At 67.1% G+C, this 113,689-nt stretch carries 106 protein-coding genes and 2 tRNA genes (2 of these 108 cut by a window edge); 54 read left to right on the plus strand and 54 right to left on the minus strand.

Features of this window, described 5'->3' with window-relative positions; genetic code table 11:
• The 3 genes from AMS67_RS10420 to AMS67_RS10430 all read left to right on the plus strand — a co-directional run.
• Positions 1-489, plus strand: partial view of an ABC transporter substrate-binding protein gene (locus tag AMS67_RS10420; protein ID WP_053387298.1) — the 3' portion only. The gene continues 414 nt to the left of window position 1, outside the view; the window shows 489 of its 903 coding nt (coding positions 415-903); its start codon lies beyond the left edge, outside the window; its stop codon occupies positions 487-489.
• 66 nt (positions 490-555) lie between these two features.
• Entirely contained in the window at positions 556-1,392 is an 837-nt protein-coding gene (locus AMS67_RS10425) for an amino acid ABC transporter permease (RefSeq protein ID WP_053352629.1), read from the plus strand.
• Positions 1,389-2,195 (plus strand): amino acid ABC transporter ATP-binding protein, encoded by an 807-nt coding sequence (locus AMS67_RS10430; protein ID WP_053387299.1) that lies wholly within the window; start codon positions 1,389-1,391, stop codon positions 2,193-2,195. The genes AMS67_RS10425 and AMS67_RS10430 overlap by 4 nt, the downstream gene beginning before the upstream one ends.
• Positions 2,196-2,272: 77 nt before the next feature.
• On the opposite strand, the gene pyrE is transcribed toward AMS67_RS10430, so the two are convergent.
• The 3 genes from pyrE to AMS67_RS10445 all read right to left on the minus strand — a co-directional run bounded on the left by pyrE (position 2,273) and on the right by AMS67_RS10445 (position 7,282).
• Positions 2,273-2,827, minus strand: a complete 555-nt coding sequence (pyrE, locus tag AMS67_RS10435; RefSeq protein WP_053387300.1) for an orotate phosphoribosyltransferase — start codon at positions 2,825-2,827, stop codon at positions 2,273-2,275.
• A 170-nt stretch (positions 2,828-2,997) separates the two neighbouring features.
• Positions 2,998-5,316, minus strand: a complete 2,319-nt coding sequence (locus AMS67_RS17350) for an Ig-like domain-containing protein (RefSeq protein WP_156316615.1) — start codon at positions 5,314-5,316, stop codon at positions 2,998-3,000.
• 130 nt (positions 5,317-5,446) lie between these two features.
• On the minus strand, positions 5,447-7,282 hold the full coding sequence (locus AMS67_RS10445; RefSeq protein ID WP_156316616.1) for an Ig-like domain-containing protein: 1,836 nt from the start codon (positions 7,280-7,282) through the stop codon (positions 5,447-5,449).
• 370 nt (positions 7,283-7,652) lie between these two features.
• Here AMS67_RS10445 and AMS67_RS10450 point away from each other — a divergent pair, with 370 nt between their 5' ends.
• Together AMS67_RS10450 and AMS67_RS10455 are read left to right on the plus strand one after the other, a co-directional pair.
• The gene (locus AMS67_RS10450; protein ID WP_162230848.1) at positions 7,653-8,369 is read left to right on the plus strand and encodes a carbonic anhydrase; all 717 of its coding nucleotides are present in this window, start codon (positions 7,653-7,655) and stop codon (positions 8,367-8,369) included.
• A gap of 78 nt (positions 8,370-8,447) precedes the next feature.
• On the plus strand, positions 8,448-9,284 hold the full coding sequence (locus AMS67_RS10455; RefSeq protein WP_053387304.1) for a Sir2 family NAD-dependent protein deacetylase: 837 nt from the start codon (positions 8,448-8,450) through the stop codon (positions 9,282-9,284).
• 23 nt (positions 9,285-9,307) lie between these two features.
• Here AMS67_RS10455 and AMS67_RS10460 read toward each other — a convergent pair whose 3' ends face one another.
• From AMS67_RS10460 to AMS67_RS10470, 3 genes are all read right to left on the minus strand, one after another.
• On the minus strand, positions 9,308-10,708 hold the full coding sequence (locus tag AMS67_RS10460) for a ferredoxin--NADP reductase domain-containing protein (RefSeq protein WP_053387305.1): 1,401 nt from the start codon (positions 10,706-10,708) through the stop codon (positions 9,308-9,310).
• 114 nt (positions 10,709-10,822) lie between these two features.
• On the minus strand, positions 10,823-11,836 hold the full coding sequence (locus AMS67_RS10465; protein WP_053387470.1) for a polyprenyl synthetase family protein: 1,014 nt from the start codon (positions 11,834-11,836) through the stop codon (positions 10,823-10,825).
• Between the two features lie 41 nt (positions 11,837-11,877).
• Complete coding sequence (locus AMS67_RS10470; RefSeq protein ID WP_241488048.1) at positions 11,878-12,807, minus strand: class I SAM-dependent methyltransferase; 930 nt, start codon at positions 12,805-12,807, stop codon at positions 11,878-11,880.
• A gap of 112 nt (positions 12,808-12,919) precedes the next feature.
• On the opposite strand from AMS67_RS10470, the gene AMS67_RS10475 reads away from it, so the two are divergent.
• Positions 12,920-14,233, plus strand: a complete 1,314-nt coding sequence (locus AMS67_RS10475) for an isochorismate synthase (protein WP_053387472.1) — start codon at positions 12,920-12,922, stop codon at positions 14,231-14,233.
• Positions 14,234-14,240: 7 nt separating this feature from the next.
• On the opposite strand, the gene AMS67_RS10480 is transcribed toward AMS67_RS10475, so the two are convergent.
• Positions 14,241-14,759, minus strand: coding sequence for a cupin domain-containing protein (locus AMS67_RS10480; RefSeq protein ID WP_082305447.1), 519 nt, complete (start codon positions 14,757-14,759; stop codon positions 14,241-14,243).
• A gap of 280 nt (positions 14,760-15,039) precedes the next feature.
• Between AMS67_RS10480 and AMS67_RS10485 the strand changes: the two genes are divergently transcribed.
• The gene (locus AMS67_RS10485; protein WP_082305448.1) at positions 15,040-15,696 is read left to right on the plus strand and encodes a GntR family transcriptional regulator; all 657 of its coding nucleotides are present in this window, start codon (positions 15,040-15,042) and stop codon (positions 15,694-15,696) included.
• Positions 15,697-15,736: 40 nt separating this feature from the next.
• Here the strand turns inward: AMS67_RS10485 and AMS67_RS10490 are convergent, their stop codons facing one another.
• Positions 15,737-16,903, minus strand: coding sequence for a glycosyltransferase family 4 protein (locus AMS67_RS10490; protein WP_053387307.1), 1,167 nt, complete (start codon positions 16,901-16,903; stop codon positions 15,737-15,739).
• 80 nt (positions 16,904-16,983) lie between these two features.
• On the opposite strand from AMS67_RS10490, the gene AMS67_RS10495 reads away from it, so the two are divergent.
• Positions 16,984-18,009 (plus strand): LCP family protein, encoded by a 1,026-nt coding sequence (locus AMS67_RS10495; RefSeq protein WP_075201318.1) that lies wholly within the window; start codon positions 16,984-16,986, stop codon positions 18,007-18,009.
• Between the two features lie 100 nt (positions 18,010-18,109).
• Here the strand turns inward: AMS67_RS10495 and AMS67_RS10500 are convergent, their stop codons facing one another.
• The 3 genes from AMS67_RS10500 to AMS67_RS10510 are packed head-to-tail and all read right to left on the minus strand — an operon-like array spanning position 18,110 to position 21,542.
• A complete protein-coding gene (locus AMS67_RS10500; RefSeq protein WP_053387309.1) occupies positions 18,110-19,003 on the minus strand; it encodes a glycosyltransferase family 2 protein in 894 nt (297 codons plus the stop codon).
• A complete protein-coding gene (locus AMS67_RS10505; protein ID WP_053387310.1) occupies positions 19,000-20,055 on the minus strand; it encodes a polysaccharide pyruvyl transferase family protein in 1,056 nt (351 codons plus the stop codon). Before AMS67_RS10505 ends, AMS67_RS10500 begins: the two co-directional genes overlap by 4 nt.
• On the minus strand, positions 20,052-21,542 hold the full coding sequence (locus AMS67_RS10510; protein WP_075201319.1) for a lipopolysaccharide biosynthesis protein: 1,491 nt from the start codon (positions 21,540-21,542) through the stop codon (positions 20,052-20,054). Before AMS67_RS10510 ends, AMS67_RS10505 begins: the two co-directional genes overlap by 4 nt.
• A 76-nt stretch (positions 21,543-21,618) precedes the next feature.
• On the opposite strand from AMS67_RS10510, the gene AMS67_RS18010 reads away from it, so the two are divergent.
• Genes AMS67_RS18010 through AMS67_RS10525 form a run of 3 tightly spaced genes read left to right on the plus strand, consistent with a single transcriptional unit; the run spans position 21,619 to position 24,996 of the window.
• Complete coding sequence (locus AMS67_RS18010) at positions 21,619-23,091, plus strand: hypothetical protein (RefSeq protein ID WP_053387312.1); 1,473 nt, start codon at positions 21,619-21,621, stop codon at positions 23,089-23,091.
• Positions 22,982-24,430 (plus strand): tyrosine-protein kinase domain-containing protein, encoded by a 1,449-nt coding sequence (locus AMS67_RS10520; RefSeq protein ID WP_241488059.1) that lies wholly within the window; start codon positions 22,982-22,984, stop codon positions 24,428-24,430. Before AMS67_RS18010 ends, AMS67_RS10520 begins: the two co-directional genes overlap by 110 nt.
• On the plus strand, positions 24,427-24,996 hold the full coding sequence (locus AMS67_RS10525; RefSeq protein WP_053387314.1) for an arsenate reductase/protein-tyrosine-phosphatase family protein: 570 nt from the start codon (positions 24,427-24,429) through the stop codon (positions 24,994-24,996). Before AMS67_RS10520 ends, AMS67_RS10525 begins: the two co-directional genes overlap by 4 nt.
• Before the next feature lie 19 nt (positions 24,997-25,015).
• Here the strand turns inward: AMS67_RS10525 and AMS67_RS10530 are convergent, their stop codons facing one another.
• Complete coding sequence (locus tag AMS67_RS10530) at positions 25,016-25,711, minus strand: GntR family transcriptional regulator (protein ID WP_053387315.1); 696 nt, start codon at positions 25,709-25,711, stop codon at positions 25,016-25,018.
• Between the two features lie 141 nt (positions 25,712-25,852).
• Between AMS67_RS10530 and AMS67_RS10535 the strand changes: the two genes are divergently transcribed.
• The 3 genes from AMS67_RS10535 to AMS67_RS10545 are packed head-to-tail and all read left to right on the plus strand — an operon-like array spanning position 25,853 to position 28,927.
• On the plus strand, positions 25,853-26,950 hold the full coding sequence (locus tag AMS67_RS10535) for a glycosyltransferase (RefSeq protein ID WP_053387316.1): 1,098 nt from the start codon (positions 25,853-25,855) through the stop codon (positions 26,948-26,950).
• 26 nt (positions 26,951-26,976) lie between these two features.
• Positions 26,977-27,447, plus strand: a complete 471-nt coding sequence (locus AMS67_RS17355; protein ID WP_053387317.1) for a hypothetical protein — start codon at positions 26,977-26,979, stop codon at positions 27,445-27,447.
• Positions 27,448-27,499: 52 nt separating this feature from the next.
• Positions 27,500-28,927 (plus strand): sugar transferase, encoded by a 1,428-nt coding sequence (locus tag AMS67_RS10545; protein ID WP_053387318.1) that lies wholly within the window; start codon positions 27,500-27,502, stop codon positions 28,925-28,927.
• A gap of 11 nt (positions 28,928-28,938) precedes the next feature.
• Here the strand turns inward: AMS67_RS10545 and AMS67_RS10550 are convergent, their stop codons facing one another.
• On the minus strand, positions 28,939-29,586 hold the full coding sequence (locus tag AMS67_RS10550; protein WP_053387319.1) for a GntR family transcriptional regulator: 648 nt from the start codon (positions 29,584-29,586) through the stop codon (positions 28,939-28,941).
• A gap of 115 nt (positions 29,587-29,701) precedes the next feature.
• On the opposite strand from AMS67_RS10550, the gene AMS67_RS10555 reads away from it, so the two are divergent.
• The gene (locus AMS67_RS10555; RefSeq protein ID WP_053387320.1) at positions 29,702-30,376 is read left to right on the plus strand and encodes a GntR family transcriptional regulator; all 675 of its coding nucleotides are present in this window, start codon (positions 29,702-29,704) and stop codon (positions 30,374-30,376) included.
• 27 nt (positions 30,377-30,403) lie between these two features.
• Here AMS67_RS10555 and AMS67_RS10560 read toward each other — a convergent pair whose 3' ends face one another.
• The 3 genes from AMS67_RS10560 to AMS67_RS17145 all read right to left on the minus strand — a co-directional run bounded on the left by AMS67_RS10560 (position 30,404) and on the right by AMS67_RS17145 (position 33,748).
• A complete protein-coding gene (locus AMS67_RS10560; RefSeq protein ID WP_053387321.1) occupies positions 30,404-31,279 on the minus strand; it encodes a PPK2 family polyphosphate kinase in 876 nt (291 codons plus the stop codon).
• Positions 31,280-31,370: 91 nt separating this feature from the next.
• The gene (gene menD, locus AMS67_RS10565; protein WP_241488049.1) at positions 31,371-33,179 is read right to left on the minus strand and encodes a 2-succinyl-5-enolpyruvyl-6-hydroxy-3-cyclohexene-1-carboxylic-acid synthase; all 1,809 of its coding nucleotides are present in this window, start codon (positions 33,177-33,179) and stop codon (positions 31,371-31,373) included.
• A complete protein-coding gene (locus AMS67_RS17145) occupies positions 33,176-33,748 on the minus strand; it encodes a PLD nuclease N-terminal domain-containing protein (RefSeq protein WP_082305454.1) in 573 nt (190 codons plus the stop codon). Before AMS67_RS17145 ends, menD begins: the two co-directional genes overlap by 4 nt.
• A gap of 84 nt (positions 33,749-33,832) precedes the next feature.
• Between AMS67_RS17145 and AMS67_RS10575 the strand changes: the two genes are divergently transcribed.
• Positions 33,833-34,204: a DUF4229 domain-containing protein gene (locus AMS67_RS10575; protein ID WP_241488050.1), complete on the plus strand. Its 372-nt coding sequence runs from the start codon at positions 33,833-33,835 to the stop codon at positions 34,202-34,204.
• Between the two features lie 22 nt (positions 34,205-34,226).
• Here the strand turns inward: AMS67_RS10575 and AMS67_RS10580 are convergent, their stop codons facing one another.
• The 5 genes from AMS67_RS10580 to AMS67_RS10600 all read right to left on the minus strand — a co-directional run bounded on the left by AMS67_RS10580 (position 34,227) and on the right by AMS67_RS10600 (position 40,960).
• Positions 34,227-34,475, minus strand: a complete 249-nt coding sequence (locus AMS67_RS10580) for a hypothetical protein (RefSeq protein ID WP_156316618.1) — start codon at positions 34,473-34,475, stop codon at positions 34,227-34,229.
• A 265-nt stretch (positions 34,476-34,740) separates the two neighbouring features.
• Positions 34,741-36,570 (minus strand): ABC transporter ATP-binding protein, encoded by a 1,830-nt coding sequence (locus AMS67_RS10585; RefSeq protein WP_053387323.1) that lies wholly within the window; start codon positions 36,568-36,570, stop codon positions 34,741-34,743.
• Complete coding sequence (locus AMS67_RS10590) at positions 36,567-38,441, minus strand: ABC transporter ATP-binding protein (protein ID WP_082305455.1); 1,875 nt, start codon at positions 38,439-38,441, stop codon at positions 36,567-36,569. Before AMS67_RS10590 ends, AMS67_RS10585 begins: the two co-directional genes overlap by 4 nt.
• Positions 38,442-38,747: 306 nt before the next feature.
• Entirely contained in the window at positions 38,748-39,704 is a 957-nt protein-coding gene (locus tag AMS67_RS10595) for a 1,4-dihydroxy-2-naphthoate polyprenyltransferase (RefSeq protein WP_053387324.1), read from the minus strand.
• Entirely contained in the window at positions 39,701-40,960 is a 1,260-nt protein-coding gene (locus AMS67_RS10600) for an AMP-binding protein (protein ID WP_241488051.1), read from the minus strand. Before AMS67_RS10600 ends, AMS67_RS10595 begins: the two co-directional genes overlap by 4 nt.
• 375 nt (positions 40,961-41,335) lie before the next feature.
• Between AMS67_RS10600 and AMS67_RS10605 the strand changes: the two genes are divergently transcribed.
• The gene (locus tag AMS67_RS10605; protein WP_053387325.1) at positions 41,336-42,034 is read left to right on the plus strand and encodes a HutD family protein; all 699 of its coding nucleotides are present in this window, start codon (positions 41,336-41,338) and stop codon (positions 42,032-42,034) included.
• Positions 42,035-42,060: 26 nt separating this feature from the next.
• Here AMS67_RS10605 and AMS67_RS10610 read toward each other — a convergent pair whose 3' ends face one another.
• Positions 42,061-42,975, minus strand: coding sequence for a 1,4-dihydroxy-2-naphthoyl-CoA synthase (locus AMS67_RS10610; RefSeq protein WP_053387326.1), 915 nt, complete (start codon positions 42,973-42,975; stop codon positions 42,061-42,063).
• A 167-nt stretch (positions 42,976-43,142) separates the two neighbouring features.
• Here AMS67_RS10610 and AMS67_RS10615 point away from each other — a divergent pair, with 167 nt between their 5' ends.
• On the plus strand, positions 43,143-44,141 hold the full coding sequence (locus AMS67_RS10615) for an o-succinylbenzoate synthase (RefSeq protein WP_053387477.1): 999 nt from the start codon (positions 43,143-43,145) through the stop codon (positions 44,139-44,141).
• Between the two features lie 26 nt (positions 44,142-44,167).
• On the opposite strand, the gene AMS67_RS10620 is transcribed toward AMS67_RS10615, so the two are convergent.
• The 3 genes from AMS67_RS10620 to AMS67_RS10630 are packed head-to-tail and all read right to left on the minus strand — an operon-like array spanning position 44,168 to position 49,639.
• A complete protein-coding gene (locus tag AMS67_RS10620) occupies positions 44,168-45,901 on the minus strand; it encodes an AMP-binding protein (protein WP_053387327.1) in 1,734 nt (577 codons plus the stop codon).
• Between the two features lie 4 nt (positions 45,902-45,905).
• A complete protein-coding gene (locus AMS67_RS10625) occupies positions 45,906-49,076 on the minus strand; it encodes a DUF2207 domain-containing protein (RefSeq protein WP_075201322.1) in 3,171 nt (1,056 codons plus the stop codon).
• A gap of 35 nt (positions 49,077-49,111) precedes the next feature.
• A complete protein-coding gene (locus tag AMS67_RS10630) occupies positions 49,112-49,639 on the minus strand; it encodes an adenine phosphoribosyltransferase (protein WP_053387328.1) in 528 nt (175 codons plus the stop codon).
• 113 nt (positions 49,640-49,752) lie between these two features.
• Between AMS67_RS10630 and AMS67_RS10635 the strand changes: the two genes are divergently transcribed.
• A tRNA-Arg gene (locus AMS67_RS10635) sits at positions 49,753-49,826 on the plus strand.
• A gap of 81 nt (positions 49,827-49,907) precedes the next feature.
• Here AMS67_RS10635 and AMS67_RS10640 read toward each other — a convergent pair.
• Complete coding sequence (locus AMS67_RS10640; protein ID WP_053387329.1) at positions 49,908-50,117, minus strand: hypothetical protein; 210 nt, start codon at positions 50,115-50,117, stop codon at positions 49,908-49,910.
• Positions 50,118-50,515: 398 nt separating this feature from the next.
• Here AMS67_RS10640 and AMS67_RS10645 point away from each other — a divergent pair, with 398 nt between their 5' ends.
• Entirely contained in the window at positions 50,516-51,163 is a 648-nt protein-coding gene (locus tag AMS67_RS10645) for a hypothetical protein (protein ID WP_053387330.1), read from the plus strand.
• 106 nt (positions 51,164-51,269) lie between these two features.
• Positions 51,270-51,479: an Rv0909 family putative TA system antitoxin gene (locus AMS67_RS10650; RefSeq protein WP_053387331.1), complete on the plus strand. Its 210-nt coding sequence runs from the start codon at positions 51,270-51,272 to the stop codon at positions 51,477-51,479.
• 307 nt (positions 51,480-51,786) lie between these two features.
• On the opposite strand, the gene AMS67_RS18145 is transcribed toward AMS67_RS10650, so the two are convergent.
• Positions 51,787-53,415: a DUF1295 domain-containing protein gene (locus tag AMS67_RS18145; RefSeq protein WP_075201323.1), complete on the minus strand. Its 1,629-nt coding sequence runs from the start codon at positions 53,413-53,415 to the stop codon at positions 51,787-51,789.
• A gap of 43 nt (positions 53,416-53,458) precedes the next feature.
• A complete protein-coding gene (locus tag AMS67_RS10660) occupies positions 53,459-55,357 on the minus strand; it encodes an AMP-dependent synthetase/ligase (RefSeq protein ID WP_053387332.1) in 1,899 nt (632 codons plus the stop codon).
• A 170-nt stretch (positions 55,358-55,527) separates the two neighbouring features.
• On the opposite strand from AMS67_RS10660, the gene AMS67_RS10665 reads away from it, so the two are divergent.
• Positions 55,528-55,896, plus strand: a complete 369-nt coding sequence (locus AMS67_RS10665; protein ID WP_053387333.1) for a hypothetical protein — start codon at positions 55,528-55,530, stop codon at positions 55,894-55,896.
• A 43-nt stretch (positions 55,897-55,939) separates the two neighbouring features.
• Here AMS67_RS10665 and AMS67_RS10670 read toward each other — a convergent pair whose 3' ends face one another.
• The 4 genes from AMS67_RS10670 to AMS67_RS10685 are packed head-to-tail and all read right to left on the minus strand — an operon-like array spanning position 55,940 to position 60,409.
• Entirely contained in the window at positions 55,940-56,740 is an 801-nt protein-coding gene (locus AMS67_RS10670) for an SDR family NAD(P)-dependent oxidoreductase (protein WP_053387334.1), read from the minus strand.
• The gene (locus AMS67_RS10675; RefSeq protein ID WP_053387335.1) at positions 56,737-57,633 is read right to left on the minus strand and encodes an SMP-30/gluconolactonase/LRE family protein; all 897 of its coding nucleotides are present in this window, start codon (positions 57,631-57,633) and stop codon (positions 56,737-56,739) included. Before AMS67_RS10675 ends, AMS67_RS10670 begins: the two co-directional genes overlap by 4 nt.
• A gap of 5 nt (positions 57,634-57,638) precedes the next feature.
• Positions 57,639-58,535 carry an SDR family oxidoreductase gene (locus tag AMS67_RS10680; protein ID WP_053387336.1) on the minus strand — a complete coding sequence of 299 codons (897 nt, stop codon included), beginning with the start codon at positions 58,533-58,535 and terminating at the stop codon, positions 57,639-57,641.
• Positions 58,536-58,579: 44 nt separating this feature from the next.
• Complete coding sequence (locus tag AMS67_RS10685; protein ID WP_053387337.1) at positions 58,580-60,409, minus strand: glycoside hydrolase family 15 protein; 1,830 nt, start codon at positions 60,407-60,409, stop codon at positions 58,580-58,582.
• 166 nt (positions 60,410-60,575) lie between these two features.
• Here AMS67_RS10685 and AMS67_RS10690 point away from each other — a divergent pair, with 166 nt between their 5' ends.
• Positions 60,576-61,139 (plus strand): TspO/MBR family protein, encoded by a 564-nt coding sequence (locus AMS67_RS10690; RefSeq protein WP_082305459.1) that lies wholly within the window; start codon positions 60,576-60,578, stop codon positions 61,137-61,139.
• 214 nt (positions 61,140-61,353) lie between these two features.
• On the plus strand, positions 61,354-61,857 hold the full coding sequence (locus AMS67_RS10695) for a CarD family transcriptional regulator (RefSeq protein ID WP_053351314.1): 504 nt from the start codon (positions 61,354-61,356) through the stop codon (positions 61,855-61,857).
• A gap of 248 nt (positions 61,858-62,105) precedes the next feature.
• On the opposite strand, the gene AMS67_RS10700 is transcribed toward AMS67_RS10695, so the two are convergent.
• Positions 62,106-62,963: an SDR family oxidoreductase gene (locus AMS67_RS10700; RefSeq protein ID WP_053387479.1), complete on the minus strand. Its 858-nt coding sequence runs from the start codon at positions 62,961-62,963 to the stop codon at positions 62,106-62,108.
• A 99-nt stretch (positions 62,964-63,062) separates the two neighbouring features.
• On the opposite strand from AMS67_RS10700, the gene AMS67_RS10705 reads away from it, so the two are divergent.
• Positions 63,063-63,464, plus strand: coding sequence for a winged helix-turn-helix transcriptional regulator (locus AMS67_RS10705; RefSeq protein WP_053387338.1), 402 nt, complete (start codon positions 63,063-63,065; stop codon positions 63,462-63,464).
• On the opposite strand, the gene AMS67_RS10710 is transcribed toward AMS67_RS10705, so the two are convergent.
• The 3 genes from AMS67_RS10710 to AMS67_RS10720 are packed head-to-tail and all read right to left on the minus strand — an operon-like array spanning position 63,448 to position 65,321.
• Positions 63,448-63,894: a GNAT family N-acetyltransferase gene (locus tag AMS67_RS10710; RefSeq protein ID WP_053387339.1), complete on the minus strand. Its 447-nt coding sequence runs from the start codon at positions 63,892-63,894 to the stop codon at positions 63,448-63,450. The two genes, AMS67_RS10705 and AMS67_RS10710, sit on opposite strands and share 17 nt — an antisense overlap.
• Before the next feature lie 5 nt (positions 63,895-63,899).
• Complete coding sequence (locus AMS67_RS10715; RefSeq protein WP_075201325.1) at positions 63,900-64,538, minus strand: DUF1349 domain-containing protein; 639 nt, start codon at positions 64,536-64,538, stop codon at positions 63,900-63,902.
• Positions 64,539-64,589: 51 nt separating this feature from the next.
• Positions 64,590-65,321 carry a TetR/AcrR family transcriptional regulator gene (locus tag AMS67_RS10720; RefSeq protein ID WP_053387340.1) on the minus strand — a complete coding sequence of 244 codons (732 nt, stop codon included), beginning with the start codon at positions 65,319-65,321 and terminating at the stop codon, positions 64,590-64,592.
• Between the two features lie 88 nt (positions 65,322-65,409).
• Between AMS67_RS10720 and AMS67_RS10725 the strand changes: the two genes are divergently transcribed.
• Positions 65,410-66,159, plus strand: coding sequence for an SDR family oxidoreductase (locus AMS67_RS10725; RefSeq protein WP_053387341.1), 750 nt, complete (start codon positions 65,410-65,412; stop codon positions 66,157-66,159).
• Between the two features lie 402 nt (positions 66,160-66,561).
• On the opposite strand, the gene AMS67_RS10730 is transcribed toward AMS67_RS10725, so the two are convergent.
• From AMS67_RS10730 to AMS67_RS10745, 4 genes are all read right to left on the minus strand, one after another.
• Positions 66,562-67,419, minus strand: a complete 858-nt coding sequence (locus AMS67_RS10730; protein ID WP_053387342.1) for an aldo/keto reductase — start codon at positions 67,417-67,419, stop codon at positions 66,562-66,564.
• A 59-nt stretch (positions 67,420-67,478) separates the two neighbouring features.
• A complete protein-coding gene (locus AMS67_RS10735; protein WP_053387481.1) occupies positions 67,479-68,129 on the minus strand; it encodes a LysE family translocator in 651 nt (216 codons plus the stop codon).
• A 119-nt stretch (positions 68,130-68,248) separates the two neighbouring features.
• Positions 68,249-68,566, minus strand: a complete 318-nt coding sequence (locus tag AMS67_RS10740; protein ID WP_053387343.1) for a hypothetical protein — start codon at positions 68,564-68,566, stop codon at positions 68,249-68,251.
• Positions 68,563-68,742, minus strand: coding sequence for a hypothetical protein (locus AMS67_RS10745; RefSeq protein ID WP_053387344.1), 180 nt, complete (start codon positions 68,740-68,742; stop codon positions 68,563-68,565). Before AMS67_RS10745 ends, AMS67_RS10740 begins: the two co-directional genes overlap by 4 nt.
• 157 nt (positions 68,743-68,899) lie before the next feature.
• Between AMS67_RS10745 and AMS67_RS10750 the strand changes: the two genes are divergently transcribed.
• Entirely contained in the window at positions 68,900-69,154 is a 255-nt protein-coding gene (locus tag AMS67_RS10750) for a hypothetical protein (RefSeq protein WP_053387345.1), read from the plus strand.
• Positions 69,155-69,171: 17 nt separating this feature from the next.
• Here AMS67_RS10750 and AMS67_RS10755 read toward each other — a convergent pair whose 3' ends face one another.
• The 3 genes from AMS67_RS10755 to aztA all read right to left on the minus strand — a co-directional run bounded on the left by AMS67_RS10755 (position 69,172) and on the right by aztA (position 71,686).
• Complete coding sequence (locus tag AMS67_RS10755) at positions 69,172-69,621, minus strand: DoxX family protein (RefSeq protein ID WP_053387346.1); 450 nt, start codon at positions 69,619-69,621, stop codon at positions 69,172-69,174.
• Between the two features lie 176 nt (positions 69,622-69,797).
• Positions 69,798-70,934, minus strand: coding sequence for an alanine racemase (alr, locus tag AMS67_RS10760; RefSeq protein WP_306455247.1), 1,137 nt, complete (start codon positions 70,932-70,934; stop codon positions 69,798-69,800).
• Between the two features lie 74 nt (positions 70,935-71,008).
• Entirely contained in the window at positions 71,009-71,686 is a 678-nt protein-coding gene (gene aztA, locus AMS67_RS10765) for a zinc ABC transporter ATP-binding protein AztA (protein WP_075201326.1), read from the minus strand.
• 55 nt (positions 71,687-71,741) lie between these two features.
• Here aztA and aztB point away from each other — a divergent pair, with 55 nt between their 5' ends.
• The 4 genes from aztB to aztD are packed head-to-tail and all read left to right on the plus strand — an operon-like array spanning position 71,742 to position 76,220.
• Positions 71,742-72,677 carry a zinc ABC transporter permease AztB gene (gene aztB / locus AMS67_RS10770; protein ID WP_277619558.1) on the plus strand — a complete coding sequence of 312 codons (936 nt, stop codon included), beginning with the start codon at positions 71,742-71,744 and terminating at the stop codon, positions 72,675-72,677.
• A 5-nt stretch (positions 72,678-72,682) separates the two neighbouring features.
• Entirely contained in the window at positions 72,683-73,987 is a 1,305-nt protein-coding gene (locus tag AMS67_RS10775) for a hypothetical protein (RefSeq protein ID WP_053387347.1), read from the plus strand.
• Entirely contained in the window at positions 73,984-74,952 is a 969-nt protein-coding gene (gene aztC, locus AMS67_RS10780) for a zinc ABC transporter substrate-binding protein AztC (protein ID WP_053387348.1), read from the plus strand. The genes AMS67_RS10775 and aztC overlap by 4 nt, the downstream gene beginning before the upstream one ends.
• Before the next feature lie 41 nt (positions 74,953-74,993).
• Positions 74,994-76,220 carry a zinc metallochaperone AztD gene (gene aztD, locus AMS67_RS10785; protein ID WP_053387349.1) on the plus strand — a complete coding sequence of 409 codons (1,227 nt, stop codon included), beginning with the start codon at positions 74,994-74,996 and terminating at the stop codon, positions 76,218-76,220.
• 31 nt (positions 76,221-76,251) lie between these two features.
• On the opposite strand, the gene AMS67_RS10790 is transcribed toward aztD, so the two are convergent.
• On the minus strand, positions 76,252-76,854 hold the full coding sequence (locus AMS67_RS10790; protein WP_053387350.1) for a MarR family winged helix-turn-helix transcriptional regulator: 603 nt from the start codon (positions 76,852-76,854) through the stop codon (positions 76,252-76,254).
• A gap of 72 nt (positions 76,855-76,926) precedes the next feature.
• Between AMS67_RS10790 and AMS67_RS10795 the strand changes: the two genes are divergently transcribed.
• The 7 genes from AMS67_RS10795 to AMS67_RS10825 are packed head-to-tail and all read left to right on the plus strand — an operon-like array spanning position 76,927 to position 82,739.
• Positions 76,927-78,060, plus strand: a complete 1,134-nt coding sequence (locus AMS67_RS10795; RefSeq protein WP_053387351.1) for a polyprenyl synthetase family protein — start codon at positions 76,927-76,929, stop codon at positions 78,058-78,060.
• Entirely contained in the window at positions 78,057-79,016 is a 960-nt protein-coding gene (locus tag AMS67_RS10800; RefSeq protein ID WP_053387352.1) for a phytoene/squalene synthase family protein, read from the plus strand. The genes AMS67_RS10795 and AMS67_RS10800 overlap by 4 nt, the downstream gene beginning before the upstream one ends.
• Complete coding sequence (gene crtI, locus AMS67_RS10805; RefSeq protein WP_082305460.1) at positions 79,013-80,734, plus strand: phytoene desaturase family protein; 1,722 nt, start codon at positions 79,013-79,015, stop codon at positions 80,732-80,734. The genes AMS67_RS10800 and crtI overlap by 4 nt, the downstream gene beginning before the upstream one ends.
• A 2-nt stretch (positions 80,735-80,736) precedes the next feature.
• A complete protein-coding gene (locus AMS67_RS10810; RefSeq protein WP_053387353.1) occupies positions 80,737-81,138 on the plus strand; it encodes a lycopene cyclase domain-containing protein in 402 nt (133 codons plus the stop codon).
• Entirely contained in the window at positions 81,135-81,464 is a 330-nt protein-coding gene (locus AMS67_RS10815) for a lycopene cyclase domain-containing protein (protein WP_053387485.1), read from the plus strand. Before AMS67_RS10810 ends, AMS67_RS10815 begins: the two co-directional genes overlap by 4 nt.
• A complete protein-coding gene (locus tag AMS67_RS10820) occupies positions 81,457-82,347 on the plus strand; it encodes a prenyltransferase (RefSeq protein ID WP_241488052.1) in 891 nt (296 codons plus the stop codon). Before AMS67_RS10815 ends, AMS67_RS10820 begins: the two co-directional genes overlap by 8 nt.
• A complete protein-coding gene (locus AMS67_RS10825) occupies positions 82,329-82,739 on the plus strand; it encodes a hypothetical protein (protein WP_156316619.1) in 411 nt (136 codons plus the stop codon). The genes AMS67_RS10820 and AMS67_RS10825 overlap by 19 nt, the downstream gene beginning before the upstream one ends.
• A gap of 54 nt (positions 82,740-82,793) precedes the next feature.
• Here the strand turns inward: AMS67_RS10825 and AMS67_RS10830 are convergent, their stop codons facing one another.
• Entirely contained in the window at positions 82,794-83,483 is a 690-nt protein-coding gene (locus AMS67_RS10830) for a GntR family transcriptional regulator (protein ID WP_053387356.1), read from the minus strand.
• 68 nt (positions 83,484-83,551) lie between these two features.
• Between AMS67_RS10830 and AMS67_RS10835 the strand changes: the two genes are divergently transcribed.
• Both AMS67_RS10835 and AMS67_RS10840 read left to right on the plus strand, forming a co-directional pair.
• Positions 83,552-84,808: an MFS transporter gene (locus tag AMS67_RS10835; protein WP_053387357.1), complete on the plus strand. Its 1,257-nt coding sequence runs from the start codon at positions 83,552-83,554 to the stop codon at positions 84,806-84,808.
• A 78-nt stretch (positions 84,809-84,886) separates the two neighbouring features.
• Positions 84,887-85,138, plus strand: a complete 252-nt coding sequence (locus tag AMS67_RS10840) for a hypothetical protein (protein WP_053387358.1) — start codon at positions 84,887-84,889, stop codon at positions 85,136-85,138.
• Between the two features lie 10 nt (positions 85,139-85,148).
• On the opposite strand, the gene AMS67_RS10845 is transcribed toward AMS67_RS10840, so the two are convergent.
• The 3 genes from AMS67_RS10845 to AMS67_RS10855 all read right to left on the minus strand — a co-directional run bounded on the left by AMS67_RS10845 (position 85,149) and on the right by AMS67_RS10855 (position 88,910).
• Positions 85,149-85,658 (minus strand): DUF6328 family protein, encoded by a 510-nt coding sequence (locus tag AMS67_RS10845; protein WP_053387359.1) that lies wholly within the window; start codon positions 85,656-85,658, stop codon positions 85,149-85,151.
• Positions 85,659-85,725: 67 nt separating this feature from the next.
• The gene (locus AMS67_RS10850) at positions 85,726-86,397 is read right to left on the minus strand and encodes a response regulator transcription factor (protein WP_053387360.1); all 672 of its coding nucleotides are present in this window, start codon (positions 86,395-86,397) and stop codon (positions 85,726-85,728) included.
• Positions 86,394-88,910 (minus strand): sensor histidine kinase, encoded by a 2,517-nt coding sequence (locus tag AMS67_RS10855; protein ID WP_082305461.1) that lies wholly within the window; start codon positions 88,908-88,910, stop codon positions 86,394-86,396. The genes AMS67_RS10850 and AMS67_RS10855 overlap by 4 nt, the downstream gene beginning before the upstream one ends.
• Before the next feature lie 205 nt (positions 88,911-89,115).
• On the opposite strand from AMS67_RS10855, the gene AMS67_RS10860 reads away from it, so the two are divergent.
• Together AMS67_RS10860 and AMS67_RS10865 are read left to right on the plus strand one after the other, a co-directional pair.
• The gene (locus tag AMS67_RS10860) at positions 89,116-89,448 is read left to right on the plus strand and encodes a nuclear transport factor 2 family protein (RefSeq protein ID WP_053387362.1); all 333 of its coding nucleotides are present in this window, start codon (positions 89,116-89,118) and stop codon (positions 89,446-89,448) included.
• The gene (locus tag AMS67_RS10865; protein WP_241488053.1) at positions 89,445-90,614 is read left to right on the plus strand and encodes a low temperature requirement protein A; all 1,170 of its coding nucleotides are present in this window, start codon (positions 89,445-89,447) and stop codon (positions 90,612-90,614) included. The genes AMS67_RS10860 and AMS67_RS10865 overlap by 4 nt, the downstream gene beginning before the upstream one ends.
• A 15-nt stretch (positions 90,615-90,629) precedes the next feature.
• On the opposite strand, the gene AMS67_RS10870 is transcribed toward AMS67_RS10865, so the two are convergent.
• Entirely contained in the window at positions 90,630-91,904 is a 1,275-nt protein-coding gene (locus tag AMS67_RS10870; protein WP_053387363.1) for an acyltransferase family protein, read from the minus strand.
• A gap of 422 nt (positions 91,905-92,326) precedes the next feature.
• On the opposite strand from AMS67_RS10870, the gene AMS67_RS10875 reads away from it, so the two are divergent.
• Positions 92,327-92,986: a TMEM175 family protein gene (locus AMS67_RS10875; RefSeq protein WP_053387364.1), complete on the plus strand. Its 660-nt coding sequence runs from the start codon at positions 92,327-92,329 to the stop codon at positions 92,984-92,986.
• 43 nt (positions 92,987-93,029) lie between these two features.
• Here the strand turns inward: AMS67_RS10875 and AMS67_RS10880 are convergent.
• The 3 genes from AMS67_RS10880 to AMS67_RS10890 form a co-directional block, all read right to left on the minus strand.
• Positions 93,030-93,120 (minus strand) — tRNA-Ser (locus tag AMS67_RS10880).
• Positions 93,121-93,215: 95 nt separating this feature from the next.
• Positions 93,216-94,619: an LCP family protein gene (locus AMS67_RS10885; RefSeq protein WP_082305463.1), complete on the minus strand. Its 1,404-nt coding sequence runs from the start codon at positions 94,617-94,619 to the stop codon at positions 93,216-93,218.
• Between the two features lie 131 nt (positions 94,620-94,750).
• Positions 94,751-97,381 carry a LuxR C-terminal-related transcriptional regulator gene (locus AMS67_RS10890; protein WP_053387365.1) on the minus strand — a complete coding sequence of 877 codons (2,631 nt, stop codon included), beginning with the start codon at positions 97,379-97,381 and terminating at the stop codon, positions 94,751-94,753.
• A gap of 111 nt (positions 97,382-97,492) precedes the next feature.
• On the opposite strand from AMS67_RS10890, the gene AMS67_RS10895 reads away from it, so the two are divergent.
• From AMS67_RS10895 to trpS, 3 genes are all read left to right on the plus strand, one after another.
• On the plus strand, positions 97,493-98,371 hold the full coding sequence (locus AMS67_RS10895) for an exodeoxyribonuclease III (RefSeq protein ID WP_053387366.1): 879 nt from the start codon (positions 97,493-97,495) through the stop codon (positions 98,369-98,371).
• 47 nt (positions 98,372-98,418) lie between these two features.
• Positions 98,419-99,276 carry an exodeoxyribonuclease III gene (locus AMS67_RS10900; RefSeq protein WP_053387367.1) on the plus strand — a complete coding sequence of 286 codons (858 nt, stop codon included), beginning with the start codon at positions 98,419-98,421 and terminating at the stop codon, positions 99,274-99,276.
• A gap of 124 nt (positions 99,277-99,400) precedes the next feature.
• Positions 99,401-100,408, plus strand: a complete 1,008-nt coding sequence (trpS, locus tag AMS67_RS10905; RefSeq protein WP_053351278.1) for a tryptophan--tRNA ligase — start codon at positions 99,401-99,403, stop codon at positions 100,406-100,408.
• 41 nt (positions 100,409-100,449) lie between these two features.
• Here the strand turns inward: trpS and AMS67_RS10910 are convergent, their stop codons facing one another.
• Together AMS67_RS10910 and AMS67_RS10915 are read right to left on the minus strand one after the other, a co-directional pair.
• Complete coding sequence (locus tag AMS67_RS10910) at positions 100,450-101,613, minus strand: M20/M25/M40 family metallo-hydrolase (RefSeq protein WP_241488054.1); 1,164 nt, start codon at positions 101,611-101,613, stop codon at positions 100,450-100,452.
• Positions 101,614-101,701: 88 nt separating this feature from the next.
• Positions 101,702-102,604 (minus strand): MurR/RpiR family transcriptional regulator, encoded by a 903-nt coding sequence (locus tag AMS67_RS10915; RefSeq protein WP_053387368.1) that lies wholly within the window; start codon positions 102,602-102,604, stop codon positions 101,702-101,704.
• Between the two features lie 220 nt (positions 102,605-102,824).
• Between AMS67_RS10915 and AMS67_RS10920 the strand changes: the two genes are divergently transcribed.
• The 8 genes from AMS67_RS10920 to AMS67_RS10955 all read left to right on the plus strand — a co-directional run.
• The gene (locus AMS67_RS10920; protein WP_053387369.1) at positions 102,825-104,753 is read left to right on the plus strand and encodes a cyanophycinase; all 1,929 of its coding nucleotides are present in this window, start codon (positions 102,825-102,827) and stop codon (positions 104,751-104,753) included.
• Positions 104,720-106,030, plus strand: a complete 1,311-nt coding sequence (locus tag AMS67_RS10925; RefSeq protein ID WP_053387370.1) for a cyanophycinase — start codon at positions 104,720-104,722, stop codon at positions 106,028-106,030. Before AMS67_RS10920 ends, AMS67_RS10925 begins: the two co-directional genes overlap by 34 nt.
• 13 nt (positions 106,031-106,043) lie before the next feature.
• Positions 106,044-107,675: an ABC transporter substrate-binding protein gene (locus AMS67_RS10930; RefSeq protein ID WP_053387371.1), complete on the plus strand. Its 1,632-nt coding sequence runs from the start codon at positions 106,044-106,046 to the stop codon at positions 107,673-107,675.
• An 85-nt stretch (positions 107,676-107,760) separates the two neighbouring features.
• Entirely contained in the window at positions 107,761-108,711 is a 951-nt protein-coding gene (locus AMS67_RS10935) for an ABC transporter permease (protein ID WP_053387372.1), read from the plus strand.
• Between the two features lie 2 nt (positions 108,712-108,713).
• Positions 108,714-109,745, plus strand: a complete 1,032-nt coding sequence (locus AMS67_RS10940) for an ABC transporter permease (protein ID WP_075201327.1) — start codon at positions 108,714-108,716, stop codon at positions 109,743-109,745.
• Complete coding sequence (locus tag AMS67_RS10945) at positions 109,742-111,484, plus strand: dipeptide ABC transporter ATP-binding protein (RefSeq protein WP_053387373.1); 1,743 nt, start codon at positions 109,742-109,744, stop codon at positions 111,482-111,484. The genes AMS67_RS10940 and AMS67_RS10945 overlap by 4 nt, the downstream gene beginning before the upstream one ends.
• On the plus strand, positions 111,481-113,139 hold the full coding sequence (locus AMS67_RS10950) for an amidohydrolase (RefSeq protein ID WP_053387374.1): 1,659 nt from the start codon (positions 111,481-111,483) through the stop codon (positions 113,137-113,139). The genes AMS67_RS10945 and AMS67_RS10950 overlap by 4 nt, the downstream gene beginning before the upstream one ends.
• Positions 113,136-113,689: the 5' end (the start) of an amidohydrolase gene (locus AMS67_RS10955; protein ID WP_306455248.1), read on the plus strand. The gene runs 916 nt beyond the window's last position; 554 of the gene's 1,470 nt are visible here — the first part of the coding sequence; it begins with the start codon at positions 113,136-113,138; the stop codon falls past the right edge of the window. Before AMS67_RS10950 ends, AMS67_RS10955 begins: the two co-directional genes overlap by 4 nt.

Genomic DNA, 113,689 nt, shown 5'->3' on the forward strand with positions numbered 1-113,689 from the left:
ATTGCGAACTTCGTGCCCTACCTGTACTCGGGCACCGCGGTCGCCGTGAACAAGGAGAACCCCAAGAAGGTCACCGGCTTCGACGACTCACTCTGCGGCACGAAGGTCGTCGGCATCACCGGCGCGACGGGCGCGGCCTCGGCGCAAGAGAAGTCAGACGAGTGCGTCGCCGACGGCAAGGAGCCGCTCGCCATCACGCTCGTCGACGAGGGCACCAACGCCCTGCAGCAGGTGCTCGCCCAGCAGGCCGACGCGTTCATCGACACCACCGAGATCGTCAGCTACTACGAGCAGCAGTCCGACGGCGACCTGGTGTCGGTCGGCGAGCCCTTCGGCAAGATCCGCATCGGTGCGGCGACGCTCAAAGACAACACCGACCTCAACACGGCGCTCGACGACGCCTTCGCCGCGATCGTCGACGACGGCACCTACACCGACATCCTCGCCAAGTGGGGTGTCGAGAGCAACGACATCACCCAGCCCGAGTAATCCGCAGGCTGCGGGCGGCGCACGACGACGCGTGCCGCCCGCAGCCGACCTCACGAAAGACACCACATGAAATTCGACTGGGACTACTTCTGGCAGAGCCTGTTCTCGCCGAGCGAGAGCTTTCTGAACGGACTCGGGCTCACCATCATCATTTCGATCGTCGCGATGGCACTCGCGTTGATCCTCGGCCTCATCATCGCCCTCATGGGCCGCAGCCGCTTCGTGCCGCTGCGCGTGCTCGCGAGCCTCTACATCTGGATCATTCGCGGCACCCCGCTGCTCGTGCAACTCGTCATCATCTACACCGGCTTCGCGGCCGCGAACCTCTTCCGCTTCGAAGACCTGTCGCTCGCATTCCAGTTCGACGCGTTCACCGTCGGCCTCATGGTCAAGGGCGCCGTGCAGGCGGCGATCGTCGCGCTCATGCTCAACGAGAGCGCCTACATCTCGGAGATCGTGCGCGGTGGCCTCGAGTCGATCGAGAAGGGCCAGACCGAGGCGGCGCTGTCGCTCGGCATGACCCCGCTCGGCTCCATGCGGTGGATCATCGTGCCGCAGGCGATCCGCGTCATGGTGCCGCCGCTCGGCAACTCGTTCAACGGCCTCATGAAGAGCACCTCGATTCTCTCGATCATCGGCGTCGCCGAAATGTTCCAGGTCAGCAGCTCCATGAGCGCCGCCACGTTCAAGGTCTTCGAGATCTACATAGTCGTCGCCCTCTACTACCTGCTGCTCACGACCGTGTGGACGGTCATTCAAACCTTCATCGAGAACTGGCTCAACGCCAAGGCCGGCCTGCCGAAGGCCGAGTCGATCTGGAAGCGTCTGTTCGGCTTCCGTAGCAAGCGCGACCGGGTCGCCCCGAAGAGCCCGATCGCCGACCTCGAAGGAGCCGCAGCATGAGCGCGACCACCGAGTACACCGCCCCCGTCACCATCGCCGATGGCCCGATCGTGCGCACGGTCGACATCAACAAGTGGTTCGGCGACCGGCACATTCTCACCGACGTGTCGCTCGAAATCGAGCGCGGCGAAGTGGTCGTACTCGTCGGCCCGTCGGGCGCCGGCAAGACGACCTTCTTGCGCACGCTCAACCGTCTCGAGCCGATCGACAGCGGCGAGATTTATGTCAACGGGCAGCGCATCGGCGAGCGCGTGGGTGAGAACGGCAAGACCCGCGAGATCTCGGCGAAAGCGCTGGCCGCGCAGCGATCCGACATCGGCTTCGTCTTTCAGCACTTCAACCTCTTTCCGCACATGACCGTGCTCGAGAACATCTGGCATTCGCCGGTGCGGGTGAAGGGCGAGAAGAAGTCTGAAGCGATCGCCTACGCGCGTGAGCTGTTGGATCGCGTGGGGCTTGCCGACAAAGCCGATGAGCGGCCGCGTTCGCTTTCGGGGGGTCAGCAGCAGCGCGTCGCGATCGCCCGCGCACTCGCCATGCGCCCCGCGCTCATGCTCTTCGACGAGCCGACGAGCGCCCTCGACCCCGAGATGGTGGGCGAGGTGCTGCAGGTGATGCAAGACCTCGCGAAGGCCGGCATGACGATGATTATCGTGAGCCACGAGATGGGGTTCACTCGTGAGGTGGCGGATCGCGTGATCGTCATGGACGCGGGCGCCATCATCGAGCAGGGCGACCCCGAACTGGTCTTCACGAACCCAAGCCACGAGCGCACCCGCCAGTTCCTGTCGAAGGTGCTGTAGCCGGCGTGCTCCACCGCACGACAACGGCCTCCGCTCCCGAAAGGGGCGGAGGCCGTTGTCGTGCGGGCGCGGGGCGCTTACTGCGGGGCGAGCTCGAGGTCGTCGAGGCCGATGGCGTAGCGGTATTCGAAGCCGGCTGCCTCGATGCGCTCCTTGGCCGGGGCCTGGCGATCCACCACGACCGCGACGGCGGCAATCTCAGCGCCGACCTTCTGCAGCGCTTCGATCGCATTCAGGGGCGAGCCGCCCGTGGTCGACGTGTCTTCGACGACGACCACGCGCTTGCCCGCGAGATCGGGGCCCTCGACCTGGCGGCCGCGACCGTGATCTTTCGGCTCCTTGCGCACGACGAACGAGTCGTACACCTTGCCCTGCGCGACACCCTGGTGCATGATCGCCGAGGCGATCGGGTCGGCACCCATCGTGAGCCCGCCCACCGCGACGACCCCGTCGATGTCGTCGATCAGGTCGAGCATGACCTGACCGATCAGCGGGGCCGCACGGTGGTCGAGGCTCAGCTTGCGCAGGTCGATGTAGTACGTCGCCTTCTTGCCGCTCGTGAGCGTGAAGTCGCCGTGGAAGACGGCCTCGCTCGTGATGAGTTCGATGAGCTGTTCGCGCGCAGTGGTCATGGCGTCGATTCTACTGGCGAGGGGTTGGTGGTGGATCGCCGTGCCGTGTTCGGGGAACGGAACGGGGCCCGCACCGTTCGAGGCAGACAGAAGGGGGAAAACTGTCTCGTGGTGCGGGCCCCTGGGGGATCCGATGTTGAGTTGTCTATTTAGTTATGAGCTTGCGCGATTTAGCGAGCGGTGAAAGCGCGATCAACCGAAACGTTGTCATTGACCACGCGAATCTTGTAGTTCGCCGCGACGAGTGACTTGTTGACCTCGACGCTCCATTCGCCCGCAGCATTCGCGGTGTCCGAGCCAAGCAGCGCACCGGTCGAGATGGAGCGCAGCTCAATGGTCGCGTTGGCGTTCGACTCACCGGTGAAGGTCACCGTGCCCGCGGCAACGGTAGCGCCCGCTGCCGGGGTCAGCACGTTGAGGGTAGCCACGACAGGGCGCTTCACCGTGAACGCACGAATGACTTCCTTCGAACCGTTGACGATCTTGATGCGGTAGTTGCCCTCACCCAGCGCCTTGTTCATGGCAGCGGTCCAGCTGCCGTTCGCGCCGGCCTTGCCGGTGCCCAGCAGCGCGTTGGTCGCGACCGAGCGCAATTCGATGTCGGCGTCTGCATTCGCGGTGCCGGTGAAGGTCACCGTGCCTGGAGCGACCTCAGCACCGGCGGCAGGCGTCAGCACGTCGAGCTCGTCGACAACAGCGCGCTTCACCGTGAAGGCGCGAATGACTTCCTTCGAACCACTGACCACCTTGATGCGGTAGTTACCCGCCGCCAGCGGTCGAGAGACAACTGCGGTCCATTCGCCGGCAGCGTTTGCCGTGCCGGCACCGAGGCGCGCATTGGTGGTTACCGAACGCAGCTCGACAGCAGCACCGGCGTTCGCTTCGCCGGTAAAGGTAACGGTGCCAGGTTCAACCGAACCGCCTTCGGCCGGAGTCAACACATTGAGCGACTCAACGATCGTGTTGACGGCAGTGTAGGAGACGGCCTGCGACATTCCGACCTTGAGAGCATTGCCCCCGTTCACGACGAACCGACCATCTGAAATTACACCGTCGCGGCTGTTGTTCGCGTCTGAACGCAGATCAAACATGACCTTCATCTCGGCGCCCGCGGTAATGACGTAGTTCGGGTCAGACACAAACATGCGCTTTCCGTCTGCCGAAAGCGTCGCCGTCGGGAATGCGCTCGAAGCGCCATTGTTCAGCGAACGACGCACGTTGTTGCTTGCGAAGGTCGTACCCGCCGGCGCATCAAGCTCGAACTGAACGCCTGCGGGCAGCGCGTCGAGGCTTGGGTTATTGATCGAGACCGTCGCCTGGCCGATTGCGCCCGTACCGAGCGTCGGCACCTGCGACTGCGAGAGCGGATTCACGACATTGACCGCGAAGTCAGCAGTAGTACCCGCAGCGTAGATGTCGCCGCCGGTAAACGTGTATTTACCATCAAGTACATCACCCGTTGACACGCTGGCGCCGAGACGAAGATCAAAGGAGATGTCTTGGACGCTCTTCAGCTGGAGCGTCTGCGGACTGTTAAAATTTAGCGTTTTACGGTCGGCGCTCAACGATCCTCCGGTCAGAGCGTTTGATCCACCCGGAATGTTCGCGTACGAAAGTTGTCCACTGTCGAAGGTCGTACCCTCGGGTGCCGTGATTGAACCGACCATTCGAGTTCCGACCTGAGTCGCCGTAGGATTAGGGTGGGTGATCGTAACGCGCACCTTTGAGCCGGCGATACCGTTCGCTTCTCCCTTCTGTGAAGGGCCGTCAGGAGTGGCATACCCAAAGCTAGCTGTCGTTCCAACGGGATAGGTGTCACCGCTCTCAAAAGTCACCAAGCCGTCGGTGACGGTCTGCCCCGGCGTGATGCGATCGAGCCTCAAGTTCACCACGAGATCTTGGCGCCCAGCGGGAACTTGCCAGTTTGTGTGGCCTACCGTGATGGTTTTCCGATCTGCACTCAATGACGTGCCAGGAAGCGGCGACGTACCGAGCCGCCTACCACTCTTGTCGTAGTTAAAGTACGTAACGGTGCCGTTAGCAAAAGTTGCACCACTCGGTGCCTGGAATTTCAACCCTGCCCTCGAACCATGAGGAGAGGATCCGTTGTTCACCTGTCGAATAACGACCATCACATTCTGGCCGGGCATACCTGTCTGGAGTTCCGCCTGCGCTGGGTCCTCGATGACGCTCTGGATCGCGTCCGCAGACACCTGGGGCTCGCTCGTAGTGCTGCCTTCAGGCTGCCCTGAGATCACTTCGGGCACCGTGGCAGCATGCAGTGTTTCCGCATCCTCAGCATCAGGGGTCGTAGCGATATCTGCATCGTCAGCGACGACCTGACCGTCAACCTGAACCTCCGTGCTGTCCGGCGTTACCGGAAGTTCGTCTGCGAGGGCCGGGCTCATGCCGAACCCCATACCCGAGAGCGCCACCGTCGCAGTAATCGTTGCGACGGAGAAGCGGCGCACGTTTGTGAACTTAGCCATTCTTCATTTCCTTATGTTTGTGGATCGATCGTCAACCTGACGATCAAAGGATCTATTTCGCATCCGCGCGACTTTGTACGCCGCGCAGATTTAGTATGCAGGAATTCTAAAATATTGTCTAGTTGAAATATCACTTTGCCTGAAAGGCGCGGTCGATCTGCAGATTCCCGTTGACGACGCGAATGACATAAGTCGATGCTCCAAGCCGCTTATCGACATCCGCACTCCAGGTTCCGTCCGCAGCCGCTGTACTGCCACCGAGCATCAAACCGGTCGCGCGCGAACGCAACTCAATAGCCGCTCCAGGGTTTGCCTTTCCAGAGAAAGTCACTGTTCCACGCGCCACTGAGGCGTTCTCCTGGGGCGAGAGCACCTCGAGCGAGGCCGCATGGGTTCCTACAATGAACGATCGCAACACCGAGGCCGATCCATTCACGACACGTATGGCGTAGCGTCCGCTTACGAGCGACTTGTTGACATTCACAGTGAACCCGCCGTTCGCCTGCGCGGTTCCGGTTCCCAGTCGAGCACCCGTGGCCGCCGAAACCAGATTGATAGTGGCTCCAGCATTGGCACGCCCCGTAAATGTCACCGCGCCCGGGGCAACCGTCGCACCTTGCGCTGGGCTAGTCACCGTGAGCGAGTCGGGCACCGCGTTGCGCACGCTGAAAGCGCGACGCAGATCCGTCAGGCCGTCGGTCACGCCAATGGTGTAGGTACCAACAGCGAGCGGCCGGTTCACCGTGACAGACCACTTTCCATCAGCGTCGGCCGTGCCGACACCGAGCGACGAGCCCGACGTAATTGAGTACAGGGAGATTTCAGTATTTGCAGCCGCAGTGCCCGAGAAGGTCACGATTCCCGCGGAAACCACGGCCCCGACAGCTGGATCGACCACGACCAGCTGATCGTTATCAGGCACAGATGCAACGACGGCCTCGTAGCTCAGCAAGGCACGCGCCCCGGTCGGGAGGCCTTCCTGTCCACCGATAATTTCGATGCTGCCGTCGGCAACGACACCCACGCGCACATTGTCAGCTTCTGAGCGCACCAGCGCGTATACGGTGAATTCGCCCGAGTAAGTGTCCGCCATGTAGACCGTCAGCGTCTTACGATCACCATTCAGACGCCCCACGTAAGATCGATTCGCGCCCGCAGTAGGCTGCACCACAAAGTTGGTGTCCTCGAAGGTTGTGCCTGAGGGCGCAGTGAGGCGAAGCGACACCCCCGGCTCCGTGACAAGCCCAGCAGGAATCTCCATGTGCGCGGCAACGGCTCCGGTGGCCCCGGCCGCAATGACTTCGGGGACAGCGGCCGTGATCGTCTCACCCACACGATAGGCGAGCTCGGTGGTAAGACCAGGGGTCACCAGATCGATACCGCTGCCCACCGTCACGCTTCCGCCACCGATCAAACCAGTGCTCGTGAATGGTCCCTCATTCGTGAACGCCGCACTGAGCGCAACTGAACCGCGCCACGATCCCGGCACACTGGCAACCAGTGTTGTCCCATCAGCGCTGAGCACACCGGCCGCGCGGCGAGAGACAGCATCCTGAGCAAACTGTGCCGTCACAAGCGAACGCGCGAATTTCAGACCCTTGGGCGCCACAAAAGTGATCTCGGCATTGCTCGAATCGACAAAACCGTCCGCCAATTCCAGCGTCGCACCAATCGCAGTCGTATGACCCGCGAACACCTTGGGCTCTTCGCGCTGCACCAAGGTCGGATCGCCGACCGTCGCGATTTTGGAGTCGCTCTCCGCACCTTCGCCAGAAGCCTGCTGCTCTGCATCGGTCAATTCAGGCGTCACCACACCATTCGGTCCCTCGACCTCAGCGATCATTGGCGACGGATCATCGAGCACCGGTTCCGCGAGGGCTGGCGTAGCCAACCCCCCAAAGGCAGTCACCGCAATGGTTACCGCGCCCATCAATGTGAGCCTTCGTCGTGTTTGCTGCTGAGCCATGGCTCATCTTCCTCTCTCTCAGCGGCTGAGGTACTCGCCACCGAGAAGCGGAAGGGAAATGCCCTTACAGCGCACAGAAGCCACCAAGCCAGCCGCACGATCTGTGTGCCTCTTTATTATTTAAATATTCTAAAATTTGAGCAACTTAAATGAGCGCTATATTTTGAATACTAAAACACAGAATGCATCACTACGGGTGACAGCAAAAATTCTTAATGTGTGCGTAAATATTAAAATGCTAAAACATTCTTCACGAATCTCTGCTCCGGTGTCTCGCACAGTCGGCATTGGAACCGTCGCTCTCGCGTCCCTCGTATTGATCGGTTGCTCGAACGGGAGTCCGTCGCTCGACTCACCGCAGAACGCGCAGGTGTCCAATACGACCTGGTCATACGCCGGAGCCAATGGTCCGGAGCACTGGGGTGAATACGGCGGCGCGTGCCAGAACACCGAGGCATCGCAGGAGTCACCCATCAACATCGATTCACGACAGATCGCCGCCGACGCCGCTGAGGCCGACGCCGCACCGATCTCATTCAGCTACGCGGCTGCCGATTTCGAACTCGAGAACAACGGCCACACCATCGAGGCGATTCCCACTGACCTGCATGCCAACAGCGTTGAGCGCAATGGCGTCACCTACGAATTGCAGCAGTTCCACTTCCATGCGTCGAGCGAACACACGTTCAATGGCACCTCGACCGCAGCGGAGTTGCACCTCGTGCACCAAAGCGCCGATGGCGAACTACTCGTGATCGGCGTGCTGCTCGAAGTCGGCGACGCAAACCCGGCGCTCGACGAGCTCTTCGATAGCATCACTGACGAGGTCTCGGGCGACGAGGGCGAAGCGCTCAGCACCCCGATCAACCCCGCCGACCTGTTGCCCGCCGACCTCACGAGCGTGCAGTACTCGGGCTCGCTGACCACCCCGCCTTGCTCAGAAGGCGTGCAGTGGAACGTTTTCCCCGAACCCGTGACGGTGTCAGCCAACCAACTCGCAAAGTACACCGACGTGTACCCCGACAACCACCGCCCGGTGCAGCCGCTGCACGACCGCGAACTCTTCGTGGTCGCTCCTGCCGCGTAAGGTTTCCACTGCGCTGCGGGCGAAGCCGCACCTCATGAGGCCCTCCTTCGACTACCGTTGAGTCGAACGGAGGGCCTCATGTCATCTGCCCCGAACCCCACCGAGATCGCGCAGCTCGCGCGCCTCTTCGAACGCGCACCGCTCGCGGTGCTCACCGGCGCGGGCATCAGCACCGACTCGGGCATTCCCGACTACCGGGGCGCCGGCACTCCCCCGCGCACGCCGATGAGCATCGAGCAGTTCACCCACGACGAGGCCTACCGCCGCCGCTTCTGGGCAGGTGCGCGCATCGGATCCCTACGCGCCGCCGGCGTCGCCCCCAACGCTGGCCACCTCGCCCTCGCACGCCTCGAAGCCGCCGGGCGCATCAACGGCGTCATCACCCAGAACGTCGACAACCTGCATCGTCGCGCCGGATCGCGCACCGTCGTCGAACTGCACGGCAATGGCAACGTGATCCGTTGCACCGCACACGGCCACCGCTTCACCCGCGACCAGGTGCTCGCGTGGTTCGACGAGCAGAACCCCGGCTTCGCCGCGCGCAATGCCGACGCCGAGATCGCGCCCGACGGCGACGCGCTCGTCACCGAGACCGCCGCGGTCATCGAGCCGCGCTGCCCCGAGTGCGGCGCGACGCTGCGACCCGACGTCGTCTACTTCGGTGAGTTCGTGCCGCAGCCCGTGTTTGCCGCCGCCGCTGATCTCGTCGCCGGCGCGGGTGGGCTGCTGCTCATCGGCACCTCGCTGGCGGTCAACACCGGCATTCGCCTCGTGCATCGCGCGGAGCAGCGCGAGATCCCGTTCGCGGTCATCAACCGCGGCCCAACCGCGGTCGACGCGAGGCCTGGGCTGGCCGTGCGCATCGACGGCAGCGCCACCGAGGTGCTCGAGGCGCTGGAGCAGGTGCTGAGCTAAACAGATTCAGCACCCGATGAGCACTACTCCCCGCGCGAGATGCGCGTCATCTCATCGCGCGGCACGACCTTGATGCGCTCGCGACCGTGGGGCTCGCCGAGGCCGAGCTCGTGGGCGTCGAGGCGATGCCAGCCCTCGATGGTCGTGTAGGGCACGCCGCGCTGTTCGAGCAGCGCGGGAATCGCGTCGGGCTCCGGGGCTTCGGGCTGCCAGAGGTTGTCGCGATCCTCCAGGAGGCACTCGAGTGTCTCCATGGCGTCCGACTTCGTGTGACCGATGAGCCCGACGGGGCCGCGCTTGATCCAGCCCGTCGCGTACACACCGGCGATCTGCTGCCCTTCGAGGTCGAGCACGCGCCCCTGTGCGTTCGGGATCACGCCCTTCGCGTCATCGAACGGAATCTCTTCGAGCGGTGAACCGAGGTAGCCGACGGCACGGTAGATCGACTGGATCGGCACGATTTCGAACTCGCCGGTGTCGACAATGCCGCCCTGCCCATCGGGAGCGGTGCGCTCGATTTTGAGCCCGGCGACGCGGCCGTCTTCGACGACGACCTCGACCGGCTTCGACCAGAAGTGCAGGTGCAGGCGACGCGATGCGGGGGCGACCTCGCCGGCTTCGCGCGCGCGCTGCTCGTCGCGCCACTTGTCCATGATGCGGGTCATCACGATGACCTGCTTGTTCTTCACGAGCACCTCGTCGGCGAAGGCGTCGTCGAACGCGAAATCGCGCTCGTCGATCACCATGTCGACGTCGCGCACCTCGCCAAGCTCGCGCAGCTCGAGCGGCGTGAACTTCACGTACTTCGGGCCGCGTCGGCCGAAGAGGTGCAGCTCCTCGATGGGGTTCTCTTCGAGCCCGGCGTGCACGTTCGACGGAATCTCGGTGGGCAGCAGGTCTTCGGCGTGCTTGATCAGCATGCGCGAGATGTCGAGCGCGACGTTGCCATTGCCGACGACGCCCACCGACTGGGCCTCGAGCGGCCAGGTGCGGGGCACATCGGGGTGACCGTCGAACCAGCTGACGAAGTCGGCGGCGCCATACGAACCTTCGGCGTCGATGCCGGGAATCGCGAGGGCGGCATCGCGGATCGCGCCCGTCGAGAAGATGACCGCGTGGTAGTGGCGCTTCAGGTCGGCGAGCGTGAGGTCTTGCCCGTAACGCACGTTGCCGAAGTAGCGAATCGAATCGTCGCCGGTCTCGCCCGAGCCGGCGCGGTCGAGCACGTCGCGCAGCGCGTTGATGATGCCCTTGATGCGCGGGTGGTCGGGCGAGACGCCGTAGCGCACGAGCCCGTAGGGTGCCGGAAGCTGTTCGAAGAGGTCGATCTTGACCGTGAAATCGCGTTCGGCTTTCAGCAGCAGATCTGCTGCGTAAATACCGGCCGGGCCGGCCCCCACGATCGCCAGTCGCATCTTGCTCATCGCTCGGTTCTTCCTTCCGTTCCCCTGACGGTATTCTCCGCGGGGATTCGAGAATCGGGTGGTTCGGTGTGCGTGCGGCACGATCAGCGGCGGCGCCGGCGCAGCCGCCGGGCGTCAGCCGTCGCGGTTGACGATGGAGTCGGCCATGCGCTCGAGTGCTCGCTTCACCGATGACTTCGGCAGCACATCGAGTGCGCGCACGGCGTCTTCGGCCCAGCGGTGCGCGGTCGCCTCGGTCTCGCGCGTCACCTCGTGCGTCTGCAGCGCCACGACCTCGGGGTCGAGCAGCGCGGGGTCGGCGCCCTCGCGAATCTGCGCGACGCCCGCGTCGATGCGCGCGAGCAGCGCTGCATCGTCGGCGTTGCCGGCGGCCGCGCGCTCCTGCAGCAGCAGCAGCGGCAGCGTCACGACGCCGGCCCGCAGGTCGGTGCCGGCGCGCTTGCCGGTGCGTTCCTGCTTCGGCGAGAGGTCGATCACGTCGTCGATGAGCTGGAAGGCGACGCCGATGCGCTCACCGTACTCGGTGACCGGGTCGGCGTACTCGGCCGGAGCCTCGCCGAACATCACGCCCATGCGCGCCGCGGTCGAGATGAGCGCGCCGGTCTTGTCGGCGAGCACCTGAATGTAGTGCGCCTTCGGGTCGTCTCCCGGCTGCGGGCCGACTGTCTCGTGCAGCTGCCCGAGGCACAGTCGTTCAAACGTCTTCGCCTGCAGCAGAATCGCGGCTTCACCCATGCCCGATACGAGCGACGACGCGCGCGCAAAGAGCAGATCGCCGGCCAGAATCGCCACCGAGTTCGACCACACGGTCTGCGCGGCGGGCACCCCGCGACGCAGACGCGCATCGTCCATGACATCGTCGTGGTACAGCGAGGCGAGGTGGGTCATCTCGACCGCTTCGGCCGCGCGGCGCACGAGTTCGTTCGGGCCAGAGCCGAGCTCGCTCGTGAGCAGGGTGAGCACGGGGCGGATCCGCTTGCCCCCGGCACCCATCAAGTACCGGGCGGGAGCATCGGCGACCGGCGACGCGAAACGCAGGTGCTCGAGCAGCTCGGATTCGATGATCTCGAGCTGCTCTTGAATCTGCTTCGCGTGACGACGATCGGCAGCCCCGTGGAACAGGCGCATCGGCAGCGCCTGGGTAGCCGTGTCTTCGGCGATGGGACGACTCACTTCGTGTCTCCGGTGTCTGGGGTGTCAGGCTTCGTCGCGGCGGGCTTGGTCGCGACAGGCTTCTTGGCGGCAGGCTTCGCGGCGGCAGATTTCGCGGCCGCTGGTTTCGCAGCGGCAGGCTTGGCCGCAGCGGGTTTCTTGGCCGCCGGCTTGCGCGCGGGCGCGGGCTTTTTCGTAGCTGCGGGCTTCTTCGGGGCCGCAGCGGGCTTCGGTGCCGCTCGCGGCACGAACCCGCGGTGCAGGGCGACGATACCGAAGGTCAGGTTGCGGTAGGCGACCCGCTCAAGACCGGCCTCGCGCATCCACGCGGCGAGCTCAGACTGGTCGGGCCACGCCTCGATCGACTCGTTGAGGTACGAGTAGGCAGCTGCGGCGTCGCGGTTGATCGCGCCGGCGACCCGCGGCAGCACGTGGCGGCCGTAGAACGCGTAGGGTCCGCGCACCAGGGCGGACGGCGGGGTCGAGAACTCGGCGATGACCACGCGACCGCCCGGCTTCACGACGCGACGCATCTCGGCGAGCGCGGCCTTCGGATCGTTGACGTTGCGCAAGCCGTACGAGATCGTGGCGGCGTCGAAGCTGTCGTCGTCAAACGGCAGCTGGGTTGCGTCGGCCCACTGGAACTCGATCAGCTCGTTGCCCGCGTGACGTTTGCGCCCCTCGGCGAGCATGCCCTCGGAGAAGTCGGCAGCAACGACATGCGCGCCGTGCGCGGCGATCGCGGCCGACGACGTGCCGGTGCCGGCCGCGAGGTCAAGCACGCGCATGCCCTTGCGGGGTGCGATGGCCTTCGTCGTCGCGATGCGCCACAGCCGATCGTTGCCAACGGTGAGCACGTCGTTGATGAGGTCGTAGCGCGGCGACACCTCGTCGAACATGGCAGAGACATCAGCGGCATGCTTGGTCGCAGTATCGGGGCGGGTCACCCCACCATGCTATCCCGTTCACCTATTCATCACCTGGGCTGCGCATCGGGCCGAAGCCGGGGCGAGCCGACCCCTGAGCGATGCCTGCAGACGACAGGAGTAGATTGTGGGGGTGACGAGCTCCACTCCGGCCACCTCTGCGGCACCCCGACTGCGCGCGGTGACCCGGCGGCTCGAGCAGATTCCCGATTTGGTTGCGCTCGCCGACGCGCAGCATCCGATGATCTGGACTCGCGACGATCGCGGCTGCGTCGGCATCGGCGAGGTGCTGCGACTCGCCTTCACCGGCCCGCGTCGCTTCATCGATGCCGCTGATTCGTGGCGCCGGATCGCCGAGGCCGCCGTCATCGATGACCCCGTGGGCATGCCCGGCTCCGGCCTTCTGGCGCTCGGATCTTTCGCCTTCGCCGACGGAAGCCCGACGGAGAGTGTGCTCATCGTGCCTCGGGTGCTCGTGGCTCGACACCGCGGACAGGCCTGGATCACCGAGGTGGTCGACCTCGACGCCGATCCGGCACCTGCGGCACCCGCATCAACTATCGCTTTGCCCTCCGCTTCACCGCTCGGCGACTGGCCCGGCGTCGCATTCGTAGATCGCTCGCTCGCGCAGGGTGATTCGGTCGCCGCCTATCTGAGCGGCGTGCGCGAAGCCGGGCAGCGCATCGACGCCGGCGTCTTCGAGAAGGTGGTGCTCGCACGCCAACTTGAGGGCGAGCTCGATGCTCACGCCGACCTGCGGGTGCCGATCGGGCGCCTCGCTGAGCGCTACCTCGACTGTTGGGCCTTCGCGGTCGACGGCTTCATCGGGGCGAGCCCCGAGACGCTGATTCGATCGACCGACGGCGCCGTCTCGGCCCGCGTGCTCGCCGGCACACACGGCCGCCACGCTGAAGATGCGCAGCGCGACCTGCGCGCCCGCGACGAGCTCCTCACCAGCGCGAAGGAGCAGCACGAGCACGCCTTCGCCGTGCAGAGCGTCGTCACCGCACTGTCTCCCCACGTGCGCGACCTGCGCACGAGCGAAGAGCCGTTTCCGCTGCAGCTGCCGAACGTGTGGCACCTCGCTACCGACCTCGGGGCCACGCTCGGCGAGCAGAGCTCGGCCATCGAGCTCGTCGGCGCCCTGCACCCGACGGCTGCCGTGGCCGGCACCCCGACCACCACGGCGGTCGAGGCGATCGCCGAGCTCGAACCGTTCGACCGGGGCCGCTATGCCGGTGCCGTCGGGTGGATCGACGCCGCCGGCGACGGCGAATGGGTGATCGGACTGCGCTGCGCCCAAGTCTCTGCGAGCGATGCCGCTACCGGCGTTCGCACCGTGTTGGCGAGCGCCGGTGGCGGCATCGTGCAGGGATCGAGCCCGCAGCACGAACTCGGCGAGACTGTCTCGAAGTTTCGCCCCATCACCGAGTCGTTTGCGCGGTGACTTCGAGTTACTTCTCGTCGACGGCGTCCAGATCGAAGTGATCGGCCTGGTACTGGAACAGCAGGCAGTCTTTCTCAGCGGTGCACCCGCTGAAATGCTCGAGGTCGGCCGGCAGGTCGTAGTACGACCCGGGGCCGTACTCGACCCGCTCGCCGTCGATCACCGCGTAGAAGGTGCCGTCGAGCACCACGGTCGGCAGGTCTTGCGAGTGCGTGTGGAACGGGTTGTCGGCCCCGGCCGGGAAGTTCACGAAGGCCTCGTACGGGCCGCTGCCGGCGAGATCGCCGCGCACGTTCGCGTACTGCACGCCGCCGCTGCCGGGCAGCTCGACCCAGTCGAGATCTGCGGCGGGGAACGACAGCGCCTCGCTGACCGGCGGCAAGGTGGTCTCGACGGCTGCGGCGGGGGCGGCGTCGGCCTCACTGTCAGCGCCGACCGCTGACGTAGCGCTGCATCCGGTAAGCACTGCCGCGGCGGCGAGCACCAGAGCGATGGCGGGTGCGCGGAACGAAGGGGTGAACGACATGGTGGGCTCCTGAGGAGTCTGCCGAGCGACGCATGCGCGCCCGGTCGTGAACGATGGTGTCGGCTCCCCCACCGCACGGCGTGCGCCTTGAGCCGGGTCAAGCCTGACGTACCCGAAAGCACACGCACAGATGCATTCGGGTCACTCAACACTCGATTCGGCTCAACTCACCCCAAACAACTGGAATGTCAGGAATCGGAGATTCACACCTTATGTGCAAGTATTCTAAAACTTAACCCAGTTTGCGGGTGCTCCGTACCGCTCGATTCAGGAGGAACCTGTGCCAGTGCCTCGCTCGTCCTCACCGATCTCCAAACGCCGCCTGCTGCGCGAAGAAGCGCACGATGCGATCCGAGACGCCATTCTCAGCGGCGCGTTCGCCCCGGGTGAGCAGCTCGACGACCAGCAGCTGCAAGAATGGCTCGGCGTCTCGCGCACCCCGGTGCGCGATGCCTTGAACGCGCTGGCGATCGAGGGCCTCGTCGAAACCGCGGCGCAGAGCTACACGCGCGTCATCAAGCCCGACCCGGCCGACCTGCGATCTGCGGTGCAGGCACTCGGGGCACTCATGGGTGGCGTACTCCGGGTCACCGAGCCCACGCTGACGCCAGAAGTTCGGTCACAACTGATCGACATCGTCGACCTCGCCGCGCGAGAGCACCCGGATCGCGAGCCCGGATCGCATCTGACCACCATGCTCGAACTCCACGAGGTGCTCAATGCGCAGTGCCAGAATCCGGTGCTGCAGCACGTCTCAAGTGACGCACTCACCTCACTCGGCTTTCGCCTCCGCGCCACACCGAGCACGCAGCTTTTCTCCCCCGACACCCTCACGCAGGGGTATCAGGCCCTGCGCACCGGGCTGTCCGAGCATCGACCGCAACTGGCGAGCCTGGCCCTCGAATCACTGCACCTCATCGCACCCGGGCGGCGCTGAGCGGCTGAGCCTCGTCACGAGGCGGCAGGGCCGCGCCCGCTCAAGCCGCAGTGATCGGCAGCGGGCGCGCCGAGGCCGAGGCTTCGCGCAGCACTGCTTCGATCTCAGGGATGACGATGTCAGCGCTAAACCGCCGCGCCCGAATCATCGCTGCGCGCCCGATACGCCGGCGGAGCGAGGCGTCGTCCACGAGCTCCGCGAGTTCGTCGGCCAGCGCCACAGCGTCGCCCATGGGGTACACGACGCAGTCGACGCCGGGCTCCAACTCATCCACCGCACCCGCGGTGTCGGCGACGACCACGGGGCGACCGCATGAGATGGCCTCGACGATGACCTGGCCGAACGGCTCGGGTCGCAGGCTCGTATGTAGCACGATGTGCGACGCGCGCATCGCCGCGAACGGGTCGTCCAGATGGCCGACGAACCGCACGCGGTCCGTGATGCCGAGCTTCGCCGAGTGAGCTTCAAGCTGCCGCGCGTAAGTCTCGTCATCTGCGAACTGGGCGGCCCCGACGATATCGAGCGTGACATCTCTGCCAGACGCGACCAACCGCGCAACGGCCTCGATTGCCAGCATCTGCCCTTTCCATTCGGCCAGGCGGCCGAGCACGACGAGCCGAATCGGTGGCGAGTCGTCATAGACGGGATCGGCATGACGATACAGCTGCGGCACCGCGACGGGGCACGGAATGACGCGCCAGTCAAGACCGGCCGCCCAGCCTGCCGACCTGCGGGTGACCTCGGAATTGGCGATCCGCCGCAGCGGCAGCACCGCCATGCCGATGCGCTGCACGAGCGCATCGAGCATGCCGCGCGCCGGTGCTCCCATCAGATCATGGGCGTGCGCGACGACCGGCACCCCGGCGAGACGACCGGCGAGACCACCGATGAGATGCGCCTTCGCTGAGTGGGTATAGAGCACATCGACGTCACGTCGACGCAATTCAGCAGCGAGCCGACGTGCTGCGCCTACCGCTGCAGCGGGAGCGCCGAGCGCAACCCGACTACCGGCGCGGTAGGCCGACACCCGGCCAGCGAGCGGCACGACGAGCGTCTCGATGCCGCGTTCCGTGAGCATCGATTCGAGCGGCCCGTGCTCGCCGAGCACCACGAGCACCGTGGAGCCGGTCATCTGCTCGGCGACGCGCACCATGAAGAGTTCTGCGCCCGACGGTCGAGCGGAGTGACTGAACAGCACGACTTTCACGATATTTCCCCCTTCGTTGTGAATAATGATATATTAGCATTGCAAGATTCCAAATAAAAGTATTCAGGTGGGGTGATGGTATGCGTCAGCGGACGCGTCAGAAGCAGTCGCAGGGCCCGCAACGCTCGCAACGTCTGCGGCGAGTGATGATTTCGATCGGTGCGGCGTGTGCGCTGGTACTCGTCGGCATCGGCGGCATCGCACTCTTCGGAGTGCAATTGACCCATTCATTCGATGGGCAGGTCGAGGTGCTGACCGACGCCGAAGTCTTCCCAGACGAGAGCACTCGGCCCGATGTCTCAGACCGCGGCGAGCTCAACATCCTCGTACTGGCATCGGACTCGCGAGGCGATGTTGCCGAAGTCACCGAAGACGAGGAATCGACCGGTCAACGATCAGATGTCGTGATGCTCGTGCATGTCGACGCAGCCCGCCAGCACGTGCAAGTCATGTCGCTGATGCGCGACAGCTGGGTCGATGTCCCCGGCCACGGGCCGGCCAAGATCAACGCAGCAATGTCATGGGGTGGCACACCCCTCGCCGTGCAGACGATCGAGCAGTTGCTCGGAGTGCGTATCGATCACGTCGCACTGATCGGCTTCGAAGGGTTCGAGCAAATGACCGACGCGCTCGGCGGTGTCAGCGTCTACGTGCCGGCGCCGTTCGCCGAGGGCGGCTTCAGGTTCGAGCAGGGCCAGACCGATATGCAGGGCAAGCAGGCGCTGGTGTTCGTGCGTCAACGTTATGCCTTCGCCGCCGGCGACTTCCAGCGGGTGAAGAATCAGCAGGCCTTCATTCGAGCGCTTGCGAATCGCGCGATCAGCGGGGGCACCCTGACGAGCCCCACGAAGATGGCCGCCCTCGTCGACGCCATCGCGCGAAATCTCTCAGTCGATCGCGGATTCACCTCGCAGCGCATGCTCGAAATTGGATTCAGTCTCGGTGAGATTCGCCCGAGCAACGTCGCATACTTCACCGTTCCGGCGTCAGGCACGGGTATGGAGGGCGATCAATCAGTGGTGTACATCGACGAAGCCGGCCTTGCCGAGTTACGCGACGCACTCGCTACCGACACCGTCGACCAATTCGCCGCTACGCGTCCGTAGAATTCACCGCGGGCGGCCGCCAGTCCACCTGACTGCTTCGATCGGTGGTCGCCGGAGCCGCGTTGCGGCCCAGGGCATTCCTGGGCCGCAACGCGGCTCTTCAGCGTGTACTGCCGGCAATGACCGAACGTCGCAACATCCGCGGCGCTGCAGCGATGTGCCCGAGGCACCGCCCCGATCGCGTTGCGAGCTTCGCGCGATGCCCGGCACCGAACGGTGCCTGAACGAGCGCCACCAGGGTTCCCGCGGCCTCGCGGGCGAGATCACGCACCGACCACTCGGCTCCGTGCGGCCAATGACGCTCGATGAGCGGCACATCGAAGCACGCATCTTCGCGCGCCTGCACGAAGAGCCCGCTTGCGCTCTCGCGCCGCCGAACGTGCAGTAAGGCATCAGCAGCGTACGCCACCCGCAGGCCGGCGTACGCTGCTCGCCACGAGAAGTCGACGTCCTCGCTCCGGTCAAGTTCTGTATCGAAACCGTTCAGGGTTTCGAGTGCGCTGCGACGAACTCCAAGGTTGCCGCTCGGTACGAACGGCAGGTGTCGAAACTTCTCGGGAAGTCCATCGGTACCGATTGCCCCCCACGTTCCCACACCGTCAGGGTTCAACTGCTCGTATTCGAAACGCCCACCGACGACATCGGCATGCCGCAAACCGGCGCTCAGGCCCCAAATCCACCCGCGCTCGACCACATCGTCGGCGTCGCAGAACAACACCTGCTCTCCTTGTGCCGCGCGCCATCCCGCATTTCGCGCATGGCTCGGTCCGCGTCGCTCGGACGAGTCAATGACGCGCAACTCCCAGCGCCCGTCGACAAATATCGACCGTGCCAATTCGTGCACAGCTGCGATGCTCGAGCCATTGCAGCTGAGCACAAGTTCGCTGCGATTTTCCGGAAGTCGTTGCTCGGCGAGAGCGTGCAGTTGAGCGCCGAGCCATGCCCAATCCGGGCCAACCGGCACGACGACGGTGACCCCGATTGAGGCGTTCATCGGTTTACCTCGGGCCACGCACCACCATCAAGCCATTGAGAAATGCGGGCCGCAGCCCCGATCAGCGCTGCACGGTGCACGGCCACCCGCTCTGATATGCGTTCCAACTCGATCGGATCACGGCTTGCGAGCACCGCTTGAGCAATCTCTACAGCCGCACTCTGGGGTGTGAGTGAAGGTCGCTCGTCACAGACGCTGAGCCAAAAATCATCACACTTGCTGGCGTATGGAAGCGGGGTGGCCGCGACACCGAGTGCCACTGCTGCAATGGTGCCGTGCAGACGTTCCGAAACAAATGCCGCGCATGCAGCGATCTGCTCCATCATGCCCAGCACATCGCCATCGAATACGACCGTGTCCACGTCACCGAGCACACGTCGCAATTGCTCATTGACCGGCGCATCAGCATCGGTCATCTGGAACAGCACGATCTCGGCACCCATATTCGCCGCAGCCTGTTGCACTCCCTCGGCAACCTCGGCAATTTCGAACCGACTCGATCCCTCAGACCCCAAGCAGAGCCCGATGACATTGCGCGGCCTGCGTCGCACATCGATGAAGTGGGGGTAGGCCAGGGCAGGGTCACCGATCACTGGAGACGGCTGCAATTCCGCCGCGCACGCCGATGAGGTGAGCGGCCCGCGAACGCCGAGCAGTTCGAAGCCCTGCAGATCTCGCCATGCCTGCCACTCATGCGGCTGCCGCGAAAGGGTGAACTCGTCACCGCGCTCGGCCGCACCCGCACCGGCCGCGAGCACCCTCGTCGTACCGTACATTCGTTGCGCGAGTCGCGCATGACGCGCCCAGGTGCCGAATCCGACGGTCGTACCCCCGCCCAACAAGATCGCGCGCTCGCGCCCGACGAGCCTCACGCGATCCGGCAGGAACGCAGCGATCTGCTTCGTCAGATATCGCTTCAACGTCAGCGGCGCTTCGATGTCGAGCGGCCGATTCAATGCCGCTTTCCAGAAGTCATAGATCAGCTCGTCGCCGAAGTTGTTGTTGCTCTGCCAGCCGAGATAGACGAGCTCGCGAGAAGATGCACGGATCACGGGGTGGTCTCCAGTTCTCTGGTCGATGAAATCGATGTGCTTCGTCGCAGCAGGGCCAACATGCCGAGCGTTGCGCGCCGAAGCGGGGGAATCAAGAAGAAGCTTGCGCCGGCGGAAACGACGGCCGCGAGTACTCCGATCACGAGCGCCGCAGGCGCCGTATCGACGCGCACCGTTGCCCCCCAGACGCTCGCGCCAACGATGAACGAGAGCGCCGTGGGCCAGAGCACCGGCGCGCAAAAATCGCTCGTACGCAATGGGGCGCACCAGCACGCGAGGGCAATCGCAGGAATCACTGTCACCAGCGATGCAGCACTCACTGCAATCGCAACGCCGGTCACCCCATGGGGCAATGCGAGCACTACGGCAATGACCGTGACCGCCGCAACTCCGACCATGAGCAGCGCCTGACTCCGAGCGCTCCCCGTCGAGACGAATGCCCATGAGGCCGCGAAGATCATCGGTGCCGCAAAGCCGGTTCCCATCAGCAACCGCATAACGGGTGCCGACATCGCCCACGCATCTCCGAAGACGACGTCTATGAATTCAGGAGCGAGCACTGCGAGTGCGGCGAGCGACGGCCACAGGAGCAACGCGAAAATCTGCAGCACAGTGCGAAAGTACAGACGATACCGTGCGGGGTCGACAACGAGACGGCTCAGCACCGGGATGATGACCCGTTGCAACGGTGCGCTGAGCTGAGCAATCGGAAGCTGAATCAGCTGCATCGCCTGTGCGTACCAGCCCACGTTCGCGGCTTGGGCCGTAGTGGCGAGCAGCACGCGGTCAGCATTCTGTGCAACATAACGCACGATCTGGGTGACCGCAGCGTTCACACCGAACCGGCTATAGGGGCGGGTGCGCTCGCGGGATGCGGGCCGCCCCGGCTTGAATGTGCCGAACAGCAAGGTTCCCAGAAAAACTACGCCCGCAACGACGACAGCCTGCCAGACGAGGCTCGCCGCACCCGCACCATTCACGGCCAACATCAGCGCAATCGCGCAACCGGACACCGCGGCGCCGAAGTCAATCAGCGCGAGACGACCGAACCGCAGTTCTCGCCCCAGCACGGCAGTGGGTGCTGCACTCGCCCCGGCGAACAGCAGCACGAGTGCGAGCAACGGTGCGAAGTCGATGAGCCGGGCATCGGAGAATACGGCACTCAAGGGGCGAGCGAGCAGCAGCATAGCTCCGCCGAGCACTGCCCCCGCCGCGCAACTGATGTAATGCACACGACTCACGACTGCGCGATCAACATCGTCGCGCTGCAAAATCGCAGACGCAAGCCCCGAACCGCGCAGCAATTCAGAAACTGAACTGAACACCAGCACCACAGCGGCGAACCCGTATTCGCCCGGACCGAGAATCCGGGCGATGACCACGACAGTTGCAAATTGGATGACGAACCGCGCCCAAGTACCCGCAGCAGTCATCATTCCACCGCGGGCGGCAACACGTGCCAAGCCCGACTGCTGAGTCGCCATCATTTCACCACTTTCGTATTTTGTAATTCTAATATATCGTAGATCAGGTCATGCACAAACACCAGAGCGGAGGGATCACGTGACCGTACTCGGCGCTGTCTTCATCACGCTGATCGCCTTCGGGCTATTGAATCGGCGCTACTTCCCTTGGGTGCTCGCGCTCTCCGCAGCCTTCCCGTACTCCGCTGCGCTCGTCGTCGCCGGAAATACGCTCTACCTCTTCCACTTGACCGCCGCGGTTGCAACATTGCTCGTGATATTCGACCGCGACCGCAACCAACGCGCACCGCTCCCCCGAAAGATCGCGATTCCACTTGCGGTCTTTGTCATCTGGTCGCTCTTCATCACCGCTCTCGGGCCCATGATGTTCGCGGGGCAACCAGTGCTCGGCTCACGCACCGGCATCGACCACGCCATCGAGTCGCAAGACCAGCTCGGGTTCGGGGTCTCTATGCTGGCGCAGGCGGCCTATCTCGCGCTCACCGCGGGAGCGGTGCTGTACCTCGTTCGCAACCGGGTGTCCGCGAAAGTCGCCCTTCTTCCATTCGCGGTCGGCACCATTCTCGGGGCGGTAAACCTCGCCTGCGTCACCTGGGGTTTGCCGTGGCCTCGACAACTCTTCGATACCTCACCGAACGTGTTGTACGCCTTCCGGTACCGGGGCGGCATCTTCAATGAAGCATCAGAGTTCGCCGGCTTCACCGTGGCCGCCGCAGCGCTCTTCGCTGTTCTGGTCGCACGCACGAAGGGATTGAAGCGAGGGGGCAGCATCGCACTGCTGCTACTCGCACTGATCAACCTGTCCGAAGTGCAAGCCGGTACCGCGCTCGCGGGCCTCGTGCTCATCGTCGTCGCGGGCGTCGGTGCAATCATCTGGCGGTTGATCTCGACCGGTCGCGGTGCACTCCTCATCTTCTACACGTCAACCATCGGCACGCTCGCTCTACTCTTCACCGGGAGTCGGGTACTCGCGTGGGGCCTCGACATCTTCACGGGCAAGCTCGGCAGCAAGTCGCTGAATTCTCGTTCATCGAGCGATACCTTCTCGCTCGACCTCGCAGCGCATACCTGGGGTCTCGGCGTCGGCCTCGGTGCCAACCGTCCCTCGTCGTTCGCGACGATGCTCGTTTCATGTGTCGGCCTCATCGGTGCCATCGCGTTTGCCATATTCGTGTGGCGGGCCATCGCACGCGCACTCCGCAGCGGCACAGGCATTCCGTACGCATGGGCACTGATCGCTTTTCTCGCGGCGAAGATCGTGAGCTTGCCCGATCTCACGACTCCGGGCATGTGGATGCTCATCGCGGCCTGCCTGTGCGCCGCCGGCGAACTCACACACACTTCTACAATGACAAATAACTTCCCGGAGAATGCTCCGGAGATTGGGCGGAACCGTGGACCTCAAGGACTTTCTTCGGGCGCTCCGACGCCGTTGGATCCTAATCACAGCCCTCGTACTCCTCGGAGGCGTGATCGCTCAGGGCGCCACCATGCTCATCACCCCTCGATACGCTTCGAGCGCCCAGCTCTTCGTCGCCACTCAAGGCAATGATTCGGTCGGCGATCTCAATCAAGGCAATACGTTTGCGCAAAGCCGGGTCGCCTCCTACGTTTCCTTGGCCACGAGCAATCGAGTGCTCGGCGACGTCGGTACGGAACTCGGTGTTTCGGTCGAGGCCCTGCGAAAGAACGTGACAGCGGAGAACCCGAATAACACCGTACTCATCAACGTCCGCGCTACCAGCACCAACGCGCAGCAGGCATCACGCATCGCGAATCTCACGGCAGACCGCCTGGTCGAGTTGGTGAACTCAGTAGAGAATCCTGGCGCAGATGATGGGCTGACCGCCCCCGTCACCCTTACGAAGGTGCAAGACGCCGGCACCCCGACGAGCCCGTTCGCGCCAAGCAACTCGCGCAACCTCCTCCTCGGCGTTGTGCTCGGACTGCTGATCGGCGTCTCGCTCGCATTGCTCATCGAGAAGCTCGATACTCGCCTCCGCGGTCGCTCCGCCATCGAAGACATCACGGACGCCAGCATCCTCGGTACGTTCGCTCCCGAGACCGGGGTCGGCTCGGAGCTCCTACTCCGCGACCTCGAAACCTACAGCGGTCGCGCCGAGTCCTACCGACAGCTTCGCACGCACTTGCAGTTCGTCGGTGTCGATGGCGGAGTGCGCTCCGTGCTCGTCACCTCGGCTACCCCAGGCGAGGGCAAGAGCACGACGGCCGCGAATCTCGCAATTGTGCTCGCCGAAAGCGGCGTACGCGTGCTCCTTGTCGACGCCGATCTGCGGCGCCCGAGGGTCGACGCACTTCTCGGGCTTGAGCGATCGGTCGGGCTGACGACCGTTCTGACCGGACGCATTTCGCTCGAGGACGCCGTTCAAGAGGTCTCTCTCGGCGGCACGCTCTCGGTACTGACCGCGGGCGCGCTCCCCCCGAACCCCAGTGAGATGCTCGCCTCCGCGCGCATGGAGCAACTGGTGTCAGACATGACCGAGCAATTCGACGTCGTCATCATCGATAGTCCGCCACTCGTGGGAGTGAGCGACCCCAGCAGCCTGGCAGCAATGGTGAGCGGTGTGCTGCTCGTCGCGAGCGCTGACGGACGATTGCACCGTGATCAGCTGAGTCAAGCCCTCGAAAACCTGCAGTTCGTGCATGCCCGCCTGTTCGGTCTCGTCTTGAACCGCGTCGATCTCGGGCGTCGTCAGGGCTACTACGGTTACGAATCGCACCTCGAGACAGAAACGAAGCGCAGCGACCGGCGCCGGTTCTGGTCGCGTCGCGAACGCGCGACCGACGAGGTTGAGCCTGCCGCCGAGCCCGGGCCGCGTCGGGGTCGACGCGGCCTCGAGATGACAGACTCGTCACAGGCACAGCAATGAGCGAGACGGCCTGCGTACTCGTCGTCTGCACGGCAAACATCTGCAGATCCCCCTACGTCGCTGCGCGACTGCAGGCTGCCCTGCGCGACGCCGACATCCGCGTTGAGAGCGCAGGCACGCGTGCCCGGCCCGGCATGGAGATGGCAGCTGACTCGGTCGCGCAACTCGTGCACCGCGGCATCCATCCCGACCCGGCGTTCCGCTCTCGGCAGGTCACCGCCAGCATGATCGATCGCGCCACCGTCGTGCTGACGATGACGCGCGAGCATCGCGCTCAGGTGCTCGATATTTCGCCCGTCGCGCTTAAGCGCACGTTGACTCTGCGCGAATTCGCCGGGCTCGTTCGCGCTGGTGAGCCCACTGCTGACGCAATGGGTGCACGCGACGCCTGGACTTCGGCAGTCCGCTCCTGCATCTCTCGACGCGGCCAGCACCCTGAGCTTGTGTCGGGCCCAGAGGCCGACCTCAAGGATCCCTACGGCCTCGGCACCGCGGCGTTCGTGACGATGGCCGATACCGTTGAACACGCAGTGAGGGGCATCAGCGCAGCGTCGATGCTGCGCTGATGCCCCTCACCACGGGCGCTTAGCGCGACGCGGTCGCTGCATCGCCAATCGCCGTGCGCAACCCCACCAGCATGGTGGCGCACACTGATTCAATCGCCGGTTCGTCGCCGGCAACCAACGCGACGATGAGTCGCCTCACGACCGCGATTGCATTGACCGAATGCAGCACGTCGGGGTTCAACTTGAGCACGCGCTGCAACCTCGGCTGCACGATGTCGATCACCCGACGCAGGGTAGGCGCCGACATGCGCTCGGCACAGAATCGACCGAACGCCTGCAGCACAGCGTAGGCATCGTTCGGCTGAGCGACGCGAATGCGCCGTTCGAGGAGTTCGAGCACCTGGCGATCGTCGGCCGAAATGTCGCGCACGAGCTGCAGCAGCCCAATGCGATACGTGCTCGCGAGCAATTCGAGCGCGACGTCGAGATCACCCTCGTAGAGGTCGGTCGTGCGGGTGTAGCGGTTGGGCGCCGTATCGACGAGGCCCGCTGTCGCCAGCTTTGCCAGCGCCTCGCGCACGGGCGTGCGCGAGACATTCAAACGCTGGGCGACTTCGTCATCGCGGATTCGATCGCCCGGAGCGAAGTCGCCGTTGATGAATTCGTTCACGAGCACGTCGTAGACGTCTTGGCGCAGCAGCCGACGATGCTGCAACTGGGTGCTGATCGTACCTGGCAGATGTTCGGCGACATCGTGCGCGGTTTGCCACGACATAAGTTCCGTCCTTTCTAAAAAATATTGAAATGTTGTGTTGCAGTATTTCAATCCATGCCATAGTCTACATTCCAGAACCCCAGAATGCAAAGATGTTAATATTTCAGCACTGGATGGATATCGAGAAGGGACGTGAAATCAATGGCCGGACTCATTGCGCATGAGTGGATTGAACAGGTAGGCGGCGCCGAAAAGGTGCTCGACGCCTTCGCCGACACGTTCGCCGATGCCGACATGTTCTGCCTCTGGAACGACGCACCCCAGCGCTATTCGCGCCCGGTGCACGAGAGCTTCCTCGCTCGCACGCCACTGCGCGGCCGGAAGGCCCTGGCGATGCCACTCATGCCCAAGGTGTGGAACTCGCTGTCGAACGACGGCTACGACTGGCTCCTCATCAGTTCTCACCTTTTTGCCCATCAGGCTCAGGTGCCCGGGCTCGACCCGAATCGCAAGTTCGTCTACACGCACACGCCGGCTCGGTATCTTTGGGAACCGGAGCTCGATGCTCGCGGCGCCTCCCCCGCCGTACGCGCGGCATCACCGATGTTCCGCGCCCTCGACGCCCGCGCAGCTCGGGAGCACCGCAACGTCGCCGCGAATAGCGACTTCGTACGTGCTCGCATCGCGCGCACGTGGGGTGTCGACGCCACGGTGATCCACCCCCCGGTTGACATCGACCGACTGCAGCGGGTCGCGGACTGGCGCGACGAACTCGACGAGTTCGAAGCCGAATTCATGGCGACGATCACCGAGCCGTATCTCCTCGGTGCCTCACGATTCGTTCCGTACAAGCAGCTCGATACCGTCATCACAGCCGGCGCCGCGACAGGCATGCCGGTCGTCATCGCCGGGAACGGCCCTGATGAGGATCGCCTCAGAGCTCATGCCGCCTCCCTCGGGGCAGAGGTGCGATTCGTCATCTCTCCCTCAGATGCACTGCTCGCGGCGCTGATGCAGCACGCGGCGGTCTACATCTTCCCGGCCGTCGAAGACTTCGGCATCATGCCCGTCGAGGCGATGGCTCTCGGAACCCCGGTCATCGTGAACGCTGCGGGCGGCGCCTCCGAATCGATGCTCGAGGGGCACACCGGCGTCGCATTGAGCGAATTCACCCCGGCCGCGCTTACCACCGCAGTGCATTGGGCCTCGGGCATGAACACCGAAGTCTGCCGAGCTCGCGCCCGCGAGTTCAGCACCACCCGCTTCCAGGGCGAAATTCGCTCATGGATGTCTCTGTAACACCGAACCACACACTGGAGTACCTCATGCAGAAGAAGACCCGCCTCATCACCTCGCTCGCCGCCGCATCGATCGCGCTGATCGCCCTCGCCGGTTGCACGAGCACCCAGCCCGATGACGCCGCGAAAGACGGCAAGCCGACCGCCGGCGCCGAGCAGTCCGGCGATCAGGCCTCGACCCAGCCCGATGAAGAGTTCGTGCCCGAGGAGAAGACCTACGAGTGCGTAGATGGCGCAGCGAGCATCACCGAGAGCAACGCAATTCTCACGCTCGAGGGCGACTGCGCGTCGGTCGAGGTCACGGGCGTGAACTCGCTGATCTCAATCACCGGCAACGTCGACCAGCTCTCCGTGGGCGGTTCGATCAACAAGGTCGTCACGGTGTCCGCGAACAACATCACGTTCGTCGAGGAGTCGAGCGGCAACGTCGTTGTCAGCCAGGGGGAGCCCGCCGTTACCGAAAACGGAGCCGATAACGAGGTCGTGGCCCCCGAGTAAGGGCCCCGATCACCCGAGTTTCCTCATTCCCCTGAAACAGAAAGAAGCCAACGTGGCTGTCCTTGATTCCAGCGCGCTGCAGGCGAGCCTCGCGCGGCCGCGCCTACGCACCGGTTCGGCGATCGCGCGCATACGCGCATCGATCTTCGCGACCGACGCAGTCATCATCGCAGCGGCCACGCTCGGAGCTCAGCTCTTTCGGTTCTCGGATCTGACCGCGTCTTCCGACCTGTTTCTCGGCGAGGTCGGCGTCAACTACCTCACGGTAACCGTCGGCCTCGCCGCCGTTTGGCTGATCGCACTCTCGATGTTCCGCACGAGAGATGCGCGGGTGCTCGGTGTCGGTGACGATGAATACCGTCGCGTGGTGCTCGCAAGCATCTCGGTGTTTGGCGTCGTCGCTATCGTCGCTTACGCGTTGCAGCTCGAAATTGCCCGCGGGTACCTCGCGTTCGCGTTACCCGCGGGCATCGCGGCACTGTGCCTCAGCCGGAAGATCTGGCGCACGTGGCTGGCGCAGCAACGCAGCCATGGCGAATATCTCTCGAACGTCATCGTTGTCGGCAGCCCACAGGAGACCAGTGGCGTTGTCAAGCAGATCAATGCGACACCGAAATCGGGCCTGCGCGTTGTGGGCACAGTCAGCACTCCCGCGAATGCGGCAGAAACCGCGAAACTCCTCAACGCCTCGGCCGTGATCATCGCCGGAGGTCTTGAGCGCGATTCGCTCTGCGCACGGACACTCACCTGGGAACTCGAGAAACACGCCATCGAGCTGATCGTGCCGTCTCCCCTCTCCGGCATCGACCAGATGCGCGTGCAGCATCGCCCGGCGGGCAGCATGCCGCTGATGCACGTCGAGATGCCGAAGTACTCGGGTCTGCGCCGCGTTGCAAAGCGCGCCTTCGATATCGCTGCTGCCGCACTCGCTCTTGTTCTCTTGAGCCCGGTCTTCGCCATCGTCGCGTTTCTGGTGAAGCGCCACGACGGGGGCCCGGTATTCTTCAAGCAAGAACGCATCGGCCGCAACGGCGTTTCGTTCTCCATCTACAAGTTCCGCACGATGGTAACGAATGCTGAGGCGCTGAAAGCTGCTCTCCTCGAACACAACGAGGGCGCCGGGCCGCTCTTCAAGATGAAGCACGACCCTCGCATCACGCCGTTGGGGGCGTTTCTACGCCGCTCTTCGATCGACGAACTGCCGCAGCTCATGAACGTGCTGCTCGGCACGATGAGTCTCGTAGGCCCTCGACCGGGCCTGCCCACCGAGGTCGCCGACTACGAGCGGCACACCGAGCGGCGTTTGCTCGTCAGCCCCGGCATTACCGGGCTCTCGCAGGTCACCGGCCGCAGCGACCTCACCTGGGAGCAAAACGTGCGCTTCGACCTGCACTACGTCGAGAACTGGTCGTTCGGTCTGGATCTCGCCATTCTCGGTCGCACCGTGAAGGCCGTCACGCGAAGCTCGGGCGCGTACTAACCGCGCGAGCCCTACGGCAGTTTGAACAGCTTTTCGGTGGCGAGTTCCGCGGCGACGGACTCGCCACCGGCGATTGCGGCGTCGAGGTCATCCATGAGTGCCTCCAGCTCGGCTCCTGCGAACATCGATGTGAAGTATTCGCCGGGCAGTTTGAACATCAATCCCGCCGCCGTGTCGGTGTAGACCTTCAGCAGCAGACTGTTACCGCACTGTGCGGCGAGCAGATTCCACATGCCGAGCACGGTTCGGCGCGCTTCGGGGAACTTGCCGTCACGGAGCTGCGCTCGGGAGCGGCGCAGGATCGCCAGTACTTCATCGCGCTCCGCATCGCTCAGGCGCGTGACCGCCAGTCGAACGACTCCCCCGAGCAGCACCCCCAGCGTTTGCATCGCCTCGAGCGTTTCTTCAGGCTTGGGCGTTGCGACCCGGGTGTACCGATTCGGCTCCATCTCGATAAACCCGGCACGCGTGAGCTCATTGAGCGCATCGCGAATCGGTGTGCGCGAAACACCGAGCCAGTCTTGGAGCGCCTTGTCGTTCAGCGACTCACCCGGCTCGAGCGTGCCGTCCATGATGGCTTCACGGATCTGCTCCTCGACGACGTCGCGCAGCAGCACACGCTTTCCTTCAGCGATCGGGTTCTTCTTCGGGACCGGCATCGGGCATCCTTTCGTCACCTTGCGAGAGCGGTGGCTCCACACAAGTATTCAGAATTCTGATGCGGCACCATACCCCTCGGTGCAATATACTACTATTCAAAATGAGGGGGCACAGATGCCGGTTCCGCAGAATTCAGCGCCGATCAAGAGCGAACGCAAATTACTCCGCGATACCGTTCGCGATCGAATTCGCGATGCGATCATGGACGGCACGCTTGCTCCCGGTGAAGACTTGAATGATCACGCGCTCCAGGAGTGGCTCGGCGTCTCACGCACGCCGATTCGCGAGGCAATTAACGAACTCGTGCGTGATGGGCTCATTGAGACCTCACCGAATCGATACACACGTGTGGCCATGCCTGACTACGGCAACATCGTGGCAACCTTTCGCACGGTGGCCGTGATCTACGGTGGAATCATTCGCCAATCGCTGCCCCAGATGAATGACGCGCAGCTGCGGCACCTCGAGGGCAATCTCGCGAGCTATCAGTCTTCGTTTCAGGCAAACGATGCGCAAGGCGTCCGTGACTCAACGCTCGCGGTTCTTGCATCGTTCGAGGAGTCTTGCGACAACCCGGTACTCTTGCAAATTCACCGCGCGAGCTTCCACGGCCTCGCCTTCGCGATCAAAACAGAATCTGTATTCGAGCGGTTCGATCTCGGCAAGTATGCGGCGAACGTTGAGCGCTTCGTCGCTGCAGTCAGCGCCAGAGACACTGCAACCGCTGTTGCAGCGTTCGAGGCCGCGTTCCTCCTCGAACCCCTCAGCTCACCAACCAGCTCCGAGTAGTCGCGCGCTCCTCCACCCAGCCGAAGATCATCGATTCGGCCAGCTGATGTCGAGCGAGTCGACGACGCGCTGACGCTCGGCGGCGACGTCGAAATCGGGCGCGGGCCAGTGCGGGCTGAGCTTCGCGAGCTCGGCGATGACGATGCGCTGCACCGCGACGCGCGCGTACCACTTCGCGTTGGCCGGCACCACGTACCAGGGCGCCGCATCGGAGTCGGTGCGCTCGATCGCCGTCTGGAACGCTTCCATGTACGCGGGCCAGTGCAGGCGCTCGTCGACGTCACCCGGGTTGTACTTCCAGTACTTTTCGGGGTCGTCGAGACGCGAGATCAGGCGCTCAGCCTGCTCCTCGGGCGCGATGTGCAGCATGATCTTGACCACGCGCACGCCCTCAGCCGAGATGCGCGCTTCAAAAGCGTTGATCGCACCGTAGCGTCGCTCAATCTCTTCCGGGGGCGCGAATCCGCGCACTTTCTGAATCAGCACGTCTTCATAATGCGAGCGATCGAACACCCCGATCACGCCCGGGCCCGGCACGCGGGGTTCGACGCGCCACAGGAAGTCGTGCGCGCGTTCCTCCTCCGTGGGCGATTTGAACGCGGTGAGCGCGAGACCATACGGCTCCGTCTGCGCGAAGACGTGATTGACGATGCCGCCCTTACCCGCTGCATCCATGGCCTGGAGCACGACGAGCAGGCGATCCTGCGCGCCGAGTCGACTCTGCGCGAACAGCTTCTCTTGCAGCACCCGCAACTCCTGCGCCGCACGCGCGAGTTCTTTCTCACCTGCGCGCTTGTCGGCGTCGGTGCCCGGCTTCGATGCCGGGTCGACCGCACTCAGTTGGAACCCCTCGCGCACGCGCAGCAGCTCGGTGACCTCGTCGGTCCAGAAGGTCTTCGTCATCGTGTCTCCTCGGCCTTGCGCAGTCGCTCGTGCAGCCGGTCGCCCACGAACTCGTGCCTTCCACTGTAGGGCGGAGTCGGCGTCGAGCGCGCTATTCGGCGAACGGGATCTCGACGATGCTCGGGCCGGCGACCGGCTCGGTGAGCAATCGTTCGAGCTCACTGCGGGTCGCAACGCGACGATACTCCCAACCATAGGCCTGTGCGAGTGCAGCAAGATCGGCACGGTGCGGCGTGCGCATCACGCGCGCAAACGCATCGGGATCAGCCGTGCCCGCGACTTCGAGGCCGTCGAAGATGGTGCCGCCATGGTCGTTGCCGACGAAGAGTTGGACGCGCGGGCGGCGCTCCCCCTCGAGCAGCAGCAGCGATCCGGCATCGTGCAGGGTTGCCAGGTCGCCGATGAGCACGCGCGTCGTGCCGGCTCCGCGTGCGGGGTCGTCAACGTCTTGGCTCGCCGTGGCGACGCCCAATGCCGTCGCGATCGTGCCATCGATGCCCGCGAGGCCGCGATTCGCGTGCACCGCGACCCGCCTGGCCGGCGCGAGACCGTCGAGCACCCGCACGAGTCTGGATGCCGCGACCACCAGACGATCGTGCGGCCACGTGCCGCGCCACACGCTCTCGACGAGCAATGCTCGAGAGATCGGTTCGCGCATCGTTGCGACTTCGGAGCGTGCGTACGCGTTGCGCTCTTTGTATCCGGTCGCCTGAGCCGCTTCGAGATCGGGCTCGTGCACGGTGGTGCGCTCGCGCTGCAGCGCACGATCGGCAACGACCCACGCGCCGAGCCACCTGCGGAGGGCGCGCGGATCATGGTTGTCGGCGACTCGGGCGGCACGCACAACGCGGGCACTGCGGCTGGGGTCGACGTGTTCGACCCGCGGCCCGTCGTGCGGGTCGACGACGATCACCTCGACATCGTCTCGACGCAGCAGCGCCGGAACCTGACGGGTCAGCGTCGGGTGCCCGAACACGATTGCCTGCTCGACCAGCCCTCCGATCTCGGGGTCGTCGATCAGCGTGGCGTAGCCGGTGATCGCCTCGCGCCCGAATCGAGCACCGCTGACGACCTCTGCCAGCAACGGCAGCCCTGACTCGCGCGCGAACTGCTCCGCCGCTTCACCGGCACCTGAGCCGGCGATAACGACGGCCAGCGCGTCGCCGGAGTGCGCATACGTGTCCTCGGCATCGTTCGGTGCGACCGGTGCGTCATCAGCCGCCGCCGCGTCGCGTTCTTCGGCGGCGGCGGTAAAGCCAGCAGCGATCATGCGATTGAAGCCCGCAGTACCCGAGAGCGGATCGCGGAAAGCGAGATTGAGTTGGACCGGACCGGCCGGCGCGCCTCCAGCGACACCCGTCGCCGCGCGCAGGGCACGAGCCGCGAGCGTCGCCGGATCACGCTCGGGTTCACGCCGCAGGTCACCGTCAACGAACTCGGGCGCCGCAACATCGGCAGACCACCGAGCAACTGCCGCGAAGGCGCCGGCCTGACGCGTGGTCTGGTTGCTGCGCACACCACGCAGCTCGTCTGGCCGATCCGCCGAGAGCACGACGTACGGCACTCTGCCCTCATGAGCCTCGAACGCGGCGGGCACGAGGTTGGCGACCGCCGTGCCACTGGTGACGATCACCGGCGCGGGGAGCCCAGTTTCACGTGCAACACCGAGCGCGAAGAAGCCGGCCGAACGCTCGTCGAGCGCCACGTGCAGACGCACGGCACCGGTCGACTCCGCCGCCGCCGCCGCGAGTGCGAGCGCTTGCGAACGCGAGCCCGGGCACACGACAACATCGCGCACGCCACGACGCACGAATTCGGCCAGCAGCTCGACCGCGAATACCGAGGCCGCGGCTGGCTGCCCCGCCGACACAGCCTGTGGGGCGTGTTCGGGCACGGTCACGAGGCGGAATCGCCGTCGGGGCGCTTTCCGGGTTCTGCCGGGCTCGCGTCGCCGGGCTCGGAGTTCGTCGTCGATCCGGACTCAGACTCCGTCTCGGGAGCGGTCGTTTCGCGGGGGTCGGACGACGTGCGCGGCTCGAGGTCGTGGGCATCAGCCGTCGGGGCGTCGCTCTGCGGGCCCGGGCGATCCGGTGCATCATCTGCACCCTCCGTTGCGGGGCGCGCGGTCTCACCCGGGAACGTCTCGTTGTCGAGCTCGCGCAGGCGATCTTCGAGGTCGCGCATGTGCGCGTCGAGATCGTTGCTTGAGAGCCGAGTACCGGTGAAGCGGGGGTCGTCGTCGGGTGCCGAGCGCCGCACCTGCGCCGCGCGAGCCTGCGATTGGGGCGAGCCTTTTCCGATCAAGAACCACAGCGCCGCACCGATCACCGGGAGCACCACGATCAGCACGATCCAGACCGGTTTGCCGACACCGCGAGCGCGCGACGCGTCGGTCATCGCCGCGTCGACCAGCGCGTACAGCGTGAAGGCCACAGCGATGACGATTCCGATAATCACGAACCGCACCATACCCCAATCGTACTCGGTTCGATGCGACAAACCCTGGGGCTTGCACCAAGGGACGGCACAGGTGCCGCGACTACACTCGTGCGGGTGAAGAACACCCGCTCCGCCTGGCTCGTCTACATCGTGCTGCGACTGCTCTTTTTCGCAGTGCCGTTCGCGGCCCTGTATCTCATCGGCATTCAGCCGTGGCTGGCGGCGGTCTTCGCAGCACTCATCGGTGTCGCGCTTTCGGTGATCTTCCTCTCGCGCTCGCGCGCAACCGCGTCAGAGAGCATCTACGACTGGCGCAATCGCGACCGCACGGCCGACGACATCGTCGAAGACGAGGCCGTCGATGCCGAGGCCGACGCCACTCCCGCCGCATCCGGATCTGACGCCCCGGCAGATACGACAATCAGTGGCGACCCCGCGGATGCTGCATCACGCACGCCGTCATCCGATGCCGGTGAGCGGGCGTAGAGCACCGCAAACGCTCTTTCACTCATCCCTTCGGTGAGATGTCCGACCGTGGGGCAACGCACGAGATCGACTCCCCATCCGATCCGGATGCCTGCGCAAGCACCGAGCCCTTCGCGTCGATAATGAGGCAGGTGGCGTAGCCGCGCTGAGGCGCCGTCAACGACACCTCGGGCTGCGAGCCACCATCGACCCGCCTCACCCACGCCGATGCGTCGACCTCTTCAGGCAGCACAAGCGCCCCGTCGAGCTGCCGGTACTGATAGAACGTCACTTCGCCGATCGTGTCCGACGACTGCACCACGTACTCGACAGCGCTCGACGGTTCGGCTGGTGCGCAACCGAAAAGCCCGAGTACGGCGGCGCCAGCGGCGAGAGTTCCTCCGCATTGAGTCGATATATTCTTAAATTTCACATGACACAGCATGCACGCCGACGCTGAGTGCAGGCTGCACAACACTCCAGTTCTGCGCACCGACTTCCGCAACTGAATCGGCGAGCCCCAACCTGGAGCTCACCGATTCAGCACTCACGAACCGTCAGACCTGCGTCGACTCCCACTCGGCGTAGAGCTTCGCGTAGCGACCACCGAGCTCGACGAGCTCTGCCGGGGAGCCATCCTCGACGACACGACCGTGCTCCATCACGAGGACCCGGTCAGCGATTGCGACCGTCGACAGACGGTGCGCGATGATGATCGCCGTGCGATCGGCCAGCAGACGCTGCAGCGCCTCCTGCACCAGCCGCTCGCTCGGTAGATCGAGTGAGGCGGTCGCCTCGTCGAGAATCAGTACCGTCGGGTCGGCGAGGAAGGCTCGTGCGAACGAGATCAGTTGCCGCTGACCGGCCGACACGCGCCCCCCGCGCTTGTTCACGTCGGTGTCGAAGCCGTCTGGCAGAGCCTCGATGAAGGCTTCAGCGCCGACCGCGCGAGCCGCAGCGCGAATCTCATCTGCCGTCGCATCGGGCTTGCCGAGCGCAATGTTCTCGGCAACCGTTCCGCTGAAGAGATACGCCTCCTGCGTCACCATGACGATCGCACGTCGCAGGTCCGCCGCATCGAGGTCGCGCAAGTCGACCCCGTCGAGCCGCACCGCCCCCGACGTCGGGTCGTAGAAGCGCGCCACGAGCTTCGCGAGCGTCGACTTGCCCGCTCCCGTCGTGCCGACGAGCGCGACCGTCTGACCCGCGGGCAACACCAAATCACAATCGTCGAGCACGGTGCGACCAGCGACCCCGGCCGTGCCGTAGGCGAAGGTGACGTGGTCGAAGCGCAACTCTCCTCGCGCACGCTCGAGTCGAACGGGCGTCGCGGGATCCTGCACCGTCGGTTCTTCTTCGAGCACACCCGACACCTTCTCGAGCGCCGCCGTGGCCGACTGATACGAGTTCAGGAACATCGCGACGTCTTCGAGCGGGCCGAAGAAGTTGCGCACGTACAGCACCGCGGCGATGAGCACGCCGATGGCGAGCTCCCCGCTCGTCACGCGCAGGGCGCCCCAGAGCAGCACGACGGCAATGGTGATGTTGGCGAGCAGGATCAGCCCCGGGTCGAGCGTGCCGAAGAGTCGAATCACTCGCAGGTTCGCGCGCCGGTACTGGTCGGAGACCTCGCCGAAGTCGGCGTCGCCCTTGCGCTCGCGACGGAACGCCTGCACCGCGCGAATGCCCGTCATCGTTTCAACGAACTGCACGATGAGCCGCGCACTCACAACGCGCGTCGAGCGGAAGCCCTTCTGTGATTCCACGACGAACCAGCGCATCAGCAGCGCGAGCGGAATGCCCATGAAGAGCAGCACGAGACCGCTCTTCCAGTCGAGCAGGAAGAGCATCACGAGCGTGAACGTGCCGATGAGCACGGCGTCGACGAGCTCATTCAGGCTGCCATCCATGAGCTCCTGAATCGATTCGAGGTCGCTCGTCTGCCTCGAGATGATGCGGCCCGACGTATACCCCTCATGGAATTCAAGGCTGAGACGCTGCGTGTGACGGAATATGCGCGTGCGCAGCTCGATCATGACCGCCTGCGTCAGGCGTGCGATCAGCACGACGTACCAGCCGACCAGCAACGAACCGATCGCGCCCGTGATGAGGAACGCGAGTGCCACACCCACTGCCGGTACCCAGTCGCCGGCCTGCAGGGCACGCGGAAGCGCCGTATCGATGCCGTAGGCGATGAGCGACGGGCCGATGGCGCGCATCGCCGAAGAAGTGATGACGACGACGGCCGTCAGCAGAATCAGGCGACGCAGGGGGCGCAGGATCGACCCCAGCAGGCGCAACGATCGCCGGCGAATCGCGCGGCTCTCCGCTTTCGTGTAGGTGTCGCGGTCTTCACCGCTCGTGCCGTGCACGCTCTCGGGGCTCATGGTCGCACCTCCTCGGTGCTGGTGGGGTCGGTTTCGGTGCCGGTATCGATACTGGCGATCAGGTGTCGGTAGTGCTCACTCGTGCGCAGCAGTTCGGAGTGCGTACCCACGGCGTCAATGCGCCCGTCGCGCATCACCGCAACGCGGTCGGCAAGCGCCACCGTCGAGGGGCGATGCGCCACGATCAGCGCGGTCGTGTCGGCGAGCACCCGCCGCAGCGCGGCCTCGACGAGGGCCTCGGTATCTACGTCGAGCGCTGAGAGCGGGTCGTCGAGTACGAGCACATCGGGGTCTGCGGCGACCACTCGCGCGAGCGCGAGCCGCTGGCGCTGACCGCCCGACAGACTCAGCCCTTCTTCGCCGACCTCGGTGTCGAGCCCCTGCGGCAAATCGTTCACGAAGCCCGCCTGCGCCACGGCGAGCGCATCGAGCAGCACGCGCTCGGCCTCGGGGCTACCGGGTTCGAGATCGTGGCGGCCGAGCAGCACGTTCTCACGCACGGACGCCGAGAACAGAATCGGCTCTTCGAATGCAACGCCGATGCGCCGACGCAGCTCTTCGAGCCGCAGGTCGCGCACGTCGATACCGTCGAGCTCGACCGCACCCGCCGTCACGTCATACAGACGCGTCGGCAGGGTGGTGATGCTCGTCTTGCCACTGCCGGTCGACCCGACGAGCGCCAGCGTCTCGCCCGGGCGCAGGGCGAGATCGAAGCCATCGACGAGGTCGCGCTCCTCGGGCGCCGCATCGGGATAGCGAAAATGCACATTGCGGAATACGAGCTCGCCACGACCGTGCTCGATGGTCTTCGGATGCTCCGGATCCGTCACCGTCTGCTCGGCGTCGAACACCTCGAACACGCGATCGGTCGCGGTGCGGGTGTCGATGAGGAACGAGAACAGGAAGCCCAGAGACCCCATCGGCCAGCGCAACGCGGCAGCCATCGCGAAGAACGCGACGAGCTCGCCGGTCGTGAGCATGCCGTGGGCAGCGAGCCAGACACCGGTGATGAAACAGGCGCCCATCGCGAGAATCGGCACGAGCTCGTACCAGAACCACAACCCGCCGACCTCGCGCGCCTTGCGCATCTCGGTATCGCGCAGCGTCTCCGCACGGCGCGTGAACTGCGACAGCGCATGCCCGCCGCGACCGAATGCCTTCAGCACGCGAATGCCGTGCACACTCTCTTCGACGGAGGTCGCGAGATCGCCGGTCTGATCCTGACTGCGCCGCGAAAGCACACCATAGACCTGTTCGAACCGGTACCCGACCACCCAGATCGGAATCGAGCAGAGGATGAAGACAACACCGAGCGCCCAGTGCCAGCGGAAGAGCAGGCCCATACCGATGAAGATCGTCAGCAGGTTGACGAGCAGCAGAATCGAGCCGAACGCGAGCCAGCGGCGGATCGAGCTGATGTCTTGCATCATGCGACTCAGCAGCTGGCCCGACTGCCAACGGTCGTGGAACGCGACGGGCAGACGCTGCAGGCGCTCGTAGAACCCTTGGCGCACGGCGTACTCCACCGACGCTGCTGGGGCGAGCACGAGTCGGCGCCGCAAGAACACGAGCAGCGCCTCGGCGACGCCGAGCGCGAGCACGAAGAGCGTCGCCCAGATGATCTGCACGCGATCGCCCGAGTTGATGGGGCCGTCGACCGCCCACTGCAGCACGAGCGGAATGATGAGGCTCGCGACCGCGGCGCCGAGGCCGAGGAAGATGCCGCCGATGAGCTTGGGCAGCGCCGGGCGGGCGAAAGGCAGCAGCCGCGCGAGTGCACGGAGCGTGGAGACGCGGCCGGGTGCGGCCTGCGGAGGAGTGGCCCCGGAGTCTTGGGGTTCTGGATGCTGGGGTGCAGCGGTGTGATTCATGATGCCTGACGGTGTCGGCGTCACCGATGCACGGGGCGCGAAGGCCCGGGTGCGCGGTAGCGCGAAGACGGATGCGGAAGCTGGGGTGGTGCGGCAGTGTGCGATTTGCTCAGCACACGAGCCGCGTCGACCTAATGCCCGGACTTCGGGGTGCCCGGAAAGTACGGCGCCGACGGCTGTTCGATGATCGCCATGGGTCGCTCCTCTCCGGGGTCAGGGTTTCCGTCGATCAGCCTAGCCAGGTTGCGCACCTCGGGGCAAGCAGTTCTTGGGCGGCCGGGTGATCCGGCACCGCGTCACCCGAGGTCAGAACGCGAACGCGATGCCGAGCAGCACGCCGTATGCGAGCGCGGCGAAGCTCGTGAGCTGCAGCACGATGATGAGTTCGCGCGGCGTCTTCGCGGTCAGCGTGATGATGATCGCCGGAATAACGAGTAGCAGCACGAACCACACCAGAATCATGCCCGGCTGGGCGACCGTGTAGAGGGCCGGCACGGCGAACGGCAGCACAACGCACACGACGTACAGAATGCGTGACGCGCGATCGCCGATGCGCACGGAGAGGGTGCGCTTGCCGGCGAGCTTGTCGGTCGGGATGTCGCGGAGGTTGTTCACGACCAGCACCGCGACCGCGAAGAGGCCGACACCCGCGCCGGCCACCCAGGGCTCCTGCACGTCGAGTTCTGTTTGCAGCCACACCGTACCGACGGTGGCCACGAGGCCGAAGAAGATGAAGACGACGAGCTCGCCGAGCCCCGAGTATCCGTAGGGGCGCTTGCCCCCCGTGTAGAACCACGCGGCGACAATCGCAATCGCGCCGAGCGCGAGGAACCACCAGCGCTCGCTGAGGACCACCGCGACGATGCCCGCCACTGCGGCGAGCGCGAAGAAGATCAGGGCGAGGGCGAGCACGCGCTTCGGGTTCACGAGCCCTGAACCCGTCAGCCGGGCCGGGCCAACACGGTAGGCGTCCGTGCCACGGATGCCGTCGGAGTAGTCGTTCGCGTAGTTCACGCCGATTTGCAGGAAGACCGCGACCGCCAGCGCGAGGAGGGCAAGGGTCAGATCGAAGCCGCGCACCATGTACGCGATGCCCGTACCCGCCGCGACCGGCGCAACCGCCAGCGGCAGGGTGCGCAGGCGCGCGCCGCCCACCCAGTTGCGCCAGGTGATGCGCGGCGGGCCACCCGCCGCGGCCTGACGCTTCGCCGCTTCACGGGTCGCCGGGTTGCCCGAACGTCGTCCATTCTTCGCCGCGTTCACGCCTGATCGTCTCCCCGTCGTACTTCAGAGAAGCTCGCCCGCAGGCGGCCCATCCATTGCTTGATCGCCGCGTGATCGGGCTTGCCGCCCGACAGCCGCGGAATCTCTTCCATCTCAGTCGCCCACTCGGGCACCGACGCCGGGCCGAGTGCGCCGCGCAGCGCCTCTTGCACTCGCTCGAAACTCACGCGCGCGTCACGCGGCGCCACAGCCGAATGCTTCGGTCGGCGCGTCGGGTCTGCCGAGCGATCAATCTCGACCACCAGCGACACCCGTTCGCCCCATTCGGGGTGCGGGGCGCTGAGCGCGACCGCGCTCTCCCAGCCCGTCTGATCGCGCACAACGCGCTCCACCTCGTCGAGCGACACGTTCACGCCGCCCGAGATGAAGACCCGGTCGATGCGGCCCGTGACCGTCAGCATGCCGCCCAGCAGCTCGCCCGAGTCACCGGTGCGATACCACCGGACGGGCACCCCGTCGCGGCCCGCCTCCGTGATGAACGCGCGCTCGGTAAGTTCGGGATCGCTGACGTAGCCCAGGGCCAGCGTCGGGCCGGCCAGCTGCACCTCTCCCCCGCGAATGCGCACCCGCGTATCGCCGATCTCGACACCGTCGTACACGCAACCGCCCGCGGTCTCGGTCATGCCGTAGCTGCGCTTCAGGCCGATGCCGAGCGCGTGCGCGCGACTGCGCAGGGCCAGGCTCACGGCTTGCCCGCCGACAAGCACCGCATCGAAACGGCGCAACACGTCGGCGGCCGCGCGATCCGTCTCGATCATGTCGAAGAGCCGTGCGAGCTGCACCGGTACGAGCGACACGTAGCGGCGCTCGGCGTCAAGAGTCTCGGCGCGCTCCAAGAATGCGGCGGGGTCAAAGTGCCCGTCAAAGAACACCGGCTGCGTGCCCGCAAGCTCACTGCGCACCAGCATCTGCAGGCCCGAGATCAGGTGTGGAGGCAACGTGACCAGCCACTGGCCGTGCCCACCGAATCGCTCGGCCGTCGCCTCGGCGCTCGCGCGCAGCGCGTCGGCCGAGAGCGCAACCGCCTTCGGGGTGCCGCTCGACCCAGATGTACGCACGACCACCGCGGTGCCCTCGGGCAGCTCCTGCTGCTGCAGGTGCGCGATCGCGTCAGGATCGGTGCCCGGCGCCACGGGAACGATCGGGGCGCCGCCCGCGAGTGCGTCGGCGAGCCCGGCCATGAGCCAGGCGCGATCTTCAGTCGGGATCGCACGGAGTCCGTGGGGCGCAGTCACCCACTCAGCGTACTCCCGTTCGCTGGGGGCGCGGGGCGGGGTGCGGCGGGGTGCGGCGATGCCGCTGCCGCCCCTTTATGCGATCGGGGTAACTTCGGACCAGTGTCGGGGCGGTGTTGGCCGCCAACACTGGTCCGAAGTTACCCCGATCGTGCGGAGGCGCGAAGTTACGGATACGAGAAGACGCGAAGTCGCCCCTCGCGCCCCTCGCCGCGCGTGGCTCGCTGCAGCGAGGTCACTTTCAGAGGGTGTCGTACGCCGCGCACCCTCCGAAAGTGACCCCGCTGCGTGCGGAAGGTGGGGTGCGGTGGAGAGGTGGAGGGGTGGAGGGGTGAGGGACGATGGAGCGACCGCTGCACGCGCTAGCGTGGGTGCATGAGTGTCGATGCGCGAGTCTCGCCCGAGAGTTGGCTCCTCGAGCAGCCGTTCGAACGACTCACCGCTGCTCCCTGGGCCAATGGCCTGGGGGCGACTACCGAGATCGTCGGCATGAACGGTTCGCGTGCGGTGCGCCCCGAACTCGACGCACCGGCTTGGCGTCTGAGTATCGCGGAGTTGCGGGAACCGGCGGCTTTCTCACCGCTGCCCGAAGTGCACCGCAATTTCATGCCGGTCGGCGGCGATGTCGTACTCGAGGTCGGCGGGGTGCGGCACGAGGTGCCGAGCGGCACCGTGCTGCGGTTCAGCGGTGACGCCGACGTGACCTTGGTGGCGCTCTCAGAGCCTTGCCACGCCGTCAACCTCATGTCGCGGAGCGACGCAGTGTGCCTCTGGGCGTCGAAGGGTGCGCAGCCTGCACCGATCACGGAGTCCGCGCACGTCGCGGCATACCCTGCGGCGCGACTCGACGCGACTGAGGTGGCGGATCCGGCCACCCGCCCGACGCGCTTGCTCGCGGCCGTCGCACTCCCTGATGCCCAGACCGACCCCGGAGCCCGGGCGAACACCGAGCCAGGGACCGATTCCGAAACCCACGCCAGTACCAGCGCCGCGCCCCGTTTCGACCTGTACGTGCCGAGCCTCGGAACGACCGGGGCTCCGCCCTTCCCGGCCGCGGTCGTCGAACTCGCCTGACCTGACGCGTGGCCGCGCCCGGCCGATCAGTAGTGGTACGGGAACGGGCTCCAGTCGGGTTCGCGCTTCTCAAGGAACGAATCGCGCCCTTCGACCGCCTCGTCGGTGCCGTACGCGAGGCGCGTCGTCTCGCCGGCAAACAGCTGCTGCCCCACGATGCCATCGTCGACCGCGTTCATCGCGTACTTGAGCATGCGAATCGCGGTCGGCGACTTGCCGAGAATGGTGCGCGCCCACGCGATGCCGGTGCGCTCGAGCTCGGCGTGCGGCACGACCTCGTTGACCGCACCGATTTCACGCGCTCGGTCGGCCGAGTACTCCTCGGCGAGAAAGAAGATTTCGCGGGCGAACTTCTGCCCGACCTGCTTCGCGAAGTAGGCGCTGCCATACCCGGCATCGAATGAGCCCACGTCGGCGTCGGTCTGCTTGAACTTGGCGTGCTCGCGGCTCGCGATCGTAAGATCGCACACCACGTTGAGCGAGTGCCCGCCACCGGCCGCCCACCCGGGTACCAGTGCGATGACGACCTTCGGCATGAAACGAATCAGCCGCTGCACCTCGAGAATGTGCAGACGACCGGCGCGTGCCGCAGCTTCGGGGCCGACCGCGGTCTCGTCTTCCGAGTACTTGTACCCGTCGCGCCCGCGAATGCGCTGGTCGCCACCCGAGCAGAACGCCCACCCGCCGTCCTTTGGGCTCGGCCCGTTACCGGTGAGCAGTACGACGCCGACCTTCGGGTTGATGCGCGCCCGCTCGAGCGCATCGGCGAGTTCGTCGACCGTACGAGGGCGGAAGGCGTTGCGTACCTCGGGGCGATCGAACGCCACCCGAGCGATGCGACCGTCGAGGCTCAGGTGCGAGGTGATATCGGTGTAGTGCTCGGACCCCGGGGCGAGCTGCCACTCGGCCGCGTCGAAGAGTTCGGATACCTGCTGCGTCATGTCTCTACCCTAGGTGCCACCGCCGATAATGGGGCGGGCGTCGCGGGCGCGATGCGGCGCCTCCGGGTGCCCGTCACTGGCAGAGATGGGAGGATCAACACATGTCCGTTGCCCCCGGCCCCAACGATTCGCCCGATGCAGGGCCTGCCGCCCACCGCACGTCGGCCATCGAGCTGCCGCCACTCGCCGAGGTGCTCGCGACGGCACGCGTCGTGGCGATCCCGACCCGCACCCGGTTTCGCGGCATCAGTGTGCGCGAGGCTGTGGTGTTCGCGGCGCCGCAGGGCGCGAGCGAATTCTCGCCGTTCACCGAGTACGACGATGCGGAGGCGTCGCCATGGCTGGCGGCGGCACTCGACTTCGGTTGGGCCGAGCAGCCCGTCGCTCTGCGCGAGCGCGTCGAGATCAACGCCACGGTGCCGGCCGTTGCTGCGGTCGACGTGCCCGAGATTCTCACGCGCTTTCCGGGGTGCACGACCGCGAAAGTGAAAGTGGCCGAGCGCGGACAGACCCTCGCCGACGACGTCGCCCGGGTGCGTGCCGTGCGCGCGGAACTCGGGCCGAGCGGCCGTGTACGCGTCGACGCGAACGCCGGCTGGTCGGTCGAATCGGCTGTCATCGCGCTCACACAGTTGGCGCAGTTCGATCTCGATTACGCCGAACAGCCCTGCGCCGCAGTGACCGACTTGGTCGCCGTGCGCGCCCGCTTGAGCGAACTCGGCTTCGACGTGCGCATCGCCGCCGATGAGAGCGTGCGCAAAGCCGAAGATCCCCTCGCGGTGGCCCGGGCCGGCGCTGCGGACCTCCTCATCGTCAAGGCGCAGCCGCTCGGAGGCGTGCGACGCGCCCTGTCGATCGTGCGCGAGGCGGGCCTGCCGGTGGTCGTGTCGAGCGCGCTCGACACCTCGGCAGGGATCGCCATGGGGGTGCAACTCGCCGCCGCACTGCCCGAGGGCATGCTCGCTGGAGCGTGCGGCCTCGGCACCGTCGCTCTGCTCGACGGCGACGTGACGCGCACACCGCTCGTGCCGCAGAATGGCGCGATTGCCGTGGGGCGACCGGTGCTTGACGCGTCACTCATCGAGCGGTTCGGTGCGGCTCCGGATCGCGAGGAGTGGTGGCGCGATCGTATCGCCCGCACCTACGCGCTCCTGACTCACGGCTGACGCGCACCACCCCGGCGACGGGCGTTTCAGCCCTTGAGCCCGGGGAAATCCTCTTCGCGCCATTCGCTGTCGATGCGCTCGCTGGCCGCGTGCGCGGCTTCTTCGCGCTGCCGCAGCTCGATGCGACGAATCTTGCCCGACGTCGTCTTCGGCAGCTCGAAGAACTCGACGCGGCGCACGCGCATGTATGGAGGCAGCGCCACTCGCGCGTGAGCGAGGATTTCGCGCGCGGCCTCCGCTGACGCTTCGACACCTGCGGCGAGCGCGACATACGCCTTGGTGACGTTGAGACGCGTGTCATCGGGAGCGCCGACGACGGCGGCCTCGGCCACGAACGCGTGCTCGATGAGCGCGCTCTCAACCTCGAACGGTGAGACCTTGAAATCGCTCGACTTGAAGATGTCATCGGTGCGGCCGACGAAGGTGAGCACGCCGTTCTCCCCGCGCTGAGCGACGTCGCCGGTGTGGAACAGACCGTCGCGTGTCGCTTTCGCAGTCGCCTCGGGGTTGCCGAAGTAGCCCGGCATCAAGTTGACGGGGCGTTGCGGCGCAAGGCGCAGGCAGATCTCGCCCTCTTCGACCTCGGCACCCGTGAGCGGGTCGATGAGCACGGCGTCGACGCCTGGCAGCGGCTGCCCCATCGCACCGGCGACGATCGGGTCGCCCGGCAGGTTGCCGATGAGGGCCGTCGTCTCGGTCTGGCCGTAGCCGTCGCGAATCTCGAGACCCCACCACTCCTGAATACGGGCGATGACTTCAGGGTTGAGCGGCTCGCCGGCGGAGACGATCTCGCGCAGCGCGCGCGGCTTGAGCTCGAGCTTCTTCTGGATGAGCATGCGCCACACGGTGGGCGGTGCGCAGAACGTGTTGACCCCAACCCGGTCGAGCTCGGAGACCAAGAATTCGGCGTCGAATCGCGCGTAGTTCGCCACGAAGATCGTCGCTCCGACGTGCCACGGGCCGAAGAAGCTCGACCAGGCATGCTTCGCCCAACCCGGTGCGCTGATCACGAGGTGAGTGTCGCCGGGTCGCACACCGAGCCACGACAGAGTCGTGAGGTGGCCGACCGGGTAGCTCGTATGCGAGTGGACGACGATCTTGGGCAGGCTCGTGGTGCCCGAGGTGAAGTACAGCAGTGCTGCGTCATCGCTCGTCGTCGACTTCGCGACCGGTGCCACGGAGGCCGCAGACGATTCCTCGTAGCGCTCCCAGTCGTACAGGCTCGCCCGCTGATCGTCGGTCGCGGCGTCGAGCCCGACGCCGATGCCGCGATACTCGCCCGGCACATCGCGGAACTTCACCGCGTCTTCCCCCGCGGCGAAGACCCAGCGCACCGTTCCGCGCGAGACCCGGTCGTCGAGTTCGTGTGCGCCGAGCACGACGGAGGTCGGCAGGATCACGACGCCGATCTTCATGGCGGCGAGCATGATTTCCCAGAGCTCGACGCGGTTGCCGAGCATGAGCATCGCCACATCGCCGCGCTTGGCGCCGATGCGGGTGAGCCAGTTCGCCACCTGGTCGGAACGCTGCTTGAGCTGCGCGAACGAACGCTTCAGCTCGCTGCCGTCCTGCTCCGCGATCCACAGCGCGGTGGTGTCGTTGTCGCGTGCGATGACATCGAAGACGTCATGAGCCCAGTTGAAATTCGGCCCGACATCGGGCCAGGTGAACTCGGTGCGCTGCCGCTGCGGGTCTCCGGCGCTGGCGAGCAGCTGATCCCGTGCGGCGAAGAAGGCGGCCGTGGCATCGATCTCAGTCATTGCTCTATTCTGCTCCCTTGCGCGACTTCGATCGCTCACCGTTCGAAGTTTTCGGCCGCGGTTTCCCGGCGGTCGCAAGCGACCGGCGGGCCACCATCACGATCTCCGTGGCCACCGCGATGAGCATGACCGCGCCGGCCGCCATCGCCCACCCTCCACGCGAGTCGCCACCCGAACTGGGCATCACCGTCCAGCAGAAGATGACGCACTGCGCGAGCGCGAGCAGCGGGATCGCGACGAACGCGATGGTGCGCAGACTCGCGGACGCGGAACGCGTTTCGGGCGCGCGATGCCGACTCCTTCGGCACTGCACAATGACGGCGGAGCTTGCGAGCAGCACCAGTAAGAGCAGCGCGTACACCGTCGCGTAGGGCAGCGCCCGGCCGAGCGCGTACGTCTCAGCCGCGGCGGGAGACGTGTCGGTGAACGTGCCCGCAGGGAAGTCGAACACCGCGCCCAGATCATTCGTAAGCCCAAGGTCGTATCTCGTGAGCGCTCGGTTCACGTCGGGGTCGATGCCCCAGGGACCCGCCGGTGTGTCTTCGAGCCGATCTTCTCGCGTGCGCGACTGCACTTGGTCGGCATCGAAAGTGGCGACGAGTGCCCCGTCGGCGCGCTCCTGCACCGCACCGATGCGCAGGTCGAGCCGGGTGCGCAGCGCGTCGTCGACGGTGTACTGACTCTCGTGCACCCAGGGCGCCGCTACGAGCCCACGTTCAAGCGGAAGCACGTCTTCATCGCGCTCGAAGTCACGATCGGGGTCGGAGCCGATCCACCCGCTCTCACCCATTTCGGGCACCAGCTCGGAAGCCACCGTGACCTGCACTCGGAGCGGACGGATCTGCGCGATGCCCGCGTCGAGATCATCGACATCTCGGTAATAGTCGGTATCGAGGAACGCGTTCCACGCACTCCAGCGCACTTGATCTGCACCGTCATCTCCGGGAACGCGCACGGCGGCACTGTCGAGCGTGTAGGAGATTTCGATCTCGTGATTGCCGTCGAGCACGTCGGAGAACTGTGTAACCATTGCCTCGGTGCGCGTCGCGGGTTGCGATCGCTGCACGTACGGGGCCGCTTCGCCGTCGATCTTCACCGAGTCGAGACGGAAGCCGAGCGACTGGTCGTAGCGTTCGGTCGGCCACTCCTTCGCGAACTGCGGCACGCGCGACCCGTTCCCGTCGAATCGCACGTTCAGGCGTTCGGTGACTCGCACCTGTGCGCTGCCCTCGGCCGTTCGGCTGAGCTCGCCCGCGATCTCGACGCCCGTGACATCGGTGGAGAACGTGCCGGGGAGGTCGTCGGTGTCGGTCACGAATTCGTGTTCGAATGCGAGCGGTGGCGGCAGCGTCGACACCACAACGACCGAACCAGCCAAGACCGCGGCGGCCGCAAGTGTCGCGGTAATCGAGACTCCTGAAATGACGTGCTCATTGCGCCACCCGCGCGCAATATCGCGTCGACCTGATTCCTGCGTTGCAAGCTCACCCACCGCGCGCCCCGCGCGCCGCGCGCTGACGAACGGCAGGGCATATGGGAGCAGCGCGTCGTCGACGGTGCCTCGCTCGAGCAGCCTCGTCGCGCGCGCCCACACGTCGATGCCCTTGAGCTGCTGCACGGCGAGTGCACCCTCTCGGGTCAGGGGGCGCGGGCGATGCACCACACTCACCGCGATGACCGCCAGTACGGTCGATGCGACCACGAAGAGCGCCGGCCACCAGACGATCGCCAGAATCACCTGATGCGACAGCTGGCGCAGCACACCCCACTGCACCAGCGTGAGCGCGATCGGCGCGAACGTAAAGAAGTCGCGCACATAGCTGTCGGGCACCCAGCGCAGCCCGTTTGTGACGGCGGCGTCGGCGGCCCGCCAGCGGACTGCACGCTTGACCACCGACGGCAGGTTGCCCCATCGCCCAGACCGACGCGCGGCGCGCGCGACTGCGGCAAGCCACTCTTCACGACGCTTCGAGGCAGCCGCCGGCGCTTCGCCAAGTGTCCCAACGAGTTCGGCGTGCCGCACGCATCCGCGCAACTGCGCCGCGTGATCCGGAGTCAGCCCGTCAGGGGGTTCGGCCCGCGGCAGATACCAGGGGTCACCGGCACTATCGGCCCACACGACACGCCGGGCCGCACAGGCGAACAGCACGAGCACGGCGAGCAACACGAGCGGCACCAGCGGACCGTACGTTTGCACCCAGTAGAGCGGTGTCGTCGGCGGCTGCACGAATGTACCATCGGCGAAGCTCGCGGAAAGCGTTGCCTCGGCGTTGGGCGGCAGCGCTTGGTCGTTCGTAAAGGAGTACACCGTTGCGCCGTCGTCGGTCACCCGATCGGGCGTCAACCAGGTCGACGCGCTGATGAGCCAGGCGATCGAACCGCGCGGGGCCCGAACAAGTGCGTCGTTGATCTCGGCCGGCAGCGTCAGCGAGACCTCGACGCCCTTCGTGGCTTGCGGCCAGGTCGGCGCGAAGAGCGACCACCGGAAGCGATCGACTACCGCACCCGTCGCCTCATCGACCTCGCTCGTGATGAGATCGTGCAGCTCATACGACAGTGAGATCCGCTCGGTGCCCGCGAACGGCTCACCGTCAGTTCGCGTGATGCGCAGCTCCGTGGTGGTCGATTTCGGGGTGATCTTGACGTCGGCGGCGTCGCCATCGACCGTCGCTCCGGCGACCTCAAGCCGCACGTCGTGCCCCTGAAACTCCGTCACGATGACACGCTCGACGCTCGACTCGGGGCCGTTGCGGAAGTCTGCTTCGTACGACTCGGTGACCCGAGCGGAGAAACCGCCGTCGTCGGTACGACCGATCACGTAGTCGAGCTTTGCGTCGCGCGCGACCCAGTCGACCTCGTCGATATCAGCCGAGTCGATCACATCGTCGAAGCTCATCGGCGGGTTCAGCACCGGACCGAGCATCAAGAAGACGCCCGCACCCATGACAAGCACCCAGAAGAATCGCAGAGCATTGCGCAGCGTCGCATCGCCATTCGCGCGCAGCCGGGCCTCGACCGCGGTGAGCACTCGGGCGAGCCAGCGGAAGAGCGGCGTGTGCTCGGGCTGCGGATCGGGGATGCGCCCCGAGTTGAGCAGATCAGGATCGCTGCCCGCGAGATCGAAGAAGTTGGGAGCGGGAAGCGACGACTCGCTGCGCCTCGTGCGTCGACTCATCTGCCGTTCCTCGCCCTCACCTCCGACATTCGCGTTTAGCTGCGGAACACCGTATGCAGTGCGGGGTCGCCGACAGCTTCGCGGCCGCCGAGACCGTCGATCTCGAACAGCACCGACGTGCCCGCTGCGACGTAGCCGAGACGCTCGATGAGTTCATGTGCCGCCCCGAGCGTGCCGCCCGTCGCGAGCACGTCGTCGATCAGCAGCACGCGAGTGCCGGGAGCAAAGTCGTCGTGCGCCTCGACCTCGGCCGTGCCGTATTCGAGGGCGTACCCCACGCTGGCCGCCGGCCGCGGCAGCTTGCCGGCTTTGCGGATCGGCATGAGGCCGGTCTGGCTCGCGTATGCGGCGGCGCTCGCAAGCAAGAAGCCACGCGCTTCCAGACCGGCGACGACGTCAAAGGTGCCTGTGAACGGCGCGATCAGCGCGTGCACGGTGGCGCGCAGCGCCTCAGCATCGCCGAGCAGCGGCGTGATGTCGCGGAAGAGGATGCCCGGCGACGGGTAATTCGGGATCTCGCGGATCAGTGCTTCCGCGCGGACGAGTTCAGGGGTCTGTGACACGCATTCCAGGGTACCGGGCACTCGCGACACGCGCGGAGACCTTGCGCGAGGCGGCCTCGATTTCAGTTTCGCGAAACGCTCGTGTAGAGTATTTCGAGTTGGGTAACCAACGGGCGCCCCTAGCTCAGCTGGATAGAGCATCTGACTACGGATCAGAAGGTCAGGGGTTCGAATCCCTTGGGGCGCACATAGGAAAGAAAACCCCGTCGCGATAGCGGCGGGGTTTTCTGCTGTCTGCATGTCGCTGATGAATACTCCGCCGAGCCATTCAGCGACGATCGAGCTCCTCCGCGAGCGCGATGTAGGCGTGCGCACTGGTCCCATCGCCGGCTCGAAACTCAGCGAGCGCGTGATCGAGTGCCGAACGCACGGCGCGCACCTGATTGATACGTAGCTTCTCGAGCGTCAGGTCGGCGCACCCGACCGCGCGCGCATACTCCAATCGCTTTCCCTCGAGCGGGGTTGCGTACGTCAGCATCTGCCGTCTCCCTCCATACCTCTCGCCCCGTTGAGCGACTTGATATCTAAAATATCAAAATACCAAGCATCCGCAAGGTCCGCACAGCTCTTTCGCAGGATCACGGGCAACGCGCTCGAGCACCCGTCGAGTTACGGACTAACCGACTCCCAGCGCCGCGAAGCCGAAGAACGACGCGCAGACCCACACGCGTGTGGTCGATCCGACGCTTCACACACTCGCGAGCCACTGATCACGCATGCGCGAGGCGTTCGGCGCCGATGACCCCATCGCGGCCGAACTTGCGTGCGAAGAGATGCACCTGCTCCCCGCTCGGGCACCAACTGCCCCCCCCCCACCTGGAAGTAGCCGTAACCGACCGCGGGCACTCTGGCTCCTCGATTGGTACGCTCAGCGACATGAGCTTCGCCCCGATCTCTTCGCGTTCGCGCAACCTCTCAGCCTGGTTCGCCACGCGTCCCGAAGACTTCGTCGCGGAGCGCTCCCCGAAGCGCACCTGGTTCTGGGGCATCACGGCGGCCGTGTTCGCGGTCATCACGGTGATCGTACTGCTGCATCCGACCGACATCGTCGAAATGCTCGGCGGCCGCCGCCGCGCGGGCATGGCGATCGCCGGATCGTTCTTCCTGCCGCCGGCGATCGCGCTCTTCAGCGTCGTAATGATCTTCGTCGGGTCTCGCCGCTGGCGCGTGCGCGGCGGCGGCGTGCTGACGAACCCCTTGGTTCACGGGGTGACCGCCACATTCCCGACGGATCTCGTGGTCAATGCGATCCGCCGGGGAAGCACGGATCGCGACGGCATCATCACGGCGTTGACCACCGCATTCAAGCACCCGGGCGACCAACTCCTGATCACCGTGTGGGCCTCGAACACCGATCGGGTGCTCTACGTCGGCGTGCTGCGCGTCGACGGCAACCGCGTGTGGATCGACACCGAACCGGTGCGAGTCGGGCCGGATCGCTTCGTCGATCTGAAACCGGTCGACCAGGCGGCGCTGCACGCGCACGCCGACTCCATCGGCAAGCCCAACACACCGCACGCGTGACGCCGCGCGACGGCTTCAGGGAATCAGTGCTTTACGCAGGGCCGCCCGTCGCGAGAAGATACTCGCAGGAGCGGCGTCCGGTCGCCCGGGGACGAAGGAGCAGCACATGGGTATCGAAGATCTCACCGCAAAAGCCAAGGAATTCCTCAGCGACGGAAAGGTTGCCGACGCGCTCAAGAGCGAGCAGGCCGAAGACATCAGCGACAAGCTGCTCGACGGCGTCGCGGGTGCCGCGAACAAGGTGACCGGCGGCAAGTTCGAGGGCCAGATTCAGGACGCACGCGATGCGGCCGATAAGGCTGTCGGCAACGAGTAAATACTCGAACCGCAAACGCGCTGAGGCCCCCGGCAGTGTTTCGCCGGGGGCCTCAGCGCGTCGCACCGCAGCGATGCGTCGCATGATCGGGTCGATCACCCACCGCGCCGGAGCACCCATCGTCTCCCCAGCGCATCGAACGCGTCGTCACGGTGCGCGAAGTATCCGAAGCCTGCCTGAACGTAACGCGAGAGATCGAACTCGCCGCAGCCTGATCGGCCGTCCCAGTCGACGGCACAGCACGGATAGGTGACGCGAGATCGAGGGGCCCGTCCTCGTGGCAGATTCGGGCTGAGCGACCTTCGATTCAGCGTGCGGCGAAGAACTCCTCAAGCGCCTCGGTGATCTGCGCACGGGCCGCATCATCCGAGATCGTCGGCTCGCCATCACCCGACTGCGCACCGTACGCCCCGAACTGGGCGTGCACCCCGCCGTCGATCGCAACGAACTCGGTGTCGGCAGGGAGACCCGCGGCCGACGCCTCGATCTTCTCGGGGGTTGCGAGGCCGTCGTTCGTACCCGAGATCGAGAGCACCGGCAGGTCATCACGCGCGGCGAGCGCGTCGCCCGAGCAGTAGGAGGCCAGCAGCACGAGGCCGTCGACGGCATCGCGATCCGCATCGGCGTACATGCACGCCTTCACTCCGCCCATGCTGTGCCCGCCCACCGACCAGCTCGTCACCTCGGGTGCGAGGCCGGTGAAGTCGGCCAGCGGTCGCGTTTCGAAGAGCGGCAAATTGAGCAGCGACTGCGTGATGACGACCGTCGTGCCGGCGGCGACGGTGTCGCGGAAGGTCGCCTCGTACGCCTCGGGCACGACCTTGGCGCCGGCGAAGAACACGAGCCCCTGCCCGTTGGCCTCGCCGGTCGGCGTCATCACGATGGGTCCGCCCGCCTGCGAGACCTCGACGCGGTCGTCCTGACTCACTGCGGCGAGCGCCTGCGGCTCGGCCTGATAGGTCTGCTCCGCCCAGATGACGAAGCCGACCACCGCGACCAGCACGAGCGACAGTACCCCGGCACCCACCGCACCGAGTACGCGCCGTGCGCGACTGCGATCGGCTACGCCCCGGCGCCCGGGAATGAGCGCGGGCGTGCGCTCGCGGTACGCCTGATACTCGGGGTCGTCGCCCCATTTGCGTTGAGCCTTCTCCTCGAGCAGCGGGATGCCGCTCACCTTCGTGAGCAGCAGAATGACGAAGAGCGGGGAGAGGATCGCGATCCACTGCCAGCCGCGCAGCGCCGGGGCCGTGATGACGAGCACGCCGACCCAGAGCACGATCTCGCCGAGGTAGTTCGGGTGTCGCACGACCGACCACAGACCGGTCGAGATGAACCGCCCGTCGTTGGCGGGGTCGGCCTTGAAGCGGCTCTTCTGGGCATCCGCGATGACCTCGATCGCGAACCCGAGCGCCCAAATGCCGAGCCCGATCCAGGTGCTCGCGCCTAGTGCCACGGCGTGCTCGGAGGTGATGGCGATCCAGGCCGCCGCCGCGGTGAGGCTCACCCACGCGCCCTGCACCGTCCACACCGAGAGGAACCGCACGGGCGATGTCTTGATCTCGTCGAAGCGATCGTCGGCGCCGCTGCGCCGCACGCGCATGAAGAGGAAGCTGCCGAGTCGCACGGCCCAGATCACGACGACCGCGGTGAGCAGCACCGACCGCACGTCGAACGACGGCGCCAGCAGCAGCAGCCCGACCGTCACCACGATGTACGTCAGACTGCCGGTCAGATCGAAGAAACGCTCGGTGCGGCGGGCCATCGCGGGCACGAAGGCAATCCACTGCACGACGAACGCTGCGGCGACGGCGATCGCGAAGCCGGGCAGCGGCCCGATCGACCAGCTGCCCTGACTGCCGGCGAACGCGAGCAGCGCTCCCAACACGAGAGCGGCGGCGATGAGGATCACCGAGCGTGCAATGGGCCGAGACATATCAGGTCCTGTTCGTCAGCGGGGTCGGGGGTGTCGGGTGGAGTCAGGCGTACAGCGCGTCGATCACCGGCGCAGCGGCGGCGAGCAGCGCGGAGCGCTTCAGCTTCATCGTGGGAGTGATGAGCTCTGGGGCACGGTCTTCGCCGATCGCGAGCAGCGACCAGGTTTGCACCCGTTCGCCGGGCGACACCGCCGCGTTCGCCGGCTCGATGGCCTCGGCAATCTCGGCGCGCAGCCGATCGTCGGCAACCGCTGCGAGGCCGGCATCCGCGAGCTGCGCGGGGCGTTGATGGCCGTGCTCGTCGCACCAGGCCTGCACGGCCTCGGTGTCGAGCACGATCAGCCCCGTCAGATACGGGCGGTCGGTGCCGACGAGCACCGCGTGCGCGACGAGCGGATGCATCTCGACGGCGCGCTCCCAGCGCTCGGGCGACACCGTGCGACCGGTCGAGGTGACGATCGTCTGCCCCATTCGCCCGCGCAGGGTGAGCGCTCCATCGCTGCCAAGCTCGCCCAGGTCGCCGGTGCGGAAGAAGCCATCGACGAAGGCCGCGGCCGTGTGCCCGGGGTTGCGGTACCCGGCGAAGACCCCGACGCCGCGAGCGAGCACTTCGCCCTCGGCCGAGATGCGCACCTCATTGCCCGGCAACGGGGTGCCGACACTGCCGGCAACGAGGGATCCCGGACGGCCACCGGTGAGCGGGGCCGTGGTTTCGGTCAGACCGTAGCCCTCGATGATCGGCACCCCGATGCCGCGGAAGAACTGCGCGAGCTCGGGCCGCAGCGTCGCCGCCCCCGAGAGCAGGTAGTCGATGCGTCCGCCCATGAGCGCGCGCAGCCGGCCGAAAAAGATGCGATCAAACACCGCACGGCGGGCGCGCAACCGCAGGCCGGGGCGTGCGTGGGCGTCGCGATCCTGCGCTTCCATCGCCTCGCCCCACGATTCTGCCGTGCGCACGGCGGCCCGCCACACCGGGGCGAGGCGCTTCTCTCGGGCTGCCTTCGCCGCCGCCGCTTGAATCTTCTCGAGCACCCGCGGCACGACTACGAGGAACGTCGGCCTCAGCACCGACAGCGCCTGCACGACCTCCTTGGGGTCGGCGAGGTGCGCCACCCGCATGCCGTTCGCGATGCAGATGAGCTGCAGTGCGCGGCCGAGCACGTGCGTGAGCGGCAGAAACAGGATCGTGTTGCCCCGATCGTGCACCACTTCCGTGTACGCCTCGGCCGTGTTGAGCACCTGGCCGACCAGGTTGCGGTGGGTGATCTGCGCTCCCTTGGGGTCGCCCGTCGTACCCGACGTGTACACGATCGTCGCGATGTCGTCGAGGGAGGCGATGGTGCGTCGCTCTTCCAGCTGAGCGCCAGAGATGCTCTCGCCCCGCTCGATGAGGTGCGAGAGCAGGGCCGCCTGCTCGGCCGGGTCGGCTTGGGGGTGGGCCTCGGCGGGGGCGTCGCCCGTCGTGCGGAGCGCCCAGGTGCGGAGTTCGACTCCGGCCTCGGCCGCGGCCCCGCGCAGACGCGCATCGAGCACCGCATCGCCCACGAACGCGGCGACCGGACGCGCGTCTGCGAGCACCGCGGTGAGCTGCGAGTGCGCTGCGGTGTCGTACACGGGCACCACGACGGCGCCAGCGGTCGCCGCCGCGAGATCGGCCACGGCCCAGAGGTACTGCGTCGGCGCCATGATCAGCACCGCGTCGCCCGCCTGCACCCCACTCGCGATCAGGCCCTTCGCGACGCGCCCCACCTGCTCGGCGAACTCCGCCGTCGTGACGGGCACCCACGGAGCGTCGAGCGGCGTGCCGGGCTCGCGCACCTCGAATGCCACGTGATCGGGAGCAGCGTCGAGTCTCCGCTGCAACAGGTCGGTGACGTTGCGCACGCCGTCGATATCGACGACCGCCGGGGTCTCTGCTGCACGTCGTTGCACGGTCGTCATGCTGGTACCCACTCCCCCGAACCGCGCACGAGCAAGTTGCTCAGTTTGTGAGGTTCTTCTCACGAAAGTATCACAGATATTGACCGAATGCGCTCGGCGCGCGAATATCTCGAAGCACCGTGCAGCGCAACGCCCTACCCGACCCTGGCTCCCCCTGCGAGAGTCGCCGCATGAGAAGCATCACCTACGCCGGCGAGACCGTCGTCACCACCGACGACGTTGCATCAGCCCTGGTCGAACTCACCGCCGCCATCGCCCGCAACGGCCGCGCCGAGGCCGTCGAGATCCCGATCGTCACCGATGATCACGAGCACCTCGATGTCGCCGAACTCGTCATCGGCGTCGGCAACGACGTGCTGTCAGTGCCGGCAGCGTGGGACGCAGGCGATGAACCCGATTTCTCCGAGCAGGCCGCCGCACTCAGAAACCACATCGACTTCCCCCGGCCGGTCTCTGGGGGATCGATCACTGAAGAATTCACGTCGCTCGATTGGGATCTGGAGCTCGGCGACACCGACGGCGGCGCTCGAAACCACTGAAGGCAGGTCCCGTCGACCCGCCTTCAGTGCTGCAAACGCGATGTCAAATGGTTGCCACTGAACCAGAATCGACGCGATAGTTGGATCCGTTCACGAACGATGCACGATCTGAGCAGAGGAACGTGACGACGTTCGCCACTTCTTCGGGTTCTCCGCGGCGGCCGAGCTCCATGAATGGCCGCTCATCGTCGAGGAATGATTCGATCGCTTCATCGAAGCTGACGCCAAGCTCGTCCGAGCGCTTCTCCATCATGCGATCCGTCATCGGCGTGTGAATGAATGCCGGTGAGACGCAGTTCACCAGCAACCCCTCGTCGGCATACGAGCGCGAGAGCCCCTTCGCGAGGGCCAGAATGCCCGCCTTCGCCGCACAATAAGGCAGTTCGTCGTCGTATGGCTGCACCGCGTCTTCGGAGGCGAGGAACACCAGGCGACCCCACCCACCGGAGCGCAGCGCCGGCAAGAACTCGCGCACCAGGCGCACCGGCCCGAGCAGATCGACCTCGACGGTCGAGACCCACCCGTCGTCGTCGATCTCGTGAAACTTGCCCTGCGCCCCGGTGATGCCCGCCGACTGCACCAGGATGTCGATGCAGCCTACCGCAGCTTCGACCTGTTCGCGCAGCGACGCGAGATCTTCGAGGCTCGTGATATCGGCGGTGAACGCGTGCAGCGTAGCGGGTGCGGCGTCGAGCTTCGCTGCTGCAGCGTTGAGATCGTCGGCGTCGTGATCGGTGATGACCACCCGCACGCCCTCTTCGAGCAGCTGCTTCGCGGTGTGCCAGCCGATACCCGACGCACCCCCGGTAACGAGTGCCGTTTTGCCCGTAATTCCCAGATTCATGATGCGTGTCCTCTCGTTGTTCCGAATGTGTGCACCGGCCGACCGTGCTCATCGGGGTCGACCTCGATGCGGTAGATCGCCCCTGATTCGGGCGCAGCTTGCAACTGCTGCTCCGTGAGGTTCTCGCGCGCCGAACCAATCAGCAGGGTCGTGAGTTCAGGCCCCGCGAATGCCACCGAGGTGAGATTTGGGCTCAGAATCGGCACCTCCTCGAGCAGCGTGCCGTCGGGGGCCCACCGCACGACGTGACCCTCGCCGTACAGGCCGTTCCAGAACGTGCCGTCTGCGGCGAGCGCAAGCCCGTCGTGCGCGCGGCCCGTGATGTGCGGCGCGAGTTCGCCGAGGTCCCCGTTCGGGCCGTAGATACCGCGATAGATCGTCGAGGTGGAGGTGTCGGTGACGAACATGGTGCGTCCGTCGTCCGACCACTCAAGGCCGTTGGCGACGCCGAAGCCGCCGCGCAGTGCTCGCGCGTCTCCGTCGGCGCTCACCGACCAGAGGTCGGCGTCGGGTGCTTCTCCGATCAGGCCCATGCCTCCCACGACGAATCTGCCGAACGGGTCGACCTTCCCCTCGTTGAGGCGCATGCCGAATCTGCGGTGCGGCAATCGGGCAACGACCCGCTCGATGAGCCCATCGGAGCCGAGCAGCACCACTGAGTCTTCGAGGGCGGCGACGTAACGGCCGCCCGGCGCAGGTTGCACGGCCGAGACGGGCGGTGGCAGTGACACCACGCGATCCTCGCTGCCGTCAACGGCACCATCGAGGCGACCCCGGTGCAGCAGCCCCGCGGTGATGTCGACCCACACGACTTCACTGGTACGCGCGTCCCACCAGAGACTCTCGACCAAGATCGCCCGCGTCGAGCGGAACACCTGCACCTCGCGCGTCATCACGATCAGGGGGTCGGCATGCCGCCGTTGACGTTGAGTGTCTCGCCCGCCACATAGCTGGACTCGGCCGACGCGAGAAACACGTACGCGGGCGCGAGCTCCGCAGGCTGCCCCATGCGACCGAGCGGCGTCTCTTGGCCGAACTCGGCGATCTTGTCTTGCGGCTGCCCATCGCTGGGCTGCAGCGGCGTCCAGATCGGCCCGGGAGCGACCGCGTTCACGCGGATGCCCTTGGGGGCGAGCTGATCGGCGAGCCCCTTCGTGAAGGCGTTGATGGTCGCCTTCGTGGAGGCGTAATCGACCAGAATGCCCGACGGCGAGTAGGCCTGGATCGAGGTCGTGTTGATGATCGCCGACCCCGGGGCGAGATGGGGCAGCGCAGCCTTGGTGATCCAGAACATCGCGTACACGTTCGTCTTGAACGTGTCGTCGAACTGCTCGTCGGTCAGGTCGGTGAGCGACTCCTGGAACACCTGTTTGCCGCCATTGTTCACGAGGATGTCGAGACCGCCCAGCTGTGAGACCGTGTCGGCCACGAGCGACCGGCAGTACGATGCATCTCGCAGGTCGCCGGGCAGGGTCGCGACCTGCACGCCGGATTCGCGGAGAATGCCGGCGATGCGCTGCGCATCAGGCTCCTCCTCGGGAAGGTAGGAGATGGCCACATCAGCGCCCTCGCGGGCGAAGGCGATCGCCGTGGCGGCGCCGATTCCCGAGTCCCCGCCGGTGATGAGGGCCTTGCGCCCCTGGAGGCGCCCGGACCCGCGGTAGCTCTCCTCTCCGAGATCGGCCTTCGGTGTGAGATCGGCGTCGAGCCCGGGCTCGGCGAGGTGCTGCCGCTGCGGCTTGATATCGGCGTAGAGCTCTGCTGGGTTGACGAAGGTGTACTGGTCACGTGACATGGTGCGTCCTTTCGTTGCGGTGGGTGGTCGTCGGGCTCGAGACGTCATCGTCCGTCGAGCAGATCTTTCGGCACGAGATCACGGATGGTCATCACCGCTCCGAGAAACGCGAGGTGGCTGAGCGCCTGCGGAGTGTTGCCCCAAGCGGTGCCGTCGGCAGCATCGATCATCTCCGCGTAGATTCCGACGTCATTCGAGCGCTCGACGAGCTCATCCATGAGTTCCAGGGCTTCGTCATGGCGGCCGACGCAGGCGAGCGCTTCGACGCGCCAGAACGCGCACGCGACAAAGGTGCGCTCCTCCCGCTGCGCACCGCTGTAGCGATAGAGCAGCGGGCCTGCGCCGAGTTCGTCGCTCAGCGCATCGATCGTTGACGACATGCGTTCGCCGCGGTCGAACCCGCTCGGCGCATGCAAGAGCACCGACGCATCGAGTTCGTCACTGCCAGCGTAAAAACGGTATGCCCCTCGGCGATCCGACCAACCGTGCTCGTCGATCCACTGCCGAATGCGATGCTGCTCCGCGCGCCAGCGACCCGCACTGCCAGGAATCGCCCCGGCCTCGGCGAGCGCTGCGGCATCCTCAAGCGCCTGCCAGCACCCCATCTTCGACGAAATGTACTGGCGCTGCTCACCAAGCTCCCACATGCCCGAATCAGGGTTACGCCACAGATCGCACGTGCGATCAGCCACGCCCGCCAGCATGCGCGCGGTCGCTACATCGAGCACGTTGCCCGCGTCGACATAGGTGCGGCAGATCGAGATCAGGTCGCCGTACACCCCGAGCTGCAGCTGCTCATTCGCCGGATTGCCGGTGACGACCGGCCCGATACCTCGCCAGCCAGCGACGTCGTGCTCCGATGGTTCGGGCACCAGGTCACCGTCGAGTGTGTACATGACATGCAGTTCGGGGCCGTGCTCACGGATCGTCCGCAGCATCCACGACAGTGCCGCCTGCGTCTCCTCGCGCAACCCGAAGCGCACCAGCGCCGTAGCGGTGTAGGCGAGGTCGCGCACCCAGGCAAACCGGTAATCCCAGTTCTTGCCACCCTCAGGGTTCTCGGGCAGCGAAGTCGTCGCGGCCGCCGCGATTGCCCCCGTCGGGCTGAAAATCAGCAGTTTCAATGCGAGCGCGTTGCGCTGCATCCGCTCCGCGTACGGCCCCTCATACGAAAAGACTTCCGACCAGTGCCGCCAGTTCTCGACGGTGCGGTCGATGCCAAGGTCGACGTTGTGCGGGTCAGGAAAGTGGAGCGGTTCGTCGTGCGTGGCCGCGAGGGCGACGAGGTGGCGGGATCCTGCGCGCGCGACAAATGTTCCGGTGAGTTCGGGCCCGGTCCCGCCGTCGGGGTCCGGATCAGCCGGGCCGTGATGAAATCCGACGACGGTGAACGCGGTCGCGCCGCTGCGCACCACGTGGCCGTGCATTGTCGGTTCGATCCAGGGCGCCGCAGTGCGCAGGGAGGCGCCGGGATTCACGCGCCACCGCATGGGCACCTCGCCCGTGACGCCTTCGACGCGGCGCGCGAGCTCTGCCCAGGGCAGACGGCCCGCGACGCCCGACACCATCGCGTCGGTCACGCGCACGCTGCCCGTCGAGGTCGTGAAGGTGGTCTCGAGCACGTTCGTGTTCGGCACGTAGCGCCGCTCGCTCGTGATCTCTGCGGAAGGAGCATCCGGGGAGAGCTCGAAGCAGCCGCCGGTTTCGTCGTCGAGCAGCCGCGCGAACACCGGAACGTTCGTCAGATTCGGCAACGGCAGCCAGTCGATACGGCCATTCGAGCCAATGAGCGCCACGGTGCGACCGTCGCCAATCGGGGCGTACGACTCGATTCCGGGCTGCTCGCTCGACGGGTGCGGTGTACTGCGTGCCATGCATCCATGCTCGAACCGTTGCGCCACTCGCGTCAGTGGCTTGCGCCTCGCCCCACTTGGGCGTTATGGCGAGACCTCTCGTCTCGCGACTCCCTTCACTGGCGCCGAGCAAGCCGCACGCGCAACCCCCTGGCCGTTTGCTGTCAGGTCACGGCAGCATGGAAACATGAGCTCGATTTCGGCATCCTCCGCAGCAGCCCATCACCCGGCTCACATGGCACCGCCGGCATTAGCGCGTCAGGTACTCGCCGCCGCCCTGTTCCTCATCATCGTGGCCGCCGTCGCCTTCGGCGGCTCACTCGCTTCCACCGACAACGTGGACGGTTGGTATGCGGGTGCCGAAAAAGTCGCGTGGAATCCGCCGAACGCGGTCTTCGGCCCGACCTGGACGCTGCTGTATGCGCTGCTCGCGCTCGCCGGCTTTCTCATCTGGCGCTCGGGCTTTCGCGAGGGCGAACCGAACGCCGCGCGCAACGCGTTGGCGCTGTTCGTGACGCAGCTCGCTCTGAACGCGATGTGGACACCGGCTTTCTTCGCGGGCTACCCGGCGATCGGGCCGGCGGCCTGGTGGATCGCCGCAGTCATTATCGTCGCCCTCATCGTGGTCGTCATCGCGCTCGCGGTCTCGGCCCGGCGCTGGTCACGCATTGCCGCCTGGATCATGCTGCCGTACCTGGCCTGGTTGTGCTTCGCGACGAGCCTCAATATTGGCATCATCGTTCTCAACTGAGCGGGTGATCCTACCCCTTCATCATCGGTTTTCAACGCATTTTTGCATCACGGATTGGGCAAATCGCCCGTGATCGGGTAAAATTAGTAGGAAGTGCAAGTTCACCGGCCAAATTCGGCGCTTTTCGCCCCGCTTTCGCGCCCGAACGCACTCGTCGAGACCGTGCGGCAGCCAGCCCACGAGTCCGCACACGACAGCGTCTGAGGAGATCACTATGCAGCAGTCTCACGTCGTGGGACACACCCTCGTGTACCCGCACCATGGTGCGGTGACGATCACTGCGATCGAGGTGAAGAAGATCGGCGGCGTCGAGCGCACCTGGCTCACGCTGCAGCCGCTGCTCAACGAGCTGTCGATCCAGATTCCCGCCGATCAGTTGAACGAGATCGGTGTGCGCGAGCTCATCGATAGCGACGGCATCGCAGAGTTGATCGACATCCTCCAAGAGGAGTTCATCGAGGAGCCCGGCAACTGGTCACGCCGCTTCAAGGCCAACGGCGAGAAGCTCGCCTCGGGCAGCGTGCACCGCGTCGGCGAGGTCGTGCGCGACCTCTGGCGCCGCAGCCAGGGCGCCAAGCTTTCGACCGGCGAGAAGGCCATGTACCAGCGTGCCAGCGGCATCCTCGTCACCGAGTTCGCGCTCGCTCGCGGCATCGCCGAGGCCGACGCGCACGAAGAGGTCGAGAAGATCCTCGCCGGCGAGAAGATCGCCGTCTGATCGAGACCCCCTCCGGCGGGTGACCCGCCGAACACCGAACGGGCCGTCCGCGAGAAATCGCGGGCGGCCCGTTCGATGTTTCTGGGCGTGCGCCCGGGGACGGGGCCCAGTGCGCGGTTTCGCTTCCGACACCGATTCAACGAAACGCAGACACCTACTGGCTCAGCCTGTATGCGTTTCGTTGAATCGGTGCGCGGGGTGTGCAGGATGCGCGGGGCGCGTCGTGCGCACGCCCGCGCAGCCCGCGGTCAGCCCGCGTAGGCTGCGCGCAGCGCCTCGACGAGCGGCGTCGTCGGGCGCCCGATGAGTTCGGCGAGCGTGCGATCCGCCGACTCAAGGTCGCCCTGCGCGATGCCCGCGTCGAGCGCCGTCAAGAACCCGATCGTGCCGGCGTCGAGCCCGGCGCCCTCGAGCGCAGTCTGGTACTCGGCTGCGGGCAGCTCCTGGTGCGCGACCGGCTTGCCCAGCACTTCGCCGATGGCTGCGGCGAGCTCGTCGTAGGTGAATGACTCACCGGCGAGCTCGTAGGTCTTACCGATGTGCGCGTCGCCGATCAGTGCAACGGCTGCAGCCTCTGCGTAGTCCCGGCGCGCAGCGGCCGACACGAGACCGCCCTGCGTCGCCGAGATCAGCGTGCCCGTCGCCTCAGCTGCCCCGAAGTTGCCCAGGTAGTTCTCGATGTACCAATCGTTGCGCAACAGCGTCGCGGGAACTCCCGAAGCGGCGATGGCCTGCTCCGTGGCGAGGTGCTCGGCCGCGAGGGGCAGCGAGCTCGACTCGACGTTCGCGAGGCTCGTGTAGGCGAGCTGCGCAACTCCCGCAGCGGCCGCCGCATCGATCACGGTCTGGTGCTGCGGCACGCGCTTGCCGACTTCGCTGCCCGAGATGAGCAGCACGCGGTCGACGCCGGCGAATGCGGCGGTCACGGTGGCGGCGTTGTCGTAATCGAGCGGCACGACGCTGATGCCGCGATCGGCAAGGTCCGCCGCCTTCGACGGGGTGCGCACGCCGGCGACGATCTGGTCAGCGGCGACGCCCTTCGCGAGGAGCGCGTCGATGACGAGGCGGCCGAGCTGGCCGTTGGCTGCGGTGATAAGAGTGGTCACGGTGTTCCCTTCGATGGTGGCTTCGTTCGGGTGCAGCGCGATCCTGCCCCTGCGCATTCCCGAGTGACGGTACCCACTTTGCGGTAAGGTACTAGCGAAATGGTGAGTTATGCGGAAATCCGGGCCACTGGTGCCTTCGATCCGGCGTGCTCCACGCGGGTCGTGCTCGATCACGTGATGAGCCGCTGGGGCGTGCTAGTGCTGTGCACACTGTCTGACGGCACGCATCGCTGGGGCGAACTGCGCCGCGAGGTCGAGGGCATCAGCGAGAAGATGCTCGCGTCGACCCTGCGCCAGTTGGTCGCCGACGGCATCGTGCACCGCGAATCGCTGCCCACCGTGCCCCCGCACGTCGAGTACTGCCTCACCGAGCGCGGTCAAGAGCTCATGGAGCGCATGCTGCCGCTCATCGGCTGGATCGCGGATCGAGCCGACGAAATCGTGGGCACCCCGGCTCAGCGGTTGGGCGCCGCGGCCGCACCCGTTACCGCTCGCGCGTGAAGTAGACGCGTTCGAAGCCGTGCTCGGTGCGCCGCCCGGTCTCGACGAAACCGCGCTTCGGGTAGTACGCGAGATTCTCGGTCATCGCGGCATTCGTGTACAGCCTGAGTTCGGGCAGCCCGAGTCGCTCCGCCTCGGCGTCGGCAGCGGCGAGCAGCGCACCGCCGATGCCCTGCCCGTGGGCCTCAGGGTCAACCGCGACGTTCTCGACCAGCAGGTGATCGGGGTGCGGCACCGTCACGAGCAGCCCGACGATTCGTTCGCGCAGGATCGCCACGCGCACCCGGCCCTCACCGATCAGGGCAGCGTAGTCGCTCGACATCGGTGCTGGCTCTCGGCCGATGCGCGGCACGTACGGCGCGTAGGCGCGACGTACGAGCGCCGTCAGATCGTCGGCCTCGTCGGCTGATGCGACACGAATCTCGAGCACGGCGTTCAGCTCCCGTCGCGCAGGTCGTGCAGCGTTTCGGCGGCGAAGCGAATCTCGTCGAATCGCACCGCGCATCCGGCGCCCGTGGGCGACCGCACGAGGAAGCCGAGCTGCGGGCGGGCGGCGTCACCGTGCTCGGCGTCACCGTGCTCGGTGCTCTGGGGCGGGTCGAGGCGGAACACTCGCACGAACTCCCATTGCGCTCCGTCGCGCGAGGCGTGCATGGCGAAGACGGTGTCGATCCGGGAGATGCGCAACCACAGCACGTCAGACTCGGCGTCGAACGCATTCGCGTCGTCGGAGACACCGCGGGTCACGACACTCACCGCGAGCCGCTGCCCGGTCGGCGAGTACTCGAAGCAGAGTTTTGCCCAGTGCGCGTCATCGAACCAGACCAGCAGCACGCCCGCGTCGAATGTGGAAGCGAAATCAACGGTGACCCGCGCGGAGAACTGGAAGTCGCCCGCAGGCGCGGCAAAACGGGCCATCGGCGCCGTGCCCGAGCTGGATCGGCCGAAGGGGTCGATGATCAGATCGGTGCGCGCGGGCGCTGCAGCGGCAAGCGTTGACCCGTTCCACGACCACTCCGCGCGACCGTCGGCGGTCACCTCACCCGGGAGCCCGTCAATTGAATATGCGGTCATGAGGTCCTTTCGGGCTGAGCCGCGGCGATGCGGCGATGCGGCGATGCGGGATCAGCCTGCCAGCGACTCCTGAGAACTCGCATTTGCGATCCGCTCGAGCATCTCGGCGAGCAGCATTCGCTCGCCCGGCGTCAGCACTTCGCCGAGTCGCGGCAATCCGGCCAGCAGCGCGGCGGCGTGTGCGGCGCCGGTCGGCGCCGTCGGCACGGTCGCTCCGACAACTGAATCGGCGGTGGTGATTCCGGCGAACACGGCATCGCGTACGCGGTGCGAGATCGAGGGATCGCGATCCGCCACCGCCTGACCGATCAGCCGCAGCGTCACCCCCGTGCCCGCCGATTCGATCATTGCCGAGGCCGTCTCTGGGCTCACGCGCAACGACCCGACCTCGGCGACTCGAGTCGTGAGCATCAGGAGGCGAGCGTGCGCGGCGGCCGTGACCTCGGAGGTGTGGCCCGGGTGGGGGTCGGCGTACGTCAGGAGGTAGTGGTGCGGATGCTCGAGGCCGTAGCTCACGTGCAGGTCCCAGCCGGCGCGCAGATCGGCGAGCGGATCATCGCTCAGCCGCTGCGCGCGCTTCTGCGCGAGGTAGCCCTCGAAGGCACGCGCCGCGACGGCCCCCAGCAGCCCCTGCATATCGCCGAACTGCCGGTAGATCGCCGGCGCCTGCACCCCAGCGGCTTCTGCGACGGCGCGGGTCGTGACCGCTTCACGGCCCCCAGCGCGCAGCAGCGCGTCGGCAGCATCGAGCATGCGATCGCGGGCATCGCTTCGAGAGGTCATGTATCAATGCTATCAGAATTGCGATAGCGCTCTTCGTGAAAGCGTGTTACGTTATCGGCGATAACACTTTTACGAGAGCGGAGAACCCATGCGTCTCACCGGAAACACCATCCTGATCGTTGGCGGCACCTCGGGCATCGGCCTCGAGCTCGCACTGCGCCTGCGCGACGCCGGCAACTCGATCATCGTCTCGGGCCGTCGCACCGAACGCCTCGCGGCGATCGAAGCCGAACACGGCATCCCGGGCATCGCCGCCGACGTGGCCGACGCGGCGTCGATCCGGAGCCTGCGCGACACCGCGATCGAGCGCTTCCCCGCCCTCGACACCTTGGTGACCATGTCGGGCATCATGCAGCGCGAACTCGTGCTCGAGCCGGGCGCGCTCGAAATCGCCGAACGCACTATCGAGACCAACCTGCTGGGCACGATCCGCCTCGTCGAGGCGTTTCTGCCTCACCTGCTGAGCCGCCCGCGTGCGGCGATCCTCACCGTCTCATCAGGGCTCGCGTTCGTACCGCGCGCCGACACCCCCACTTACTCGGCAACCAAGGCCGCCGTGCACTCGTACACGGAATCGCTGCGCGAGCAGCTGCGCGACACCTCGGTGCAGGTCATCGAGCTGGTGCCGCCACTGACCGCGACCGAGCTCACTCCCGGTCAGCTCGAGAACCCTGCGGCGATGCCCCTCGTCGAGTACGTTGCGGAGTCGATCGCACTCATCGGCGCCGACCCCGACATCACCGAGGTGCTCGTCGAGCGCGTCAAGCCGCAGCGCTTCGCCGAGGTCGACGGCACCTACGCGCAGATCTTCGCGCGGATCGCCGGGCGCGCGGTGTAGGGGTTGGGGGCTGGTGCTAGGTGCGGGTCGATGCCCGCGCCCGCGTCGGGACCTGAGCCCCGCCCCAACCCCATACGCCGAGTGCACCCCCTTTTGCGCGAGCGCACCCCTGAGTGGGGTGTGCACTCGAGAGAAAGGGGTGCACTCGAGTTGAAGTGCGGGGCCGAGCGAGGCGCGGGCCTCGGCCCCACGCCACACCCAACCACCTCCCCACCCCAAGGCTTCAGCCCCTTGGCTCCACCCCGAGTGCACCCCTTTTGCGCGAGCGCACCCCTGAGTGAGGTGTGCACTCGAGAGAAAGGGGTGCACTCGGGACATGGGGCGGGATGGGGTGGGGCCGGGCCAAACGGGTGGGGCCGGGGTGGGTGGCCCCAGGCCGAGCCCAGGCCGAGCCAGCCCCGGCTACTGCTCCTCGTGCGTGCGCGGGTCGGCGTCGAACAGGCGCCCGTCGGGCCGGCCGAGCGCGGTGATCGCGGCCACCTCGGCGTCGTCAAGTGCGATCTCCACCGCTGCGAGGTTCTCGCGCTGGCGATCGAGGCTCTGCGACCGCGGAATCGACACGACCCCGCGCGCCGCGTGCCAGGCCAGCACGATCTGCACGGGGGTCGCGCCACGTTCGGCCGCGATGCGCTGAATCACGGGTTCGTCGAGCACGGCGCCCGCCCGCCCGATCGGGCTCCACGCCTCGGTGATGATGCCGAGCTCGCGGTGCAGCTCAACCGCGTCGACCTGCGGAAAGTAGGGGTGCACTTCAAGCTGGTTCACGACCGGGCGCACCCCGGTCTCCGCTTCGATGCGCTCGAGATGCTCGGGGAGAAAGTTCGAGACGCCGATTTGGTCGACGACTCCCCGCTCGCGGGAGTCGACGAGTCCCTGCCACGCATCGACATACTGGCCTTGCAGCGGGTTCGGCCAGTGGATCAGGTGCAGCCCGATCGCGTCGACGCCGAGGCGTGCGCGGCTCTCTTCGACGCTGTGCTGGTTCCAGGGCGCCTCATGATGGCGTCCGGGCAGCTTCGAGGTGACAATGACCCCGGCCCCGGCCCCGGCACCAGCACCGGCGCCCGCCGCGAGACGGACCCCGCGACCCACAGCGCCCTCGTTCTCGTAGTTGAAGGCGGTGTCGACCAGACGGTAGCCCGCCCCGATCGCCCCGGCGACCGCGTCGGCCCCCGCATCGCCGTTGAGCTTGTAGGTGCCGAGCCCGATGGGCGGCAGAACGAAGCCGTTGTGGGCTGTGAACCGTGCGTGTTGTGCCATGCTGCGGGTGCTCCTTCGATCGAGGGTTCCGACCCTCTGTTTAGCACGGCGGGCGGAAGCTACGCCAGAAACTTGCTTCGGGTGTCGAACGCCAACTTGATGCCGAACAGCACCAGGAACGACCCGGCCACGCGGTCGACGATGCGGATCGCGCGGGCGTTCGCGAGCCAGCGCCGTGCGACGCTCGCCGCGCCGATGATGAGCGCGAACCACGCGAGGCTGATTGCCACGTGCACCCCCGCCAGCAGCAGGCCGCCTTCCAGCGCCGGCATGCCCGCCGGAATGAACTGCGGAATCGTCGCGATGTAGAAGACACCGACCTTCGGATTCAGCAGATTCGTCGTGATGCCAGCGGCGAAGGATCGCCAGGGCGACACCGCGGTCGGCGCGTCCGCGGTGAACGCCGTGTGCGATCCCGAGCGCAGGCTCTGCACGATCAGGTTCACGCCGAGATACAGCAGGTAGGCGGTACCCGCCGCCGCGACGACGAGATACGCGGTGCGCGACGCGGCGAGCAGCGCCGTAGCCCCGAGTGCCGCCGCCGCACCCCAGATGAGCGCCCCGAGCCCGATGCCGAGCGCGGTGCTCGCGGCATGACGTACGCCCCGAGTCAGGGACGCCCGCAGCACGAGCGTGGTGTCGATGCCCGGAATCACGGTCAGCACCACAGCGACCGCCGCGAAACCGACCAGTGCCTGTGTCAGCGTCATGCGCCCTCCCGTCGTGCAGCGTCGCGCAACGCGCGACCACACCAGTATCGTGCAGCCGGGGCCGAGGCCGTGCCCCATCGACACCTTCGACGGCAAAACGGTGCCGAACGGCGACGCGTTCAGCACCCCTCGTCCCGGCCTTCGAGCGCGCATGCCAGTTCGAGGTACGACACGGCACGCACGATATCTCCGCGCTTGAGCCAGGCGTCGGCGTGGGCGATCGCCGACGCGACTGCACGCCGCTGGTTGCGTCGCAGGCGCCGCAACGTGAGGTCGGTGTGCCCTGCGGCGTGGGCGACCTCCAGCTGCCAGCGCTCGGCGGGCGTCGCGGGCGCGTCACGGCGTCGATACCGCTCGGCGAGATTCAGCTCGGCGAGATCGGGCTCGGTGCGACCCCGATCGCGATCGACGCGGCCGGGCCAGATCCGGTCGCTCACGCGGCACCCCGCATCCCGGCGCTCGTCGCACGAGCTGCACCGCATTCCGGCCCGGGTGCGCGACCGGGCGGCGGGCCGCCCCGGCTGGTCTCGAACTGCAGGGTCGCCATGACGATCGCGCTGACCAGCGCGACGCCGACGACTCCGATGACGAGCACGATCTCTCTGCACCGCATGGGAGCTCCTCTGGTTCCACGCCGCCCGAATCAACGGCGTGCCCAGTTCACCCCGATCGCGGGTTTCCTCGCCCTATCGGCATCGGATAAGGAACCGAAACCGCCGCCGCGCCTACCGTCGACAGCAGCAGCATTTCACTGTCGAAAGGACGACGCGATGATCCCTCACGATGACCGGCCCGCCACTCCCTCGGAGGCTCTGCAGATCGCGCTGACGCACGAATCCCGGGTTTCCGGCTGCAATCTCGATTGGATTCGCGAACGTCAATCGCCGGGCACCCGCTCAGCTCTCGATCATGCGCTGGCCGAATTCGCTGCGGGTGATCTGCGGCTCACGCAGGAGTACGTGCGTCTGGCGTGTGAACTCAGCCGTCAGGCATCACAGCACGCGGACGAGTCTGCCCCCGACTGAGCTCACGGACGCACTCGCTAGGCCACCCAGGCCGGAATGCGGCCCCGCAGCACCGCTCCGTCGAGCGAGATGCGCCCGGCGCCCGCAAACGCCAGCCCGAGTGCCGCTGCACCGAGCAGGGCGACGAATTCGTAGCCGCCCTCACCGACCCAGAAACCGGCCTGCGCGTGCACCAGAGCGATCGCGACGACCATATCGATGGCGAGCAGGATCGCGACGAGTCGGGTGAACAGGCCTGCAATAAGCAGGATGCCGCCGCCGAACTCCAAGAAGGCGACCAGGGGTGCCGTGATCTCGGGAAGCGGAGCGCCCATGCTGCCGAACGATTCGACGGTGCCCGCCAGCGTGTACTCGAAGAGCTTTTGCGCGCCGTGCGCGGTGAACACGACTCCGAGCGCGATACGAATGACGAGAATGCCCCAGGAGACTGAGGTGGCGTTGGCCGTCGAGGCGGACTGTCGGGGCATGAGTGAAGCTCACTTTCTGTGCGTCGGCAGGTGACCACTCCACGCTAGGAGCGTCACGCCGCGTGACACTGTGACTTCTGAACTCTGCGACAGCCCTCGGTGGGCATCTGGTATCTCGCGCGCGACGCGCGGAGCCTGCTGCCCGAGATGCGCGGGGCGAATCAGTACACGCGAGATCAGTACGCGCCGGAGCGCACGTAGCCGCGGGGCACGCGCGAGCCGATGCTCGTGAGCACTTCCCACGAGATCGTGCCGGCCGCATCGGCCCACTCGCGCGCGTTCGGCCGCCAGCCCAGCGACGGCCCGAAGAGCAGCACCTCATCGCCCTCGGCGACGTCGCGCGGGTGGTCGCCGAGGTCGATCACGAACTGATCCATGCAGACCCGCCCCACACTCGGGTAGCGGGAGTCGCCAATCACGACGTCGAATTTGCCCGACATGATGCGCGGCACCCCGTCGGCGTACCCCAACGGCACGAGGCCGAGGGTGGTGTCGTGCGGCGCGGTCCAGGTGTGCCCGTACGACACCCCGTCGCCCGATTGCACGCGTTTCATGAGGGTCAGCGGAGCCTTCAGCGTCATCGCGGGCGTCAGGCGCTCCGAGGGTTCGTCGAACGGCGAGTAGCCGTACATCGCAAGCCCCGGGCGCAGCACATCGAGGTGCAGATCGGGTCGTGCGAGTGCGGTGCCCGAGTTGCCGAGGTGCATCTGCTGCACGGCGATCCCGTGCTGGGTGAACTGCGCACGGGCGTCGAGCAACCGCTCGAGCTGCAGACTATTCAACGGATGGTCGGGCACATCGGCGTGCGACAGGTGACTGAACAGGCCGTGCACGCGCACCGCCCCCTCCGCGACGAGCGCGCCCAGGTCGCGCAGCAATTCGGGCAGTTCGGCGTCGGTCACGCCATTGCGACTGAGCCCGGTATCAACCTTCACATCGATCTCGACGGGCCGCCCGACCTCGCGCGCCGCAGCGGCGACGGCGGCGAGCTGGCGCGGCGAGTTCACCCCGAGTCGCACATTGGCCGAGATCGCCTCGGCGTACCCGCTGGTCGACAGCCAACTCAGCACCGGCGCGGTAATGCCGGCCGCCCGCAACGCCAACGCTTCGGGAATCGTGGCGACGCCGAGCGATGTCGCACCGGCGGCGAGCGCGGCGCGGCCGACCTCGATGGCGCCGTGGCCGTAGCCGTCAGCCTTGACGACGGCCATGAGTTCGGCCGTCGGCGCGAGCTCGGTGAGCACGCGGATGTTTGCGGCGATGGCGTCGAGGTCGACTTCGGCTACGGGTTCGGTGACCATCGGATTCGCCACACCTCTTCTCTCTGCTGCTTCGCCCCGGCCTCAGCCGTATTGGCGAAGCTGCAGAGCGTTCGGCCGCTGCAGGCTCAACCGAGCGTGTGCTCCAGTCTAGGCGGCACTGCCATGGCACTCGCGCTGCGCGTCTCGACGAGGCACCCGCTGTCGAGGCGCAGCACGACGTCGGCGCTGGCGATCGCGTCGGGGTCGTGCGTCACGCATACGACCGCGGCACCGCGCGCAGCCTCCTCCTCGAGCACGCGCTGGGTGCGCTCGCGGCTGGCGGTGTCGAGCCCGGTCGCCGGCTCGTCGAGGCAGAAGATGTCGGCGCCCTCGGCGATGCCCTGGGCTAGGAGCGCGCGCTGCCGCTGCCCGCCGGAGAGCGCCGAGAACGGGCGATCCACCAGGTCGGCGAGCGCAACCCGGTCGAGCGCCGCAGCGACCCTCGTGCGCCGATCACGGCCGCCCGCGCGGCCCCTCCCCCACGTGCCCATTGCGACGACCTCGCCCACGGTGATCGGCAGCGCATCGGGTGCGGCGATGCGCTGCACCACGAGCGCCACCGAGCCGGCGCGGGTGATCGTGCCGCGGGTGGCCGGGCGCACGCCGGCGAGCACTTCGAGCAGGGTGGATTTGCCGGCACCGTTCGGGCCCATGATCACGGTCACCGCTCCTCGGGCGATGCGTACCGTGATGTCGTTCAGGATGGGGCGCCCGTCGATACTGACGTGCACCTGCTCGGCGGTGATCTGATCGGAAATGGGCATAGATGGAGTCTATCCCGTTTTGATAATGATTCTCATTTATGAATAGGATGGCCGAGTGCTCACCTCCGCCCTCGTGCCGCCGGCCACCGCTGCAGACACTGCTGCGCTCGCCGCCGCTGCCGCCTCGCCGTTCGCCGCATTCTTCGCCGCGTTCTCGGCGGACTTCGTGCTGCGCGCCCTGCTCGGCGGCGCCCTCGTCGCCGTGATTTGCGGGGTGGTCGGCACGTGGGTGGTCATCCGCGGCATGGCGTTTCTCGGCGAGGCACTCGGGCACGGCATGCTCCCCGGAGTGGCGCTCGCCACGGTGATAGGCGCCCCCTCGATCGCCGGCGCGGCCGTCAGCGCCGTTGCGATGAGCGCCCTCATCGGCTGGTTGCAGCGGCGCGGCCGCCTCTCGGCCGACACCACGATCGGCCTGCTCTTCGTCGCGATGCTCTCACTCGGCGTCATCATCGTGTCGCACTCCCGCAGCTTCGCGACCGATGCGACGGCGATGCTCTTCGGCGACATCCTCGCCATTCGCAGCGGCGATCTCTGGCTGCTCGCCGGCGCCGCCGCGGTGACGGTCGCCGTCGCGGCGCTGTTTCACCGGCGGTTCGTGGCGGCCACGTTCGACCCGAGGATCGCCACCGTGCTCGGCCTGCGCCCCGACCTCGCCCACACCGTGCTCGTCGGGCTCGTGACGCTCGCCGTCGTCGCCTCGTACCAGGCCGTCGGCTCATTGCTGGTCGTCGGGCTGTTACTCGCACCGGCAGTCGCCGCAGGCCCGTGGACCCGACGCATCGGCTCGCGCATGTGCCTCGCGGCCGCGTTCGGCACCATCGCCGTCGCGGCCGGCCTGTTGGCGTCGTGGCACTTCGCGACCGCTGCCGGCGCATCGATCGCGGGCGCGTCGATCCTGCTCGCCGCGCTCTCCGGCGGCCTCGCCCGCGCCGTGCGCGCACGACCACGCACCCATGAGCCGCACGTTCACTCCACCCGCACTCCTTGAAAGGCATGATGATCCCGCTCCGCCCTCGCCCGCTCGCCATCACCGGCGCCGCGCTCGCCGCGCTGCTGCTGGTCGGCTGCGCCGCATCTGCGACGCCGCCCACCGGCACCGCAACGACCGAACCGTCAGGCTCAGCCGAATCCGACGCCGACGCCGACACGGCCCCCGGGCACGGCGCCGTCGCGGGTGCCGCCGAGGCGCCCGAGCCGCCGCTGCACCTCGTCGCGATCGACCGCTCCGGCGAGGTCGCGATGCTCGACCTGCTCGACGGCACGGAGACGGCGCTGGATCGCGTGCGGGCTCCGCAGCGCGTCACCACCGATGGCAGGTACGCGTTCGTCGCCGACGATTCGGGCGTCGACGTGATCGACAGCGGGGCGTGGACGTGGGATCACGTCGACCACTTCCACTACTACCGCGCCGCCGCGGGTGCGCCGGGCAGCATCGCCGGCGACGGGATCGCCACCGTGGCGACCGGCATGCTCGCGACCGCCGGGGGCACCGGCCTCTTCTTCCCCGAGTCCGGGGAAGCCGTGCTGCTCGACAACGCGGCGCTCGCGTCGGGCGAGATCACCGAGACCCTGCGTCTCGACGTCGGCTCCCACCGCGGCATCATCGCGCCCCTGGGCACCGGGGCCCTGGTGAGCGCCCCCGACGAGCCGGGCGGCTCGGCCGAGACCCCGGCCGCATCGCTGCGTGCCGTCGACGCCGAAGCAACCGACCTCGCGACGATCGACTGCCCCGCGGCAGCCGGCACCATCACGACCCGCATCGCCGTCGTCGTCGGGTGCGCCGACGGCGCCGTGCTCGCGACCGCAAGCCCCGATGGCGCGGTCGAACTCGAGAAGGTTGCGTACCCGAGCGGCGCCGCCGCGCCCGCGACCGAATTCTCGGCGCGCAAGGGGCGGCCCACTGTGGCCGGCCTCGGCACCGACTCGGGCGTCTGGCTGCTCGACACCCGCGAGCGGTCATGGACCTGGGTCGGCACAGCTGAACGTCCGATCGCCGCGACCGCGGTCGACGACGAAGCGGAGCGCATCGTCACCCTGACCCCGGCCGGCGCAGTCGCCGTGCTCGACGCTACGGGCGCAATCCTCGGTGTCTCGTCGCCGCTCGTCAGCGGCCTGTCGACGGCCTCGTCGGGTATCACCGCCGCCGGTGTCTCACTCACCGTTGATGCCCAGCGCGCCTACGTCAACGACCCTGCATCGGGCGACGTCTTCGAAGTCGACTACGCCGATGGCGCGCGCGTCGCTCGCACGCTCACCCCCGCGGTCGACGCCGCCTTCCTCGCGGAGACGGGGCGATGAGGGGCTCGGCGCGCGGGCGCAGCGCCCTGCGCGGGCGCACCGCCCTCACGGCGCTCGGCGTCGGGGCGCTGCTCGCAGCGGTCGCGACCGCCGGCTGCAGCGGCACGGCCACGACAGGCGACGACGGTGCCGAGCGTGCCCGCGTCGTCGTCACGACGAACATCCTCGGTGACATCGTCGGCGAGGTGCTGGGCGATCAGGCCGAGATCACGACGCTGATGCAGCCGAACGCCGACCCGCACTCGTTCGAGATCTCGGCGCCTGAGGCGGCGCTACTCGGCGACGCCGACCTCGTCGTCTCAAGCGGGCTCGGGCTTGAGGAGGGCCTGCAGCAGCATCTCGACCGCGCGGCCGAGGCCGGTGCCGAGCAGTTCGTCGCGGGCGACGCCATCACCGCTTTGCCCTACGCCTCCGGAGACGCGGCGGGCACCCCCGACCCGCACTTCTGGACCGATCCGAACACCGTCATCGACGTCGTCGACGCGCTCGAGCAGCGTGCCGCGTCGCTCCCCGGCATCGATCGCTCTGAGCTCAGTGCTTCGGCCGACGCATATCGGGCGTCGCTGACTGCGCTCGACGCCGAGATGACGCAGGCGTTCGCGGCGATCCCGCAGGATCACCGGGCCCTCGTCACGAACCATCACGTCTTCGGGTACCTCGCCGATCGCTACGACTTCCGCATCGTCGGCGCAGTGATTCCCGGTGGCACGACACTCGCTGCCCCGAGCGCCGCCGACCTGCAGCACCTGAGCGACGCCATCACCGAGGCGGGGGTCTCCACGATCTTCGCCGAGTCATCGCAGCCCGACCGCCTCGTGCAGGTGCTCGCAAGCGAAGCCGATCTCGACGTGGCGGTCGAAGAACTCTTCACCGAATCGCTCACCCAGCCAGGCGGCGGCGCCGAGTCCTACCTCGAGATGATGCGCGCCAACACCGAGCGCATCGCCACCGGGCTCTCCCCCTGACCTCATCAGTAACACCACACCACAGAAAGCAGGACACCACCATGACCCGACGACACCTCCGATTCGGGGCTCCCGCAGCGCTGCTCGGGCTCGCGCTTCTCGCGACCGGCTGCTCGGCCAGCACTGCCGGTGACGCCGCGGCCGACGACGCCTCACCCAGCGCCTCGAGCAGCACCGAGGGGGCGCACGGCGACGACCGCCGCGTCGCCGTCTCGTACGACGGCGGCATCGCCGTGCTCGACGCCGACACCCTCGACGTCATCGAGGAGTTCGACAGCGAGGAGTTCACCCGCCTGAACGCCGCCGGCGACGGCCGTCACCTCTTCGTCACCACCTCCCAGGGGTTCCAGCTGCTCGACACCGCAGAGCCCGCCCTCACCGACCTGGTCGTCGAGGCCTCGGCTGCGGGACACGTCGTGCGCCACGGCGGCAAGACCGTGCTGTTCGACGACGGCACCGGAACGACCACGATCTTCGACACGCACGACCTCGCGCACGCCGATGACGCGCTGCCCGAAGCGGTCACCTACACCGCTGAGCACGCCCACCACGGAGTATCGATCGAGCTCGCCGACGGCACGCTGCTGACCACCCTCGGCGACGAGACCGCGCGCACCGGTGCGGTCGCGCTCGAGCCTCACGGCGATCACTGGCACGAGATCACCTCGAGCGACCAGTGCCCGGGCATTCACGGCGAGGGCACCGCGGCCGACGAAGCCGTCATCTTCGGCTGCGAAGACGGTGCGCTGCTCTTCGCGGACGGCACCTTCACGAAGCTCGATGCACCCGACGCGTTCGGCCGCATGGGCAACGCTTACGTCTCAGAGACCAGCCCGATCGTGGTCGGCGACTACAAGACGGACCCCGACGCCGAGGGCTACCTGCTGAGTGCCGTCACGCTGATCAACACGGCGACCGAACAGTTCGAGGTCGTCGACCTGCCCGAGAACGTGCGCTTCACCTACCGCGATGTCACCCGCGGGGCCGACGACCTCGCCTACATCCTGTCGACCGACGGATCGATCCACGTGCTCGACCCCGAGACGGGCAAGCTCGTGAACGAGTTCCCCGTCATCGACGCCTGGGAAGGGCCCGCCGAGTGGCAGGATGCGCACCCCACGATCGTCGGCAACGGCGACACGGCGTACGTGACCGACCCCGCAGCCAACGCCGTGCACGCGGTCGATCTGCGCAGCGGCAAGATCACCGCGACCGCCGAGCTCGATCACACGCCGAACGAGTTCGCGGTCGCGCTCGGCGAGCACTGATCGGGCGGAGCACCCGGGGTCGAGCGTCGTATTAGGCGCGCTCGGCCTCGGCCGCCTCGGCCCATTCGACGCCGCTGATGTCGATCTCTCGGGTCATGTCGCGCAAGAAGTGCTCAACAACCGCGCGTTCCTCTGACGTGAGTCGTGCCGCCGCATTGAAGCGGTTCGCCTGCTGCTGGCCGACGGTGCGCTTGGCAGCGTCGTGGGTGTCGGGGGTGATGCGGATCACGAGCGCTCGGCGATCCTCGGGATGCCGCTCTCGCGAAATGTGCCCGCCGCGCTCGAGACGGTCGAGCAGTTTCGTCGTCGAGGCGCTCGAGATGCCGAGGTGCGCGGCGATCGCGCCCGGCGTAGGGAGCACATCGGTGTTGCCGGCGACGATGAGAAAGTGCAGCGCGCGCATGTCGACGCTGCTCAGCTTCATGTACTTGAGCGAGGCCTCCGAGAGGCGCTCTTCAGCATCGCGCAACTGGCGCAGCGCGTCCATGAGATGCGCGATCTCTTCAAAATCGCGGGGTGCGAGCCCGGCGCTGTCGACGAGCTCAGACCTCGGATCGGTGTGGTCGACACGGTAGAGCGCGGCCGGGCTCCCCTCGGTGCCGCGCTCCGCATCAACCCGCTTGTCTTTCGTCACAGGAGAATATTATCCTGAAGTTGATCACTCGCTAAGTGAGTAATCAAAATTCCTACACGAGCGGGGGACGACGTGGTCAGGCAACGAGAGGTGCGCGCGGTACTCACCGCCCCCGATCCCCCCACCGATCTCGACCGGGTGCACGCCCGCCTCGACGATTTCTTCGCCACCCGCGTGCGCGAAGCCGAGGCCTACCACCCGGCTTACGCGCGACTGTGGAAGATCTGTGGCGAGCGCACCGCCGGCGGCAAACGCATCCGCCCGCGACTCATGCTCGACATCGCGGAGGCATTGGGGTCAAGCCCCGAAGGCTCCCCTGCCGACCCCGACGCCGCAATCGATATCGCCGCGGCGATCGAGCTGCTGCACACGTCGTTCCTGCTGCACGACGACGTCTTCGACGGCGATCTCACCCGCCGGGGCACCCCCAACCTCATCGGCGTACTGGCAGCAGACTCCCCCGCGCACCTCGCCGCTTCCCCTCTCGCGACCACCGATGCGCAGCGCCTGCACTGGGCCCGCAGTTGCGGCATTCTGATGGGCGATCTGCTGCTCGCCGAGGTGCACCAGATTTTCGCGCGCGTCGACGTCGCGATCGAGGCGCGCACGCAGTTACTCGATCTGCTCGCGCACGCAATCACTGAATCCGTCGTGGGTGAACAACTCGACATCGGGCTCGAAGACCGCACGATCATCGCCGACACCGCAACGGTGCTCGAGATGTGCCGACTGAAGACCGCGACGTACACGTTCGAGTTGCCGTTGCGCGCGGCGGCAATTCTCACCGGAGTGACCTCGCCCACGACCCACGCCGCACTCAGCGCGGCCGGCGCGCACCTGGGGCTCGCGTTTCAACTGCAAGACGACCTGCTCTCGACCTTCGGTGATCCTGCCGAGCACGGCAAAGACGCGTTCTCAGATCTGCGCGAAGGCAAAGAGACTGCGGTCATCGCGGCCGCACGTATGACGACCGCTTGGCCCGAGATCGAGCCCGCGTTCGGCACCGGGCAGCTCGAGCGCGCCGCCGGCCTGCGTCTGCAGGAATTGCTGCGCGAGTGCGGCGCCGAGCAGTTCGTGCAGCGACTGATCGACGATCAGACGCGTGCGCTGCACGAGACGCTCGCGGATCAGGCGAACGGCGTGCCCGACGCGGCGCGACGCAGCCTGCTCGCCCTCGCCGACCGACTCGAGGGCCGGCGCGCATGAAGCCGCAGAGCCCCCTCGATCGCTACTCGCGCTCGGCAATGCGCGCGTCGGCGGTCGTGATTCGCAGCTATTCGACCTCGTTCGGGGCGGCGACGCGGCTGCTGGGCGCGCGCCACCGCGCGCACGTACGCAACATCTATGCGCTCGTGCGCGTCGCCGATGAATTGGTCGATGGCGTCACCGACGGAGCCGGCCTGAGCGCCGATGCGCAGCGCGATGCGCTCGATCGCTTGGAAGACGAGGTCGGCCGCGCCGTCGCAACCGGCTACTCGAGCGATCTCATCGTGCACGCGTTCGCCCAGACGGCTCGGGCCGCCCGCATCGACGCGTCGCTCACCGCCCCCTTCTTCGCGTCGATGCGCGCCGACTTGCAGGTGCCGGTCACCCCCGCGAACGAGCACCCCGGCGCGAACTCCGCCGAGCACCCTGCGGCGAGCGCATCAGAGGATCCCCCGCACCGCGTGCGCGGCTTCGACGCCGAGCAGCACGGCACCTACGTCTACGGATCAGCGGAGGTCGTCGGCCTCATGTGCCTGCGGGTGTTCACGCGCGAGCAGCAGCTCGACGCACTGCAGCAGCACCGGCTCGAACGCGGAGCGCGTAGCCTCGGGGCCGCATTTCAGAACGTCAACTTCTTGCGCGACCTCGCCGACGACACCGAGCGGCTTGGGCGCAACTACCTCGGCTCGGGCGATCGGCTCACCGATGCCGACCGCGTCGATTGGCTGCGTCGCATCGACGCCGAGCTCGCCGACGCCCGCGCCGTGCTGCCGCTCCTGCCGAAAGACGCACGCACGGCAGTGAGGTGCGCGCTCGATCTCTTCGCGTGCCTGAGTCGCCGGATCGCCCGAACGTCGATCGACGAACTCTACGCCCGCCGAGTGCGCGTTCCCGACTGGCAGAAGTCCGAGATCATCGCTCGCGCCATTGCGCGCACCGCGGTGGAAACGCGATGAGCACCGCGAGCCGTCGCGCCGACGGCGCCAGCCCAAGCCCCAACACCGACCAGAGCACCGAAACCGGCGCCGGCACCCGCACTGTGGTGATCGGTGCGGGCATCGCCGGCCTCGCGACCGCTGCGCTGCTGGCCCGCGAAGGCCACACGGTGACCGTGCTCGAGCGCGGTTCGCGCGTCGGCGGTCGCGCGGGCTCGTTCTCACGCGACGGGTTCCGGTTCGACACGGGCCCCTCGTGGTATCTCATGCCCGACGTCTTCGATCACTTCTTCGCGATGCTCGGCACGAGCACCGCCGAACAGCTCGACCTGCGGGTGCTCAACCCGGGCTACCGCGTCTTCAGCGAGCCGGCAACGCCGGCCGCAGCACCGGCGTCAACCCCGCCGCCCGTGACGATCCCGGCCGGGCGAGCAGCCGCCCGCGCGGAGTTCGAGCGGCTCGAACCCGGGAGCGGGCCGGCCTTCGACGCCTACCTCGATTCGGCGACCGAGACCACCGCGATGGCCGAGCGCTACTTTCTCTACAACCCGTTCACGCGCTGGCGCACGCTCGGCGCCCCACCGGTGCTACGCGCGCTGCCCCGGCTCGCGCGGCTGCTCGGCACGTCGCTGCGATCCTTCGCCGCGCAGCGCTTCACCCACCCCGTGCTGCGCCAGATTCTCGGCTACCCCGCCGTGTTCCTCGGCACGAACCCGAAAGACGCGCCGGCGATGTACCACCTCATGAGCGCACTCGACCTCGATGAGGGCGTGCGCTATCCGATGGGCGGGTTCGCACACCTCGTCGAGCGCCTCGCCGTGCTCGCCCGTAAGGCGGGGGTCGAAATCGTGCTGGGGGCCGACGTCACCGAGATCGAGGTGACGCGCGGCGGATCCGCCCACCCGTACACCGCAACCGCGGTGCACTGGCGCGACGCCGACGGTGATGCGCACCGCCTCCCCGCCGACGTCGTCGTCTCGGGCGCCGACCTGCACCACACCGAAACGCAGTTGCTGCCCGAGGCCGCGCGCAGTTACCCCGAACGGTGGTGGCAGCGCCAGGTGAGCGGCCCGGGCGCCGTGCTGGTGCTGCTCGGCGTGCGGGGCGACCTGCCCGAGCTGCCGCACCACTCGCTCTTCTTCACCCGAGACTGGGATCGCAATTTCGACGACATCTTCGGATCGGCACCGCGCATTCCCGACCCGGCCTCGATTTACGTGTGCAAGCCGAGCGCAACCGACCCTGATGTCGCGCCGGAGGGTCATGAGAACCTCTTCGTGCTCGTGCCCGTGCCGGCCGATCCGGGCATCGGCGGCGGCGGGACCGACGGCGCCGGTGATGAGGCCGTCGAACGAACGGCTGACGCCGCCATCGCGCAGATCGCGGCGTGGGCCGGGGTGCCCGATCTCGGCGACCGCGTCGTCGTGCGCCAGACGATCGGGCCGCGCGATTTCGTCGACAACTACCACTCGTGGAGCGGGGGCATGCTCGGTCCGGCGCACGTGCTGCGGCAGAGCGCGATGTTCCGTGCGCAGAACCGTTCGAAGCGGGTCGCAAATCTGCTTTACGCCGGTGCGACGACTGCACCGGGCGTCGGCATTCCGATGTGCCTCATCAGCGCGGAGCTCGTGCTGAAGCATCTCCGCGGCGACCACTCGGCGGGGCCGCTGCCCGAGCCCAGCCGGCGGTCGGCTGCGACCGCGGCTCGCGATGGCGCCGCGGTCGAGGAACAGGTCTGACCATGGCGTTGCTCTATCTCGGCTCCCTGCTCGTCACGATCGGGTGCATGCTGCTGCTCGACTGGCGGTTTCGCCTGTTCTTCTGGAGCGACTGGCGTGCGGCCGCGCTGGTGCTGGTGCTCGGCGTCGGGTTTTTGCTCGCGTGGGATCTCTGGGGCATCGCGAGCGGCGTCTTCCGACTCGGGGAGAGCCGCGGCATGACGGGGCTGCTCATCGCGCACGAGCTGCCGATCGAAGAGCCGGTGTTCCTCGCGTTCCTCGTGCTGTGCACGATGGTGGCGTTCACCGGTGCGCTGCGCCTGCTCGACGTGCGAGGTGGTCGCGCACGTCGCCGCCACGAGCCGCAGGCACCCGGCAGCGACGGTGACAGCGACCGCGATCCCGAGAAATACGGTGACGCGTGACGTACGCTCTCATCAGCATCCCGTTTATGCTGCTCGCACTCGCAGTCGCTCTTGCGCTGACCCCGTGGCGCGACCGACCAGCCGCGCGACGTCTCTGGGCCGGCATCGGTTTGGCGGCCGCGGCGCTCGCGATCCTGACCGCCGTCTTCGACTCGCTGATGATCGCGTCCGATCTCTTCACTTACGGCGACGGACACACGCTGGGGCCCACCATCGGGCTCGTTCCCGTGGAAGACTTCTGCTATCCGATCGCCACCGCGCTGCTCGCTCCGGCCATCTGGTTCCGCCTGACCGCACGCAAGGAGCGCCGCGATGCCGATGACTGAGACCTCCGGCTGGAACGCGCACCTGCTGCGACAGGCGTTCGACGCCTCGCGCCCGGTGAGCTGGATCAACACCGCCTACCCCTTCGCCGCGGCGATGCTGCTCACGACCCGCGAGATCGATTGGGTGCTCATCGTCGGCGCGTTTTACTACCTGATCCCCTACAACCTCGCGATGTACGGCATCAACGATGTCTTCGACTACGCGTCTGACATCAACAACCCCCGCAAGGGCGGCATCGAGGGCGCACTGCTCGCCCCGCGGTACCACCGCCCGATGCTGTGGCTCGCACTGCTCACGAACGCGCCGTTTCTCATCGTGCTCGCCGCAGCGGGCGGCCCGGCCGCCTGGCTGCCGCTCGCCGTCAGCACCTTCGCGGTGATCGCGTACTCGGCGCCGGTGCTGCGCTTCAAAGAGCGTCCGTTCCTTGACTCCGCGACCTCGAGCACGCACTTCGTGAGCCCGGCCGTCGTCGGCCTCAGCATCGCGGGGGCGCAGTTCACCCCGCAGCTGTGGCTCGTGCTGCTGGCGTTCTTCTGCTGGGGCATGGCGGCGCACGCCTTCGGTGCGGTGCAAGACGTGGTGCCGGATCGCGAGGCAGGCATCGGCTCCATCGCCACGGTGCTGGGCGCCGCCGTCACCGTGCGCCTCGCCCTCGGGCTGTGGGCGCTCGCGGGCGTGCTCATGCTGTTCACACCGTTCCCCGGGCCGCTCGCCGCCATCATCGCGCTGCCGTACCTCGCGAACTGCGCCCCGTACTGGCGCACCAGCGACGCCGACTCCGGCCGCACCAACCGAGCGTGGCGCCGTTTTATCTGGTTGAACTACGGGTCCGGGGCGCTGGTGACGATGATCCTGATCCTCTGGTGGCTGCAGACCGCCTGACACCCATAGGGCTGCAGGGCCGCTTCGTCAAGGCCATACTCGCGGTGCCCGCGCCTGCGTACGCTGAAGCCGTGGTCATTCCGCTCGGGGTGGCCCGCGGGGGAATGAGGATCGGTGTGGATGCGCGCATGGACGAGGGGGCATCAGTCGGTGCGCGCATCGGCATCCCGACCGGGCTGGCAGCACCGGCAACGGCCGGCGCGCCCCCGCAATCGCTGAAACTCGCCGGGCTTGCCGCATTCTTCGGTCTGCAGCAGCGGCGTCGCATCGAGGCGCAATCGGCTGCACCGCCCGACGACCCCTATGCGACGTACCTGCGCTGGCGCGACGGAACCGTGTCGACCCTCGACGATCGCGAGAATCCTGCGGCGCCGTCGCGCATCGGCGGCTGATCTCGGTTCACCCAGCTAGCTCAGCCAGCTCAGCTCAGCTCAGCTCAGCTCAGCTCAGCTCTCGACGATCGAGAACCCGCGCCCTCGCAATCGGGTGCGCTCGTCGGCGAGAAACCCGACGAGTCGCTCGCGCGTGCCCGCCGTGTGCGCGGCAATGAGCGCGGTCGCGGCGTCGGCGTCGCGCACCGACACCGCGTCGAAGATGGCGCGATGGTCGTCGCGCACGTGGGCGCGGGATTCGGGCGTACGCACCACCAGCCAGCGGGGCCGGGCGAGACGCGTGAGGGTCGACGCGACGGCGTCGGTCAAGAAGAGGTTGCCGGTGAGCTCGGCGAGCGCGAGGTGGAAGGCGCTGCCGCTCTCGAGCCACGATGCCGGGTCGTCGGCGTGGTGCTCGGTGATGAGCGTGGGTTCGAGTTCAGCGATTTCGGCGTCGGTGGCGCGCTCGATGACGCGCTGCACGACACCGATTTCGACGATCTCGCGGTACTCCATCACCGCTCGCACTTCCGACAGGTCGATCGGCGCGACCATCCATCCGCGCCCCTCGCGACGGGTCAGTCCCTCGACCTCGAGTCGCATGAGCGCGGCGCGGATCGGCGTGCGCGACGCGCGCAGCGCCTGCTCGAGCCCGCGCTCCGAGAGGCGCTCGCCCGGCATGAGGTCGAATTCGAGGATCGACCGGCGCAGCTCCGCGTAGGCGCTGCTGCCTGCGGCGATCGTGTCGGCGACGGCGTCAGTCATGCGTCCATCGTGCCATACCGAAGTGGTATACCATTACGGTGTTCCATACGCTTCACGAAGGAGCTCGCATGAGCCTCACGGCATCGGCCCCGCAGCCCGCAGCATCCGACGCGGCGGCGCGCTCAACTCGCGTGCCCGCGAAATCATGGATGATGCTCGCTCTGGCGCTCCTCGCTCAGGCGGCCGCGACCATGCTCATCACCGCTCCCGTCTACCTCATTCCGATGCTGCACCTTAAGCAGGGCATTCCACTTGCCGCCGCCGGCACGCTCGCCGCGGCACCCACGGCCGGCATGGTGCTCACCGCGGTGCTCTGGGGTGCCGCGGCCGATCGGTTCGGTGAACGCTGGGTCATCGCCGGAGGTCTCGGCCTCACCGCCCTCGCGGCATTTCTCGCAGCCAGCGCATCAGGCCTCGTGCCGCTCGCTCTGGCCCTCGTGCTCGGCGGCGCTGCCGGAGCCAGCACGAACGCCGCCAGCGGGCGCGTGGTCGTCGGCTGGTTTCCTCGGCACCGGCGCGGTCTGGCGATGGGCATTCGCCAGATGTCGCAGCCGCTCGGCACTGCGGCGGCCGCATTCGTCGTGCCCCCGTTCGCCACCGCCGCCGGAATCAGCGGTGTCTTCGTACTCATCGGCGCACTGCTCGCCGTCATTACCGTTGCGTGCGCCATCGGTGTGCGTAATCCGCCCCGACCGGTCGCGGCTCCCCGCGCACCCGGCGATCCGGCACCCGAGAGCACCAACCCGTACCGCACCAGCAGTTTCCTGGTGCGCATTCACGCCGTCTCCGTGCTGCTCGTACTGCCCCAGTTCGCGCTCTCCACCTTCGGCATGGTGTGGCTCATCAGCGGCCTCGGCTGGAGCGCGACCGCAGCCGGCGTACTCATGGGCGCGGCGCAGTTCATCGGCGCAGTCGGGCGCATCGTCGTCGGAGCGACCAGCGACCGCGTCGGCGACCGCGTGCTCGTGCTGCGCTGGGTCGCGCTCTCGGGCATCGCGGTGATGGGCGCGCTCGCCGTCATCGGTGCCTGGCACAACTTCACCGGAGGGGTCATCATCGGCGGGTGCGTGCTCATCGTCGCGACCGTGGTGAGTGTCGCCGACAACGGGCTCGCCTACACCTCTGTGGCTGAAGCCGCCGGCAGCGGGTGGGCCGGGCGCGCGCTCGGCATTCAGAACACCGGTCAGTTCATCGCTTCGTCAGCGGTCGGGCCCGGCCTCGGCGCGGCGATCGCACTGCTCGGGTACCCGTGGGTCTTCGCGCTCGTCGCGATCGCCCCGATTGTCGCCTACCCGCTGATTCCGAAGCAGGATCGCCACGCCTAACAGCCCGCCCGCACCCGGGCAAGCCCGCTGCGCGAGCGTTCTGCGGCGCGTATCGTGTCGCGCGAAGGAGGAATCCCCATGAACACTGCTCCGCTCGACCACGACGACGACCGCGACCACGAGTCGATGCCTGCCCCGAACTCAACGCCTGCAGACCACGAGCGCGCAAACGAGCCCCGCGCCGAGCGCCGCGCCGAACTCGACTCGCACGAGGGCGCCGATGCGTTCGAAACGGCTGAGCAGGCCGACGATGGGGCGCGCGACGCCCACGCGCACTCCGACGCGCCCCGCGACGATCTGCCGCACATCAACGTCGATACCCCCGACTGACCCACGCGCGCTAGTCGCCGTCGCCAGGCCCTCGTCGGTCAGGGGCGCTCGCTCGACGAAAGATGGCGCGCGGCAGCGCGATCCACAGCCCGAGCACGATCACGACGCCGAAACCGAGCGCGATCATGCCGGCGATGCGGCCGACCGCGAAGTCGAAGACGAGCCCGGTGACCCCGGCGGCGAGCAGGGCGAGCACGACGAGATCGGCGATCAGCAATCGGCCCCCGAGGCGCACGATATCGGGCTTGCGCCCACGCCCGAAGAACGTGCGATGCAGACTCACGGGAGCGAGACCCAGCACCGCGGCGATGCCTGCGAGCCCGACCAGCACCAGGTACCACACCAGTTGCACCGCATCGAGGTCGTGGAATCGGGGTTGGAACGCGACCGCGAGCAGAAAGCCCCCGAGAATCTGCGTTCCCGTCTGCGCGACGCGCAACTCTTGCAAGATCTCGTTCCAGTTGCGGTCGGCACGCTGGTTCGCACTCTCGATGCGGCCGTCGCCATCCAGGTCTTCCATGAGGCGAATCTACTCTCGCGACCGCCGACTACGCGCAGCTGCGACCGACAAATTCGGCCCGCGCTCGTCAGAACGCGGGGTCGATGTACCCCTCGCTCCAGGCGATGCGCCCCAAATCGAGCTTCGAGCGCACCGGCACCCCGGCGTCGGAGTACTTGCGCTTCACCCGATCGAGGTACTGCTTCGCCGTCTCACGGCCGATGTTCATCGCCGCGGCCACCTGCTCCACGGTCAGACCCGACGCGTAGAGCACCAGCGCGCGCTCCTCTTGCAGACTCAGCTTTGGGCGTTCAGGATCACCGGCGATGATGCCCGCAAGCTCCGTGGTCATCCATTCTTCCCCGCGCAGCACCGCGCGAATCGCGGCCAGAATGTCGCTCTCGGAGTCGCGCTTGCCCACAATGCCGGTGACTCCGGCGCGCACGATGCCGCGCACCAACGGAGGCGACGCCAGCGCCGACAGCACGACGATCTTGAGGCCGGCCGCGAGCAGCTGCTCGACGAGCGCGACATCGACGCTGGGCTGACGGTCGACCATGAGGTCGAGCACCAGCAGATGCGGTCGCTGCTCACGAGGCGCATCGCGCACCCACGCGACGAACTCTGGAGCCGACGCCGCACTGAACACGACATCGAACTCGGGCTGCGATGCGAGCAACTCCTCAGTGCGCGCACGCTGCAACACGTGGTCTTCGACGAGTGCGACTCGGCAGACATTCTGGGGAGCTTGCGTGTTCATCGTGCACCTCGGTACTCGGTCGACCGTTCATCGGTCACGCCGCGTTCGCCGAGGCGTTGTTCGCCAGTGTATGTCAGCTCGAGCAGGTCGAGCGGACCGAGTCGCTCGAGACGCGCCTCGACGCCATCGGCGACGGTCGCGAGCGCGGGCCCGAGCAATGTCAGTTGCATCCCGGACTGCACCGGGAACAGGGTGGCGACCAGTCGCTCACTCGCGGGCGTCTCGGCAATGACCTGGGTCAACGCGTCCACGATGCGGTCGGCGGTGGGGGCATCGGGGGCATCGGCCCCGCCCATGCGGAACTCGAGATCGACGCCCCGCCGCCTGGCACGGTGCAGCCCCGCCATCAGCCCACCACCCAGGTGTACGAGTTCTGGGCCGACTTGGAGCAGTTGCCGCAAGTATCGCTCTTCGTCGGCGCAGGCCAGCTGCGTTTCAGCCGCCTCGGCGTCGCGACCGCCCGCGAGCTGTTCGAGCAGCACCACCGCGTCGTCGAGCCCGGCCGAGACCCAGCGCCGATAGCTGGCCTGCGCAGCGAGCTCTTTCTCGCGACGCAGTGCCGCGGCGAAGACGCGTCGACGGGCGCGGGCTGCGGCTTCAGCCCGCGCCACGACAAGCGTCTGAAAGGCGAACCAGACCACCGAAAAGCCGAGGCCGACCACTCCGGCCACCGCCGTGATTTTCGCGGCGACCGCATCCGTGGGCAGCACTGCGCAGGCAACGATGACCACGAGGGCTACGCCGGCCGCTGCCGCCCAACCGGCCTCCTGCCGACTCGGCGCACAGGCAAGATAGAGCGCGGTCGGCCCCGTCGCGGCGAGCGCCTGCCAGTGCACCGGGGCGGTTGTGCCGAAGCCGGTCGCCGCTGCCGAGAGCACGAACACGACTCCGGCGGCAATCAGCAGCGACACGCGCATCGCCGGGCCTCGATCGAATCCAAAGTACTGCGCCGCCCACCAGCACGCGAGCATCAGCGCGATCATAGGTATCAGCGCGAACCCCACATTTGTGCCTCCGCCGATCGTCAACACGATACTCACCCCGGCGACACCGAGCCCCCAGTACCCCGCCGCCCGGCGCGACAGCGCTGCGACCGGCGCCGCCTCCACCGGGGGTTCCACCGCACCGTAACCCGCACCGTCACCCGCGTCGGAATCAGCAGGAATCGGCACGTCGAGCCGCACGCATGTGCCGTGCCCCGGTGCGCTCTCGACGCGTGCGTCGAACCCGGAATCATGCGCACGGCCGACGATCGACCCCGCGATGCCGCGCACGGCGGTGCGCGGCTCGAGCGAACCGTCCGGGCCGGTCACCGCCGCCGCGCTGTCGTCACCACCAGCGTGCAGCGATTCGCCTACAAATCCCCGACCGCTGTCGCACACCTCGACAACGAGCCTGCTGGCCGGCGCATCGCCCTCCGCATCCGTCGTGATGCGCACCCGCGCGAGCTCTGCACCGGAGTGCTTCGCCGCATTCGTCAGTGCCTCGCGCACGCACCCCACGATCGCGCCGATCGTGCGGTCGCCGCAGCGCTGCTCGATGGCGACGAGCTCAGCGTCGACGATACCCGAGCGTTCGATCGGCAGCCCGGGCAGCCCAAAGATGTCGAGCAGGCCGAGTGTGCCGAGCGTCGCCTCGGACCCGCGCAGCGCCTCGAGCATCTGTACGTCGCGCGCGCACTGCTCGCGCACCCGAGCGGGGTCGACCAGGCCGGCCGTGCCATTCGCGATGGCGCCGAGCGTATTGATGGCGGTGTCGTGCAGCACCCTCGACTGTTCGGCGATGGTCTGACTCGCGTGCCGCGTCACCTCGAAACGCTGCTCCGCTCGCTCCTCGGACGCGGCGGCGAGATCGACGTCTCGCGACAGCGCGACCAGAGCGGGAAGCCCCAGCCGCATCGCGACCACGATCGACAGTTGCGTCACCGAGATCGCGATCGGAAATTGCACGCCCCACTCGGGCAGCCCGATGCCCATCGCGCACGATATCACCGCCGCAGATCCGAGTACCACGACGAATACCGACCGACCCAGCATCGTCAGTGCGGCAATGCAGCTCGCAAAGTTGATCTGCCAGCAGGCGGCGAACGCCAAAGTCGAGTCGATGTTGCCGCTCGCAAAATACCCCCAGAGCGCGAGCGCCATCATGCCGAGCGGCACGATCGCACCCGGGATACGACGCCGCATCGAGAGCAGTGCGACCGCGGCGAGCACGATCTGCGCGATCGCGAGCACGATCCCGTCGGCACCGAGTGTCGTCAGCGTTGCGGCCGCCATCACCAGCTGCCACCCGGCGGCGGTTGCGAGCACCACTTGACGTATCGCGCCGATCACAGATGCCGTGGCCCACCCGTCGCCGATGTGATCTCGCTGCTGGCCGAGATCATCGCGCCACTCACCGCTTCCGGTGTCCCCCTCGCCGCTTTCCTCGCGCCGCTCGCCACTCACACCCGGCGACGGGCGCAGGTCGGCCAGCAAGAGCGAGCGCAGGTGGGTGAACATGGTGGCCCTCATGAATCGAGTCGGGGATGCGACGGGCAGCCGATCCTGTCGCGAGACTATCGCAGGCCTCAGACATCCCCGACCAGCAAATGACCCCCACGCCGGGGTCACCTCGGCGGGCTGCCCGGCACGTGCACCGGCGTGAACGGCAGGCGATCCTACAATTGATCATCCCCACGAGCATTCGCCGGCGGGCGAACCAGAAAAGGAGTGCACGATGAGCGAGGTGCAGGTTCCCCCGGCAGTGCAACGGGTAGTCGATGCGATCAACGACGCCGACACCGACGCGTTCGTCGCGGCGTTCACCGCAGACGGATACGTCGACGACTGGGGGCGCGTGCTGCGCGGAGCGACGGGCGTGCGGCAGTGGGCGGAATCCGACGCGATCGGCGCAGGCGCGCACATGACTGTGCTCGAGGCCGACACCGAGGGCGACGTCACCGAGATCCGCTTCACCTGGACCAGCCGAGTCTTCACCGGCGAGTCGACCGCGTTCGTCACGCTCTCTGACGACCGTGTCGCCGCGTTCCAGATTCCGCCGCACGCATGAGCTCCACGCTGCTCGGGCGGTTCGGCCTCATCCGAATGTCGGGGCGAGACCCTCACGAGCGCCACCGCGTCGCCAGCCCGCTCGAACTCTTCTTCGACCTCGTCTTCGTCATCGCGGTCTCCCAGGCATCGCAAAACCTGCATCACGGCATCGTCGAGGGTCACGTTGCTGCCACCACGCTGTCGTACGCCATGATCTTCTTCGCGATCTGGTGGGCGTGGATGAACTTCACGTGGTTCGCCTCGGCTTTCGACACCGACGACTGGCTCTACCGGGTGACCACGATCGTGCAGATGGGCGGCGTGCTCGTGCTCGCCGCCGGCGTGCACGACGCAATGGCCGAGGGCGAGTGGGCGACCGTGACGTGGGGCTACGTGATCATGCGACTCGCCATGGTCGGGCAGTGGGTGCGTCTTGCGATCTCTGATCCGCAGTTGCGCTCAGTGGCCGTGCGCTACGCCATCGGCATCACGGTGGTGCAGGCGATCTGGGTCGCGCGCATCGCCTTCGCCGCCGACGTGCAGTTCTGGACGTTCTGGCCCGCGATGGTGCTTGAAGTGCTCGTACCCGTATGGGCGGAACGCGCCCGCAACACTCCGTGGCACCCGCACCACATTGCTGAGCGCTACAGCCTATTCGTGCTCATCCTGCTCGGAGAGAGCCTGCTCGCCTCGGCGAACGCCATCATCGATGCGATCAACGAGGGCGAGCACATCGAGGGCATCGTCGGGCTCGCGGCAGCCGGCCTCGTGCTGGCCGCCGGCGTCTGGTGGATGTACTTCTCGCACGAATACGGCGACCGCCTCGACTCGGCCCGCACCGGCTTCGGGTTCGGGTACGCGCACTACCTCCTGTTCGCGGCCGTCGGCGCGATCTCAGCGGGCATCGAAGTCGAACTCGATCTGCTCTCGCACGCCTCCGACCATCTCAACGCCGGGACGGCGTCGCTCGCGCTCGCCGTGCCCGTCGCGGTGTTCATGTTCGTCGTCTGGCTGATCCTGCTGCGCACGCGACTTTCGGTCACGGCGTCGACCGTCTTTCTCATCACCGCGGTCGGGGTGCTGGCCTCGGCGCTGCTGCCCGTCGTCACCGTCGTCGGATCAGCGGCATGCGCCGTTATCGCCGTGGTCGCGCTTGAGACGCACCGGGCCGCCCAACTTCGGTGACGCGACGGTTCGGCGTCAACTCGATTCCCGGAGCGCCGGTACACCCTGGTGCTTCGCGCGGCGCCGGGGCATGAGTCGCGCCAGCATACGCTGCTGGTGGTCGCTCATGAACGGTCGCTCCACCACTGCGGCAAAGAGAATGCACACCACCACCACGACAGGGGCAACGAGAAGTGCCATGATCAGGAAGTACACCAGCGGGTGCAGACCCAACGGCAACAACAACAGGTTCGCCAGTGCAAGCAGCGGACTGTGCAACAAGAAAATGCTGTAACACACGTTGCCGAGCAGCACGAGCTTGGGGCGACTGAGCAAGCGCCGAGCCGACCGAGTGCCTGCGGCACCGGTGCGCTGCCCATCACAGAGCAGCATCATAAACACGGCCGCGGCGACACCGGCGATCGACCCACCGGCCGCAGTAGGCACGGCTCCCGGTGCGATCACGGAAACAAGGGTGTACGCAAGCATGATCACACCGAGGATCGTCACGCTGGTTTTACTGTGCTCCAGGAACCACCGAACGATGCGAGGTCGACGCCGCTGAAGCTGCTCGGGTGTGCCGACGGTGAGATAGGCCGCATACATGCCAATGCCGAAGACCCCGAGATAGTGCGGGCTCGACCATCCCCCGATTCCGAAGACGAACATCGCACCTGCGATGCCGAAGAGCCCGATGATCACGAGTGTCGGTGGAATCCTGCGCCACGGCACCAAGATCAAGGGCATCAGCAGAATGAGCTGTACCTCAATGCTCACACTCCACATGGCGCCGTTGATCGAGTACAGCCAGTCGGGTGAGAAGTTGTGGATGAGAAACACGTGAGCGACGATCGACTGCACGGTTGCCGGAATCTTGTCGTCCCATGATGTCCCCATCGGGGTCGACATGACCGGCACGAAAGCGATGAGCGCCAAGGTTACGACGAGTGCGGCAAGGTAGGGCGGCACCAGCCTGCGGAATCGACGCTTCAAAAACTTTGCAGCGCCGCCGCGAATCCGCAAGTCGTCACGCTGCGCAACTGCAAGCATGAGCGAGAATCCGGAAAGCGCGATGAAGGCCGGTACTCGAAAGTCGACCGCATTCAACGTGCGGGCGAAGTACGGCGCATAGTCTTCAAAGAACCCTCGTGGCCCGGTGATTCTCGTGACGTGAGAGAGCACGACCAGCAGCGCGAGCACCGCGCGAATCCCGTCGAGGTAGTCGATGTCAAGTCGCTTCGTCGGTGCATCCACCGACGGTTGACCGTCAGCCGCACGAGTTGGCGCAGCAGTGGGAGCGAGCGCGGTCACGCGTTTTCCCCTTCACAACCGCGAGCACACTGTGCGCACGCCTGAGGCCCTCGAGATGCGTGCCACACGCACCGGGAGGTGACTTGATCACGTCGCGCCGCCACGACGCGACGGTAGAGGGATGCATACATGCTGAGTGATCGCTTTCTCGTCGGAACACGACCAGAATATCAGTTGAAATACATAAATTCTAGAACTTGTCTTGAATCAATACGCCCCTGATGCCACATCGTCCTCCACACGAAAGCGCCCTGCACCGCCCGAATGCACCCCTTTTGCGCGAGCGCACGTGTAAATTACTGGCGCTCTCGAGACACATGGGTGCGCTCGCGGGTGGCACCGGCTGCAACTCGCGGCTGGCACCGGCAGTAACGCGCGGGTGGCACCGGCACCGGCGGCAACGCCCGAGTAGCATTACCCGCGTGAGCACCGAAGCAGAGCACACGAGCCGCGACGACTACGCGGCGGAACGCCCGAAGGCCTTCATCGACGCCGTCGTGGCGATCGCGATGACCCTGCTGATCTTGCCGCTCATGGAGAGCGTCAGCGAGATCAGCGCGTCGAACGGCACGGCAATGGAGTGGGCGTTCGAGCACAGCGATCTCATCGTGAGCTTCGTGCTCAGCTTTGTCATCATCGCCATGTTCTGGCTGAACCATCACCGCCTCTTCAACGTTGTCGATCGCCTCACCAACGCGGCGCTCTGGCTGTTGGTCGCGTGGATGCTCACTATCGTCTGGCTTCCCGTCGCAACAGCGATCTCGGGGCACCTGTCGGCGAAAGATGCCTCCGCAAAGGTGATCTACGTGGGCAGCATGATCCTCACGGCGCTGCTGTCATTCGCGGTACGCACGTATCTGGCACGGCACGGCGAGCTGCATCGAGCGACCCCCGAGCAACTGCGCAGCGGTATGGCGGTCGACCTGACGCTCGCGCTCCTCTTCGGTATTGCACTGCTGGTCGCCGTCATGTTTCCGTGCATCGGCTACCTCTCGATGCTTGTCATGTTCGCGAACCCGCTCGTGCAGCGCGCCTTCGAGCGCGTGCTGCCGCTGCCCCACTCACGACCGCGTCGCGGGTAGCAAAAAGCCCCCACCGAAGCAGGGGCTTTTCGTGTTGTTCAACTGGCGGAGACGGGGGGATTTGAACCCCCGGTCGAGTTAACCCCGACCCTTCATTAGCAGTGAAGTCCGTTCGGCCGCTCCGGCACGTCTCCATACGCGAACAACGTCACCCATTCTAACCGGAGGATGCGGCCCGGTGGAAATCGGGGTGGATCGCTGCGCGCGGCGACGATCCCCCGATTCTCGATCAGTAGACCGTGCGACCGGCCGAGCAGATCGACTTGTCGGCGGTGACACCCGTGACATTATCCGAGAGCGCCGTGCCGGTGCCATCGGTGGTGCCGCTCGCACCAGCGCTCGAGTCATCAGTTGCACCCGCAGCGCCCGCACTCGAATCATCGACGGGGGCGGTGCCGTCCGCTGTCGCACTGGAGTCGTCAACCGGCAGACCCGTGTTGGGGTCGATCGGCAGACCCGTGGTCGGGTCGATCGTCGTGCCATCTGCCGCGGTGCCCGAACCATCGGCGGCAGCGGCCGCGTCAGCTGCCGCAGCAGCTTCAGCGGCAGTTCCGCCCTCGACCTCGACGCCCTCGCCCAGGCTGTCGACCGAGAACGGCTGACCCGCCTTGATGAGATCGAACAGCGCATCGCCGCTCGCGTAATCGGGCGTCAGACGACCCTCTTGATAGGGGTGGTCGAACGACGGGTACTGCACGAAGTTGATGTGCGAGAGGTCGATGTCTTTCACCGTGTTGGCGACCTGCTGCATGAACTGCACGCTCGCCATGCCCTTGGAGAGCGTCATGTTTTCGACCGCCGCTTTCGCGAGGCCGTAGACCTTCACCGGGTCCGAGAGCGTGTCTGCACTTTTCAGCTTTTGCACCAGCGCCGACATGAAGACCTGCTGGTTGCTGATACGGCTCGTATCGCCGCCGTTGCCGACGCCGTGGCGGGTGCGCAAGAACTGCAGCGCCTCGACACCGACCAGCGTGTTCTCGCCTGCTGCCAGATCGAGGTCGGTGTACTCGTCTTGGATGGGCTGCGCGAGGCAGACGTCGACACCGCCGATCGCGTTCGATACCCCGACGACCCCGTCAAAGGTGATGAGGGCGGCGTTCGGCACGTCCATGCCGGTGAGTTCACTGATCGTGGAGGCCACGCAAGGCAGCCCCTCGGAGAGCGTGGAATTGAGCTGCTGTTCGCTCATCGCGGGGTACTGCTCACCATTCGGGCCCGTGCAGCCGGGAATCGCGAGCATGAGGTCACGAGGGAAGCTCACGACGGTCGCGTTCTGGTGATCCGCCGACACGTGCAGCAGCATCGTGACGTCGTTCAGTTCGCCTTCTTCGCCGTCTTCGATCGCCGACTGCCCGGCGCGTGAATCAGAACCGACGAGCAGCACGGTGAGTTCGCCGTCGAGCGCCTGGTCGCCGACGCCCACTCCGTCTGCCTCGTTGCCGAGATCGACGGTGTCAATGTTCTGCACGAGGCCCCATACGGCGTATGCGGCGGTGGCGACACCGCTCAGACCCAGCACGATCGCAGCAGTCACGAGCACGCGAAGCGCGTTGCCCCACGAGCTCGAACGACGCAGCTTGCCGTGGCGCACGAACGACTGGCGTTCGAGCGTTGCAGCAGGTTTCTTCATCATTCAGCTTCCCGAGAGTCACACGGGTCGCGCGAATCGCTCCCGACAATAACGATTCAATGTACTCGACGCATCTGGGCGAGTCCTGGAGACGACGACCAGGATCGCGAACGTGCGCGAAGTGTCAGCGCGCCTCAACGCTTATCGGAGTGCATCGACGCGCGATTGCGCAGCATCCACTCTTGCAGTTCATCGCGATTCTCGACACCGATCTTGCGGAACGCGTTCGAGAGATGGGTCTCGACCGTGCGCGGCGAGATCGTGAGTCGCTCCGCGATGAAACGGCTCGTATGCCCGAGCCCCGCGAGCAGCACGATCTCGCGCTCGCGCTGGGTAAGGTTCGGGCCCGGGGTGATCGGAATCCACACGCCGAGATTGGCGAGCAAGCGAATTTCGGGCTCGTCGGATTCCGAAGGCCGACCGGTGACTCCGCGCCCGATGCGCACGAGGTGCGCGATGAACGCGCTGGCGAGGTCGTCGTCGATGTGCCCGGCGAGCTCGTGCGCGCGCTCGAGCCCACTGGCGCTCACGGAGCCGGTTTCCACGGCGTGCAGGTGGCGCGCCAGCAGCTCGGTGAACGGCAACTGCTCTTTAGCCGCCCACTCGGCCAGACGCACCGCTTCATCTGCGGTGGTCGGGTCGCGCAACCAGTGACGCGCACGCAGCGCGAGAATGCGCCGGTGCCCGCTCAGCACCATGGCGAGCCCGGGGCCCGGGTACTCCGAAGCGACGATCGCGCGGATCGCCGCATCTCGCTCGCCCAGAACCGCGAGCGCAAGCGCAAGCGCGGCCTGCACGAGTGGCGCGAGCCCGTAGGGGTCGCTCTTCGCGAAGCGCTTCAACTGCTGTTCGGCCGCGAGCACCGCCTCTGACCAGCGGCCCTCTTGCACGCTGAGCAGCACCCCGCAGGTCTCGACGAGGCCCGAGTACTGCGACTCGCCATGCACATCGGTCGCGGTCTCATTGACGAGGCCCTCGTACACGCGTCGTGCGCTCTCTCGACTGCCGTTCGTCCAGAAGCCCATCAGCCAGGCGAACCCCTGCAGGTCGACCATGTCACCGCGGGAGCGCGGACCGAGCTGGTTGAGCGTGCGCGAGTGCGAGGTGCTCTGCACCGCCTCATCCAATGCGCCCTGCTGCTCCAGAATCAGTGCCGACAGCGCCCGGCTCGGAGCGCGCACCCATTCCGTGCGCAGGTCTTGCGAAATCTGCTCCGGGGGCAGCACTTCGGCGGCGTCGCGCAGACGCCCGGTGTGCGCGAGCAGGTGCACGCGGGTCGCATCGATCATCTCTGCGGCGTGATCCGAGGTGTGCGTCACTCGAAGCGTCTCGAGTTCTTCAAGTGCCGCTTCGGCGTCTGCGCCATCGTGCACGCGCTCGCGCAGCAGTGTCGAGTGCAGCGAGATCGCCAGCGTGCCGGGCATCTGCTCGACCAATTCGGCGACGGCGAGGATCTCAGTGACGCGATCGACGATGCGCATGCGAGACGCGTCTTCGCCGAGCAACCGGCTGAGTCGCAGGGCGTGCAGCGCGGCCGAGCCGGCTTGCAACCCATTCGCCTCAGAGCGATAGGCGATGACTTGGGCGAGACGCAGCATGAGCCGCGGGTCACCGCCGTGCACCATCGCCTCGAACGCGCTCCAGAGCCATTCGAACGGCACTTGGCGATCAGCGGCGACGCCGAACACGACGATGCGGGTCAGTCGTTCGATATCGAAACGCGGGTCGGGCATGCCCGGGTCGTCACTCAGCAGTTCGTAGAGCCGGTCATTCAATTCGATGCGACGCACCGGCGACATTCCTGCGCGAATCGATGCGCCGAGCAGCGAGTGGCCCGTCTCCAACGACGAGCTGCCGCCGCGGGGTCGGGAGATCACGAGACCGCGTTCGAAGAGCGTCGTGAGCACCGCGGCGTCGATGCCGCGCAGCAGCACGGTTTCGACGACCGGCTCGGCCTGGGCGATGAATTCGAGCGCACGCCACTCTTCAGCGGTGCACGACGATGCGAGCATCTCGGCGTAGTCGCCGGTGATCATTTCGTCTCTCGAGGCCACCCAGGCGGTGCCTCGGCTGCGCTCCAGCTCGCCGTTGCGGTCGGCGGCGAGCGCGATCACCGCGAGCGCGTAGCCATTGCCGCGCGATGCATCGTGCCAGCGCCGCAGCGTGCCCGGATCGATGGTGTCGACACCGAGCAGAGATGCGAGAAACGAACCTGCCTCGTCGAGTTCGAGCGGCGCCACGGAGATGCGGCGCACCTGCGTGCTGAGGCCGATGCGCTCGATCGCGCTCGTGAGCTTGCGCGCCGTCGCGATGATCCGGTAGCGCCGCGAGCGCGCGAGTGCGTCGAGCAGGCTGAGATCGTGCGGCGTGTACTCGTCGACGTTCAGCGCAACGAGCAGCACCGATCGCTCGGGGTAGCGGCCGCGAAGATCGCGCTCCAACACCTGCAAGGCGAGCTGAGTGTCGACCGGTGATCCGCCCCACGTATCGCCGCCGGCGCCGGATGTCATCGTCTCGGCGCTGAACACCGACATAAGGCCGTCGCCGGGCTGCGGGGCACGGGGCAGCACGTGCACCGACGTCGCCGGTTCGTCAGCGGCGATCTCCTCAGCAGCGCGCTCGGCGAGGTAGGCCTTGCCGTTGCCCGAATCGCCGAGCAGCGTGACGAACACTCCGGCTTCGCGGGCCGCGGTGACGACTTCGCCAATGCGCGAGCGCGGCACCGCGACGGACGGCAGGTTCGGACTCGGTTCTGCAACAGCCATGTACCGACCTCCTCCCCAGCGGGAATCGTGTTCACCAGTGTAACTGCCCTGAGCGCGGACTTCGGACCAGTGTCCAAATCTGCGCGTGACTCGGCCGGTAGGATTTCGGGCATGCGCATCGCCACCTGGAACGTCAATTCGATCCGCACTCGATTCGGCCGGGTGGTCGACTGGCTCGTGCGCGAAGACATTGACGTGCTCGCGATGCAAGAGATCAAGTGCCGGCCCGATCAGTTTCCGATCGAGGCGTTCGAGCAGGCGGGGTACACCGTCGAGATCCACGGGCTCAACCAGTGGAACGGCGTCGCCATCGCGAGCCGCCACGAAATGACCGATGTCGCGCGCGAATTCGCGGAGATGCCCGGCTTCGGCAAGCCCGTCAAGGGCCAGGAAGACCTGCAGGGCACCGGCCCGAACGGCCTGCCGCTTGAGGCGCGGGCGCTCGGGGTCACCGTGGGCGATCTGCGCCTGTGGAGCCTCTACGTACCCAACGGTCGCTCGCTCGACGACCCCCATTTCGCATACAAGCTCGCCTGGTTGGAAGCGCTGCGCGAAGACACGCGGGCGTGGCTCGATGAGGATCCCCAGCTGCCGATCGCACTCATGGGCGACTGGAACATCGCGCCGTTCGACCGCGACATGGCCGACCCGTCGTTCCGGGTCGGCGCGTCGACGCACGTGTCCCCCGAGGAGCGCTCGATGTTCGCCTCCTTCGAGGAGCTCGTCACCGACGTGGTGCGCCCGATCGTGCCCGAGGGGTTCACGTTCTGGGACTACCAGGCGGGCAAGTTCCCGAAAGACCAGGGCATGCGCATCGACTTCATCATGGGGTCGCCCGCCTTCGCCGACGCGGTGACCGGCGCGACGATCGAGCGCGAGGAGCGCAAGGGCGACGCCCCGAGCGACCACGTGCCCGTCGTCTGCGAGATCGATGTCGATCTGCTCGGCGGCACGTTCGAAGACGAGTACGACCGCCCGATGGTGTTCTAGAAACTCCGGCGCGACCGGCAGGGCCGGGCCGAAGTAGACTGGCGGGCATGGCTGAAACCTTGCGTCTCGCATCCGTCAACGTCAACGGCATCCGGGCCGCGTACCGGAAGGGCATGGGCGACTGGCTCGAGGCCCGCGGCGTCGACGTGCTCGCGCTGCAAGAGGTGCGCGCCGACGATGCCCACCTCACCGAACTGCTCGGCGAGGGCTGGCACTTTCTGCACGACCCCTGCCAGATCAAGGGCCGCGCGGGCGTGGCTATCGCGAGCCGCGTTCCCGCCACCGCCCACCGCGTCGGCCTCGGCGCTCTCGACGCCCAGGAGCAGATCCAGTCGTCGGGTCGCTGGATCGAAGCAGACTTCGATCTCGGCGGCACCCCGTTCACGGTCATCAGTAACTACACGCACTCGGGAGAGGTCGATACGCCGCGCCAGGAGGCGAAGTGGGCGTTCCTCGACGCGATGAGTGAGCGCATGCGCGAGCTCTCGGCCGAGCGCGAGCTCGTCGCGATCGTCGGCGATTTCAACGTGGGGCACCGCGAGCTCGACATCAAGAACTGGAAGGGCAACGTGAAGCGCGCCGGGTTCCTGCCGCGCGAACGTTCCTACTTCGACCGGTTCTTCGGGGCCGAGGGCGAGACCATCACCGGTGTCGACGGCACCGAGGGCGCCGGCTACGGCTGGGTCGACGTCGGGCGCCGCTTCCACGGCGAGGTCGACGGCCCCTACACCTGGTGGTCAAACCGCGGCCAGGCGTTCGACAACGACACGGGCTGGCGCATCGACTACCAGGTCGTCACGCCGGCGCTCGCCGAGCGCGTCGAGCACTACACGGTCGACCGGGCCGAGTCATACGACGCACGCTGGTCGGACCACGCCGCCACCGTCGTCGACTACCGCGCTTAGGCCCGCTCCTCGGCGCTCGGGCCGGCTGCCGTGACACGCGGCTCGACCGTCTCGCAGACCTAGACCGTGCGCGCACGGCGATCCCGCACCGATCTTCTCGATTTCACACCCGCAAGGAACTCCCATGAGTGACACCACCAAGCCCGTGCTCTTCTCGGGCATGCAGCCGTCGAGCGACTCGCTGCAGCTCGGCAACTACATCGGCGCCCTGAGCCAGTGGACGCAGATGCAAGAGGACTTCGACGCGTTCTTCTGCGTCGTGAACCTGCACGCGATCACGGTGCCGCAAGATCCGGCCGAACTGGTCGCCCGCACGCGCCGCACCGCGGCCCAGTACATCGCCGCCGGCATCGACCCCGAGAAGTCGACGCTGTTCGTGCAGTCGCAGGTGCCCGCGCACGCCGAGCTCGCCTGGGTGCTCAACACCGTCACCGGCTTCGGCGAAGCCAGCCGCATGACGCAGTTCAAGGACAAGTCGCAGAAGAACGGCGCCGACGCGTCGTCGGTGGGGCTATTCACGTACCCGATCCTGATGGCCGCCGACATCCTGCTGTACCAGGCCGCCAACGTGCCGGTGGGCGAAGATCAGCGCCAGCACGTCGAGCTCACTCGCGACCTCGCCGCGCGCTTCAACTCACGCTTCGGCGAGACGTTCGTGGTGCCCGAGGCGCAGATCCCGAAGGGCACGGCGAAGATCTACGACCTGCAGGTGCCCACCGCGAAGATGTCGAAGTCGGCCGAGAGCGAAGCCGGCCTCATCAAGGTGCTCGACCCCGCGAACGTCACGAAGAAAAAGATCATGCGGGCCGTCACCGACGCCGACGGCGAGATCCGCTTCGACCGCGAGGCCAAGCCCGGAGTCGCGAACCTGCTCACCATCTACTCGGTGCTCAGCGGGCGCACGATCCCCTCGCTCGAAGAGGAGTATGCGGGCCGCGGGTACGGCGATCTGAAGAAGGGCCTGGTCGAGGTCGTCGAAGAGAGCCTCGCGCCCGTGCGCACGCGCACGGAAGAGTTGCTGGCGGATCCAGCCGAGCTCGACCGGCTGCTCGCCCGGGCCGCCGATCGCGCGAACGAGGTCGCGAACCGCACGCTCGACCTCGTCTACGAGCGCATCGGGCTGATCCGGTAGTTCAGGATGGCGCGCGCGGTGCTCGAGGGCGGGCGCCGCGCCTACGCTTCAGTGGCCGCCGCGTCGACGAGTGCCGCCAAGAGCGCAACGCGCAGGGGCACACTCGCCGTATCGAGCCACTCGGCTGGGGTGTGATCCCCGCCGCCGACCGGCCCCAGACCGTCGAGCGTGGCAACCCCCAGCGCGGCGACACGGTTGCCATCCGAGACCCCGCCGGTGCGGGCGAGCCCGGGGGCAAACCCCAGGGTGCCGGCAATCTCGATGGCGAGCTCCCCCAGGCGGCGACCGCCAGCCGTCTCTTCAAGCGGCGGGCACGCATCCTGCGCAGTGATCGACGCGGAGGTTCCGGCGATCCGGGGGTGATCGAGCCGCTCACGAATGCGTGCGATCGCCGCGTCGAGCACCTCGCCGCGCGTGGCCCGCACCTCGACGGAGAGCTGCGCGAGATCGGGCACGATGTTGGTGCGCTCGCCGGCACGCACGACGCCGACGTTCACGGTGAGCTCCTGCTTCGCGTCGGCGAGTTCCTGCAAGAAGATGGTGAGGTGCGCGGCCTCGAGCCCGGCATGCGCGCCGCGTTCCGGTTCGATGCCGGAGTGCGCCGCGACTCCGCGCACTTCGATCTCCAGGTCGACGGCACCCTTCCGCGAAATCACGAGATCGCCGTTCTCTCGTGCGCACTCCAGGCTGAACGCCGCATCGACATCAGCGGAGAGACGCTGCAGCGCGGGCCCGCCCACCGGCGAGCCGATCTCTTCGTCGGGGGTGAAGGCGAGCACGAGTTCCCCGTATGATTCGACGCCGGCCGCGATCAGGTGCGCGGCCGCGTGCAAACCCGCCGTGACCCCGGCTTTGTCATCGGTGACGCCCGGGCCTCGCGCGTGTCCGAGACCATCGATATGGAAGGGTCGCGCCGCCGCGTCCCCCTGCTCGAAGACCGTGTCCATGTGCGCGAACAGCAGCACGCGTCGCGTTCCGCACCCACGACGACGCCCGACGACGACATCGCCGTAACGTGGGTCCGGCGAGTTCACGCGCTCCACGTCGAACCCGAGCGCGGTGAGCCGAGCGGCGATCCACTCGCCGACGCGGTTGACCCCGGCAGGATCATGCGATCCCGAATCGATGGAGACGAGGGCGGCGAGGTCGTCGAGGAAAGCATCGTGCATCGCTTCGGCGCGACGCAGCAGGTCAGTGGCGAGCACGGACGGGCTCCGATCGTTGGAGTTTGCAACAAACGTTACAGCTTTTGTTACACACTAGCGATACGAAACGTGCATTTCCAACCCTGGGCTACATCAGCTCCAGTTCCTGCGCCGTCTGCTCGATACGCTCCATGCGCTCGCGCGCGGGATCACCCATGGCCGCGAGCGTCGCCTCAAAAAGCGCTTCCACCAGCGCCATGACGGGCACGACCGAGTCGAACGGCCCCCGCTCAGACGCAACGCTGGTCAACACCGTGTCGGCATCACCCGCGCACGGCGACACCCACCGGTCCGTGATCACAACGACCATCGCCTTCCGGCGCTTCGCATGCTGCACGAGTCGGCGCGTCTCCGCTTCGTAGCGACGAAAATCCATCACGATGAGCACGTCTTTCGCCGTAAAGCCCGACATCGCCGCGCTCCGCAGACTTCCCATCTGCGGAACCATCTGCACCGCAGTGCGCAATTGCTGCAGGCTCGCCGAGAGGTACTCCGCAAGGAACCCGCTGTAGCGCCCGCCGGCGATCCACACGCGCCGCTTCGTGTCCGCGAGTGCACCGACCGTCGTGGAGAAGTCGTGCGCAGACAGCCCGCCGAACGTTGCACGCAGGTCATCGCTCCACCCCTCAGCGAGCGAGGCGAGATCGCCACCCTCGGCAGAACGCCGCGAGAGCGCCGTGCGCTCGAAGAGTGCCGCCGGCGAGGCGCTCCGGTCTTCGAGCTCGTCGCGCAGGGCGCGCTGGAAGTCGGGGAACCCGCGATAGCCGAGGCGCGTCGTGAACCGGACCACGGTCGCACCGCTCACCTCCGCGAGATCCGCGAGCCCGGCGACGGTCTCGAACCCCGCAACCGGATAGGCGGCGAGCAGTGCGCGCGCGACCTTGCGCTCTGCGGGGCTGCAGTCACCCATGCGCTCCCGCACTCGATGGGCAACCGAATCGTGCACCTCGGCAGAATCGTAGCCCTCGGCCCCCCGAAGGTCTGTGCTCATCGCGTGTCTCCTCGCTCATGTCGACCAGTCTCGGCACCGGCCGAGGCCACATCGCACTCAGCCCATTGCGCCGACGTCGGCCCTGGGTCGTGGCGAGTCTAGCAACCGCGTCACGACCCGATATCGACTTGAAACGTACATTTCTAAATTGGTCATTTTCTGCTAAACATGAAACACTTACGCCGACCCGGATCCCTCACCGTCGAGACTGGAGACCCGAATGCCCGCATTGCGCACCGCCCGCCGCACTGGCGCGGCCGCTCTCGCCGCAGCGCTCGTCTGCAGCAGCCTCGCACTCGCCGCTTCGGCGGCGCAGGCAGAGCCAGTGCCGGCGTCCCAGGAGGGCACGCTGCTGCTCATCGGCGGGGGCATCTACCCGGGGGAAGCCACGAGCGACGGCATTCTGACGCACGTGATCGCACAGGCAGCCCCTCATGCTGCGACGGCCGGACGCACGACCCCGGTGGTCGCCATCGTGAGCGCGGGATCGGCACCGGCGCCGAACGCCGTCGAAGCCGCTGATGGCGACACCTACGACAACGCCACCGCCAATGGACTGTACTACCGCGACTGGTTCGCGTCGCTCGGCGCCGATACCCTGCTCGTCCCGGTCGACCAGCAACCGGGCGAGGACTTCCCCGGCGACACCTACAGCCGCGACAACGCCAGCGATACCGCCCTTGCGGCAGCGATTGCCACCGGTGCCGACGCGGTCTACCTCGGTGGCGGCGACCAGGCCCGCTACGTGCGTGCGCTGATGGACTGCACCGCACCCGACGCTGCGGCGGAAGCCGTGGACGCCTACACGGAGTGCACCGACACCCCCGTGCTCGCTGCGCTGCGCAGCATCGTCGACAGCGGCGGCGTCATCGCGGGGTCCTCCGCCGGCCTCGCGATTCAGCAGGGCGCCAATATGATCACCGGCGGCGAACCCTACGAGTCGTGGCGCGACGGGAGCAGCCCCGGGGTGTTTGACGACAACCGGCTGAGCCAGATTCCCGCGGGCGGTTTCGGCTTCTTCACCGAGGGACTCATCGACTCGCACTTCGCCCGGCGCGATCGACAGCCGCGCATCGCCCGGCTCGCGATCGATCTCGGCCGCCCCGTCGCCTACGGTGTCGAGGAGTACACCGCCCTCGTGGTGGATCGCGCCACGCGCACCGGATCGGTCATCGGCGACCTCGGCGTGAGCGTGCTCGACGTCTCGCCGGCGAGTTTCGAGGGTGCTGCTATGAGCGGTACGCAGTACTCGTACCTCACCTCGGGGTCGACGATCGATTTCGCGACCGGCAGCCTGACGCTCGGAGGAACCGTCACCACCGAACGCGGCACGGCGGCGAAACCGGCCCGCAACCCCGATGTCTGGGGCTCCGCCGAGTGCGACGGCGACATCTTCGGCACGCTCGAACTCGCGCAGGGCCTCGTCGCCTCGGCTGCGGATACGGCATCTGGGGACAGCTGCGACAGCCCGCTTGAGGCGCCTCGATTCCGATCGACCGTCGAACGCACGTCTGCGACGAGTTGGAACGATGCGGGCGGATTCACCCACCTGCGCTATTCCGTCAGCAGCCGGCCGAGCTTCGACGTCTCCGTCTCCGTGAACGGCGCTGCGGTAGGCGTCGCCCCCGAGGTGGTCGAGGGATCCAGCGTGACCTACGAACTGACGATCAGGAACACAGGCGACGCTCCTCTGGTGCTCGACGATACGTCGTTCACGCAGAGCCAGGTCGCACAGCCTCAGGCCGACGGCGCCCCGGCGTCTCCACTGGACCAGACGGTTGTCGACCCCGACACCGTGCTCGGTCCGGGGGCCTGGCTGGTCGAAGACGTCGCGACCGATACGACGACTGCCGAACTCAGCGGAAGCATCAGCGCGCATGCGGTCGATGCCGCGGGAACCGTGCTGGGCACCGAGGTCGATACGCAGCAGTTCTCGGCAGCGATCAGCGTCACCGACGCCCCGACGACACCGCCCACGACGCCGACTGCGCCTCCGTCCGTACCCACGCAGCCTGCAGCCCCGAACGCGCACCCGACCGTGCTCGCAGCGACCGGAGGCGTCTCACCCGTGCTGGGCGGAGCCCTGGCAGCCGTGCTCTTCGCCGGCGCCGCAGGGTGCCTCGCCAGCACGCGACGCAGGCGGGCGTGATCGTGGGCTCCTCCACATCGTGCGACCCTCGGGGCACGCTGGTACTGATCGGCGGTGCGCTTGACGAGGACCCGGAGATCATCGACGCCGTCGTCGAGCTGGCTCGGCAGTCGCGTGCGACCCGGGCGCTCGGCGACGACACGGCACCTCGGATCGCGATCTTCACCACGGCGTCCCAGCCGGCCGCATCCGCGGCGGACCTCGCCGACGACGCCGAGAGCGACGAGGCCGACGGCCGATACTACGCTCGGATCTTTGCGCGACACGGCGCAGTTGGCGTTCCGATTCCGGTCGGCGTCTCTCCCGCACCCGCGTGCGCGGCGACGGAATACTCCCGCGCACGCGCAACGGCCCCGGTAGTCGCGGCCCTCGTGCGATCCTGCGACGGAGTGTTCTTCGGCGGCGGCGATCAGAGCCATTACCTGCTCGCACTCACCGCCGACGCACCCCAGAGCGAATCCGCCGCCGACCCCGCGCTCACGGCCGCATCGGACGCGCTTCCCGGCGCCGCACGAACGGAGACCGCGGTGATGACCGCGATCCGCGACGTGCTCGAACGAGGAGGGGTCGTGGCCGGCACCTCCGCCGGCCTCGCGATCCAGCAGGGTCCCGGCATGGTCACCGGTGGCACGAGCCGATCCGGCTGGCAGCACGGCATCACCGCGGGGTACGCGGACGACGACCGCCTGCGGTTCCACCCGGCCGGCGGTTTCGACTTCTTCTCCGAGGGGCTGCTCGATTCGCACTTCACCGAGTGGGGGCGCTTCGGGCGGGCGCCGCTGCTCGGGCGGGCATCCGGCCGACACCTCGTGTTCGGCGTCGACGAGGGAACCGCCCTGATCTACGACCGTGCAGCACGGGTCGGCGACGTGATCGGTGCGGCCGGTGTGCACCGCATCGACCTCGCCGAAGCGCAATGGAATGCACACGGCCCGGCAGTGACCGGAGTGCGATGGACCAGGTGCACCGCGGGCGACCGCCTGCATTTCGCCGCCGAACGCATCGATCGCGCGGGTTCGGCGCTTCCAGTGAACGGCACCGGCGCCGCTCCAGGCCACGCCGGAGGGCTCTGGGACACCGAATCGGACGACATCCTCCTCGACCACGCGCAGGCGCTGCTCGACTCGCCGGCCGACACCGCGATCGTGCATACCGCTCGAGCAGAGCAGCCGGGTTTCCGCTGCACACTCGCCCAAGACCACCGCACCACGCGGACCGATGCGGGCGGCTTCTCGGAGCTCCGCGTCAGCATCACCCCAACGACCACGTACGAATAGGAAAGGCAGCATCATGCCCGTTCATCCCACGGCCGCTCGCGGCGCGTCGTTCTGGCGCACCGGCAAGCGGCGAATCCTCACCGGAGCCGCAGCAGTGTCGCTCGGCGCACTCGTGCTCAGCGGCTGCGCTTCCGGAAGCGGCGGCGGATCCTCCGCTTCCGATGCCGAGAAAGACATCGTCGAGCTCGTCACCCCCGCGCAGCCCGAGAGCCTGGACCCGCAGATCTCAACCGACTCGATCATGGGCGAGATCACCCTGCCGATCTTCGAGACGCTGGTGACCGTCGACGAGGATCTGCAGGTGCAGCCGATGCTGGCGGAATCGTTCGAGGCGAACGCCGACAACACCGAGTACACCTTCACGCTGCGCGAGGGCGTGAAGTTCCAGGACGGCAGCGACTTCGACGCCGACGACGTCGTCGCGTCGATGAACCGCTGGGACCGGGTGTCGATCGCGGCGATCGAGGCCTTCGCGGGCGCGGAGTGGACGAAGGTCGACGATCGCACCGTCAAGCTGACGGTGCCCAGCGCGAGCTTCCTCCATCTGCTCTACCTGTCGTCGCTCGGTACCGCGTATCCCGCGATCCTGCCCTCCGAGGTCATCGACAAGGTCGGCGACGACCCGATCGAGGATGCGGCCGACATCATCGGCACCGGCCCGTACCAGTTCGACAGCTGGGACGCCGACCAGAAGATCGTCATCACCAAGTGGGACGACTACCAGTCGGTCGACGCGCCCTCGAGCGGCCGCGCGGGTGCGAAAGACGCGCAGCTCTCGGAAGTCGTCTTCAACTTCGTCGCCGATGCGTCGACGCGCACCCTCGGCATCCAGTCGGGCCAGTACGACGCGACGACGGAGCTGCCCTTCGACAGCCTCGACCAGTTCGAGAACGATCCGAACCTGAAGCTCGAGACGTACATGATCGGGCCGATCAACCTGGTCTACAGCGACAACCCTGACGGCGTCTTCGCCAACGTCGAGAACCGGCAGGCCGTCAACGAGGGGCTCGATCGCGACCCGATCATGCTCTCCGCGGTCGGCAACGCGGACCTCTACGACCTGGTGCACCACAACATGGTGCTCGGCCAGAAGGCCATCTGGGACACCGAGGTGGGCAAGGCCGACTTCAACCAGGCCGACATGGCCGCGGCACAAGCCACGCTCAAGCAAGACGGAGCTGCGGGCAAGACGCTGACGCTCCTCGCCAACAAGGACTACTCCGAGGCCTACAACGCCGCAGTCGTGGTGGCCGAGCAGCTGAAGGAGATGGGCTTCGACGTGCAGCTCGACGCCTACGAGTGGGGCGCGTTCAGCGAGAAGTACCGCGAGAAGCGCGACGAGTGGGATGTGGTCGTCTTCCCGTTCGGCCAGGAGACCGACCCGACGCAGACGATCGGGTTCCTGCCGGATCGCGCCTGGTACTCGGCAGACAACGCCCAGCTGCAGGATCTGCTGCAGCGATTCCGCGCGCAGCCGACGCAGGCCGACGCCAGCGCCATGTACGACGAGATGCAGCAGTACATCGAGGACACCCGCCCGATGAGCCGCATCGGCGACGCGCACAACGTGTACGCCTCGAACACGAACCTCGATCTCGACTGGTTCGAGGGCCACTTCACCTGGTGGAACGCCGCCTGGAAGTAGCCCGCTGACGGTGCCGGCCCCGCGCTGACCGGGGCCGGCACCCCACCCCTGCTTCATCTCACCCCCGATCCGACACGGAATTCAGATGCTCAGATTCATCCTTCGCAGGCTGCTCAGCCTGATCCCGGTGCTCTTCGTCGTATCGGTGGTGATCTTCTCGCTCATCCACCTGACGCCGGGCGATCCCGCGCGCCGCATCCTTGGCGAGAAGGCCTCCGACGAGGCCGTCGCCGCGCTCCATCAGAGCATGGGACTCGACGATTCGCTGATCACGCAGTACCTCACGTGGATCGGTGGCGTCTTCCGTGGCGATCTCGGCGACTCCTACTTCTTGCGCAAGACGGTCGTGCAGGCGATCAGCGACAATGCCGTGCCCACGCTGCAGCTCGCCTGTGTCGCCATCGTCGTGGCGATCCTGCTCTCGATCCCATTCGGCACCCTCGCCGCCCGCTACCGCAACAGCCCGCTCGACAAGACCGTCACCGGCTTCACCCTGCTCGGCATGACCGTGCCGAGCTTCGTGCTCGCGATCGCCATGATGCTGCTGTTCGGGCTCGTGCTCCGGTGGCTGCCGATCTCGGGGTACACGAACCCTGCAGAGGATCCGATCGAGGGGCTCAGAACGCTGATCATGCCGGGCGTCGCGCTCGGCGCGATCACCGCGGCGCTCATCACGCGCACAACACGCGCCGCCGTGCTCGATGTACTCACCGCCGACTACATCGATGCCGCCCGCTCACGCGGGGTGAGCGAATCCCGCCTGCTCTTCACGCACACGCTGAAGAATGCGAGCCTCCCGATTCTCACCATCGTGGGCCTGTCGCTCGGCGGTCTCGTCACCGGAGCCGCGGTCACCGAAACCATCTTCAACATTCCCGGACTCGGTCAGTTGCTCGTCACGTCCATCTCACGTCGCGACTACCCCGTCATCCAAGGCGTCATCCTCTTCGTGACCGCCATCTACCTGCTCACCAACCTGCTCATCGACCTGCTCTACGGCATCGTCGACCCGCGGGTTCGCGTCGGAAAGGCCTGATCATGGCTGAGAACGCACCCTCGACGCGCAACACGGCCGTTCCCAGCACCACCGTGCTGTCGATGCGCCCCGAAGCGGGCCGCCCTTCGACCTGGCATCGCATGCTCGGCAACACGAGCCTCATGACCGGCATCATCGTCGTGCTGCTCATCTTCCTCATCTCGTACGTGCTGCCTCCGATCCTGCATCTGGATCCCTACGCCGTCGACCCGGTCAATCGTCTGAAGCCGCCGTCGGCCGAGCACATCTTCGGCACCGACAACTTTGGCCGCGACCTGTTCGCCCGCATCATCTCGGGGGCTTCGACCTCGCTCCTCGTCGGCTTCGTCGTGGCCGTCGTCAGCGGTGTGCTCGGCGCCATCATCGGCGTCGCCGCGGTCTTCAACCGGGTGCTCGATGCGATTCTGATGCGCATCTGCGACGGGCTCATGGCGATTCCCGCGATCCTCCTCGCCGTCGCCCTCGCCGCGGCGCTCGGGCCGAGCGTCACCAACCTGATCATCGCGCTGTCGATCGTCTACACGCCGGGGCTCGCGCGTCTCGTGCGCGCCCGCGCGCTCGCCGTCATGAGCGAGACGTTCGTCACGGCCAGCACCATGCAGGGCGCCGGCGGGCTCCACATCATGTGGCGCCACATCTTGCCGAACACGCTGTCGGTGCTCGTGGTGCAATCGACGTTCACCTTCGCGGAATCCGTCATCACCGAGGCCGCGATGAGCTTCCTCGGCGCCGGCGTTCCCGCGCCGCACGCCTCGTGGGGCAACATCCTCTACGACGGCAAGGGCGTCATCATGCAGGCACCGCAGATGATCATCATCACCAGCGCGTTCCTCATCATCACGGTGCTCGCGCTCAATCTCGCCGGCGACGGGCTGCGCGATCTCGTCGACCAGCGATCGCGATCGCTCGTCGGCAACCCGGGCATCTTCGCACGATTCGCCGCGCTCGTCGCCCCGCGCCGCATCCGCAGCGCGCAGCCGGGCGCCGCAGACGAATCCGGAACCGCCCCGAAGCGTCAGGAGACCGAACGATGACCGCTCCCACCACGCCGCTGCGATTCGACGGGCTCACCCTCGATATCGACACGCAACAGGGCGTCGTGCATGCCGTGAACGACGTCACCCTCGAGCTCGAGCCCGGCGAGATTCTCGCCATCGTAGGCGAGTCGGGATCGGGCAAGACGCTGACCGCGCGCGCCGCACTCGGCCTGCTCCCGCCGCGCACCCGCTCGCGAGGCGCCGTGCTGCTCGGCGGTCAGGACGTGCTCACCGCACCGCCCGCGACCCTGCGCGCGCTGCGCGGCAGTGAGGCGGCGATGATCTTCCAGGAGCCGTCGACGGCACTGAACCCCGTCTTCCGGGTCGGCTGGCAGCTCGAGGAAGGGCTGCGCGCCCACGGCATGCGGAGCAAGACCGAACGGCGGGCGCGGGCGCTCGACATGCTCCGCGCCGTCGGCATACCCGACCCCGAGCGCCGCATCGACGACTACCCCCACCAGTTCTCGGGCGGGCAGAAGCAGCGCATCGTCATCGCGATGGCGCTTGCGCTGCGCCCCTCCGTGATCATCGCCGACGAACCGACGACCGCGCTCGATGTGACGGTGCAGGCCGAGATCCTCGATCTGCTGCGCGAATGCCGCGAAGAGTTCGGCGCGTCGATCGTGCTCATCACGCACAACATGGGCGTCGTCGCCGACCTCGCCGATCGCGTGGCGGTCATGTACCGCGGCGACCTCGTCGAGCAGGCGCCCGTGGCCGAGCTGTTCGCGGCACCGCGCGAGGCGTACACGCGCGAGCTGCTCGCAGCAGTGCCGCGTCTGGGCAGCGGTCTCGGCCCGAACGGAGAAGCGCGCACGGTCGCGTCGCCACCGACCGCCGCAGCGTCTACCTCCGCCACAGCCGGCACCGGTGCCGACGCCCCCGCCGCTCCGGCCGTGCGACTGCACGAGCTGGAGGTCACGTACCGCTCCGCCTTCGGTGCGAACCCGGTGCGGGCGGTGCACGGGGTGACGCTCGAGATCGCCCGCGGCGAGGTCGTGGGTCTCGTCGGCGAGTCGGGCTCGGGCAAATCCACGATCGGCCGCGCTATCGGTGGTCTCGAACCGGTTTCCGGGGGCGTGCTCGAGGTGTTCGGCGACGACCTGCGCGGGCTGTCAAAGCGCCGTCTGCGCGAGTTCCGTCGGCGGGTCGGCTTCGTGTTCCAAGACCCGGCCGCCTCGTTCAACTCGTTCATGACCGTTGAGCAGTGCATCGTCGAACCGATGCAGATTCACCGCGTCGGCGGCTCGGCCGTGCGCCGTGCGCGTGCCCTCGAACTCCTCGACGCCGTCGAGCTGCCCGCGGCGTTCGCCGAGCGCTATCCCTTCGAGCTCTCGGGCGGGCAGCGGCAGCGCGTCGGTCTCGCCCGCGCGCTCGCCCTCGATCCCGATCTCGTGATCGCCGACGAGCCGACGTCGGCACTCGACGTGTCGGTGCAGGCACGCGTGCTCGAGATCTTCACGTCGCTGCAGCGCGATCTCGGCTTCGCAGCCCTGTTCATCAGCCACGACCTCGCCGTCGTCGAGATGCTCGCGCACCGTGTGGGGGTGCTCAGCCAGGGCGAACTCGTCGAGCTGGGCGAGACCGAACGGGTACTGCATCATCCGCAGCACCCGTACACGCAGCGCCTCATCAGCGCCGTGCCGGTTCCCGACCCCGAGGTGCAGCGGCTGCGCCGCGCGGGCGCCGGGGCTCCCGACGCACCGCTGCTCGAGACGCACGGAGGCGTCGCGTGACCGCCCAGGTGCGCGCCGATCTCGTGTTGCTCGCCGGCACCGTCAGAACCGGCGCCGAAGCCGGCACGAACCCGGCCGGCGACCTCGCTGCCGTCGCCGTGAGCGGTCGCCGCATCGCGGCGGTCGGCACGCGCGCGGATGCCGCGAAGTGGGAGACGTCGGGCGCCGAGGTGATCGACCTCGGCGATGCGACGATCACCGCGGGCTTCGTCGACGCCCACGTGCACCCGCTCTCTGGCGCCGAGTCCCGCTTCGCAGCGCTGATGCTGCACGATTGCACGACGGTCACAGAGGTCGCAGACCGGATCTCCGAGTTCGTGCAGGATCGCGGGCCCGACGACTGGGTGCGCGGTTTCGGCCTGTCGTTCGATCTCTTCGTCGACGGCGAGGTCTCGAACGCTCCGTTCGAGGCGGCGTTCGACGGCCGACCCGGCTATCTGCTGCTCTTCGACGGGCACTCCGTGATCGCGAGCAGCCGCGCACTGGAGCTCGCCGGCATCGACGGTGCCCGCGACTTCGGCAACAACGCCTCGATCGAGGTGGATGCGGCGGGCAGCCCGACCGGCTACCTCATCGAAGCCGACGCCGAGATGCTGGTCACCGAGCTGTACCCGCGCATGCCGATGGCGCAGCGCGTGGCGGCGGTGCGCGACAAGCTCGCAGAATTCGCGGCCAGCGGGTACACCTCGCTGCACCAGATGAACATGGAGGAGGGCGATCTCGAGGTGCTCCGCGCACTCGAGGAGACCGGCGACCTTCCGGTGCGCGTGCGCGTCTCCCCGCTCTGGCACGCGACCGACCCGTGGGCCGAGACGCTGCGCCGCATGATCGATCTGCAGGGCGTCGGCGGGCGTCGCTGGCGGGTCGAGGGCGTGAAGTTCATGCTCGACGGCAGCATCGACAACGGGTCCGCCTGGCTCTGCGAGCCTGATACCCGGGGCGATGGCCTCACGCCGTATTGGGTGCCGAGCGAGACCTTCGCCCGCACGATCCACGCGCTTGCCGAGAGCGGTGTGCCCACGGCGACCCACGCGATCGGCGACCGTGCCGTCGAGTTCGTGCTCGATTGCGTCGCGGCGATCCCGAGCAGCGCGTCGCGGGTGACGCACCGCATCGAACACATCGAGACGATTCCGGATCGCGCGCTGGCGCGCTTCGCCGAACTCGGGGTCATCGCGAGCATGCAGCCGATCCACGCGTTTGCGCAGCGCGACGACGGCCGGGACATGTGGACGACGCGGCTCGGGCGCGGCTCGGAGCGGGCCCGCCACGGCTGGCGCATCGCCGACCTCGACGCGGCCGGCGCGGTCGTCGCGCTGGGCTCGGATTGGCCGGTCGACGACTTCGATGCTCGGCGAGTCTTCGCCGCCAATGTGACCCGTCGTCGGCACGGTTCGCCCCGACCCGCGGTCGACCCGCATCAGGCGCTCTCGCCCGCGCGCACGCTCGCCGCGATCACCCGCAACTGCTGGGCGGCGATCGACCGCCCCGACGCGGGCGTCATCGCGCCCGGGGCGGTCGCCGACCTGGCGGTGTTCCGCGATGATCCGATCACCGCGAACCCCGACGTGTTCGCCGCCACCGAGGTACTCCTCACCGTCGTGAACGGCCGGGTCGCGCACCGCGGAAGCGGGGCGCCGGATCCGACCCCATGATGGTGGGGCAGGTGCGCGGAGCCCGCGTTCCGGGGTCGGATGCCCTCATCGATGTCGCGATCGCCGATGGGCGCATCGCGTCGGTCGCCCCGTCGGGCTCGCTCCCCCGCACCGAGGCGGCGATCGAGGCTGAGGGCCGCACGCTCACGTCGGGTCTGTGGGACGAACACGTGCATCTGCGCCAGTGGGCCCTCTCGCGGTCGCGCATCGATCTCGGGCCTGCGGCGAGCGCAGCGGAGGCGCTCGCGCTGGTCGCACGCGGCATCGCCGACGCCGATGGGAACGAGGTCGTCGCGGTGCGCGCTCGCGCCGCGTCCTGGCCCGACACGCTCGACCGGGACGCGCTCGACCGCGTCGCCCGCAGCGGGGGCGAACAGACGCGCATCGTGGTCGTCGGCGCGGATCTGCACGGATGCTGGTTGAACTCCGCCGCGCTCGCCGCCCGCGGTCGCGCCGCTTCGGGTGATGGTCACCTCGTCGAAGACGAGTGCTTCGCCGTGGTGCGCGAGCTCGATCGCTCGGACCCCGAGTCGGTCGATCGCGAGGTCGC

The sequence above is a fragment of the Leucobacter japonicus genome (assembly GCF_001273855.1).
Taxonomy (GTDB): Bacteria; Actinomycetota; Actinomycetes; order Actinomycetales; family Microbacteriaceae; genus Leucobacter; species Leucobacter japonicus.

What these genes read in the sequence shown, in the direction of transcription:
- AMS67_RS10940 (WP_075201327.1), top strand. Translation starts at nt 108,714, where the DNA reads ATGGCTGAGAACGCACCCTCGACGCGCAACACGGCCGTTCCCAGCACC.
- AMS67_RS10670 (WP_053387334.1), bottom strand. Translation starts at nt 56,740, where the DNA reads ATGAATCTGGGAATTACGGGCAAAACGGCACTCGTTACCGGGGGTGCG.
- AMS67_RS10750 (WP_053387345.1), top strand. Translation starts at nt 68,900, where the DNA reads ATGATCCCTCACGATGACCGGCCCGCCACTCCCTCGGAGGCTCTGCAG.
- AMS67_RS10930 (WP_053387371.1), top strand. Translation starts at nt 106,044, where the DNA reads ATGCCCGTTCATCCCACGGCCGCTCGCGGCGCGTCGTTCTGGCGCACC.
- aztA (WP_075201326.1), bottom strand. Translation starts at nt 71,686, where the DNA reads ATGCCCATTTCCGATCAGATCACCGCCGAGCAGGTGCACGTCAGTATC.
- AMS67_RS10730 (WP_053387342.1), bottom strand. Translation starts at nt 67,419, where the DNA reads ATGGCACAACACGCACGGTTCACAGCCCACAACGGCTTCGTTCTGCCG.
- aztD (WP_053387349.1), top strand. Translation starts at nt 74,994, where the DNA reads ATGACCCGACGACACCTCCGATTCGGGGCTCCCGCAGCGCTGCTCGGG.
- AMS67_RS10555 (WP_053387320.1), top strand. Translation starts at nt 29,702, where the DNA reads ATGCCGGTTCCGCAGAATTCAGCGCCGATCAAGAGCGAACGCAAATTA.
- AMS67_RS10720 (WP_053387340.1), bottom strand. Translation starts at nt 65,321, where the DNA reads ATGACCTCTCGAAGCGATGCCCGCGATCGCATGCTCGATGCTGCCGAC.
- AMS67_RS10695 (WP_053351314.1), top strand. Translation starts at nt 61,354, where the DNA reads ATGCAGCAGTCTCACGTCGTGGGACACACCCTCGTGTACCCGCACCAT.
- AMS67_RS10890 (WP_053387365.1), bottom strand. Translation starts at nt 97,381, where the DNA reads ATGGCTGTTGCAGAACCGAGTCCGAACCTGCCGTCCGTCGCGGTGCCG.
- AMS67_RS10645 (WP_053387330.1), top strand. Translation starts at nt 50,516, where the DNA reads ATGAGCTTCGCCCCGATCTCTTCGCGTTCGCGCAACCTCTCAGCCTGG.
- pyrE (WP_053387300.1), bottom strand. Translation starts at nt 2,827, where the DNA reads ATGACCACTGCGCGCGAACAGCTCATCGAACTCATCACGAGCGAGGCC.
- AMS67_RS10525 (WP_053387314.1), top strand. Translation starts at nt 24,427, where the DNA reads ATGAGCGAGACGGCCTGCGTACTCGTCGTCTGCACGGCAAACATCTGC.
- AMS67_RS10560 (WP_053387321.1), bottom strand. Translation starts at nt 31,279, where the DNA reads ATGACGAAGACCTTCTGGACCGACGAGGTCACCGAGCTGCTGCGCGTG.
- AMS67_RS10855 (WP_082305461.1), bottom strand. Translation starts at nt 88,910, where the DNA reads ATGAGGGCCACCATGTTCACCCACCTGCGCTCGCTCTTGCTGGCCGAC.
- AMS67_RS10705 (WP_053387338.1), top strand. Translation starts at nt 63,063, where the DNA reads ATGGTGAGTTATGCGGAAATCCGGGCCACTGGTGCCTTCGATCCGGCG.
- AMS67_RS10850 (WP_053387360.1), bottom strand. Translation starts at nt 86,397, where the DNA reads ATGAACACGCAAGCTCCCCAGAATGTCTGCCGAGTCGCACTCGTCGAA.
- AMS67_RS10775 (WP_053387347.1), top strand. Translation starts at nt 72,683, where the DNA reads ATGATGATCCCGCTCCGCCCTCGCCCGCTCGCCATCACCGGCGCCGCG.
- AMS67_RS10725 (WP_053387341.1), top strand. Translation starts at nt 65,410, where the DNA reads ATGCGTCTCACCGGAAACACCATCCTGATCGTTGGCGGCACCTCGGGC.
- AMS67_RS10690 (WP_082305459.1), top strand. Translation starts at nt 60,576, where the DNA reads ATGAGCTCGATTTCGGCATCCTCCGCAGCAGCCCATCACCCGGCTCAC.
- AMS67_RS10835 (WP_053387357.1), top strand. Translation starts at nt 83,552, where the DNA reads ATGAGCCTCACGGCATCGGCCCCGCAGCCCGCAGCATCCGACGCGGCG.
- AMS67_RS10495 (WP_075201318.1), top strand. Translation starts at nt 16,984, where the DNA reads ATGCGTCAGCGGACGCGTCAGAAGCAGTCGCAGGGCCCGCAACGCTCG.
- AMS67_RS10845 (WP_053387359.1), bottom strand. Translation starts at nt 85,658, where the DNA reads ATGGAAGACCTGGATGGCGACGGCCGCATCGAGAGTGCGAACCAGCGT.
- AMS67_RS10915 (WP_053387368.1), bottom strand. Translation starts at nt 102,604, where the DNA reads ATGAGCACAGACCTTCGGGGGGCCGAGGGCTACGATTCTGCCGAGGTG.
- AMS67_RS10445 (WP_156316616.1), bottom strand. Translation starts at nt 7,282, where the DNA reads ATGGCTCAGCAGCAAACACGACGAAGGCTCACATTGATGGGCGCGGTA.
- AMS67_RS10530 (WP_053387315.1), bottom strand. Translation starts at nt 25,711, where the DNA reads ATGTCGTGGCAAACCGCGCACGATGTCGCCGAACATCTGCCAGGTACG.
- AMS67_RS10865 (WP_241488053.1), top strand. Translation starts at nt 89,445, where the DNA reads ATGAGCTCCACGCTGCTCGGGCGGTTCGGCCTCATCCGAATGTCGGGG.
- AMS67_RS18145 (WP_075201323.1), bottom strand. Translation starts at nt 53,415, where the DNA reads ATGTCTCGGCCCATTGCACGCTCGGTGATCCTCATCGCCGCCGCTCTC.
- AMS67_RS10425 (WP_053352629.1), top strand. Translation starts at nt 556, where the DNA reads ATGAAATTCGACTGGGACTACTTCTGGCAGAGCCTGTTCTCGCCGAGC.
- AMS67_RS10820 (WP_241488052.1), top strand. Translation starts at nt 81,457, where the DNA reads ATGACTGAGACCTCCGGCTGGAACGCGCACCTGCTGCGACAGGCGTTC.
- crtI (WP_082305460.1), top strand. Translation starts at nt 79,013, where the DNA reads ATGAGCACCGCGAGCCGTCGCGCCGACGGCGCCAGCCCAAGCCCCAAC.
- AMS67_RS17350 (WP_156316615.1), bottom strand. Translation starts at nt 5,316, where the DNA reads ATGGCTAAGTTCACAAACGTGCGCCGCTTCTCCGTCGCAACGATTACT.
- AMS67_RS10455 (WP_053387304.1), top strand. Translation starts at nt 8,448, where the DNA reads ATGTCATCTGCCCCGAACCCCACCGAGATCGCGCAGCTCGCGCGCCTC.
- AMS67_RS10685 (WP_053387337.1), bottom strand. Translation starts at nt 60,409, where the DNA reads ATGGCACGCAGTACACCGCACCCGTCGAGCGAGCAGCCCGGAATCGAG.
- AMS67_RS10550 (WP_053387319.1), bottom strand. Translation starts at nt 29,586, where the DNA reads ATGCCGGTCCCGAAGAAGAACCCGATCGCTGAAGGAAAGCGTGTGCTG.
- AMS67_RS10945 (WP_053387373.1), top strand. Translation starts at nt 109,742, where the DNA reads ATGACCGCTCCCACCACGCCGCTGCGATTCGACGGGCTCACCCTCGAT.
- AMS67_RS10885 (WP_082305463.1), bottom strand. Translation starts at nt 94,619, where the DNA reads ATGATGAAGAAACCTGCTGCAACGCTCGAACGCCAGTCGTTCGTGCGC.
- AMS67_RS10605 (WP_053387325.1), top strand. Translation starts at nt 41,336, where the DNA reads ATGAGTGTCGATGCGCGAGTCTCGCCCGAGAGTTGGCTCCTCGAGCAG.
- AMS67_RS10585 (WP_053387323.1), bottom strand. Translation starts at nt 36,570, where the DNA reads ATGAGCCCCGAGAGCGTGCACGGCACGAGCGGTGAAGACCGCGACACC.
- AMS67_RS10800 (WP_053387352.1), top strand. Translation starts at nt 78,057, where the DNA reads ATGAAGCCGCAGAGCCCCCTCGATCGCTACTCGCGCTCGGCAATGCGC.
- AMS67_RS10500 (WP_053387309.1), bottom strand. Translation starts at nt 19,003, where the DNA reads ATGAACGCCTCAATCGGGGTCACCGTCGTCGTGCCGGTTGGCCCGGAT.
- AMS67_RS10830 (WP_053387356.1), bottom strand. Translation starts at nt 83,483, where the DNA reads ATGACTGACGCCGTCGCCGACACGATCGCCGCAGGCAGCAGCGCCTAC.
- AMS67_RS10620 (WP_053387327.1), bottom strand. Translation starts at nt 45,901, where the DNA reads ATGACTGAGATCGATGCCACGGCCGCCTTCTTCGCCGCACGGGATCAG.
- AMS67_RS10640 (WP_053387329.1), bottom strand. Translation starts at nt 50,117, where the DNA reads ATGCTGACGTACGCAACCCCGCTCGAGGGAAAGCGATTGGAGTATGCG.
- AMS67_RS10920 (WP_053387369.1), top strand. Translation starts at nt 102,825, where the DNA reads ATGCCCGCATTGCGCACCGCCCGCCGCACTGGCGCGGCCGCTCTCGCC.
- AMS67_RS10745 (WP_053387344.1), bottom strand. Translation starts at nt 68,742, where the DNA reads ATGCGGTGCAGAGAGATCGTGCTCGTCATCGGAGTCGTCGGCGTCGCG.
- AMS67_RS10900 (WP_053387367.1), top strand. Translation starts at nt 98,419, where the DNA reads ATGGCTGAAACCTTGCGTCTCGCATCCGTCAACGTCAACGGCATCCGG.
- AMS67_RS10465 (WP_053387470.1), bottom strand. Translation starts at nt 11,836, where the DNA reads ATGCGCCTGTTCCACGGGGCTGCCGATCGTCGTCACGCGAAGCAGATT.
- AMS67_RS10810 (WP_053387353.1), top strand. Translation starts at nt 80,737, where the DNA reads ATGGCGTTGCTCTATCTCGGCTCCCTGCTCGTCACGATCGGGTGCATG.
- AMS67_RS10430 (WP_053387299.1), top strand. Translation starts at nt 1,389, where the DNA reads ATGAGCGCGACCACCGAGTACACCGCCCCCGTCACCATCGCCGATGGC.
- AMS67_RS17145 (WP_082305454.1), bottom strand. Translation starts at nt 33,748, where the DNA reads ATGGTGCGGTTCGTGATTATCGGAATCGTCATCGCTGTGGCCTTCACG.
- AMS67_RS10895 (WP_053387366.1), top strand. Translation starts at nt 97,493, where the DNA reads ATGCGCATCGCCACCTGGAACGTCAATTCGATCCGCACTCGATTCGGC.
- aztC (WP_053387348.1), top strand. Translation starts at nt 73,984, where the DNA reads ATGAGGGGCTCGGCGCGCGGGCGCAGCGCCCTGCGCGGGCGCACCGCC.
- AMS67_RS17355 (WP_053387317.1), top strand. Translation starts at nt 26,977, where the DNA reads ATGCAGAAGAAGACCCGCCTCATCACCTCGCTCGCCGCCGCATCGATC.
- AMS67_RS10590 (WP_082305455.1), bottom strand. Translation starts at nt 38,441, where the DNA reads ATGAATCACACCGCTGCACCCCAGCATCCAGAACCCCAAGACTCCGGG.
- AMS67_RS10650 (WP_053387331.1), top strand. Translation starts at nt 51,270, where the DNA reads ATGGGTATCGAAGATCTCACCGCAAAAGCCAAGGAATTCCTCAGCGAC.
- AMS67_RS10660 (WP_053387332.1), bottom strand. Translation starts at nt 55,357, where the DNA reads ATGACGACCGTGCAACGACGTGCAGCAGAGACCCCGGCGGTCGTCGAT.
- AMS67_RS10610 (WP_053387326.1), bottom strand. Translation starts at nt 42,975, where the DNA reads ATGACGCAGCAGGTATCCGAACTCTTCGACGCGGCCGAGTGGCAGCTC.
- AMS67_RS10460 (WP_053387305.1), bottom strand. Translation starts at nt 10,708, where the DNA reads ATGAGCAAGATGCGACTGGCGATCGTGGGGGCCGGCCCGGCCGGTATT.
- AMS67_RS10665 (WP_053387333.1), top strand. Translation starts at nt 55,528, where the DNA reads ATGAGAAGCATCACCTACGCCGGCGAGACCGTCGTCACCACCGACGAC.
- AMS67_RS10510 (WP_075201319.1), bottom strand. Translation starts at nt 21,542, where the DNA reads ATGATGGCGACTCAGCAGTCGGGCTTGGCACGTGTTGCCGCCCGCGGT.
- AMS67_RS10735 (WP_053387481.1), bottom strand. Translation starts at nt 68,129, where the DNA reads ATGACGCTGACACAGGCACTGGTCGGTTTCGCGGCGGTCGCTGTGGTG.
- AMS67_RS10840 (WP_053387358.1), top strand. Translation starts at nt 84,887, where the DNA reads ATGAACACTGCTCCGCTCGACCACGACGACGACCGCGACCACGAGTCG.
- AMS67_RS10860 (WP_053387362.1), top strand. Translation starts at nt 89,116, where the DNA reads ATGAGCGAGGTGCAGGTTCCCCCGGCAGTGCAACGGGTAGTCGATGCG.
- AMS67_RS10680 (WP_053387336.1), bottom strand. Translation starts at nt 58,535, where the DNA reads ATGTCACGTGACCAGTACACCTTCGTCAACCCAGCAGAGCTCTACGCC.
- AMS67_RS10480 (WP_082305447.1), bottom strand. Translation starts at nt 14,759, where the DNA reads ATGTCGTTCACCCCTTCGTTCCGCGCACCCGCCATCGCTCTGGTGCTC.
- AMS67_RS10715 (WP_075201325.1), bottom strand. Translation starts at nt 64,538, where the DNA reads ATGACCGCATATTCAATTGACGGGCTCCCGGGTGAGGTGACCGCCGAC.
- AMS67_RS10535 (WP_053387316.1), top strand. Translation starts at nt 25,853, where the DNA reads ATGGCCGGACTCATTGCGCATGAGTGGATTGAACAGGTAGGCGGCGCC.
- AMS67_RS10935 (WP_053387372.1), top strand. Translation starts at nt 107,761, where the DNA reads ATGCTCAGATTCATCCTTCGCAGGCTGCTCAGCCTGATCCCGGTGCTC.
- AMS67_RS10755 (WP_053387346.1), bottom strand. Translation starts at nt 69,621, where the DNA reads ATGCCCCGACAGTCCGCCTCGACGGCCAACGCCACCTCAGTCTCCTGG.
- trpS (WP_053351278.1), top strand. Translation starts at nt 99,401, where the DNA reads ATGAGTGACACCACCAAGCCCGTGCTCTTCTCGGGCATGCAGCCGTCG.
- AMS67_RS10675 (WP_053387335.1), bottom strand. Translation starts at nt 57,633, where the DNA reads ATGACGCGCGAGGTGCAGGTGTTCCGCTCGACGCGGGCGATCTTGGTC.
- AMS67_RS10625 (WP_075201322.1), bottom strand. Translation starts at nt 49,076, where the DNA reads ATGAGTCGACGCACGAGGCGCAGCGAGTCGTCGCTTCCCGCTCCCAAC.